Source organism: Acinetobacter sp. Gutcm_16, assembly GCF_028649355.1.
Lineage (GTDB): Bacteria > Pseudomonadota > Gammaproteobacteria > Pseudomonadales > Moraxellaceae > Acinetobacter > Acinetobacter johnsonii.
Map to the genome: position 1 here is coordinate 1 of NZ_JAQSUV010000014.1, position 114,517 is coordinate 114,517.

The window sequence follows — 114,517 nt, forward strand, 5'->3', positions numbered from 1 at the left end:
ATCGCAGGTGGCGTCGAAAGTATGTCTCGTGCACCTTTTGTCATGGGTAAATCAGAAACAGCTTATGGCCGTAGCCAGAAGATTGAAGACACCACCATGGGCTGGCGTTTTATCAATCCGAAGTTGAAAGCCATGTATGGTGTCGAAACCATGCCACAGACTGCAGAGAACGTGGCGCAACAATTTAATATTGATCGCGCAGATCAAGACCAGTTTGCCTTGGCGAGTCAACAGCGCACCGCAACCGCGCAAGCTCAAGGCTTTTTTACACATGAGATCATCCCAGTGAGCATTCCTCAGCGTAAGGGTGATCCAATTGTGGTGGACACGGATGAACATCCGCGTGCATCGACCACATTAGCAGGTTTGGCGAAACTGAAGCCAGTCGTCACAGCAGAAGGCACCGTCACAGCGGGAAACGCGTCAGGCATCAATGACGGTGCGGCTGCTGTACTGATCGCTTCAGAAGCAGCGATTGAACAATACCAGCTTAAACCACGTGCCAAGATCATTGCATCTACGGCAGTGGGTGTAGAACCGCGCATCATGGGCTTTGCACCAGCACCTGCCATCAAAAAGTTACTCAAACAAGCCAATCTCAGCATCGAGCAGATGGATGTGATTGAGTTGAATGAAGCTTTTGCTGCACAGGCTCTTGCCGTAACACGTGACCTTGGTCTGGCAGATGACACGACTCAAGTGAATCCAAATGGTGGTGCGATTGCGATTGGTCATCCACTGGGTGCATCGGGCGCACGTTTGGTGACAACAGCTTTAAACCAACTCGAACAAAGCGGTGGAACCTATGCGCTATGTTCAATGTGTATTGGGGTCGGTCAAGGTATTGCAATGATTATTCAGCGCATTTAACCCTTCTTCTAATCTGACGTGGTGTTTTTGCTCATAACGCTTTTTGCTGAGAATAACAGTGGAAACATTCAAAATTTTTAATGAATTAAGGAAAAGCATATGCCAAGTTTTACTTCAAATAATGCCGAAATTCACTATCAGACCTTTGGTGACTCAAAAAATCCCGCGATCGTTTTTTCAAACTCGCTAGGCACAAACTTCAACATGTGGAAACCACAAATTACTTTTTTCCAGAAAAATTATTTTGTGATTTGCTATGACACTCGCGGGCATGGCCAGTCTTCCGCACCTCAAGGGCCATATGATATTGAACAACTTGGTCTAGACCTGATACATTTATTGGACCATTTAAACATTGAGAAAGCCATTTTTTGCGGTATCTCAATGGGCGGACTTACAGGTCAGTGGTTAGTCATTCATAAACCTGAACGTTTTCACCGTGCCATTGTATGTAATACCTCAGCCAAAATTGGCAATGAACAAGCATGGAATGATCGCGCGTCGTTAGTACGTACCCAAGGTCTAGAACCCATTGCATCGACGGCTGCGAGCCGTTGGTTTACCGAACCCTTTATCCAAAGCAACGCAGCAACTGTAGCAGCGCTTTCAAACGACTTAGGTGCTGGCAGCCCAGAAGGTTATGCGAGTTGCTGTGAAGCTTTGGCTAAAGCGGATTTACGTGAAAAACTCGAAAGCATTCACGTACCTTTACTTGTGATTGCTGGGCGTAAAGACCCCGTAACAACAGTCTCAGATGCACAGTACATGGTGAATCACATCCGAAGTAGTGCCCTATTTGAAATCGATGCCTCTCATATTTCAAATATCGAACAGCCCAAAGCCTTCAATCAGGCCATCTTAGACTTTATTGCTTAATGCTCTAGATCTGATCCAATAACAGCCCAACATGGGCTGTTTTTTTCGTACCTATTTAAAGAAAGAGATAGGAATGCGTAAAACTCAGCATTAGAAATATGTTGGCTTTGGCTCATTCTATTGTTCATATTAAAATCATCAAAACTCAAAAATTGTATATAAAACAAACTGAAATTATTATGATTTCAAAATCATATCTTCGAAATTTCACTTATTGCCAATCCTAAACTCACTAGATTCCATCATGTAAAGCCAAATCTACCCAGTTAAGTGAGCAAAATAGCCAATCGTTTTCTTTTATAAATTTTCTCGCACAGTAAAATTCCATACGCAATAGGAGGATATTTTTTCAATACATTCTGCTACTCAGCAATTTTTCTACAGTCTTTTGCTTATTTAACGGTAAAATCTCTCAACCAAGAGGATGCTGAAAAGCACCGTTAAAAACCTGAATTTTTCTCTTACTGTTTCAAGTTTTTCAGTTTCTTCTAAAAGATCATGGCATCAGCTAGATAGACGTTAATAACAGACAAAAACGTCCACATACATTTCAACGTAACAAGTTGATGTTTTAATTGATGAAAGTGATATTTTCCAGTTCAATGTTGATCCAATAAAGCTTAGAAGCTGAATTGATCATGGTCGCCAAGCCAGCCAAAATAGCTAGAATAAATTTATCAGATCATGCATAGATACAAACCATATCAGACTTTAGTTTTATTTTGATATACAGTTTAGCCATATAAGAATTGATCTAGATTTGATGTAGCGTGAGCTACCGACTAAGAAGTCTGAGTTGCCCTCTTTTCAAGACTTGAGTTGTACCTCTGGCATAAAACGAAAACAAATCTGCTGCTTTTGGTCAATTTGGCTTACAATGTAAAAAAGAGTAATAATCCGAAAATTTGTAATCTTTTAACATTGTCAATTCCTTGCAAAATTTACATTATATTGCCGAAGTTTGGCACTAAGCATCTACGTCAATTCAAACAAACTATAAAAAAAATGTAGAACTTTATGCCATAATACGCAAACTTTGCAGCCATCTTGCAAAGATTTATTGCAATTTATAAATGGAGCAAGCTAAATGAGTTCGACCATTTTGGTTATTCATGGACCGAATCTAAATTTGCTAGGAATGCGCGAACCAGAAGTATATGGTTCTCTAACGCTGAACGACATCAATCAGCAACTCATTGCACAAGCTGAAAATGCTTCAATTTCTCTCGACACTTTCCAAAGTAATTGGGAAGGTGCCATTGTTGACCGTATTCATCAAGCCCAAGCGGATGGCGTCCAATTTATTATTATTAACCCTGCTGCACTCACGCATACCTCTGTTGCTCTACGTGATGCCCTGCTTGGTGTAACCATCCCATTTATTGAAGTTCATTTATCGAATGTTCATGCGCGCGAAGCGTTTAGACATCATTCATATTTATCAGATAAAGCCGTTGGCGTTATTTGTGGCTTAGGTGCTCAAGGTTATAGCGCTGCGCTCAATTACGCTCTCACTAAAATTCAACCCTCTACGCAATCATAATTAGGAATACTGTCACATGGATATTCGTAAAATCAAGAAACTCATCGACCTGATGATTGAATCTGACTTACAAGCGATTGAAGTTAAAGAAGGCGATCAATCGATTGCACTGACTCGTCGTAGTCCAGTTGTTGCAGCTGGTGCTCCTGTTGCTATGGCAGCTCCTGTTGCTCAAGCTCCAGCGGCTAAAGCACCACGTGGTGCTGTAGAAACTTCTCCAATGGTTGGTGTGTTCTACGCGGCTCCAAGCCCAGGTGAAGCGCCATTTGTTAAAGTCGGTCAAACCATCACTGCTGGTGAAACACTTGGTATTATCGAAGCAATGAAAATCATGAACCCGATTGAAGCAACGCAAAGCGGCGTGGTTGAAGAAATTTTAGTGAAAAACGGCGAAGTGATCCAATTCGGTCAACCATTATTCCGCTACCGCGCGTAATAGACGGGGACTTATAATGTTGCAAAAAGTTTTAATTGCAAACCGTGGTGAAATTGCCCTGCGCATCACCCGTGCCTGCAAAACTTTAGGGATTAAGACTGTAGGGATCTATTCAGATGCCGACAAAGACTTAATGCACCTACGTTTTGTAGACGAAGCAGTATGTATTGGACCGGGTGCGAGCAGCGAAAGCTACTTGAACATTCCTGCCATTATTACAGCAGCTGAAATTTCAGGTGCAGATGCCATTCACCCAGGTTATGGCTTCTTATCAGAAAATGCTGAATTTGCTGAAATTGTAGAAAACTCAGGTTTCATTTTTATTGGACCACGCCCTGAACATATTCGTTTGATGGGGAATAAAGTTTCTGCAATTACAGCAATGCGTAAAGCAGGTGTTCCAACTGTACCGGGTTCTGCAAATGCAGTTACACCGCAAAATGCGCTGGCTGAAGCTAAAGAAATTGGTTTCCCATTGATTGTGAAAGCTGCTTCTGGTGGTGGTGGTCGCGGTATGCGTATTGTAGAACGCGTCGATACCCTGCTTGAATCCGTTCAAGCCGCACAGCGTGATGCTGAAATGTGGTTTGGCGATGACACGGTGTATATGGAACGTTTCCTACAAACACCTCGTCACGTTGAAGTCCAAGTTCTTGCCGACGGTAATGGCCACGCGATTCACCTCTATGACCGCGACTGCTCTTTACAGCGTCGCCATCAGAAAGTGTTAGAAGAAGCGCCAGCGCCAAATTTACCTGAACAAGCACGTGCTGACATTTTAGAAGCTTGCGTGAATGCTTGTAAATTAATGCAGTACCGCGGTGCAGGTACATTCGAGTTCTTGTTTGAAGATGGTGAATTCTTCTTTATTGAGATGAATACACGTGTTCAAGTTGAACACCCTGTAACTGAAATGGTGACAGGTATCGACATTATTGAACAACAGCTCCGCATTGCTGGTGGCTTAGGTCTTGAAATTGAACAAGATCAAGTTGAAGTCAAAGGTCATGCGATTGAATGCCGTATCAATGCTGAAGACCCAACGACCTTCTTACCTTCACCGGGTAAAATTGAGAATTTTTATGTGCCAGGTGGTGCAGGTATTCGTCTTGATTCACATATCTATCAAGGCTATAGCATTCCGCCATACTATGACTCGATGATTGCAAAGTTGATTGCACACGGTAAGGATCGTAAAACATCACTTGCTCGCATGCGTCAAGCGCTTGATGAAATGATTTTGACCGGTATTAAAACCAATATTCCATTGCATAAAGATTTGATTCTTCAAGATGAAAAATTCTGTGAACAAGCGATGGATATTCACTACCTTGAAAAGCACTTGTTAAAGCAAATTGAAGGAAATCAAGATAAATAATTGTCTTGATCCTTAAATAAAAAACCGCGATTTATCGCGGTTTTTTATTTATAAAAGAATTAATTAAGGCAATACGCGACGTAGTGTTGCAAAGCATTGCTGTGCTTTATCATTGGCACAAAAATTAATGGTCGATGGACTTTGCCATTTCACAAAATACTGAGACATTTCACCTGTTTGATCTTCTTGAGATCCAGAGCAATCCACTTGGTTATTATCAAATTTGACCTGTAAAATTAAAGCAGGCAGTTGCACATTTTTATCGGTAGATGGCTGGTAATCATAAATTCCCGTAGACCATTCTTCCCCACTTTTAATCACAACATCACTATTACTTTTAAAATTATAGTATTCAACGCATTTACGATTATTTGGAATTTCCATTCCCCATAAGCCCACAATTTCAGGGCGAGTCGTTACACGAATATTATTTTGATTTGATGCTTGAGTATCCTCAGCCTGATTTGGCGTATTTGCCATAAGCACTGATGAAGTTAACATGAAGAACATGCCGAGTAATGTTTTTTTCATACAAGCCATAATGTTTTTAAGCGTCTCACTAAATTAGCATATTTTGATTCAAAACATCATTTTATAACCATTTCATAACAATCTATTTTTTGTTATGGGTTGCAATCTTAATTTAACAAAACGATTTATTGTCAGTACTAGATAAATTCTCCTTTCAGAATCGAAAAAAGACCGCTTAAGCAATCTTTTTTGTATTTCTTGATATTTGAGTTTAGGCTACAGGTGCCAGTGTAAACAGCACCTGACCTGTTTTTACCGTTTGCCCTTTTTCAATGGTAATGGCTTCAACCTTCATCCGCTCAGGGGCAATAATAGGAATTTCAATTTTCATGGCTTCAATCACGGCCAAAGTTGCCCCTTCTTCCACAATGTCTCCAGAGGTACATTCGATTTTCCAAATAGAACCCGGCATGTGCGACTCGACTACACAACCACCTTCAGGAATTTGAATTTCACTGTCGTCTAACACCGCATCTAGACTTTCAGAAACATGTTCAGCCAAACCTGCCTCATGCCAACGATGGCGTTCATATTCAAAGTTCGTTTGCTGTACCGCTTTAAAACTTGAAATGGATGCTGCATTTTCAATGAGGAAGTCATTGTATTCTTTTAGATTTAAAACCCCATCTTCTACACGAAGTTTTAAGCGCCCCGCTTTAAAGTCTTCCCGCATTTGCATCAGTTCTGTTTCAGACACTTCGTAAAATTTAATTTGATCAAAGAAGCGCAGTAGCCATGGCTTATCCTGTTCAAAGTCGGGGTTTTTGCGGTAACGACTCCACATTTGGGTTGTACGTCCTACAAACTGATAACCACCCGGGCCTTCCATGCCATAGACACACATATATGCGCCACCAATACCGACTGCATTTTCAGGCGTCCAAGTGCGTGCAGGATTATATTTGGTAGTTACTAAACGATGACGTGGGTCCAGCGGCGTTGCCACAGGTGCACCCAAGTACACATCTCCCAAACCCATCACCAAATAATTGGTACTATATACGACATCCTTCACTGCTTGCTTCGAGTCTAGACCATTGATACGACGAATAAACTCAACATTGTCAGGACACCACGGCGCATCTGGACGTACTGTTTGCATATAACGTTCAGTCGCCAACTGAGTTTGTGAGTCCTCCCAAGCCAAAGGCAAATAGACTGTGCGCGACGGAACTTCCATTGCAGTCACATCAGGCAATTCACTTTCTGCTTGCTGTAAAAGGCATAATAAATGTTTTTGATCTAGCACTAATGAGTCAAAATGAATTTGCAGCGAACGAATACCTGGTGTTAAGTCTATAATCCCTTCGATACTTTGGTCTTTAACCCATTGCATTAAAGCATGAATACGGAAGCGTAAATTGAGATTTAAAACCAACTCTCCATATTCAACCAACAGATAACTATTACCTGCGGGACGATAGCTTACATCAGGTCTAGCGTTCTCACCTTTTAATGTCGCTAAAACGGCATCTGATAAGGTCTCCATTTCAGCATGAAAGCTTGGAGAAAATTCTACTTTTTCAGTCGTACCCGCTGTTAACGCTGCGCTATATTTTTGATTCAATACTTGCGCTTGATCATAAGAGATTGGAATAAATTTAACTTTATCGCCCGCTTTAAGCTGACCAATTTTCCATAGTTCTGAACTAACCACAACCGCTGGGCAAACGAAACCGCCCAAGCTTGGACCATCGGGTCCTAAAATAATTGGCATATCTCCAGTGAAGTCAATCGCGCCAATGGCATAAGCATTATCATGAATATTCGAAGGGTGCAGCCCTGCTTCACCACCATCGGTACGTGCCCATTCAGGTTTTTCACCGACTAAACGAATGCCTGTACGACTTGAGTTAAAGTGAATTTCAAATTCTTGCTCAAAGAAGCGCTCAATATCGCGTTTGGTGAAAAAGTCGGGCGCTCCATGTGGTCCATACATCACTGCAATGTTCCAAGTATGGCTAAAGCTCGGCACTTGTACTGTACTCAGTGCAACAGTTTCTACCGAGCTATAAGCCGTAATAGGTAACATATCTCCAATGAGTAAATTGCGTCCTGCATGACCACCAAACTGACCTAAAGTAAAAGTCGCTTGCGAGCCTAAGTAGGCAGGTACATTGAATCCGCCTTTAATGCCAATATAACTACGACAACCTGTGGTGATTTTACCTGTTTTAAGAATTTGCCCTTTTTTAACATTAAGGGTCTGCCACATGGCAACGTCGACACCATCCAATGTCGCAAGCATGTCGCCACCCGTAATCACGATTTGGCTGTCACAATGGAATTTTAAAGTTGGGCCTTGTAATGTACATTCGAGCCCTGCGGTATTAAATGGATTTCCCAATAGTTGATTAGCAACATTTAACGATAGTGGATCAATCGCACCTGATGGTGGCACTCCAACATCCCAGTACCCCAAACGACCATTGACGTCTTGTATTGACGTTTGAATACCAGACTGTAATACCTCAACTTTTTGGGTTTTCCACTCAAAAGTATTTAAGAAACGTGTAGTCTGTGTCCCTGCTTTAAACACTTCACAGTCAATAATATTTTGTAAATACTCAAGATTGGTTTCAATTCCTGCCACTGAGGTTTTTGCCAAAGTATCGCTCATGGCTTGAATTGCACTTTCTCGGTTTTCGTGAGTCACAATGATTTTGGCAATCATCGGATCATAAAAGGAAGACACGTTTGAACCTGTTTCTACCCATGTTTCATTACGCGCTTGCTGATCAAACGCGACATAAGTCAATAAGCCAGCACTGGGTTGAAAGTTTTTAATTGGATCTTCAGCATATAAACGAACTTGGATCGAATGGCCTTTAGGTGCAAGTGTATCTGTTGGCGCAGTCCAGTCACCGCTACCTAAAGTAACCATCCATTCCACAAGGTCTACACCAAACACTTGTTCAGTCACGCCATGTTCAACTTGTAGACGTGTATTCACCTCTAAGAAATAGAATTGCTGGGTGTCAGTATCCATCACAAATTCAACCGTACCTGCCGAACGGTAATTCACTGACTGCATCAACTCAACGGCAACAGCTTGAATATAAGCACGTTGTTCATCATTTAAATGTGGTGCAGGAGTTTCCTCGATTACCTTTTGGTTACGGCGCTGTACTGAACAGTCCCGCTCTCCCAAAGCCAGAACCAAACCTTGGCCATCACCAAAAATTTGGACTTCAATATGACGCGCATTTTCCACAAACTTTTCTAAATACAAACCTGCATCTTTAAAGTTCGCTTGTGCCAAATAAGATACCGTTGCATAAGCATCTTTAAGCTCTGCTTCATTCCACACCAAACGCATACCAATACCGCCACCACCTGCGGTACTTTTCAGCATCAAGGGATAACCGATACGATTCGCCTCTACCAGTGCTTCCGCTTCATCTGCTAAAAGTTGGCTCCCCGGTAACAATGGCACGTTCGCCTGAATGGCTAGTTCACGCGCAGTATGCTTTAAGCCAAAACTCCGCATTTGCGCTGAATTCGGCCCTAGAAACACAATGCCTTGTGACTCACACAAATCACAAAACTCCACATTTTCAGACAAGAAACCATAGCCTGGATGAATGGCTTCAGCACCCGTTTCTTTCGCGACCTGTAAAATTTTTTCAATATTTAGATAACTTTGGCTGGCTGGACTATCACCAATAAATACCGCTTCATCGGCTAACGTTACATGTAAGGAATCACGGTCTGCTTCTGAATACACCGCAACAGACTGAATGCCTAAATTCTTTAATGTACGAATTACTCGGCAGGCAATTGCCCCACGGTTGGCGATGAGAACTTTTTTAAACATGCTGCTTACTCCTTGCCTTCACGTACAATCAGTTGAATTTGGGTAGGGTTATAGGCATTACATGGGTTGTTCAGCTGTGGGCAGTTTGAAATCAGCACGATGAGATCCATCTCTGCTTGAATTTCAACATATTTACCCGGCGCCGATATTCCATCGTCAAACTTGAGATGCCCATCACTACTCACGGGTACATTCATAAAGAAGTTAATATTCGGCCCAATATGACGAACATTTAGTCCATACTTTTTTGCGATAGGGTGCAAAGCTAAAGCTGTCATAAAGTTATTACGGCAACTGTGCATCGGAAATGTGTCGTGTGCATAACGTACGGTGTTACTCTCACATGAACAAGCACCGCCTAAGGTGTCATGGCGACCACAGTTATCATCATGGATCGTGGCGATTTTGTTGCCATAGTTGGTATGTAGAGCTGTGCCTTTTTCTAGATAAATCTGCTGATTAATGGCTAGAGTATCGGTTGCGCTGTAACGTTCTTCAGGATTGCTCGCAGAAATCAATAAAGTATCGACTGCTTGGTTGCCTTCGAGGTCAATAATACGGAAATATTGCCCTTTCTGGACTTCACACATCCATGCCTCACCCGCTGGACAGACTTCATTTAAAACGGTTTGATCAAATGCTTGTAAACTGGTCATGCGTATTCTCCTCGGGGTTAAGCAGCATCAAATGCGTAATAACGTGCGTTGTTTTGAAAACCGCGTTGGTTTTGTGGGCATGAATCACGACAGACATCGTGTACTGCTAAAGCGGAGGCTTTGAATAAGCGCATTTGAATATCGGCTGGCTGATACTTTGCTGCTTGACTTAAACCATGTGGCGCGGCAGATAGGAACACCAGACAGTCCATCTCAAAACGCAGTTCAATAGTTTGATGGGTATTGTCAGTATCAACATAAGATAAGTTGCCTGCATCATCAGGGCGAACTTTAGAGAATAGGTTAACCGTAGCTGACAGGTCGGCTTGACCTAATGAGAACTTGGTCATTTCAAGTAACAGGCTGTCGCGTCCACTCCGATACATCTCATTTCGTGCATCTTGAAAGGTTTGAGTGCCAAATTGTTTTTGGATCTGTTCTGTGCGGCTCGGACCACATAAGGCATCATTCCAACCGTGATCATCGTGAACAATTGAGGCCATAACCCGACCTAAGTCTGAATACAACACATGTCCTGTACTTAGAAATGCCGTATGTTGTGCCTTTAAGCTATCTGGCATATTAAAGCGTTCGAGCTTGTCTTCGCTGTTGACACAGAAAAGTGAAACGTTGGCTTGTGCTCCCAATGCTTTGAACTGTAACACTGTGCCGCGTTGAATACGCCCAGACCAGTGATGCCCACCTGGTAAAAGTTCAGTCCATAGTGCGTTATCGTCGTGATAAGTTATTGTGCTCATGCGCTTCTGCCTAAATCGTAACTGTTTACCTCCCGGGCTTTTATCCCTCCGTGTAGTTCTTTCGAACCGTGAACTCTCGGTCACAGACATACATAAAATAGATATGTATCGGAACCCTAGATCACTCTTTCAGATTAGACGATGCAAAGGCTGTGCCAATTTAGTATTACGATTTTTAAACTTCGTAATACTATTTATGAGCAATAAATGGGCACATTAGGTTTCAAGCACGCATATTTTCACTATACGCACTAAAAAGCATCAAATTTTAAGAATTACTTCATTAAAATTTCATGGAACATGTGACGCAGCCACTGATGACTGGTTTTGTGATGACAAGACATATGCCAATACTGCTTCACCCCATAACTTGGGAAGGCAATTGGTGCATTAAAGATTTTTAAATTGCCACGTGAAAGCAGCACTTCACTCAAATAATACGGCACAGTCGCAATCGCATCGGTTTCTTGTACCACCAAGCCTACCCCTAAATAACTCGGTAAACGCATTAAAATGTCACGTTTTAGTTCTAAATTGAGCAGTTCGTTTTCAATATGGTAATGTCCCATACCTGCATCAATATCGATATGTGACTCAGCCAAGTACTGCGCTGTGCTGATAGTATCACCTGTCAAACGCGGATGATCTTTGGCGGCAATCACCACATAATACTGCTCGAATAGTTGCTGTTGATAAAAGCCATTTTCCAGTTGAGGTAAAAAACCCAGCGCCAAATCAATCTCACCATTTGCCATTTGATAACTGGTTTCAGAGGTGATCGGACGGATATTCAAACGAATATGTGGCGCATGTTTCTTTAAGTATTGCGAAATTTTCGGCAACAACACCAAATGCGAAACATCGGTCATGGCCAAACTAAACTGTTGCTGTGAAGTCGCTTGGTCAAAATCAATCGTAAAGTTATTAATGATTTCAACCTTGTTTAAAGCCTCACTGACCAATGGAAATAACTGTTTCGACAGCTCAGTTGGCACCATTTCATTGCCAATCCGTAAAAACAGCGGATCATTATAATGTTGGCGAATTTTATTCAGAATGTTACTCACCGTCGGTTGACTCATTTCTAAATGATCAGCCGCCAGTGACACACTTTTAAACTTATAAACGTAAAAAAAGATACTGAGTAATTTACAGTCCAGTTCAAACACGAAAAAAATGTTCCTTATATGTATGTGATGGTAGACGATCCATCATCTACTCATTATAGCGATGATCCAATGCTCAAAACTTACTTTTACAGGCATCTAGGTCTAATATCAGACATTTCAGCAATAAAAGCACATTAATTATACCTTTAGCTGTACTGGACAATCGATGCTTTCCCTGAAAGATTCTGTCGCATGATCTTGATGTATTTTACATAACAAAAAAGGCCCGAATCAATCGAACCTTTGATGAAATCAACCATGCCGAATTATAGCTATTTAAATCATTTTCTTCACAGGTACAGCTAAGGATATTATAGCTTTAGTCCAGCAGCTCGACGGCAATAGCAGTCGCCTCACCACCACCAATACATAAAGCAGCTACACCCTTTTTCCCACCAGTACGTTTCAAAGCATGCAGTAAAGTCACGATAATACGTGAACCAGACGAACCCAATGGATGACCAAGTGCACAAGCGCCACCATTCACATTGACTTTTGCAGGGTCTAAATGAAAACCATCAATTGCAAGCATTGTAACCATCGCAAATGCTTCATTGACTTCCCACAGATCTACATCACCCGCAGACCAGCCTGCTCTGGCTAAAACTTTTTCAATAGCACCTACAGGGGCAATGGTGAACTCAGATGGATGCTGGGAATTACTTGCATAAGCCACAACTTTTGCCAATGGCTTAAGACCACGTGCGTCAGCAACTTCGGATGAAGTTACAACCAATGCAGAAGCACCATCCGAAATAGAACTCGAATTTGCCGCGGTAATCGTGCCGTCTTTTTTAAATGCCGGACGTAAAGTTGGAATTTTATCCACTTTGGCATTGAGCGGCTGTTCATCTTGATCAACCACAACATCGCCTTTACGGCTACTCACCGTCACAGGCACGATTTCATCTTTAAAGAAACCACCTTGAATCGCAGCAACGGCTTTATTTAAAGAACCAATGGCATACTGATCCTGCTGCTCACGGGTATAGCCTTTTTTATCTGCCATTTCTTGAGCAAGTACACCCATCGACAGACCTGTTTCAGCATCTTCTAAACCTTCTTGGAACATGTGATCGGTGGTTTTACCATGTCCCATACGGTAACCCGCGCGTGCTTTTTCAAGTAAGTACGGCGCATTTGACATTGACTCCATACCACCGGCCACCACAATTTCAGCTGAACCTGCTTTAATCGCATCAGCCGCTTGCATGACGGCTTTCATACCTGAGCCACAAATTTTATTGATGGTTGTTGCACCCGTTGAGTCAGGTAGACCAGCGATACGCATTGCTTGACGTGCAGGGCCTTGTTTTAAACCTGCTGGAAGTACACAACCAAAGATCACTTCATCCACATCGGTCGGCTGTAAGCCAGAACGGTTTAACACTTCTTTAATTGTCACCGCACCAAGTTCAGGTGCGGTACAGCTCGCCAGTGAACCTTGAAAACCACCCATTGCTGTACGTACACCGTCTACAATAACAATCATTTTCTATTTCATCCTTTTTCGCGGTTTATTTGCTTTAAGCCCAATTAAAAGGCTTAAAGACATTCCCTATCTATTTTTTCATATTACAAAGGGGTTAATCGTTTCAGATCTTATTTTAATGCTTTTCATAGTGCTACCGTCTCAAAGCGAGTCATCTATAAAGACATTAAAATAAACACGTGAATAAGACATCTATCCATACGACAGATGATCTATTTATCAACCCACACTGCATTCGAGGCTTGAGCACTAAAGGTTCTCGTCTCTAAGAACACAGTGGCTATACTGACAATAGTGTAAAAATCACGAAAAAGGAATGCAATGGCCCAAATTTGATCTCTAGAGATCAAATTTATTGACAACGAAATGCGAAAATGCACCTGTATTTATTTCTATTGTTGAACAAGTGGATATTTTTAAAACGATTGTAGTAATATCCAAGACCTTAGTTGCATTTTCATTTTCAACCAAGTTCAATAGCCTCTCTATAGTTCTCATGGAATACACTGGAATAAGCCAATGACTTCAGTACGCCAACAAAATTTTCTATTACGCAAAGAGAAAATTTTAGCCATGGCTGAGACTTTATTATTAGACAATAATCAAGACATCACCTTAAGCGAATTAGCAACGGAACTCGATATTGCGAAGGGTACAATCTACAAGCATTTCAAAAGTAAAAATCAACTTTATTTAGAGTTGATTATCTTGAATGAAACTCGCCTGTTAGAAATTTCTCAAAAGCATAACAATGATATTAAAACGTATGTTTCCGAATACATGCTTTATAATATGCTGAACTCGAACCGTACGATTTTACTGCACGTTATTGAAGAACGTTTAACCAATAACGAACGTAAACTCAAAGAACTTTTTGAGAAACTCTATCAAATACGTGAGCAACGTATTATCGAAATTAAAGACATGACTTCTGACTACTTAAAGTCTTTAGACAGCGCAATGTCCATTCGTGATTATTTATCTTATGTATGGACAGTGACCTACGGTGCGTCATTGTTACTCAATTCAACGCATTATCAAAAATCAATCGGTTCTCGTGAGCGTCTGATTAAACTGTATGTCAACCAAGCCCTCATGACACCTGATAAAATTTCACACGCAGCCCTTTAAGTTTCTAAACGGCATAAAAAGCTAAACATTTTATGTTTAGCTTTTTTTCATCCAGAAAATTAGTCTACGGAAATATCTTCAAACAAAACTGAAGATAAATAACGTTCACCACCGTCAGGTAAAATCACTACAATGGTTTTACCTGCATTTTCAGGGCGTGCTGCAAGTTCAGCTGCTGCTGCCATCGCGGCACCACTTGAAATACCCACCAAAATACCCTCTTGGCTTGCTGTTTTACGCGCCCAATCAATTGCTGTTGCAGCATCAATTGGCATCACTTCATCAACCAAGTCGAGGTCTAAGTTTTTAGGAATAAAGTTAGCGCCAATGCCCTGAATCTTATGTGGTCCAGGCGTCAAAGTTTCACCACGTTTGGTTTGACCAATAATCGGCGATTCAGCAGGTTCTACCGCAACTGAGTATAGGGCTTGTTTTTTTACTTTCTCAAAATAACTTGAAATCCCTGAAATCGTACCGCCCGTCCCGACACCTGCAACTAAAATATCAACTTTACCACCTGTTGCTTCCCAAATTTCTGGGCCAGTGGTTGCTTCATGAATAGCTGGGTTTGCTGGGTTTTCAAACTGTTGTGGCAAAAAATAAGTGTCTGGATTTTCATCCAACAAACGCTGTGCTTCTTCTACCGCACCGCGCATCCCTTTTGCAGGATCAGTAAGAACCAAGTTCGCACCCAAAGCTTTCATCACTTTACGACGTTCGATACTCATACTTGATGGCATAGTTAGAGTTAACGCATAACCTTTTGCAGCAGCAACGAATGCCAAAGCAATGCCTGTATTGCCACTGGTTGGTTCGACAATGTGCATTCCCGCTTTCAGCACACCGCGTGCTTCCGCATCCGCAATCAGCGCAGCCCCAATACGACATTTTACTGAAAATGCAGGGTTACGGCTTTCAACTTTGGCTAAAACGGTGGCTGGACTTTGTATAATTCGGTTAATACGAACCAATGGTGTGTTACCAATCGCTTCTGCATTATTACTATAAACCGCTATCCCTAAATTATTAGGCGTTGGAAAAGCTGAGTCAGTACTCATACCAATGTTTCCTATGTTGTTTTTAATGATCCACTCATTATCATACCCTGATTTTTAAATGCAAACTGACATTTGGTCGGGCTTATGTTTTTATTTGATAAATAAATCACTTAAACAGAAAAAGCATGAGTTTTCCCATGCTTTTCTCCCGCGCGACCAGCTTAAACGAGCCTTACACTATTCCACTTTTCTAACTGTGTAACGGCCGCGCTAAAATCTACTTGTGCAGCCTGTTCTCGATCTGTTTTTAAGAACAGTTCTTGTGTCACTTGAAAAACAGGTGTTTTCATCTGTCCTTCTTCGGCCAGATCCATCGCAATACCAATGTCTTTTTGCAACAGGTTTAAAGCAAAGGTTTTTTGAAAAGTTCGGCTCAAAATTTTTTGCGCCATCACTGTTTCAGACATGGTACTTTTACCACTGGAGTGATTAATACAACTCAATGCGCCAGCCAAGTCAACGCCTCGATGCTTCAAAATCGAAAAACCTTCAGACAGTGCCCATAAATGCGTTGCCATAAGCGTATTATTTACCGCTTTGACCGCAAAGCCAGCACCACTTTCCCCGACGTATTCAATCAGCCCTGCAAATGCCTGAATAATAGGCTTTGCCCTTTCAAATCCAGCGATATTACCACCCACCATAACCGTCAAAGTACCGCTTTCAGCACCAATGGTTTGACCCGAAACAGGTGCATCTAAGTAAGTTACTCCACGTGCTGCCAAATCAGTGGAAATTCGCTGCGCAGACTCAGGCACACCACTGGTACAATCCACCCATAAACTTTCAGATTTGGGTGGATGTAACGCAATTAACGCTTCAACATCTGCACTGGTCGGTAAGCATGAAAATATCACATCGGCTTGCATCGCTTGTTGGAGTTCAACCTGCAAAGTACCAAAGGTTTGCGCATGTGAAGACGCTTTTTCCACTGTGCGATTCCACACCCAAACAGGATGACCCAATTTTGGCAAATGGGAGGCCATATGCCAGCCCATTGCCCCAAGTCCTATAAATGCAATATTCAGACTCAAAATGTACTCCTAACTATGTGCAATAGTGCTATTGATTTGATCTTCTGATTTTTCTACGACTTGCTCTTTTTCACTGCCTCGGTTCAAGAAAAGATTAAGCAGAATAGCTGCTAGTGTTGCGGTGCCAATACCACCTAGGTCAAAACTCCCTATTTGTAAGCTGTAATTGCCTGTTCCCATAATCAAACACACGGCCCCAATCATTAAAGTACTGTTCTTGGTGAAATCAATTTTGTTATCGACCCAAATTTTTGCGCCAGCAACGGTAATCAAACCAAAAACCACAATGGATGCACCACCCAAGAGTGCAACGGGAATTGTGCTAATCACTGCGCCAAACTTAGGCGAAAGCCCCATTAAAATCGCAAATACACCTGCAAAAACAAAGATTGTGGTTGAATAAACTTTAGTAACTGCCATCACCCCAATGTTTTCAGCATAGGTGGTCATCCCTGTGCCCCCAACTGAAGCAGACAGTGTGGTACATACCCCATCTGCAAAGAAACCGCGTCCCATATAAGGAGACAAATTTTTCCCCGTCATCGCCGACACAGCTTTGAAATGTCCTAAGTTTTCAGCCACCAAAATAATCGCAACGGGTGCAATCAACATCATGGCGTTTATATCAAAAGTTGGGCTGTGGAAAGTTGGCAAACCAAACCATGCTGCTTGACCGACTTTTGCAAAGTCAATTGCAGTGCCAAAACCCATGACATTGGTGAGTAAGAAGTAAATAAAATAAGATGCAACTAAACCTAAAAGTAGCAGTAAACGGCGCACCATACCTTTGGTAAATACCGCAATGACACTAATACAAATAATCGTGATTAACGCCATCCAAGAGTCAAACTGATTGGCTGACACACTTTTGATCGCAACAGGTGCAAGGTGTAGACCAATAATCATCACGATGGCGCCTGTCACAATAGGTGGCATCAACTTTTCAATCCATGCCGTACCAGTGCGTATCACAATTAAGCCAATTAACGCGTACAACACTCCACACGCAATGGTTCCACCCAGTGCTAAAGAAAGATTTGGGTTTGCTCCAACACCTGTATAACCCGTAACTGCGACCACTGCCCCAATGAAGGCAAAGCTTGACCCCAAATAACTTGGCATACGTCCACCAGTCATGAGGAAGAAGAGTATCGTACCAATGCCTGTAATGAAGATCGTTAGATTCGGATCAAAGCCCATCAGCAATGGGGCAAGTACGGTTGCACCGAACATGGCAAAAGCATGTTGCAACCCTAAAATAATGCTTTTGCCTGCAGGTAAATATTCATCTGTTTGCACAGGCGTTGTATCTAAATCGCCTTGATAAGGCTTAAATTTTGGAAACCACGATTCTTTTGTTTGCATGGGTTTCCCCTCCTTGTAAAAGTAGGATTTTTTGAATTAGCACATTGGTAATGGCTCACAATAACCACGGTTAAAATACATCAGCGCATTTAGTCCATAACTTTGCTTCATGGCTTTGACTTGACAAAACAACACATCGTGACTGCCTACAGACATGGTCTGTACCACTTCACAATCAAAACTCACCAATGCATCCTCCAATACAGGTGCATTGGTCAAAAGTGTGGACCATGTGCCCTGAGCAAAACGTTCAGGCATTGGAGTTTTACCTCCAAACAGATTAGATAAATGTTGTTGCTGACTCGACAACGTGTTTACACATAACACTTGATTGCTTTTAAATGTCTCAAACACAGAGGCTGAACGGTTTAAACACACCAACAACGTTGGCGGTGTATCGGTCACACTGCATACTGCCGATGCAGTAAAGCCTGCCTGACCCGCACCCCCATCTGTTGTAATCACATTGACCGCAGCCCCTAGATTCGCCATACCTTGACGAAATGTGTGTTGGTCCAACATCGCCTCACCCATTGCCTCTGGTGCTTTATGATTCAGCATGGTTTCAACTTGATCTTGATTCATCAGTTTTGCATTCATCGTATTCTCCATGCCCTAAAAAAATCGTGTATCAGGGCATTAAAATTTGATTATTCCACTTAAGCCACATGTGCAACCGAAGCGATTTCAACCAAAGCCTCTGGCTTGACCAGTCCAGTCTGTACGCAATAGCGTGCAGGTTTATCATTTGGAAAATACTCGGCATATACAGCATTAATCGCGCCATAATCGGCCCAATCTTTCACAAAAACATGATTAAAAGTGACGTCATCCATTGTGCCTCCTGCAGTTGCAAGGACTCGTTTAATGGTTTCTAAAATATGTCGAGTCTGTGCTGCTGCATCACCAACGTGAACAACGTTGTTATGTTCATCAAAGGCCAAGGTGCCTGATACATAAACGATATTGTCAGCCTTAGTTGCAGGTACAAATGGTGCAAGTGGTTTCGCTGTGCCTTCAGGCACAATAATTTCTTTAGGCATGAGGTTTCCTCTATCTTTCGTATGTATGACTTATGCTGTTTTTGCCAGTGTTTGACTGCTTGGGGTTTCAAAGGTGTTCACAAAACTTTGTGTATCAGACACCCAACCAAAAAAGGTTTTGATGTTATAGAGACTTGCTTCTTGCGCCTCGATAGGCCCAGCTTGATAGCACGCATCCTTAAGAGCGACCCCAAAATACTCCAAGAAAAAACCATCCCTTAAAGTCGACTCGACACAGACATTGGTCGCAATACCGACAAAAACTAAATTTCGGATTCCTCGCACCCGCAACATACTGTCCAACGCAGTATTAAAGAATCCACTATAGCGAGGCTTTTCTATGACTAAATCTTGTGGTTCAGGCTTGAGTGCATCAATCAACTCAAAATCCCAACCACCTTTTGCCAGTAGTTTTCCCTGCAGCTCTGGATTTTTGCGCATGGTTTTTAAAGCATTCGACTTATGGAAGTTTGGTGAATCACTCCCTCCTGCTTCACGGTACTGGTCATCCCAACCATTTTTAAAGTAAATCACCTGAATGCCAGCTGCATGTGCAGCAGTAATGGTTTTTTGAATGTTTTCAACCACAGGTTTGGTTTTAGATACATCAAACCCAGCCAAGTCCAAATAACCACCTTCTGAGGTATAGGCATTTTGCATATCAATCACAATCAATGCCGTGTGTTCAGGTGCTAAAGCAATATGTTCAGGTTCTGCTTTTAATGTTTTTGCGTGCAGACTTTGTTTTGTAAATTCTGCACAGACTATAGATTCATTCATGCGCTTTTCTCCAAAACAACGCGTGGTGCATCCGCTTCAACCACGATATGTTCACGGCATTTCATCAAAGGTTGTATACGCTGACCAAAGTCTTCGACCCCTTGAACAAAATCATCAAAGGTAAGCAAAATACCTTCAGTCCCCTGAATTTCACCAATTTCATCCAACATGTAAGCAACATGTTCAAACGAACCGACTAACGTTCCCATATTGATATTCACAGGCGAAACCGAGGATGCCATTTGGCGAATATTGGTATCTGTTCCAGATTTGGTATCTTTACCACCTTGGTTCATCAGCCAATTAATCGCCTCCATATCCGCACCAGCATTATATGTTTGCCATTTCGCATGCGCCTCTTCATCAGTTTCTGCAGCAATCACCATAAACAACACATAGGTTTGTACATCACGACCTGTTTTATCGGTTTGCTGTTTTAAACGCTCATTGATTTCAGCATAGGCTGTCGGTGTATTCAGCCCTTTACCGAAAACAAAGTTGTAATCGGCATATTTAGCAGAAAACTCAAGCCCTGTATCAGACTGACCCGCACAAATAATTTTCATGTCTGCTTGCGGACGTGGACTCACACGGCAGTCCTGCATAGTAAAATGCTCACCTTTAAAATCTGAACGACCTGTCGCCCAGAGTTCACGCAAAATTTCTACATATTCAGAAAGATATTCATAGCGCTGTACAAAGTATTCATCTCCTGGCCACATCCCCATTTGCGTATATTCGGGTGCTTGCCAGCCTGTCACGACATTTAAACCAAAACGACCATTTGAAATGGAATCAATGGTTGACGCCATTCGTGCCACAATTGCAGGCGGCATCACCAACGTCGCAGCTGTTGCATAGATTTGGATTTTACTTGTCACCGCAGCGAGCCCAGCCATCAAGGTAAATGTTTCTAGGTTATGATCCCAAAACTCTGTTTTCCCGCCAAAGCCACGCAGTTTGATCATCGACAAAGCAAAGTCAAAACCATAATGCTCAGCACGTTGAACAATTTTTTTATTTAGTTCAAATGAAGGCATGTACTGTGGCGCGGTTTCCGAAAGCAGCCAGCCATTATTTCCAATCGGGCAAAATACACCTATTTTCATCTCGTTTATCCTCTACACTTATTTCATTATTTGCAGAACATCAAAGGCTAAATACAGCAAGACTTTTAACCTTTAGTTTGATAGAAATATATTTGCACAAGCCATGCCAACTATTATTTATTATTATTTTTCAATATATTAAATATTTTTACTTAATCATATTTTTTACCAAAAAGTAAAATTAGTTTTTATTTTATGCACTATCTCTGTGAGGAGTGATCAATGATTGTGCGGTAAATGATCCAAACTAGAATTTTTATATTTTTAGCCCAAATAAAAAAAGTGTATAGATCTCAAAACCTATACACCTTCACTTTATAAAGCCAAATTAAACAATCAATAATCTAAACTAAACTTTCCTGCCCTGTTAAAAAGCCCAACATTTCCTTATTCATCAGTACTGTTTCGGTTACAGTCGCTGCATGAGCGCCCTGCTTTAAAAGAGTCAACTGTGCATGCGGAAACAACTGTTTTAGGTTTTGTGAGCGTTCGTAAGGTACAAGGAAATCATCTTGATTCGCAATCAAATGCATCGGTATATTCTGCAAAGCGGCTCGTATCTCCTCGCTCAGTTCAAAGTCCATTAAAGCACTTAGCCGTCGCAATACATTTTCATGCGGTGGAAAGTTTTGAATTTGAAACTGTTCTTGCTTTTGAATATTTTCTATATTTGCTGAAATCCAAGCTGGCGGATATAAAAACAAGGCCTGTGCTTTGACATAAGCCTCAGTGCCTGCACATGTTAAAAGGTTAATTCGGGTTTCAAAGCATTTATAGGTATGCGCATCTAACGTGTCCCAACCATTTAAAATCGTGATTGATAACATCTGATACTCGATCGATTGGCATAAGGATGCCAACTCCGCACCAATAAAACCACCTAGTGCATGACCGATAAAATGAAAGCGTTGAATATGTTGTTGCTTTAAAATCAGCAAAAGCTGCTGCCCCAAATCGCGTATGCAATAATCTGGTTTTAATAATGTACTGTCGCCATGGCAACCTTCTTGATCGTAAGTTAGGACATGAAATTTGGTTTGTAGGTCTTGAATTTGTGGCTGCCAAAACTGCGCATGTCCACCTAAACCCGACGACAAAACCACATAATCAGCATCTTCTATATGGGATGGAAAAATTTGTACATTCATCTCAAAGTTTACTTTTTGGTCAAAAATATTATCTAGCAATAATTATGCCTTTTAATAAATGTTTGTATTTTTTAAATTTATAATGAATTTTTTAAAAAGCTCTGTAATTATGATTTTAATGCTCTATATGATAAAATATTCAAAGCTTATTATAAATAATCATAAAGAATGAGTTTTTGATTTAAAAAATCAACTTAAATTATATAAATATCGAGAACTTAAGCAACATTTTGAATAACTAATTTTGATGTAAACATTCAGCATATATAACTTTAGCTAATATTTTATTTCACTAAAAGCCATGCATATTGGACTTGAAAAGACAGCATTATGAACGGCTTGGTTTTATACTAAGCGCACAGTTGTTTTGTTTTATGAGTAGGTTTTAAATGAACACAGGACTTGAAATAACGTCTATGCGCGACTCTGCTGAAGTTGTTGTAAGTATTTTAAAATCTCTAGCCAATACTGATCGTTTATTAATTTTGTGTCATTTGTCACAACAAGAACTTAATGTTTCTCAAATTGAAGAAATTACCGACATCAAACAGCCGACTCTTTCTCAACAATTAATGATGTTACGTAAAAGTGATGTGGTAAATACGCGCCGTGATGGTAAGCAAATTTATTACTCCATTAAAGATGAACGCATGATTGAAGTTTTAAATACTTTGTATAGCTTGTACTGCCCAAAACCACGTCTCTAAACCAAATCACTCTATATTTTCTGTGCTATGAAAACGAATGCTAAGACTTCTTAGCATTTTTTATGCATAATATATCTAAATTTGTGATTTAGATTTTTTTATGTCTGATTGGAATCGTCGTCTAAGCCATTATCTACCCGCATGGCAATGGCTTAAGCACTATGACACGCCTACATTTAAGTCAGATTTACTTGCCTCTTTTATCGTCATTGCCATGTTGGTTCCTCAAGGCATGGCCTATGCCATGTTGGCAGGCTTACCGCCAATCACTGGGTTATATGCCAGCATTATCCCAATGATTATTTATGCCATCATTGGTGGCAGTCCCACACTTTCTATTGGTCCTGTTGCCATCATTTCGATGATGACCTTTGCGACTTTGAACTCGATGTTTGAAGTTGGTTCACCAGTTTATATACAAGCGGCATGTTTATTAGCCCTAATGGTCGGTATCATTTCCCTGCTGTTGGGGTTATTTCGCTTTGGTTTCCTCATCCAACTGATTAGCCACCCCGTCATCCAAAGTTTCATTATTGCGTCTGCTTTGCTGATTGCTTTGGGGCAGTTGAAGTTTATTGTCGATCTGCCTTTAAAAGCTAATAACATTCCCGAGTTTGTGGTAAGTGTTTGGCAATACATCAGTTTAACTCACATAGGTACGCTGTTGTTTGGACTGTGTGCAATCGCATTTTTAATTTATGTACCAAAGTTGCTGAATACTAATGCCTTAAAAGGTTGGTTCGGATCGACCGTATTACTTTTGCGTACTATTCCTTTATTTTTAGTGGTTGCCTCGATTGCCTTGGTCTATTTTTTCCAGCTGCAAACGCTTGGAATCAAAACGGTTGGAATCATTCCATCTGGTATGCCTCCACTCGATATGCCGTATTGGAACTGGACTTTAGTTCTGCAACTTTTGCCAGGTGCAACTATGATCGCGATGATCAGTTTTGTAGAGTCACTTTCCATTGCTCAAGCCACTGCTTTACAAAACCGAAGTCAACTTAATAGCAACCAAGAACTTATCGCTTTGGGGTTAGCCAATATCAGTGCAGGTTTCAGTTCGGCCTTTCCTGTAACAGGCAGCCTTTCTCGTACTGTTGTTAATGCAGATGCAGGCGCTCAAACGCCTATGGCTGGTGTGCTCTCTTCGCTGTTGATTATTGTAGTGAGCTTATACTTTACAGATTTCTTTCAGGACCTTCCTTTAGCTATTTTGGCTGCAACGATTATCGTCTCGATATGGAAACTTGTGGACTTTAAACCCTTCATCGAAGCATGGAAGTATTCTAAAGCAGATGGTATCGCGATGTGGATTACCTTTTTTGGTGTTGTCTGTATCGATATTTCAACCGGCCTGATCATTGGCATGGTTTCGACCTTTATTTTGTTGCTTTGGCGGATTAGCCGACCACATATCGCTGTGATTGGCTTGGTCGAGGGGACGCAACATTTTCGCAATGTTGAACGCCATCAAGTTCAAACAACGGCACAAGTATTGTCAATGCGTATAGATGAAAGCCTAACCTTCTTAAATGCCAATATATTGAAAGGCGAGCTGATCAATGCTGTGAGCCAACAACCTGAGTTAGCTCATGTGGTGATTAATTGCTCCAGTGTGAGTAGTATCGACTTGAGTGCTTTAGAAATGCTGGAAGATATTAATCTAGAATTGGCCAAGCAAAACATTCAACTGCATTTGTCCGAAGTTAAAGGCCCTGTGATGGATCGACTGCAAAGCTCAAAACTATTGAAACTTTTGAGTGGGAATGTCTTTTTAACTCACTATCAAGCCATTCAGACCCTTTCACCTCAGCTGCTTAAAACTTCATAAGAGAGCGAATGTCTGCTTGCACTTTTTCTATTTAGTGAGAAATATCAAGCAGGCATTTATGATAAAAATCCGTTAAATATGTCATTTTAATGAATTAAAATGAATAATAAAAACTGGAATTACAATAACTTAATTTTTATATCTAAATATTTTTCAGTCAGTTAGCAAATTAGGTATAAAATGGCGCACTTAAAATCCGTATTTTGTCCTCGTAATTTCAACAAGGCGCCTCTATGTTTTCTGTTTTAGCGCGAATGAGTCTAGTTACTCGAATTATTATTGCCATTATTTTGGGTATTGGTGTAGCCCTTGTTTTCCCAGGCGTTGCACCTTATTTGAGCCTGCTAGGCGACTTATTTATTAAAGCGTTAAAATCTGTCGCGCCTGTACTTGTATTTGTCTTGGTTCTTGCTTCTATTGCAAATTTTAAAGTAGGTCATAGTGCGAATCTACGTCCTATCATCATCATGTATGCCGTGGGTATGTTACTGGCTGCTTTTTCAGCAGTTGCTGTCAGCATCGCTTTCCCAAGTACTTTGTTTTTAAACTTACCTGCAAATACTGACTTACAACCACCAAGCAGCTTGATTGAAATCTTTAAGAACCTACTGCTGAGCTTTATTGCTAACCCTGTAACTGCCATTAGTGAAGCAAACTTCATTGGTATTTTAGCGTGGGCTGTAGCCTTGGGTGCTGCATTCCGTCATGCCAAAGACTCAACCAAAGACTTACTCAATGATACTGCACACGCAGTAAATAGCGTGATTCGTTTGGTGATTAACTTTGCGCCTATCGGTATTTTCGGTCTGGTGGCGGTAACCTTTGCAGAAACAGGTTTAAGTACCTTAGCAAGCTATGCACATTTATTGGCTGTCTTACTCGGCACAATGGCTTTCGTTGCCTTAGTCATCAACCCGCTTATGGTTGCTGTGGTAACACGTAGCAATCCATATCCTTTGGTATTTCAGTGTTTACGTGAAAGTGGTATCACTGCTTTCTTCACGCGTAGTTCTGCTGCGAACATTCCTGTGAACTTAGATCTTGCAAAACGTTTGGGTGTTGCTGAATCTACAGCGAGTGTAGCCATTCCACTCGGTGCGACCATTAACATGGCCGGCGCCTCAGTGACTATTACTGTGCTTACACTGGCAGCAGTCAATACACTAGGTCTTAATGTTGACTTTACCACCATGATGATTTTATCTGTGCTTGCAACAGTTTCAGCTTGTGGTGCTTCTGGTGTCGCAGGTGGTTCTTTGCTGTTGATCCCTGTTGCGTGTGGACTGTTTGGTATTTCATCTGATATTGCAATGCAAGTGGTTGCAATTGGTATGGTGATTAGCGTACTACAAGACTCTACTGAAACCGCATTGAACTCATCAACTGACGTATTATTTACTGCAGCAGTTGACCGCGCTTCAAAATAATATATTGTAGAATCAGTATATTATTTCTTTTTTGAAGTTATGCCATTTCAACACTTACCACTTTGGATTCAACTGGGGGCATTCTTTCTTGCAGTCAATGCAGGAATGATTAATGTCTTAGGACTGGTGACTGTTTTACACCAGTCTGTTTCCCATATGACTGGTAATGTAAGTGTTTTGGCGATGTCGCTTGTACATTGGCAACCCGAAAGCATTTTATATTTGCTATTAGTAACTGTCTGCTATGTCATCGGTTCATTTTATAGCGGTGTAATTCTGGGAAATAGTCACTTTCGATTGGGACGCCGCTATGGCGTACCACTCACGTTAGTGGCTTTTTTTATTTTTCTGTGTTGGTTCTTTCTGCCTTATTTTCCACGCTATGCTTTACTCTGGGCCTGCGTCGCAATGGGTGTGCAAAATGCCATGGTGAGCCATTATAAAGGCACTATCATCCGCACCACACATTTATCGGGTGTTCTTACCGATCTCGGCTTAGCGCTTGGTTATCGTGTGCGCGGACTCTTAGTTGAACGTCGGCGCGTAGTTTTACATCTTTTGATTTTAAGTGGCTTTTTGATCGGCGGTCTCTGTGCAAGTTGGATGTATCCCTATTTAAAACTCAATTCTTTTTTAGTTCCAACAGCATTAAGCTTGATCCTTAGTGTTGTATATTGGATCATTTACTTTCGTTATCGTCGTTTTTAAACGCAGTTGTGGAATTCGCTATGGTAAAAAATGCATTACAGGCTCAGTTACTCAAAGCCGGTTTAGTTGACAACAAAAAGGCCAAAAAACTTTCTAAACAAGCAGTGCATGAGCAAAAAACAGGTCAAAGCAGTGAAGCTGAGATCAAGGCAAAAATTGCACAAGACAAACAGCAAAAACAGGCCAAAGATCAAGCCATTGAACTTGAGAAGAAAGCGATATTGCAAGAAAAAGAGCTCAAAGCGACGATCATTCAAATGATCACGCAGCATAAAATTCGGGATACCGATGGTGACGTGGCCTATCAGTTTATTGACGATGGCAAAATCAAAAAACAATATATCAATCAACAAATTTATAATGCCTTGGTTGCTGGTAGCCTCGTGATTGCACGTGATCATGAAAGTTATGCCATCTTACCTAAAGCTTTAGCTGATCGTATTAATGCCAAACTTGAAGGCTTTATTATCGTAAATACCTCAGAGAAAAATGAAGCAGTCACCGATGAGGAAGATCCATACGCTGCGTACGTGATCCCTGATGATCTCATGTGGTAATTATTGAGCCATCAGAAGCTTCCATATTGGAAGCTTCTTTTTTCCTAGTTCATTATAAAACTAATTTACCATTCCACTAATCTGACATATCCCGACCATCAACGAGCTATACTTCACGACATCCAAATAATGACTTAAAAGCGGAATCTAAGAGAGTAAATAAACAAGTCGTTGAAAACATGTATAAACTTAGTGACACAATTTGCTTAATTCGTATAGCTGATTACACTATTTGCAGTGTTTTAATCAAAAGAAGATCGCATTTTGGATAATTTTCATTTTATACAGAGTTTAAAAGACTGGTCGGATCAGTATCCTTGGATCGAAATGCTGACAGGATTCTGCATACTCATTCTAGTGGCTATACTGGCGTATATTATTGCCAAGCATGTTGTCGTTCGTGGTATTCGGCATCTCATCACTAAGCTAAAATTTGCCAATCACGACATCATGTCGCAGCATAGCGTGATTCGTCGAATTGCGAACATTGTCCCAGCAATCGTCATTATGAATGGTATCGTTACCGTTCCTCACCTGTCTGCGAAAATGGTCAGCTTTGTCCAAATGGCGGCACAGGCCTTTATTTTCTTAACCATTGCGCTCGCGATTGGTGAATTACTGAATATCTTCAATTTGGTTTATCAACGTAATCCAAAGTCTAGAAATAAGCCCATCAAAGGCTATTTACAGCTAATCAAACTGATTATTTTCATCGTTTGTGGCTTGATGATCTTAGGCACCTTCCTGAAAAAAGATGTCTTCACCTTGCTAGCGGGCTTCGGTGCTATGGCAGCAGTGCTGATGTTGGTCTTCCAAAACACCATTTTGTCTTTGGTGGCTTCTGTTCAGATTTCATCCTACGACATGGTTCGCATTGGAGATTGGATTGAAATGCCATCTCTGAATGCAGACGGTGATGTCATTGATATGTCATTACATACCATCACCGTACAAAACTTTGATAAAACCTTTACCACGATTCCAACCAACAAATTGGTCACAGATACTTTTAAAAACTGGCGGGGTATGTCGCAGGCAGGCGTACGTCGTATCAAACGCTCACTTTATATTGACCAAAGTAGCGTTCACTTTATGTCTGAAGCAGAACAAAGCAAACTTAAAGAGTTTTTATTATTAGACCAATATCTAGATCACAAGAGTACAGAGCTGGTTGAGTTTAATCAGAAATTGAGCAATACATCTCCTTGTAATCAGCGACGTTTAACCAATATCGGTACCTTCCGTGCGTATGTTGAGCTGTACCTTAATCAGCATCCGAACATTTCAAAACACCAGTCTTTAATCGTACGTCAGTTACAACCGACTGAAAAAGGCTTGCCACTGGAAATTTATGCTTTTAGCACTCAAATTGCATGGAAAGATTATGAAGCGATTCAGTCGGATATTTTCGATCATTTAATTGCCATTCTTCCCGAATTTGGTCTCAAAATTTACCAAGCACCATCGGGATATGACATGCAAATCGCAATGTCAAACCCGTAATTTTTCACTTTGGTATGCTAAAAACCACTCTAGTTTTAGCATACCAAGGTCTTAAAAACGCAGAATAAGCGTTTCAACATATGTTCTAAATCGCCCACTCTAGAATAAAGATTCTGGAAATACATAACATTATTTTTTCAACAACTGTGTTATTTAAGTTGTGTATTATGTAAATTAATTATGTGATTATTTACATGAAACATACCGCAATATCACAATATCAACCTTTTCTCTTCATTAAATTAGCCACTCCTTTTCACTTTGTAAGACTTTCTAAAATGAATACTTTAAATAAATCTTTATGTGCTGCCCTTTTAGCTGTAGCAGCGACATCTTCTTTTGCAGCAGAAACTCAAGTTGTAGAAACCACTCAAGCTGCTGTTGCAACTGAAAATGCAGCACCTGCTTCAGAAGCTGCTGCATCTGATGCGGTTGCGACATCAGAAGCTCAAGCAAACTAATGCTTTAAGCATCTTGGGGGATTCATTTGGTTGGATTCCCTTTTATCACTCTTCTCTATATCAGACTTTTATATCTATTCATCTACATTTCTTGCTATCAATACTGCTACAACATCGTTTAGTCTCTCGCAATTTACACAGACCACTGAGGTCTTTTCATGCTAAAATTTTCAAACTCTGCTTATTTATAAAACAAGTCATTACCTCATAAATGACTTATTTTTAGAAGGTTTTATTCATGTTCAAATGGTTTGAAAAACGTGTTGATCCCTATCCAGAAGAAGGTTTAAACCAACCTTTACCGACCACGTTCTTTCCGTTTGTATGGCAGGCCGCTAAAGGTGTGCGTGGCTATTTGTTGATTTTGATTTTATTCACGGCTGGGGCTGCTAGCTTTGAAGCTTTGTTCTACGCCAAAATTGGTGACTTAGTGAATTGGCTCAGTAAAAGCCAGCCAGAAACATTTTTAGCGGAACATGGTTCAAACTTAGTCCTTCTATTCTGTATTTTATTGGCCAATATTTTATTTGCCAGTTTACAGTCGATTATTAAACACCAAATATTATTTAGTACTTTTCCCATGCGTCTGCGCTGGCGCTTTCATAATTTACTGTTGAAGCAAAGTCTCGACTTTTTTCATAATGATTTTGCAGGAAGACTCTCCGCAAAAGTCATGCAAACTGCACTGGCAATCCGTGAGTTCTGGGTTATTTTGGGTGACATGTTGGCATATGTGCTCATTTATTTTGTCACGGTCAATCTGGTACTTGCCGCTATCTCCCCGCTCCTAATATTACCTTTACTGGTCTGGTTAGCTTTGTTTATCTGTGCAGCGTATTATTTCATTCCACGTTTGAGCAAAGTTTCAAATGAACAGGCTGATGCCCGAGCTGTGATGACTGGCCGTGTTACCGATGCTTATACCAATATTCAAACAGTGAAACTTTTTGCCCATGCAGGACGTGAAAGTTTATATGCCAAAGCCTCGATGCAAGAGTTCATGGTCACCGTCTATAAACAAATGCGTTTAGGTGCCAAATATGAAATCAGCATCCTGTTTTTAAATATAGTGCTGTACGCAGGTGTATTGGGCACTGCGGTTTGGTTATGGATGAATGGGCGAGTTGAACTTGGAGTTATTGCTGCTGCAACGGCTATGATTTTAAAACTGAGCAGTATTGCTGAATTTATCATGTGGCAAACCTCAGCACTTTTTGAAAGTGTCGGCACCATTCAAGACGGCATGAAAACCCTCGGTCGTTCGATCACGATTCAAGACAAACCTGATGCCAAAGACCTTGAAGTTAAACAAGGCGTGATTGAATTTAAAGACGTCACTTTCGCGTACAACAGTAAAAATGTCATCGACAATTTAAACCTACGCATCCAAGCTGGTGAAAAAATTGGGATCGTAGGTCGCTCTGGTGCAGGAAAATCGACACTGATTCAATTATTGCTGCATTTTTATCAATTGAAACAGGGTGAAATTTTAATTGATGGACAGAATATCGAAGATGTCACCCAAGACAGCTTACGTCGTAATATTGCCTTAGTGACTCAAGATACCTCCCTGCTACACCGTAGTGTCGCAGAAAATATCAAATATGGCCGTCCCAATGCCAGTGATGAAGAAATGTATGCTGCTGTACGTAAAGCCAAAGCCGAAGAGTTTATTCCTCAGCTGACTGACTTACGTGGTAAATCAGGTTATGAAGCCTATGTTGGTGAGCGTGGAGTGAAACTTTCAGGTGGCCAACGCCAGCGTATCGCCATTGCTCGTGTGTTCTTAAAAGATGCGCCGATTCTAATTTTAGATGAAGCCACCAGTGCCCTAGACTCAGAAGTTGAAGCTGCAATTCAATCTAGCCTTGATGACTTAATGCAAGATAAAACAGTGATTGCGATTGCGCACCGTCTTTCAACCATTGCCCAAATGGATCGTTTGATCGTGCTTGATGAAGGTCGTATTGCAGAACAAGGGACACATGAAGAGCTGATTCAAAAAAATGGTATCTATGCGCACCTTTGGCAGCGTCAAACAGGTGGATTTTTAACGGAACAACATCCGATTAAAAAGAAAGAAGCCTAATTTTACTTTCCATTTTCAGCACGCATAGATCATTATCATCAATGATTGTAGTGTGCTGATTTTGAAAAGATTTTACTTAACTTTTAGCATCATTTTCTGAGCCTTTATTTTTATCGAGAGTCTTATATTTTTGCTCAGAAATTTATGATATTTATAATATCGTTCCACTAAATCAGAAATGAAAAGGATACTGAATTGATATAGGCTCGGAACATATTGTCCAACAATATGCTCCATGAATTTGAAATATTCATGCCAATATAACTTCAGTCAGAAAAGAAAGAAAAATGCAATGGATCGCGCATGAAAACAGTTTCACTTCGCCAAGATCAAGGAATTCCTGGTGTTTATGGCTTATTGTTGTTAGATGTTGTGTCTCGTTGGGGCTATAATGCAGAGACGCTATTTTCCCCTTTTCAACTCACGAGCGAACAACTCGCAGAGCCTGACTTTCGCATACCTGTTCATACTGCCAATGAACTTGTGAAGTTGGCCAGCCGTCTCACTGGTGAGCCCACGCTTGGCTACCATCTAGGCACGCAAATGCGTATTTCAATTCATGGCTTCATTGGCTATGCCATTATGACAACTCATGATATTGGCGAAGCATTGGTACTTGCTAATCGTTTTATTCAACTGCGCATGCCTTTTTTGCAGCTTTTCTTTTCCACCTTCGGCGAAAAAGCGACTTTACAATTACGCTGTGATGTCGATATAGAACCGTTGCGTACCGATATTGCGATCAGTATTATTTTTGGTATTGTTTCTATGAGTAAGGCGCTCACTGGCATTGAAAATTTGGCTGGGGAAATTGATTTCGATTTTCCAGAACCTGAAGGCTTTGATCGCTATCGTGCAAAGCTACCTAACCATAGTGTTCGCTTTGATCAACCACATTTACTTTTGAGTTTTGATAAGCATTATCTAGGTTTTAAAATGGTCAATGCTGATCCACTTGCAAGCCAAATAGCCATTAATCAATGTGAAGCTGAACTCTCAGCCATGGGCGAACGCCGAAGATTATCGATGCGTGTTCGTGACATTTTAACGCGCTCAGAACAACACTATTTAAGCATCGAGCATGTGGCTGACCTCTTACACATGTCTGATCGCACACTGAAACGCCAATTGGCTGCTGAAAGCACGTCCTTTTCAACCATTGTGGATGAAGTGCGTTACCGTCATGCCACGTCACTTTTATCACGTACAGACTATAGCTTAGAGCAAATTGCGGATGAACTCGGATATAGTGATGTGGCAAATTTCAGCCGAGCCTTTAAGCGTTGGAGTGGACGCAGCCCGAGTAATTGGCGTAAAGATCCGTATTTATAGATCTTTTGTTTTGATAGAAAAGCATGTATAAATCATGCGAAAAATGATTTTTGTATTTTAAGGAGTTATTCATGAATCATCCTTCAGAATTGAAGTATGCGAGTACACATGAATGGGTGCGTATTGAAGGTGATCTTGTTGTAACTGGTATTTCAGACCATGCACAGGATGCTTTAGGCGATTTAGTCTATGTTGAAACACCAGAAGTTGGTCAACAAATCACTGCAGGCGAACAAGCGGGTGTAGTTGAATCTGTAAAAACAGCTTCTGATATTCATGCACCAGTTTCTGGCACCGTAGTAGAAATCAATGCCAATCTGGAAGATGATCCTGACTTCGTCAATGATGACCCCTATGGCAAAGGTTGGATTTATAAAATCAAACCAGACAATATCGCAGATGTAGAACAACTCCTTTCAAACACAGCCTATGAAGCGGGTCTATAAGCCTAGTATTCATATTTACGATTCAAAAAATCAGTCTGCGGACTGATTTTTTTGCAACTATCCTCTTATTTTGATAAATTAACTCTATATTTATATATTCAACTCGTTTAAATACCAATATTTATCACTATAATTATACTTTTCACGTGTATTATCTTATAATTTGATTGTTCTAGTTTCACAGCCGTGACCTAGCTTCTGCATAAAATAATAACAACAGTTTACGTCCTGTGGCCTCATCTTCGAGCCAAGGGTTCTGCATGTCTGTTCTCAATACATCATCACTATGGAATAAGTCTTTTATTCTGTGCTTAGCGAACAATCTGTTTTTGTTCATCTTTTACTTTGCACAGACCTCAATCCTTCCAATCTATATTTTGAATGATTTGGGTGGTAGCCTTGCACAAGCAGGCTTAGCCATGACTTTGTTCATGGCATCGTCTATCGCAGTTCGCCCTTTTAGCGGACTGATTATTGAAAAATTGGGCAATAAGAAAACGCTTTTTATCGCGGAAGCCCTATTTTGTTTGTTTTCCTTGGCTTATTTGTTTGCTGATAATTTACACCTGTTGTTACTGATTCGTTTTCTACATGGCATTTGGTTCAGCATCGTCACCACAGTTGCCGTACCTATCGTCAATGAGTTTATTCCAGAAAAACGTAAAGGCGAAGGCATGGGCTATTTTGTCATGTCCATTAATCTGGGGATTGTACTTGGGCCATTCCTCGGTTTAACCCTGATCCAGTCCGTATCCTATCCAATGGTCGCAGGAATTTTAGCGTTTAATGTCTGTCTCGGTTTCTTGTTTTGCTTCTTTATCCCAATTCAGCAAACCACTCAAAAATTGAAACCTGCCGTGAAGCGCAAGCTCAGTATCCATGACTTTGTTGAAACCAAAGCCTTGAATATTTCAATTATGGGCATGATCGTTTCTTTTTCCTATGCCAGTATCATGTCCTTCATTTCAACTTATGCAGAGTCTAAACATCTGCTGAACTACGCGAGCTTGTTTTTTATGTCTTTGCAATTTCTATGATGAGTCTACGCCCAATTACAGGCAAAATTTATGACCGTCGCGGAGCGAGCTATGTGATTTACCCAGCGATTATATTATTTAGCTTGGGGCTTATGATTCTCAGTCAGATTCAATCTTTGACGGGTTTATTGGTTGCTGCTGTATGCGTTGGTATGGGCTTTGGTTCTGCACAGCCTTGTCTACAAACTTTAGCTATTCAAGGTGCTGAAAAGCATCGGATTGGCCATGCGACCTCTACATTCTTTACCATGTATGACTTGGGTATTGCACTTGGTTCTATATTGTTGGGCATACTCATTTCTAAGCAAGGTTATAGCTTTACCTATTTATTCTGTGCACTGACAACCGTTTTAAGTTTATTTTTCTATGCCTTTATTACGAATAGAAAGAAAACCGCTTAAAACATCAGTCCGTATGCCCATAGTAATGAACATACGGACTCAAAAATTAAGCGTCGGCCTTCTCTTCTTCAGCGTCTTTGGCTTTTTCAGCAATCGCTTGATCAAAAGACAAAGCACTATTTGAGCTTAACTGCGGGTTGGCACGACTACTCTTTAACTTAATCTGTAGACGTAATTCATTGACCGAGTCTGCATTTCGTAGCGCTTCTTCGTAAGTAATTGCACCTTGATTGTATAAATCAAACAAAGCCTGATCAAAGGTCTGCATACCGAGCTCTCGTGACTTCGACATCACTTCTTTGAGTTCATGGAAATTCCCTTTAAGTATCAAGTCTGACATCAACGGCGTATTGAGCATGATTTCCACTGCTGCTCGGCGACCACGCCCATCTTCAGTTCGTACCAAGCGCTGTGAAATAATCGCCTTCATATTAGAAGATAAGTCCATCAAAAGTTGATTACGACGTTCGTCTGGGAAAAAGTTAATAATACGATCTAAAGCCTGATTTGCATTATTGGCATGCAGTGTCCCCAGGCATAAGTGGCCTGTTTCCGCAAAAGCTATGGCATGTTCCATCGTCTCCGTATCACGAATCTCACCTATTAAAATGACATCGGGCGCTTGGCGCAGAGTATTTTTCAAAGCATTGTGCCAAGAATGACAGTCCACACCCACTTCCCGATGAGTAATCATCGATTTCTTATGCTTGTGAACATATTCCACTGGGTCTTCAACCGTAATAATGTGCCCTGCCGAGTTCTCATTTCGATGATCAATCATCGCTGCCAAAGACGTAGATTTACCCGACCCTGTACCACCGACAACGAGTACTAAACCACGTTTTTCCATAATTACGTCTTTTAAAGACGTTGGAAGTTGTAACTTAGTGAAGTTAGGAATTTCCGCAGTAATCGTACGAATCACCATACCTACATGCAGTTGCTGCTGAAAAACATTTACACGAAAACGTGAAACATTGGGAACGCTAATTGCAAAATTACACTCCAGCTCAGTTTCGAACTCCAATCGTTGCTTTTCGTTCATTAAACTATAAGCAAAGAGTTTGGTCTGATCAGATGGCAAGTTTTGTTGACCCAGTGGCTTCATGAGGCCCTGATGCTTAATACTTGGCGGAAAGTCTGCAGATATAAATAAGTCTGAACCACCATACTCAACCACTTTGCTGAGCATGTGAAACATCATCCGACGGGCTTCTTCTAAAAGTTCTGCAGAATACATAGTGTTCTCTAAAAATTAGTGCAAATAGCTGACTTTAAAAAGCATTTCTTTTATTCAAAATACAATTTTTTATCGTGTTCTTTCAGGCTTCTGATTTTGCATAAGTTTCTGCTCTAGCTCAACCTAATTTATCGTTTGATAAATAACTTTTAGCTTATTTTTCAATTTATTATCTTCATTTATTGAACTACATCACAAAAAAAAGACCTTTCATTGAAAGGTCTTTTTGGTTGCGTTGATTAAGCACTACGTTGAACAGCGTGGCTGCGTAATGTGTCGGCAACCTCTAAGAGTACTTGCTCAGTTTTTTCCCAGCCTAAACAGCCATCGGTAACAGACTGACCATAGACCATGTCATCTGAAATTTTCTGGTTACCATCAACCAAGTGACTCTCAAGCATGACACCACACACATTGCTTTGCGTGCGTTCCGCAACAATGCTACGTAATACATCAGGTTGATTGAGTGGATTTTTACTACTGTTCCCATGACTACAGTCAATCACCAACGCGGGTAATTCACCTTTGACTTTATCTTGCATATGACGAATATCTGCTAAAGCATAGTTAGGCCCTGAGTTTGCACCACGTAAAATCAAGTGCGGCTTCGGATTTCCTTGGGACTGAAGCATACATGCCATGCCTTGCTGCCCAATTCCCATGAACTGGTGAGAGTTTAATGCAGACTGAATCGCATCCAGAGCAATTTGAATTGAACCATCTGTGCCATTTTTGAAACCAATGCTGAATGGCATATGACTCGAAATTTCACGATGAATCTGCGACTCGCTGGTACGCGCACCAATAGCTCCCCATGCCAACAGATCGTCGAAATAAGCAGTCGCCATCGGGCTTAAAATTTCTGTAGCAATCGGCAAACCCATTTCAATAATCGCTAAATACAATGCTCGAGACTGCTCTAATCCCAACTGCATATTGGAAGATCCATCAAGTAAAGGATCGTATAAAAAACCTTTCCAACCCACTGTTGTCCGTGGTTTTTCAATATAAGCACGCATTACGAAGAAAATCTGATCTGAAACTTTGGTTTGTAATTGTTTTAACTTTTCAGCGTATTCTAAAACCGCAATAGGGTCGTGAATGGAACATGGGCCAGTAATGACCATTAAACGATGGTCTTTGCCTTCTAATATATTTCGAATGGTTTGACGCTGTTCAGCAATTTGTAGTTTTAATGGCGCTGAAAGTGGCAACTGCGCTTTGAGTTGCTGCGGCAAACTTAAAAGTGTTTCTTGAACTGTCGTTTGAGTACTTTGTAGTGCAGTATTTAGAGCATTCATTGGTTTGTATCCTTTGGACTGTGGTCTTCAGTCCGATCTTTTATTTGAGCGTTATGGGTCTAATGGATTGCTGGGCTAAAGTCATAAATTGACTAAAGTAAAACCAATAAAAGTTGCTAAAGTATGAATAGTTAGTTGTTTTCATGAAGTACTCCAAAAATTATTAAAACAGCAGATATAAAAAAACCTGACCAGGGTTGCCGATCAGGTATTAACTAGGTGGGCAACCTTTTGATGCCCGAACGCGTTCAGGCAATTATCTAAATTGCCAAAAGTAATAATTTGCGTTAGAGGTTACAGGTTGCTTTAACATTTTTATATCTTCAAAAATATGTTATCTGAAATTTAAAATACGCTGATTTTTTTGCTTTTACAACACTTTTTTATACAAAAAATTCTGTTCTATTCCGTTTAAGCCTTTGCCTTTAACTTAATGGCCTATCATGTTTGAGTTCATGAGAACAGTCGCTATGAAGCCTAGTGTAGTTTTAGCAACTGCATTTCTGCCTGCTGAGCACAAACAGGTGGACTAAACAGATAACCTTGCCCAATATGACAGCCCATATCTCTTAACAGCTGCAATTGTGTTTCGGTTTCAATGCCTTCGGCAACGATATCCATTGATAAAATCGGGCCGAGTTTGGCTAACCCTTCGACAATGGCATAAATCGATTTATCATCACTTAAGCGTTGTACAAAAGAGCAGTCAACTTTAATAATATCAACAGGATAGTCGCGCAAATGAGTAAGAGAAGAATGCCCCGTACCAAAATCATCCAGCGCTATTCGGACACCATTTGCTTTAAGTTTTTTAAGGGCGCGAACCACATATTCATAGCCGCGTTCAGCCAAATGATATTCAGTAACCTCAATTTCAACAAATTTCGAGGGTATACGGTAGGCTTTGAGACGTTTTAAAAAGATCTCAGCAAAATTATCACGCATAAATTCAACAGGTGCTGCATTTATCGAAATAGGTACAATCTGTAAGCCTTTTGCGCGCCATTCAGTAATCTGCTTGAAAACCTGATGCTGCATAATCTCACCAATACGGCTGGATAACTCATAATCATTAAAAGCTGCTGCAATTCGTGCAGGGCTTTGAATGTTATTTTGATCATCACGCCAGCGTAATAGCGCTTCATAACCAATAATTCGTTCTGAATCTAAACACACTTTCGGTTGGAAGAACGCCTCTATTGCAACATTACGAATAATTTGGTGCGCACAATTCAGTTGTTCTGATTGTTCCCGTACTGCATTAAACATATCCTGATCAAACATGCGCATACCGCCACGGCCTTGTGCTTTAACATCATTAAGTGCTGTGTCGGCACATTTGAGTAACTCACTGAGGTCATTCGCATCATCTGGATATAGACCACATCCAATGCTCATGCCACCATTGATGTAATTACCCGAAAAAGTAATGGGAAACTCAAGTTGTTGCAAAATCTGCTGGGCAATCTGATTGAGTTCGCCTATATCCTGCACATGTGGAATAATCACCCCAAATTCATCCCCACCAAGGCGTGCCAAGAAAGCTCGCCCTTCTAGAATTTGTTTTAAACGTTTCGATAAAATCCTTAACAAGTGATCGCCTGCGGCATAACCCAGTGTGTCATTGATGGTTTTAAAGTGATCTAAGTCCATCAGCATGACGGCTAACTTCTGCTTTTTGTCACGTGCATTGTTATACAGTTTTCTGATTTTTTCTTTAAACGCACGTCGGTTATTTAAACCCGTTAACTCATCACGTTCACTGCCTTGTTTTAATTTTTGTTCGGCCAAATATTGCAATGTGATATCACGTGATACACATAAAATGCTCTGGGTCTTTCCATTAATATCAAGTACAGGGGTTAGAACATTATCCCAATAATAAACTTTTCCGTCTGATAAACTCATGCCATTAAAATGAGAAATTTGGCCTTGGCTTGCACTATGCAATGCTTTTTTGGCTTTTTTACGCACCGCAAGAGGCAAAAGTTCGACCCAAGACATACCAAAGTCTTTAACATCCTCACTTCCCAACAACATGACACATGCCGACTTATTCATATGGGTGACCGTACTATCTGGTTCAACTACAATAATGCAGTCTACACTGGCATTTAACATATCCGAATGAGCACGTAATAGCGCTAAAGACTCGATATAAATTTTCATGCCCTGATGAATATCAGTGCAACTCAGTTGAAATCCAGCGGTAGAGCGATCCATTTCACCTTGGACTAAGAACCAATGATACTGGCCCTGATGATTACGAATCCGGCAGGTTTTTTCAAATGTAAGCTCAACAATTATCGGTTGATGCAAAAATTCATCTAATGCTGGCACATCTTCAGGATGAATATATTCAACTAAATTGAAGCTATCTGCGGATAAATCCATCCCCCCCACATACTGGCGTAAGGGTAAATTTAAATATTTGCAGACATCATTATGTATCCAAAAAAGCTGAGGAATAATATCAATCAGATGGTGGTCTTTTTTTAAAGTAGAACGCTTTCCTGCCTGTTGATCATAGGCAATATTTTTAGATTTAATTTTAGGCTGTGAATGGGTTCGAGACATAATAATTATCTGCAACTTAAACTCGCTGGTTTAGTCCATAACCAGACATATTGTTTAAAAAAGAAATCAAGCAAAGTCATGAAAAAACAGTGAAAACAAAAAAATAAATATAAATATAACGACAGTGCGTGATTACCATCACAATATGCATCATATACAACTTATATAAGCGTATACCAATGAAAATTTGCAACTATTACACAATTCAGACAAATAACTGAGCGCGGCTTTCAATAGCACATGAGCATGCATTTTAGCAACATAACTAAGCCAAACAAATTTCAGTGAAAAACTAATAATAACAATACATTATTTTAAGTAAAGACCGATAATTCACATAATGATTAAGTTTATTCTATTTACATAAAGACGTTATTCATAGGAGCTTTACGCCCTACTTTTGTGCAAAAAAATCAGAAGCCTGATTGGTAAATATTATCCAATCAGGCTTCTGATTTAGTAGATAGTTGCAAGCTATGATTTAACGATTTTTTTCTTCAATAAACTCAAATTGTGTTTCAGAAAAGACTGTGTAGGGTCACTTTTTTCATAACATTCATTTGGCAGCGAGTATTTAGCCAACTTCACCCAAACAGATGAAAACTGTTTGATAAAGCTCGCTTCATTGTAATGAATTCCATACCCTGCACACAGTGCTTTAATTTTGGGTGCGACTTGTGCGTAGCGATTGGCTGGCATGTCCGGGAAAAGATGATGTTCGATTTGATGACTCAAGTTCCCGCTTAAGATATGCAAGGCCTGTGTCCCACTAAAATTACTTGAGCCTCGAATTTGGCGCAGATACCACTCGGCCCGTGTTTCATTGTCAATATTGTCCATTTCAAAGTTTTCAGCATCTTCAGTAAAGTGACCATTAAAAATCACCGCGGATGCCCATAAACTACGAATAACATTGGCTACTGCATTTCCTGCAAAAACTGGCAGTGCATTTGGCCCAGCAATCATGGGGAAAAAGACATAGTCCTTAATCACTTGGCGTTTCATTTTCTGCCTAAAATCATATGACTCTACCCAAACTTCACGCCAAGTTTTTGTTTTATAGGCCACCACATCTTCTATATGCAGATTTTGTATACCAACATACCACTCAAAAAACACCATCAACTGTGCAGCTAAAGGCAGATTCAGCAAAAAACGAGGTTCCCAGACCTGTGCATCGCTCACACGGACTAAGCCATAGCCGACATCATGATCCATACCAACAATATTGGTGTAGGTATGGTGGATATAATTATGCGTATGTTTCCAGTCGGGGCCTGTGGCCATAGTATCCCAATCATAATTTGCCCCATTGAGACTCGGATCATTTAACCAGTCAAACTGACCATGCATGACATTATGCCCAAGCTCCATATTTTCTACGATTTTAGATACCCCTAATAAACCTGTGCCCAAAAGCCATACTGGAGGCAGCCATCCTGCAAACATCAGCATTGCACGTGCGCTTATTTCGCTATAACGCACAAAATTTCGGATTTTGTAAATATACTCAGCATCTTTTTCATTGAGATTTTCCATCACTTCACGACGGATCGCTTCAACTTTCGCACCAAACTCTTCGACTTGTGCAGGACTTAAATATTTGGATTTACTGCTTTCACTAAAATAAACGGGAAGATTCATATCTATACCTTCTTAAAGGTTGATTACAACAGGACTAACCGCCTGTGAAATGCATAATTTAATTTGTGTGTTATTGTTTTGATCAAGCTCGCCTGTGAGCAGATTCCGCACCACACCCTTAACTTTAGTACATGAACAAGTATTACAAATGCCCATACGGCAGCCATGCGCGGGACGTAAACCCGCCTGTTCTGCACTGTCTAATAAATTGCTTTGAGCTTGAAACTGTTGCTGCGAACGTTGAAACCTGACCACTTGAGCGCTCTGAGTATGATCGACAACAATTTGAAAGTATTCGGTATGCAGATGGTCAACTAAGTCTAAAGCCTGATAAATTTCTGTCAGGCTTTGCATCATATTGGCAGCACCACAGGCATAGCATTCACGTTGTTCAAAACCTTCCACCTTTTGGCTAAGCAAGTCTAGGCTCAGATGTTGTTTATCCAGCAAGGTATTTACATGATGGTATTTAAACTGCGGATAATGTTCAGTAAGTTGTTGCAGTTCTGTATGAAAGGCATCATCCCGCGTAAAGTAAATGAGATCGAAATTGGAAACTGTTTGTGGGCGTTTCAATGCTGCTTTAATCAATGCATAAATTGCGGTAATACCACTTCCCGAGGCAATCATCAGTGCAGAGTGAGGCTGACTTTTTAAAACAAATTCGCCCTGCGTTTGGGAAATTTCAACTACACTTTTTACAGGCTGTTGAGTGAGTGCATTTGAAACTTTGCCCTGTTGCTTGACAGCAATCACAAGATTGCCATTTTCTATAATCTCGACAATCGAATAGCTGCGCTGCCAACGTACACCAGCAATGAGTACTGTCACTAAGATACTTTGCCCAGCTTGATAGTCGGTTGCTTTAAAATGATGATTTGGCTGTAACTGCATGTACACGAAGTCATCTGATAAGTGATGCTTTGCAACAATCCGCGCTTTGGCTTTTTTCCATGCCCATAGCGGATTTACTTTTTCAGCCAGAAAATCGATGAAATCTTCACGTACCCATTCAGGACGGTATTCAACATGCTTTCCCATAGTCACCCTCTACTTTAGTTTGTTTTTATACAAGTGTGCATTATTGAGACATCAAGATAAGGTGAGAACCTATTTTCGACTATGTCATAAAAGGACAAAATCTAATGAATTGACATTTTTTATCATTTTTGTCTAACAACATGAACAGTTTTGCCAATTCACTTTTCTTCAAGCAAAAAAAACCAAGCCGCAGCTTGGTTTTTAAACACATTACAGTGAATTAGTCTTCAAAATGAATCACCGTACGGATTGATTTTCCATCATGCATTAAGTCAAAGGCTTCATTGATTTTGTCGAGACCCATAGTATGCGTAACAAATGGCTCTAAACGAATGTCACCAGTCATGGCTTCTTCAACCATACCTGGCAGTTGTGAACGACCTTTTACACCACCAAAAGCCGTCCCTTTCCAGGTACGGCCAGTGACCAGTTGGAATGGACGTGTTGAAATCTCTTGGCCTGCACCTGCCACACCAATAATCACCGACTGACCCCAACCACGGTGTGCACATTCAAGTGCTGAACGCATAACATTAGTGTTACCAATACATTCAAATGAGTGATCAACCCCCCAACCCGTCATTTCAACAATGACTTCCTGTACAGGACGCTCATGATCTTTTGGGTTTACAAAATCAGTTGCTCCGAATTCTGCTGCTAATTTATATTTATCAGGGTTCGTATCAACCGCAATAATACGGCTGGCTTTGGCTTTTTTTGCACCTTGTACAACTGCTAGACCAATACCACCTAAACCAAAGACTGCAACGGTATCACCCTCTTGTACTTTAGCTGTATTTTTGACTGCACCTAAACCAGTGGTCACGCCGCAACCCAATAGACAGACGTGTTCAGGATTAGCATCTGGATTGATTTTAGCCAAAGACACTTCTGCGACAACGGTATATTCAGAAAATGTTGAACAGCCCATGTAGTGATAAATCGGTTGTCCATTATAAGAAAAACGCGTTGTACCATCGGGCATCAGACCTTTGCCCTGCGTAGCTCGAACTGCAACACATAGATTGGTCTTGCCTGACTGACAGAATAAACACTCGCCACACTCAGCTGTATACAGTGGAATAACATGATCACCCGGCTGAACGCTGGTTACACCTTCACCGACCTGAACTACGATACCCGCACCTTCATGGCCTAAAACTGCTGGAAAAACACCTTCAGGATCATCACCAGATAAAGTAAATGCGTCGGTATGGCATACACCTGTATGAGTAATCTTGACTAAAACTTCACCTTTTTGTGGTGGAGCAACGTCAATTTCTACAATTTCCAGAGGTTGTCCAGGTCCAAAGGCAACAGCTGCACGTGATTTCATTTTCGCTATCCTTAACAGGTCTTTAACAGATGCGCTACAGTAACCGCTTTTTATTCTCTGTTTCAACCTATAACATGTGAAATGTATAACGTATAAAAATTAGGTCTTTAAAATAAATATGCCGATACCAACTCATTGTCGACCGCTGATTTTGCTGAGCACCGTTTTAACATTGGCGGGATGTCAACTCGCCCCCAATCAAGCTAAGCCTTCAGACCCTGTAGAGATATATGCACAGCATTGGCTTAATGGTCAAGATGCATCTGTACAGCAAAAACAGGGACTTACGGCCTATTTAGCTCTAGACGAAGCATTTATGAGTATTGCCTCACGCTTACATTTGATACGAGAGGCGAAGCACAGTCTAGATGTCCAATACTATATTTGGGGAGATGACTTTATAGGCCATATGATGTTGCATGAACTGTTAAATGCTGCAGATCGTGGTGTGAAAGTACGCTTATTGATTGATGACCAAAATGGCACTGCACTTGATGAAACTCTCAAAAAACTGAGCGCTCACCCCAATTTTGAAATCAAGTTATTCAATCCTTACAAATACCGTCATTTACGTGTGATTGATTATGCTTTCCGCTTCAATCACATTAACCATCGTATGCATAACAAACTGATTATTGCTGATGGCGCAATAGCAGTAACTGGCGGTCGTAACATCAGCAGTGAATATTTTGACGCCAGTGAAAAATTCCAATTTACCGATTTGGACATTTTGTTTTATGGGCAAGCTGTAGAACATGCCAATAATGTATTTCTAAGTTTCTGGAATGATGATCTCAGTTATGCAATTCCTCAATTAGTGGGCCGTGGAACAAAAGAAGAACTGGCTCAATTAAAACAGCACTATGAGGCAGATGCCTTAGATAAAAATGTGATTGAACAGAAAATTGATTTGGCTCGTATACAAGTCGATTCAGAGCTAACCAAACATCCTGTTAACTGGGCAAAGGCTCATTTCATTGCCGATTCTCCCAATAAAATTCGTGGTGAAGCAAAGCCTGATGAAATCATTGTCAAACAAATGTTCGATTTGATGGGCAAGCCTGAAAAGCATATGGAGTTGGTCTCCGCATATTTTGTTCCAACTACAGCAGGTGCCGACTATCTCTCCAATTTGGCAAAAAATGGAACTCGAGTTCGGGTCTTAACCAATTCGTTATTGGCTAATGATGTTGCCATTGTGCATGCATTTTATAAAAAATATCGCCGTGGCTTGCTCGAAAATGGTGTCAAACTGTATGAGTTTAAACCTTATATCGAACGAGAGAAATACACATGGTATGAAGTGGTAACTGGCCATGTGATTCCAGCTAAAGGTCGAAGTTCCTCACGGCTCCATGCCAAATTTTTTGATATAGATGGAAAAGTCTTTGTCGGTTCGTTTAACTTTGACCCGCGCTCAGCCCATTTAAATACAGAAGTGGGCTTAGTGGTGGAGTCAGATCAATTGCAAAATGCAATCTCACACAAGTTAGATGAATTTCTCCCGCATATTGCATATGAGTTAAAGCTTAATCCTCAAGGCGATATCATTTGGCTTGAACATCAAAAAGATGGAACTGTGATTGAACATCAAAAAGAACCCGAAACTACAAAATTTCAGCGTTTTATGATGAAAGCCGTGTCATACCTACCCATTGAATGGATGATGTAATTACAGGTGAATGACGCTATCCATGTTCTCTAATGTAAGATAGCTTTCTGTTTAGGCTGAGTTGCTTTGTTTTTAGGCTCAGCTTAAAAATGCTTTAGCTATTACTACTCTTAATAAACGCCATTGAATATAAGACTCGAACAGAATAATTGGATTTCATATCTAAATTCATTCAAGGACTTGAAAGGTTTTACTCAGTACACACTTTGATTTAACATGCAGCCCTTCTTTTTTATCTCTCCTTTATAAAGTTTAGTAATGCAATTTTTTGATTTAAGTCGTCAGTTTAATCTCAGCAATATTTTAACCCCATACAAAACACTAGAAGATCTTGCTCGACAAGAATGGTTTCTAAGTAAAGTGCGTGTAGAACATGACTGCTTGAGTGACAATGACATGGTTGAAGGACAAGTTGTTTTAAAATCCAATCAAAATGTCCAAATTGAACTGGAGTGGCAAATCCAAGATACAGGCCATGAACTTTTGGTTCAGTTTAAAGGGATCGAAACAGCTGCAAGTGAAGAGACTTTTGTTTTGGTGAAAGGTGCTCAATTGATCGATGAATCGCAACAACCACTTTCGGCAGGTGCACTCAGCCTTTGGATTGATGGAACCTTATTTCCTATGCTGCCGCAACTACGTAAACAGATTAAAGCGCGGCTTAATCTCTGGGACTATGTTGAATACGAAGACTAAAGCAGACCACTATCTACGAATGGTTGGAAGATTCAGTCATGTGGATAATCCCAAAAGTTACCTAAAGTAAGCCTATTTCAGAAAATAAGTTTTGATAAGCCTCAGCTTTTTTCTCTAAAGCCAAAGGATAGGCACGAGAAGAAGATGGCATCCGATAAAGCCTCAGGTCTCGTCCTGCAAAATGTGTCTCGGACTTCATGCCAATTTGTGGTTTTAACGTACCTGTAGGCATAGACAGCATGAGCGTATCAGTAGCTTTATCGCCAGTGGTCATCACACTATGACAATCGGGTATTTGTTCAAGTAAATGTTGTATATTGGTTGGGGTAATAATGTGCAAAAACTTATCTGAAGCATTGCCTTTTTGGCGAATCACTTCATAGGCCGTATCAAAAATCGCAATGCCCCGTTCATTTAAAAATGTACGGATCTGTTGTTCTTTAAATGTCTTCTGCTCGATATTGAGAAAATAATTTTTATCTTGGAAAAAACACAGACCAAATATTTTCCACATATCATTTTGAAAGTTTGGATAGTAAAAGTCCATTTTCCAACGGGCCTTAGGCGGTGGAAAGCTGCCCAGCATCAATAATTTGGCATTAGCTGGCAGGAAAGGTTTAAGTGGATGTTTTTCAATTTCAACTGAATGTGTCATAAGCTATAGAAAATTTGTCTTTATTCAATTTTAAAAAGATTGGCGTATTTTTTTAGCCACTTGTTTACCCCAAAATTGATAAATTTCTTTGCTAGGGTGGAAACCGTCTTCGGCCATAACTAAGTTTAAAGCCAAAAACTTCTTTAGATCGTACTCTACCCACTCCATCTGATTTTGCTGTGCGACAAATTGGCCTAATTCTAAGTTCATCGCTTTGGCATATTGACCGAACAACCATGCAAGTGGGTTTGGAAGTGCAGGAAACTGATCCATCGGTGGTACACCTGATGCAATTGTTAGTTGTGGACTAAACTTATGTTTGAGTATGTCATAAAGCTGCTTCTGTTTTGCGATCCAAGCCTGCGGCGAAATGAATTTTGTAATGTCATTTACGCCTACAGAAGTAATAATGACATCAAAATGCTGTGTCTCAAGCGTTTGGATGGACTGAATGACCTGATCTGTGGTGAATCCCGTCATTGCGTGTAAATAAAATTGAATACTAAATTCAGATGACAGTTCTTTTAAAATTGAACCCAATAAAGCATCATCTTGAATATTTACACCAACACCAGCCGCCGCTGAATCCCCCAAAATGAGCAAGGAAAGCGACTTACCCACGCCTTTTTGTCCAATGCGCTCTCCTTCGGGTTCAGCCAATCTTGGTGTATTTTTTTTGACGGCATAGCCCTGAAAAAGAATGACTGGAATCAAAGCCAGCGTATAAATTTTTAATCGCATATTCAGTGACTGAGTCTAAGCTAACTGAGAGATGAAAATAGTATACTTTGAATTGCGTCTATACACTGACTTAAATAGTCTTTAGAAATATTGCTTTAAAGTTAATGATAAAAAATACAATCATAAAGTTATAAGACTTAATATTATTCTAACAATTTTAGTCTTTGTCTTCGGCTATTTTTCTAAGTGACAAATATAATCTACGACTTCACTTGCCATCATACTAAAGCGACTGTTGGCAGGAACATCAAAACTTTCACCTGCATAATACAGCCTCATTTCAGTCTGTAGCCCAATTTTAACTTGGCATTGACCTGAAACAATTTCAATATGCTCCGCAACATGCGTTTCAAACGTCAGCGGTTGATCTGTAGGCAAAATAACCCCAAGGGTCTTTTGTGAACCATCTTCACATTGAATGACATGACTGATTGCGCGCCCACCAAAATGGACATTGGGCTTTTTTCTAACTGAAACAAAGTCGAATTGTGTGGACATCTTGATCACCTTTTTTCTTCAATGCTACCTCGAGTTTATGACCAACTCATGAATGCACTCAAATGATCATCTGGAAATAGCAACGTGTGTTTAGAAGGCAGTGGCATAGTTAAAAATAAAAAGGCTGATTTACAGCCTTTTTATTTCAATCATTAACCCAGTTTATTGACCAATTTCAGCGGTAAAATTTTCATTGCTAAACCAAGTGGTAACCACGGCCATTTAGGAACATAGGCTTTTACAGGGGCTTTTTCAATTTCTGCGGCCAACAGTCGTGAACCTGTTTTTTCATCCACTTCAAAAGGTAGTGGTTTTGCACCCTCATTGATTTCTGTACGAATATAGCCAGGGAAAATCGTGGTGACTTTGATTGGGGTATTGAGCAGTTCTGCACGAATGCCTTCAGCCAAATGTGCAACGCCGGCTTTACTAGCACCGTACGCGGTCAAATGTTTTGGCATACCGCGGACTGCACTCATAGAAGAGATAACAACCAAATGTCCTGCATTTTGCTCACGGAAAATTTCAACTGCAGCTTCACACTGCGCTAGAGCTGAAATAAAGTTGGTTTCAACCGTGGCTTTATTAATCGCAAAACTGCCTTTGCCAATTCGACGCCCATCTCCAATTCCAGCATTTACAATCACACGGTCTAAATGGCCAAATTCTTGTTTAAATGCACGAAAAACTTCAAACACTTGATCGTAATTGGTCACATCTAAAACTTTAGGGATGACTTTTATTCCGTACTTGCTCTCAAGTTCCTCTTTTAGGCTTTCAAGGCGATCTAAGCGTCGTGCACAAATTGCCAAGTTATAGCCTTTTTGTGCAAATTCGCGTGCCATACCTGCACCAATGCCAGAACTTGCCCCTGTAATTAAAATTGTTTTAGCCATGTCTTAATCCTGTCCCTAGATCCATGTCAGTAAGTTTGAGTTTTCGGCTTTAATAAAATGATGTTCATTCAGACTTAAAAGCTGCGGTTCATTGCCCACCAGTCGTAATGTGGTCATGCTGCTGTTGGCAATAGCCCAATTAAGCGCAAAGGTTTTATTTGGACTTAAACCCAACAGCTTACCTGCAACCACTGAAATTACACCGCCTGAAGTAAACACCACAGCATAGCGCGGTTTGCTTTGAGCCAGTTCATCACACAAATCTTGTAAAGCGACTTCAATTCGACTTTTAAACTCAGGCCATGATTCATCGTACTCATGGTGATAGTCGCCACCTGTCCATCGTTCAATTGCCCCTTCAAATATCTTGGCCAAATATGCACGTGGGTTCGACTCTTTAGCCACATCGGCTTTTAGTAAATGTGGCTCGTTAAAACGCGGTTCGTAATGAGCAAAGACTTGCTGATGATTGAACTCATTCCATGCAGAATCTGTTAAGACATCTACTTCAGGAAAGCATTCAGCCAAAGAAATACATGCCGTTTGCTGATGTCGCTGCATGGAGCCTGACACCACCACAGGCGCTTCTTTTAAGATCTGATCAAAATATTGACCCAAAATTTTGGCTTGGAGTTCACCATTGGGAGAAAGTTGATCATAACTTTCTGCACCAAAAGATGCTTGCCCGTGGCGAATGAAATAAATAGTGGTCATTTGCCTAATATTTCCTTCATTTTAACAATGTATTTTTGAGCAACTTCATTGGCTTCAATTTTCTGTAAACCAATCAATTTAAGTGCGCGAATATGGAGAGCGTGAATTAAAATCCAAAAATCTTTGAAAGCTGGGTTATTGGTCTGTTTATGGTGATAGCGATAATAAATTTGTTGGGCAATCACGGCTAAACGGAAAATGCCAAAGACTTCATAAAAGGTCCAATTCTCGACTTCTAAACCCATTTGTTCTAAATAATAATCGACCACTTCTTTACGTGTGAACATGCCTTTAAGATTTGTCGGTTGACGACGTGTGGCTTTAAAAAGTGCACTATCCGACTCTTCAACCCAATATGCCAAAGCCGAACCTAAGTCCATGAGTGGATCGCCAAGCGTTGCCATTTCCCAGTCCAAGACCCCAATGATTTGTGTCGGATGATTCGGATCTAAAATAACATTATCAAAACGCCAATCGTTATGAATCACACAAGTTTTTGAGTCTGCTGGAATATTATCCTTCAGCCACTTTCGCACATATTTAAATGAAGGGACGTTAATGGTTTTGGCTTTTTCAAAACGAGCGTCCCAACCTTCCACTTGACGACGGCAGTAACCATCACCTTTACCAAGGTTCTCAAGTTCTGTGCCTTGGTATGGCACTTGATGAAGTTCGATCAGTTTATCAATCACATTGATACACAACTCACGAACTTGGGCTTCTTTAAAATCTAGCTCTCTCGGTAAATTGGCACGTGGAATAATGCCTTCTACACGTTTCATCACGTAGAAGTCACAGCCAAGAACAGATTCGTCCTGACACAATGCAACCATTTCGGGAAGTACAGGATAAAAAGGGGTTAAATTCTTTTGCACATGATATTCACGTGCCATGTCATGTGCAGATTTAGCTTTGGTACCTTTGGGTGGGCGGCGTAGAATTAGATCGACATTGTCGTATTTCAATCTATACGTCCAGTTAGATGCACCGCCTGAGTATTGCGTGACTTCAACCTGCCCTTGTAGATCGACACCTTGTGCTTTGAGCCAGTTTTCTACGGCTACAGCATCCAGTTCTTCACCCGCCCGAACTGTTCCACCTACATCAATCGCTGACATTCTTTTTTCCCAAACTATCAATCTTTTCTTTATAACTTAGAAGATCATCTATTCTTATTTCAACACGATGAATTAAAGAGATGATCTTCTCCTCTATTATTTTTTACGACGCGTACTATAGCCGCGTTTTGCCAGTTCTAATTTTGCAATCATACCTTTATGCACTTCATCCGGCCCATCGGCCAAACGCAGTGAACGTGCTTGAGCGAAGAAACCTGTCAAAGGCGTATCACGCGAAACACCTGCTCCGCCGTGAATTTGAATCGCCATATCGACCACTTTTTCAAGCACACTTGGCGCAACTACTTTAATGGCAGAAATCTCAGTTAACGCTGCCATATTCCCTAAAGTATCCATTTTATACGCAGCATACAAGGTTAATAAACGTGCTTGATCAATTGCAACACGTGCATCAGCCACGCGCTCTAGGTTTCCACCTAATTTTAAAATTTCTTTGCCAAATGCAGTACGACTCATACCACGATCGATCATCAATTCTAAAGACTTTTCCGCAGCACCAATACAGCGCATACAGTGATGAATACGACCCGGCCCTAAACGACCTTGGGCAATTTCAAAACCTTGACCTGCGCCACCAATAAAGTTAGAAATAGGTACACGAACATTACTAAAGCTAATTTCGCCGTGACCATGTGGAGCATCGTAGTCACCAAAGACTGGTAACATTCGTTCTATTTTGACACCAGCCGTTTCAACAGGCACTAAAACCATCGAGTGTTGATGGTGGCGATCTTTCGTTTCATCTGGTGTATGTGCCATAAAAATAATAATTTTGGCATTGGGGTCGCCTAAGCCTGAAGACCACCATTTACGGCCATTTAGCACAATTTCATCACCTTCGATTACGGCTGTTGCTTGCATATTGGTCGCATCAGATGAAGCAACAGCCGGTTCTGTCATGCAGAAAACAGAGCGAATTTTTCCATCTAAAAGCTGCGTAAGCCACTCTTGCCTTTGAGCTTCAGAGCCATAACGCCACAATACCTCCATGTTGCCACTGTCAGGCGCATTACAGTTAAATACGGTCGGCGCAAGAAGACTCCGACCTGTAAGTTCTGCAATATGAGCGTACTCTTGAACCGATAGACCTTGACCCAATTCAGGACATGGCAAAAACATATTCCATAAGCCCGCAGCTTTTGCTTTGGCTTTGAGCGTTTCAAGTTGTGCAGGCCACTGCCATTTGGTCCAGTCGCCACCTTGGTTCAGTTCATGTACCTCATGCCAAAAATCGGTTTCGATCGGCTCAATTTCGTTTTGAATAAATTGTTTGGTACGTTCTACATAATCTTGAGCACGTGCTGAAAGTTCAAACATGGCTGCTTCCTTCGATCTATTTTGATATTTTCGCTTTACATCAACATAACCTGAAAACTAATATGAACAAAATGATTTTATTTTATAGATCAGCATGAACAGTATTCATAGTAAGTCACCCATTGATATGGGGCTTTTTCATCGCATCGATATCAATTTATACCCGCTTTTTATTGCAATTTATGAGCAAAAAAGTATTTCTAAAGCAGCTCAAATCTTGTCGATTACGCAGTCTGCTGCCAGTCATGCCCTGCAGCGTCTACGTAGCCATTTAAAGGATGATTTATTTGTTCGCTCTGGCAGCCAAATGCTTCCAACACCTTTTGCAGAACAAAATTACCTAATTATTAAAAATGCTTTAATTGCAATTCAAAGTATTTCCATGCAGCAGCAAAGCTTCGACCCGAACATGGTTCAAAGCCTAAAAATTGCGATTCATGATGAAATCGAACCAATTGTTTTCCCAAAGTTAGTTGCTCACTTTCAGAAACTTGGACTAAGTATTCAGTTCATGAGTAGTAAGCTGGATCGTAAAACAGTAGATGCTGATTTAGTTTCTCAACAAATTGATTTTGTGATTGATTTGGAACAAAACTTTGGCGATAAAATTCAATTTGAGAGCTTGGTCAAAGACCAGTTTGTGGCTTGTACTCAGCTCCAGCAAATCAATGCTGAATTGTATTTGGCTGCACCGCATATTGGTGTATCTTCGCGGCGTACTGGTGTTTTGGTTGAAGATGTTCATTTAAATCGTAAGCAACTGTCTAGGCAGGTTTTTTTGCGTTGTCAGCACTATTCCACTGCACTACAAATTTTAGAGCAATATCCAAATGCAATTTTAACGATTCCTCAAAATATTTTGAGCCATTTGCATGTTTCCCCTCTACTCAATATTTTTGATGTTCCTGTAAAACTGCCGCAAATGAATATTGGAATTTTTTGGCATAAAAATTTAATGGAGAATAAAAGGCATCATTTTTTAAGAAGCGAAATTTATAAAATTTTTGCTTAGGCTATTTCTAAATAAACTAGCTATTTGCTTTTTTATTTCGCTAGAACTTTGTTCCTGTTTACTTGTTTAATTAAACATCTACTTTCTTATGAAAAATAAACACTTGTGATCACTTAAAACATTTTAAATAGTGTATCTACCATACAATGTCTTTTTGATATTTTTATTTTCCATTGCTCTCCTCTATGTTTGATCACCTGTCCAATAGCTGGCTCATCGGTATTGGCTTCGCCCTTTGCCTGATACTGGTATTTATTTTTTATAAAATACAAAATGCTCTCAGCCAATTTCTCCATCCTTTTAAAAAAGGTAAAACCTATTGGTGTCGAATTACGGCTATAAGTGATGGTGATACACTGACATGTTATCGCTTTAACTTTCGACGCTCTGAAACCAAATTACGCTTTGCCTATATTGATGCGCCTGAGTCGACTCAAAGCTATGGGCCTGAATCCAAACGCTTAATCAAAAAAATGGTTTATCGGAAAGTGGTTCGTGTTCGCATTACAGACATTGATCGTTACGGTCGTTGTGTAGGTGAAATCTACCGTTTTCGGAGAAGTATGAATGAGGAGATGGTTAAACGTGGTGCAGCATGGGTCTATGAGGACTATATTAAGGATAAAAAGCATTTGAAACATATGAATGCTTTACAAAGTCATGCGAAAAAGCACAAGAAAGGTTTATGGCGCGGCACCCGCCCTATTCGCCCGAGTGACTACCGGAAAATGAAGAAGTAGTCGATCTGTAAAGACTAAGTCTAAAAAGCCGCTCCATATGAAGCGGCTTTTTAATTGATTATTTGAAGACTTTAAAGCGTACAGCATCATCCACAAAGCCTTTTTCTTTGGCTTCGCCCTCAACCGAACCAAAGACCAGTTGTGCACGCAGTTTCCAACTTGCAGGCACATCCCACTCAGCATGCACTTCTTCATCTACAATTGGATTGTAATGCTGTAAAGATGCACCTAAACCTAAGGTATGTAATGCAGTCCAAGTTGCAAACTGCGCTATTGCAGTTGAATGCTCTGCCCATACTGGGAAATTTTCAGCATAAGATGGAAATTGCTCTTGTAGCCCCTGAATTACATCTAAATCTTCAAAAAATAAAACAGTTCCCACACCTGCTGCAAAACTGGTCATTTTTGCCGTTGTTTTAGCCGCACTTTCTTCATCTTTAGCATAAGACTTCAGTTTTTCAGCCACAAAAGTCCAAAACTTTTCATGTTCCGTATTAAATAAAATTACCGCCCGAGATGACTGTGAATTGAACGATGATGGGCTTTGTTTAATGGCTGTTTGAATCAAATCAGTTAAAAATTCAGGGCTGTGCTCGACCTTTTTACCAATGGTATAAATGGTACGACGCTTTGTAATTAAGTCGATGAACTGATTTGACATATTATAAAATCCTTACGGCTATAGTGTGAATGATGACGCAATGTATCAAGCAATATTAATTCCAATCTTTGACTAAATAATAAAATTTAGTGCTTTAGATGCAGTTTAAATACTTTCTTGTGCTCGCAAATACATAGTTTTGCTATCGATATAAAAAATCCTCCATTTGGAGGATTTTTAAATGACTTAAAATTTGGCTTCTAAGACTTGAGTGGAAATTTTATTTTTCCATAATTCACGAAGAATAGGTAAATAGAACTTTTCACCTAGTTCAACCAATTCTGCATCGATCAATGCATGAATCTCATGCATAAATAAATAATCAAGTTCAACTGTTTTCAACTGTTGCTGTGCTTTTGCAAAATCTTTGCGCTTTTGTTGTGCACGTTTCACTAGAGCATCTGCAAAATCTTTATCTTTAAACTGTTTGATCGCGTTTAAGCGTAATTCAATCACGCCCCAACCACTCAACAACAGTTTGAAAAGTTCAAAGTCAGCCGTAGTTGATTCCCATGTCATTTCTTCAAGATTTTCATTTTCAGGTAGTACAGGAAGTAATAACTCCATAACACTTGGGAAAATCTTTTTGAAATTTAAAACAAATTTAACAGGATGTTCACCCGGATAATCGTTAAATTGCACGTTTTTCTGAACATCTGTCAAATAAATATCAAGCATGGTAACTCATCAGCAGTTTATCTTTAGTCGACCATTGTACCGACTTCGCCCAAAGATAAAAACCGCTGATGTTCATTTGCTCTTTAGTTGAGCATCTGGACCAAGGGCTATTTTACATTTGGGGAAATCATTTGCTCTGGACGTACCACTTCATCAAACTGCTCAGCCGTAACTAAGTTCAACTCTACAGCCACCTGTTTTAACGTTTTCCCTTCTTTATAAGCTGTTTTGGCAACTTTCGCTGCATTTTCATAGCCAATCACTGGGTTTAAAGCCGTAACTAACATCAATGAGTCATGTAAGAAGTGGTCAATTTTTTCACGGTTTGGTTCAATACCTACTGCACAGTGATCATTAAAACTATTACATGCGTCACCCAAAAGCTGAATCGACTGCAACAAATTAAACGCAATCACTGGCATGAATACATTCAGTTCAAAGTTACCCGATGCACCCGCAACATTAATCGTGGTGTCATTGCCTAATACTTGCGCCACCACCATGGTCATCGCTTCACTTTGAGTCGGATTCACTTTCCCCGGCATAATACTTGAGCCTGGTTCATTTTCAGGAATACGTAACTCGCCAAAACCACATCGTGGGCCACTTGCCAACCAGCGAATGTCATTGGCAATTTTGTTCAAGCTTACCGCAAGCGTTTTTAATGCACCTGAGGCAAACACTGCTGCATCGCGCCCAGCCAATGCTTCAAATTTATTTGGTGCAGTCACAAAAGGCAGCCCTGTCAACTCTGCCAGTTGCTCCGCTGATTTTTCTGCATAATCAGGATGAGCATTCAGCCCTGTACCTACAGCTGTTCCACCTAAAGGCAGCTCATACAAGCCTGAAAGTGCTTGTTGTAAACGCTTTAAACCATGATCGAGCTGGGAAACATAACCGCTAAATTCTTGACCTAAGGTTAAGGGTGTCGCATCTTGTAAATGAGTTCGGCCAATTTTGACGATGTCTGAAAATGCTTGAGACTTTGCCTCTAAAGTATCTCGAAGCTGGGTAACCGCAGGAATCAGTAATTCATTGATCTGAATGCTTGCTGCGACATGAATCGCCGTTGGGAACGAGTCGTTGGTCGACTGAGCACGGTTCACGTGATCATTCGGGTGTACAGGTTTTTGGGCGCCTAAAGGATTGCCGAGTTTCTGATTGGCGATATTGGCAATCACTTCATTACAGTTCATGTTGCTTTGTGTGCCTGAACCAGTTTGCCATACCACCAAAGGAAACTGACTATCCCACTGCCCTGCAATCACTTCATCCACAGCACCCACGATGTATTGCGCCAATTCTTGTGGAATTTGGTTGAGCTCAGCATTGGTCAATGCTGCTGCTTTTTTCACTAAGCCCATGGCACGAATCATTGGACGTGGTAGACGTTCACTACCAATTTTAAAGTTTTGTAAACTACGCTGAGTTTGAGCACCCCAAAGTGCTTCACTCGGTACTTCAACTTCGCCCATCGTGTCATGTTCAATACGTGTTTGCATTTTAACCTCTTCCTTTTTAAGTGAATTGCAAAATGATTATTTTGCGCTTGTTTTCCTTATCTTAATGATTAAGTAAAAATATGTAAATGATAATTATTATCAGTAAATTAATTAACGGCCATCTAAACTTTGTCGGTAGAAACGCCATCCATCTTCAAGAGTCTGTTCTAAGCCACGCTTCGCTTGCCAGTGTAAAACGTTTTTCGCTTTACTACACTCTGCTGCGACCTGATCTAATTCCACAATGTTCGAATCAACTACATCGACTGTAGCAATGTCACTTTGCGTCACGCTTTCAACTTTTTCAACCAACTGCTGTATCGACACACTTTGACCTGCGATATTAAAAGCTTCACAAGCAAACTGTTGAGTGCTTAACCATTGTAACGAAGCGGCAATCGCATCACAGGCATCGAGGATATGTAAAAAACTACGCTCTACGGTATGGTCTGTGGTTTGTGCACTTTTTCTAAGTTCAATATGATCACGCTGTTTTGCAGCAACTTGCATCAACAGTGGAATAATATTTTTCGGTAAAGGCGGGAACAGTTCTCCGAGCATCGCATTTTCAAATGCACCAGCAACATTGCCCATTCTTAAAATTGCAATTTTCCATTCATTATCCGTTTTTGCTGTATCTCGAATAATTTCTTCGACCATTTGCTGCGACTTGATATACGGGTTTGGATAACCGTAATTCAGCTCTAAATCTTCTTCTAGCTGTAGGCTCGATTCACCATAGACCGCAAGACTGGAAAGATGAACCAAAGTTCGGACACCTGTGCGCTGCATGGCACGCAGTAAACTCATGATACAACTGACATTATCGTTATAGTACTCCAAAGGCTTCAATACAGATTCTTCAAGCGATTTAAAACTTGCTGCATGCACCACTGCATCGATGGAATACTGCTCAAAAACTTTATTTAAAGCAGGCGTATTTCGTATATCAATTTTGACAAAAGGCACATACATGCCACTAATAAATTCTAATCGTTCAAGAGTTTGTAAGTTCGCATTGGATAAATTGTCTACAATAATGACCTCTTGCCCGTGCGCCATAAAGCTCAAAGCAATATGAGAGCCTATAAAGCCTAAACCACCAGTCACTAAAATCATTGTATACATACTCCTTATAATAATCAGCAAGTTGCGTTTTATTGGTGTATTTATGGTGTTTCAAATGACTTATCCACAGATATTAAACGCAAAAAACCGACTCAAAATTCTCTTGAGTCGGCCAATCTGCAAGAGCACTATATCACCATTTTAAAGGTTCGGAATATCGCATGTGTTACAGTTATAGCTATGTACTGTATATCGTTTATGAAAAGGAAAATACTTATTGAAGGAATTGTGTAGCCCGAAATCTTGCTACGTGATTTTGTTCAAAGAGTCTGCAATTGATTTGACAATATTTTTCTCTTTTTATATAGTTAGGCGACTCACTATATTGCAACTAATTAAATGAAACTTGATCAAAAATACAAAGCTCTTTTAGGCGAAGCACGAAAAAGAAACTTGCCTGATATCGAAGGAATACAACTTTGTTTTATGACGCTTTCACTTGCATCCAGCATAGATCGTGATTGTGCAAATCAGCTCTCTTTTCATGGTCTATCTGAAGGGCGATTCATTCTTTTATTTTTACTTGAAGCAGCTGGTGAAGGAATTGCCCCTAAAACTCTTGCAGAACAAGCTGGAATTACCCGCGCAACAGTAACTGGTTTGCTTGATGGCCTAGAACGTGAAGGATTAATAGAACGACAAGCAGACACAGAGGATCGTCGTGCTTTAAAAATACAACTCACTTCAAAAGGAAAGTTAATAGCTAAAGAAGTTTTTGACCAACATAGCCGCTGGATTTCAGGCTTATTTGGCAATCTTTCTTTTGAAGAGCGTGATCAATTGACCCAATTATTAGAAAAAGTCTCAAACAACCTCACCAATAAGGAATGAATATGAACCACTATCTTGTCGAGCTTTATACTCCAAATTCTGCTTGGAAAGCCTTATCATTCGATGAGCGCAAAAATTATTTAAATAATGTTGGAGCTGCAATGGCGGGACTGTCTGATGCTGGAGTTCAAGCGCTAACACTAACTCAAATCGACTCTAAAATTGATCAAAGTAGTGAACATCAATTCTTAGCCGTTTGGCACTTCCCAAATCAAGAAGTTTGCAATGCTCTACTTGCAGGTATCAAAGCAAGCGGTTGGTATAACTACTTCGACCATGTAAATGCTGTTGGAGTTGAATGCGATTTCAATGAGCACCTAAATGCGCTCTCTAATATTTGAATTTACAAAATTAATTAAATATCAAAGTCATCCTTTACATAAAACTAGGATGACTTTGATTGATCACTTAGTTCTTATTGGTGGTTTAATTAGATCCCCTCATATGGTCCAACATTTGAAAGCACTTTACTTGCAGTAGTAAATGTTCAATTAATATACATGAAGGTAATGTATTTTTTATTAGTCCATTTTTAATACATATTTTTAAAATATATTACATTTAGTCTTTAGATAAATTTGAAAATCAAATGCTTAAACCTATAATTTTAATTAGTTCATGCGCTTTTTTTACAGCATGTATTGTTGTTGAATATCCTGTACCAGTAATTGTAAATAAAGAAGTAACCACCACTGTAGATTATCCAATTAAACCACCTCTTGAACGCTTTAAAGAGGTTCAAATTCGCACCTATGATAATCGCTGTTTAGAGCTCAGTCCTTTTAATCAAAGAGAGCTTTTAGCTTCACGTTGCCAAAACACGTCTAATCAGAAGCTTGTTTATCATCAAGATAAAAGCATAACAGTACAAGGAAAATGCTTAGACGTATCTGGCGCAAATAAAAATGATGGTGCTCAAGTTATTGCATATCAATGTAATAACCAACCCAATCAAAAATGGTTTTTTGATGGTTACCGTATTCGTAGTCAAGATAGCGGAAAGTGCCTAGATATCTATGATGGCAAAATGAAGATGTATACCTGCAATAATAATCGCGGCCAGAAGTTCACAATTCTTCCCTTAATATAAGGGAGTTTACCTACAAAAAAAGCCCTCAGTAATAGGGCTTTTTTTGTTTGTCGATAAGACTATTAAAACTAAATTAGCTTAGAAGCGGTAACCAACACCGATGTTAAAGCCATTTAATTTAGCACTCTCGCCTTCAAATTTAACTTTAGTGCCTTCATAACCTACATGTACAGATACATTTTGTACTGGATTAACAGCTACACCCACGCCATATGCAAATTCTGTTTTAGTAAGGCTACTTGAATAGCTGTAACTTCCATCAAATTCATGATCACTATAATCGCTCTTAACATTAGCAAAACCAGCTAAGGCATATGCACTTACATACTCGTTAAAGCGGTATGCTGGACCAGCTAAAAGTGAAAATGATTTAACTTCAGCTTCTTCTACACCATAACCATAATTAGATTTGTCATCACCAGATACATATGATGCAGAAACCACTACACCTACTGGAGATTCATTTTCAAAGCGGTATTGTGCATTCACGCCTTTTAAATCTTTAAAGTCTTCTGCTTTTGTTTGTGCATAGCCAACAGAAACTGTGTGTTGAGCCGCAACAGCATTGATAGAAACACCCAGTGCGCAAGTAATAATAGCGCCACGAATAATATTTTGAATCATCTTATACCCTTTATATTGATTATTAGTCATTTTCTAATTAGTAATGACTATTAAGTGAATAAATTCACCACCAATATTATTTCATTATCAATACAAAAAAGGTATTGCAAAATTACACAAATATTTACCATTCGGTATATTTATTAACCATTTATACAATTTTATTAGTTTGATTCTTTTAATTTTAAAATTTAATAAAGATTAGTTTCTCAAATTATTTACCAAAATACTTCCTGCAACCTTTCAAGAATTTTTCATTAATATTCATTTCTGGATCATCCTTTTCATCATCACATTGATCTGCATTTTTTAAGTTGTTATCACGTGCGTATTGATAGCCATAATACTCTTCTGTGCCTTCCTTGAAGCCACCTAGCTTGTCAGGTCTCATTTGGTATTGGAAAAAGATGAAGGCAGCGATACCAATAACTGCAAGTATCCCATTGATGATCCTAAATTGTTTTGAAATCATTTTTATTCTTTATTGGGTTATTATTTGAGCGATGATCATAAAGAATAAAAAGGGATAAGTCTATGTGCGCAAACTTCGAAGCGATCAGAAAGAATCGTGCATTTCTGTTAGATCTCCCTGAGCCTGATCAGTTGGAGTTTCCTGAAGATATATTCCCGAACTTTCCATCACCTTTGATCTTTTCCAATGTCGGCAAGATCGAATGGAGATCGGTTAATTTTGGGATGATTCCTAAGTGGGCCAAGGAAAAGAGTTTCGGCAAATACACATACAATGCCCGGACTGAAACGGTCGCTGAAAAACCCAGTTTTAGGGAGTCTTGGCATAAGTCTCAATTTGGTTTAATCCCTGTCGAAACCATCTTTGAGCCTAAATACATAGATGGGAAATCGCACTGGTATGGCATTGCCCGTAAAGATGGCATGCCCTTTACCGTAGCGGCTATATATGAGAATGCCGTAATTGCTGGAGAGCAAATCCGATCGATGAGTATGCTCACCATCAATGCAGACCATCATCCCTTCATGAAGCAATTCCATAAGCCTAAAGATGAGAAGCGCTCTATCATCGTTATACCTGATGAATACCGCGAAGAATGGCTGAATTGCAGCTTTAAAGATGCTCATGAGTTCTTCCTTGAAATGCAGGATGAGTACATTACCTTCCCTAAATCCCGCTTATCTGAAAATGGTGCTCAACCTAATTTAATTTGAAGGGCCGTTGATTATCCACAGCTTTTAAATTTGAATTTATTTTGACCGAAATCTACAATCTTGAAATCTGTTACAGAAATCAAGTTTGGCTATGAATGATCTAAAAATGCACGGTGGCACAAGACCGGGTGCAGGGCGAAAGCGCTCAGAACTGACCACGCTTATCCGTGTACCAAACTCGTCTGTTTTAGAAATTAAAGCCTTTTTAAAGAAAGCTAAAGCCAATCCTGAAATCGATAACATTCGCCAAGTTGATCCAGTCACACATATGGCTATTCCATTGGCCACTGAGCGCGTTCAAGCCGGTTTCCCTTCCCCAGCCCAAGATCATGTTGATAAGACCTTAGACCTAAATGAGCACCTGATAAAGAATCCAGCTGCTACGTTCATCGTACGTGTTAATTCACTTTCTCTCATCAATATTGGTATCGATATTGGGGATGAGTTAATTGTCGATCGTAGTCTTGAGGCAAAGCATTGGGACATCGTGATTGCACTGGTCGACAATGAGTTCACCGTAAAGCGTCTCATGTGTGAAGATGCTGGGGTATGTTGGCTAAAAGCTGAAAACCCTGATTATGACGACATTCATTTCAGTGAAGGACAAGAGTTCATTATTTGGGGTGTTGTCACCCGCGTTCTAAAGAGCTTCAGATGAGAAGCGAAAGTAAGATCTATGCCTTAATAGACGTAAACAATTGCTACGTCAGTTGTGAGCGTGTGTTCAATCCAAAGTTGAATAATAGACCGGTCATTGTGCTTTCTAACAATGACGGCTGTGCAGTTGCACGTTCGCAGGAAGCCAAAGATCTTGGGATTAAAATGGGTGTTCCCCTATTCCAAATCAAAGACATTGTTGAAAAGCATAATGTAGAAGTGCTTTCGAGCAACTATAAAGTCTATGCAGAAATGTCTAAACGCTTTCACAGTATCCTTGCCGAATATGTTGCACCAGGAGAGCATGAGATCTACTCGATCGATGAATGCTTTCTAGATCTCACCGCATATGAGCATAAATTCGATTTAACTGAATACGCACAAGACATGCGTGAGCGTATCGCTAAGTGGATCGGCTTGCCTGTATCGGTTGGAATTGGTCGAAGTAAGACTGAAGCCAAGATTGCCAATCATATGGCCAAGAAAGCCAAACGCTTTTCGGGTGTCTGTAATTTGGTATCCATGGACCCAAAACATAAGGATTACTTTTTTAGTTTGATCGATGTATCTGAGGTTTGGGGAGTCGGTCGACAGTACAGTAAGAAACTGCACGCCATGGGTGTTCACACCGTTCAGGATCTCACCCGAACTGAGCCGCGCAATATGAAAAGACTCTTTTCCATTGTTATGGCCAAGACGGTTGCCGAGTTGCAAGGTATTTCATGCATTGAGATTGAACATGCCCCACCCGCTAAAAAACAAATCATCTCATCGAGGTCGTTTGGCCAACGTGTAACGGATAAAGAATCTTTGTCTGAGGCAATGAGTGATTACCTGCAATCAGCTTTTAAACGTCTACGTGAAGACAAAAGCTTATGTGGCTGTGTGATTGCTTTTGCTGAGTCCAATCCATTTGATAAGAATAAACCGTTTTATAAGAAATCAATCAGTGTTGGTTTTGCTGAGCCTACCGACTCTGCTGCAGTCATGAATAAAGCTGTGATGAAGCAAATGGATGAACTGTTTCAAGAAGGTATCGAATTTAAAAAGTGCGGTGTGATTTTAACTTGTATTGAAAGTAAGGCAGCCTATATTCCTGACCTGCTCACTGATGTTGAATCGATAGAGCGAAATGAGAAACTACAGCTCGCAATGGAAGGTGTTAAGGAAAGGTTTGGGGATAAGAAGCTTGCGATCGGACCATGTAAATTGCCGAATCGTGGCTGGTCGATGAGTCGAGGGAGTTTGACGAGGGATTATTTTAGCTGGGAAGGTATGTTGACTATTAATAATTAATAGTAAGCTATTATTATCTGCAATATTACGTTTATAAGTTTAAAAAAAGCATTACAACTCAAAGAATTAATAGCATATAATAAATATACACTTTTTTGTTTCAATAATTTATTTTGTGAAAACTTCTACTTGGTTCTTTACTACATATATGCTTAGCTTTACCCCTTACTTGCTACAAATGGGGATGAGTATTACAGATAAGAAAATCATTTTTTTAACTCACATTGACGTAGTTGCCATGTTGTTCACCATATTAATAAGTTGCTACTTGGAGATTTGGGATAAGATTCAAGATGAATCTTGGAAATCTAAAGCAGTAACATATTACTTGTATGTTTGTGGACTAATGATCAGCGTTTACTTCTTTCAATTTAAGACCAAAGGTCTTTCTTTAGACAACTCACATACAAGCATATTCTTACGAGACTATTACGATCCACAATTGCTTAAATCGTTTTGGATATATACATTTATAGTTGTAAGCTCCACACTATTAATTATTGTAGTGAAAAATTTTCATGCGGGAGGTAAGCAATGAATTTCATTGATAAATTATCATTGTATATGCCGTACTTATTAGGTGGGTTTCTCCCTCTTGTGATTTATGCTGCATATCAAGCCTTCAAACCAAAGAATGCTGAATTGAAAAACAAAGTATCTAACGTGGTAGCACATGTGGATGAAGAAATATCAACAGCTGAAATTATTTCTCAAACTGTAAAAATTTATGAACCAAATCAACCCGTTTTCACAGAGACTTTGAATAGTTACAAAGCTAATGCTTTAGTTGTATTATCAAAAACATACGACTTTCTGAATTATGAAAAATTTACCCAATTCGCAAATCAAAATAATAAAATTTCTGTAGAAAATTGCATAGACCTAAGACCAATGTTGAAGAACAAATCCTATACGACTACTAGTGTTAATAATCGACCATCAATACAAACTATGCGTGCTTTTCAAGCACACAACAAAGTAAGAAAGCATGGTGAATTCGTCATAACAGATGAATACGCATTCTTAGCTGGAAAATTACATAGTATGAAGATGTATAAAGGAAAATATGCTTTAAGAAAAAATTCTTTGCCTAAGTTCAGCATTACTCAAACAGAGCTTCTTTCAAATTCTATTAAAGACTCCAATTTAGCTGTACTAGCACTTTCAAAAGAATCGCACTTGAAACATGATTCAACAGCTTACAATCTTGCAAGGAAAAGAATTAAGTACAACTCAAATACACATAAATTTAGTGTAAGTACGAAATTCCGAAAATTTGAAGAATTAAAGGATGATTCGAAGCCAAATAGACTTTTATTATCCGCCAATCAAAGAGTTTCATAAAGCCACAGAGCCCTCACTTAGAGGGCTTTTTTTCAACCATAGAAATCACCGCAGCATGCGTTGCTATTGGTTAATGCATCATGAAAGTTTGACGAGGGATTATTTTAGTTGGGAAGGTATGTTGACTATTGATAGTTAGGCCAATAGATTATGAAATTTGCAATCGTCAAAAGAAATAAATAAATGGATAAACAAAAAATTATAGATATCGCTCTTTGGGCCATAGTTGCTTATGCTGTTACTTTACTAATTTATTGGACTTTAAAAATATTCAATCAAAATGCTGAGAACATCTCCGCACTAGGATCGTTGTTGTCCGCAAGTGCGACTTTTTTTGCGGCCTATGTAGCAGTAAAATTGTTTAATGACTGGAGAGATCCTGCAAATTATGCAACTACTAAAGAACAAGTTTTAGAAGCTCTAGGGGTTTTATCTCAAGTTCGATATCAGTTAAGTTTTATGTTGGATAATCTTTACACGTTAAAAAAGACGAATGAGTTTCTTGTTTTGAATGAGGAAATACTTAATTATAGTAAAAATGATATAGACCAAAAATTTTTTGAAATTGTAAAAAATATAAAATTTTTAGAAGACAAGCCGCTTTTTGAAAAATTTGGTAAAATTAACCATCATTTCATGCACTCTGAAAACTTTTACATTAGTTGTATTAAAGAATACAAAAATTATTATGATTACCTTGCTGAGTTGGAAATATTGAAAGGTAAGGAAATTTCTGTTGCACCATATAGAGCATATAGATTTTATGGTTTGGAAATTAATGATATCCCCCCTTTATATTCATTAACGAATACACTTAAGTATCAAGTTGGGTATAGCTATAACGACGTAAGTCTACAACAAGAAATAAAGTTTAACTATGACAATACAATTGTAATGTTAGGGACCACAATTGCACTAATTGATTCGTTCGAGTTGAAGTTATTGGACAAAATTCGAGTATAAATTCATTAGCCATTTAGCCCTTAATTATTGAGTTTTTTAACTATTGAAATCACCATCGCATGCCATTTTGGGCAACCCACATACTTTCGCTGATTATCAATAGGTTGAATAAATTGTATGCATGGAACATGAATAATCACAAAAAATATGTTCTAGCCTACTAAGCACTAGAACGTATGAGACTAAAACCATGATCCTTATATGAAAGTTGCAAGTTTCGAGTGGGGTATTATGTTAATTTTAGGAAAATTAAAAAGTATTTTGATAGTTCTTTAATTATTTAATTCTTCTTTAATATTTTTATCAAAACCTATAATTTAGATAGTGGATTTTTATGTGTTATTGAATGAATATATGTTTTATCTCTTTCCTGTAGTAATACTTCCTTCAAAAAATTTAACTTAAGCGTAGAAAATAAACATGACTTATGGATATCGAATAAACTTAGAGCAAATTTTACTAAAAAGAGCTGATGAAGCATGGTCATCAATCAAAAATGATTTTAAGATGGTACCAGATTCTGATCCAATCACAGGACAATCTAAAAATTTTTTGGGTCCTGAATTTGAAAATGAAGTAGTTATATTGACTTGTGTAGATTGTGTTTTAGGTTGGGCTATTACACTAGAATCAGTAGTAAATTTAGTTTGGATAACGAATGAAAAGACTCAAAAAATTGATGAAAGAAGTATAAGAGGAGGTACTATTGAGAAGTTTAAAGAGTTATGTAGACTAAACCAGATAAAAACGGATAATATTAATTTCATAAAAAATCTAAAAACCCTCATTAATGTTAGAAATGGTTTAGTTCATTATAAAAAACCAATTACATATGTAGGATTCTCTTTTGCACCGCAATATCAACATGAGTTTTCTTTTAAAAATATGAACGCTTATCAAACAAGTGTTCACTCATTAATTAAATTTCTAGATCAACACTTTGGTATGGATAGTTCTTATATAAATGGTGAATACAAATTCTTCTATATGACTGAATGACTGAACAAACTTCTACATTTTATAATGATTGATTGTAAATCATTTGTGCTAAGGCAAAGTGATCATACTTCACAGAAGTCTATTTAATATAAAATTTCCTATACAAATGCCCTCACTTGAGGGCTTTCTTAACTCACACACTGCACACAGACGGTGACATGCACCTTTGTCGAAATCGAATGCGCTGTGCAGCCTGAAAGCAGGATGCACAGCATTAGGGCTTTGATCATGATAGAAACAAAGCCTTTTCTTTAGCCCGTCGATTCACAAGCCCTTGCATACGTTTACCGCCTGCATTCACCCATACATCAAACTGATCCGCAGCACCATGAATATCATTGGCATTCAGCTTTTTCACTAAAGTTGATTCTCTAAATGCATTAGTCCCGATGTTGTAGGCAAGTGAAACTAAGGCATCGAACTGATTTTGATTAAGTTGCACTGTGACTGCCTTATTTACAGTAGCTTCAAATTTCTTTAAATCATGCGCCATGTATGCCTTCGCCTGTGCTTCAGTGCATGTATCACCTTTCTTGACTTTAATGCCGTTCGGATAAACCGTGGTACCGAAACCAATCGTCCACACTCCCACACCATCGTCATAGGCAGTAAGTCGCTTACCCTCTAAACTACAGATGAGATCCACACCAAAAAGACTGACCACCATCTGGTCGATTGCAAGTCCCAACATATCGGCCACTAGTGAATCTTTAGCTGTTGCAATCAGTTCGTTAGTGGCATCAACTTGTTTTTGAGTAAGTGTTCCACCGCTGATCTTTCTTAAAAAATCAAATATCTGTTTCATTTTTCACTTACTCACTTAAACATTGCTTTAAAAGCTGATCGAATTTCAAAGATTAATTCACCAATGGTTTTACCACGCAACAGCTGAATCGCTTGATACCAGATGCCAATTAACAACATTCCGAAGATTGCAAAGATCAACATCACAAAGCCTTGCGTCATATGTGAATAAACATGCCAACCATAATATTCAATGAATGCTGAACCACCATACAAACTAATTGCTACGCTAAAGGTGAATTTCATAATCACACCCATGGTGATTTTAATGCGTCCTTCAGTGTCGATATCCCCTGATAATGTCAGGGCAAAGATTGCCCCAACCACTGCAGCGATAATTTTAAAAAGCCATGGTAGGCCTTTGATGCTTAACGGGTCATTCATAGACCACTCCTAATTTTTGGCAATAAAAAAGCGCTCTAATGAGCGCCACACACTTTTTAAAAACTTAAACTTCGATTTGAATCACTTCACCTAATGGCGCGAGTCGTTTGATCTCACCATCAGATACAAATACAGATGCTCCAAGGTTGTAACGGGTTGAACTGGTGACTAAATTCAGGCCAGATCCACCCACCACCAACACTTTGTAATTGGGATGGTCCACACTAGTAATGGTTCCTACAAACTCTGCAGCTGTAGGCAGTAAATCAATTAAACGCTGTAATGCATTACTCACGATTGACACGCTCCACTTTAATGGTTTGATTGACCACTGCATGACTGAACGAGACGCTGACACTATCTACAATGCCCCACCATTCCGCATTAAAAGCCAGTACTTCTCCTGGTACACATTCACCCACTTCAGGCGAAATCGGCATGCTGTAGGTGTGTGTTTCGACCATTCCTGCTTTGGCAAGCTTAGCTTTACCATAGGCCCCCATGCTGACATGGTTGAACAATGGATTGTTTTCAGGTTGAAGTAAGGTATGGGCACTGGTTTCTGTACGTTTCACTTGAGCCACCAACGCTTTACGATCATTGGTCAGCGTAATGCCGTTGTAATCAGGATAGATCTGATAATCCGTGGACTGACTCACCACTGCAGACTCAGGCAATAAGCGATCATATTCGGCGATCGACAGCACATCCCAAAAGGTCTTTTTATAAAGCGGTTTAATCGTCAGTATATTGCTGCCCTTTTCGCTATAGATAAAGCCACCGCCACTTTCAACCACCATCTTGATAGCATCTATTGGCGCTAAATTGGAATAACTTAAGCATTCACGCTCAACGATCCAGCCCAGCGCATCAATCAACTGCCAATTGAGCACCGTATCGCTAAACACACGATCAAGCTCTGCTTGGCATAACTGGACTGAGGTTCGATCATTCTCTTGTAAGAATGAGCGTAAAGGTGCTGTCGGTGCTGCCAGTAATGCCGTTTGACTGCGCCCAATCAAGGTATAAGTGTCTTGGGCAAACTTACGAGAACGTCGGCGGTTCTCAAGCAACATTTGATGTTCTGTACCATTCACGATAATTTTTAAAATCACAGGTTGGCCATTGATCGGTTCAAGTTTGCCAATCTGGGATGCTGGTATGGTCAAACTATAGGACCAGCACCAGCAGCTGCGATCGGTACTATAATTCCCATCATAAACCTGAATCTCTACACCATTATCTAGGCGTGTCACAGATAAACTATTCAATATGTACCACCAATTACGATTTGGTATGCCAGGGATGCAATCATCTGCACCGAAGTTGAGTTCAACATTGTGTGCATCCAGCTCATCACACAGACATACAAACTCAAGTTCCCCCGTACCTTCATACTGAGGGATTTCAGGCTCTGGCCATGGTTGAACGGGATGCTTGCGATAATGAATGGATTTGGCTTTATCCCAAGGGATCTCATCTTGTGTGACCAGCTCCAGCCCTTTGTCCCAATCAAAGCTAAAGCGCTTTTCAAAGACATGCGCGACTTCATGTGAAAACGAGATATTGCGCCGCTTTCGGATCATCTCCTGATGAGTCAATTCACGATTCAATCGAAGCTTGATCGGCTCATCAAAATACAAATCACGTGCAATACGAATCTTTAGGTTTTCTTGCCAACGCACGCCTTGGTTGCGACTGAGCTTCGCGCCCTGATCAAATGCAGCATGGATGGATTCAGATAAAGTCCTTCCACGCTGAAAGCCAATATCATTACCATGGTTGAGCACCAATCCACGGTCATAAAAAAAGGTTTCATTTGACACTCTGAGTACTGGTTTCGCCCAGGATATTTCTGTTGAACCAAGCTGGGTGATTGCACGCTCAAAGACAGCACTAAATCTCAGTTCAACACCCAATTGATGATTGATATCAAATAAGGCATCAAACACCGGATCGAATGATGTATTGATCACTGCATCAAGGGAGCAATATGCATTAATCCCCACCACGTGTAGCTCAGGGATAAAACCTGTATGGATCGTGGCTTCAAGCTGCGCAGTTTGCCCTGATACAGCATGAAACACGGCTTGAAATGAAACAGTGATCTCAGCTTCAAGTGCATTGAAATCTAAACGCTGTGCCTGAAACAAAGCCAAAAAGGAAGTATCAATCGTGGCTTCAAGTGATGCAAGGTTTTGTTCATCCGCACCAAAGTTAAGATCGGCAGAGCCCGTTACAATGTCTTTAAAATTGAGATTTACATGATGTGCATCAGGTGGAATATAGTTCGCCACATGTCCACCTCTTTTATGTAGATGGTTTGAGGATCAATGAGTTCATCATCAAGGTGCTACCTAAAACCAATTCAGGATTGGCCAGCTCTATATCCGTACCCACGGTGAAGTCTGCAACGGCTTCACCTGCACCATTCAGCAATCGTGCCCAAGTTGCTATACCCGCTTTCGTCACCGTTGCTGCATCAGTTTGATTGAGCTCAATGCGGTCAGCATGCATCATCTTTAAACACGGTTTAGGCAAAGTTAGGATCACCAGTTTTGCTGCGCTATTGGCAGCCACTGAGACCGAAGCAGGTTTCGTATCATCATAAAAAATAAAGGAAGCATTTGCGCTTCCTTGATCGAGGTATGTGGCCAGTGCTTGGAGTTGTACAAGACTGGCTTTTAAGGAGGGTTGAATCATTTGGCCACCAGTTTGTCTGAGATGACTGCGTTATATTGTCCATTGGGATCAAAGGCCACCACAAAGCATTCAAGCCCTACTGCAATATTTCTAAAAAAGTAGGTGCCATCAGGCTTTGATAGCGTTTCCCAGAGTAACTCACGTGTACTGCGCTTAAAACAACACACAGGGACAGGTGAATAATTCTGACCTAGTTTCTTGGTAGTTCCTTTAATCTGTCCAAAGCCTTGATCAGGTGTTGAAACTGTAATTACAGGCTTTTGCTCTTTTATGACTGCATAACCATAATCCTTAAGCTTTTCAAAGTTAGGTTTGTAGCCGCCAAAAAAGACTCTTAAAATTCTAATATTAGACAATTTTAATTTCCTCAATTGGGCTTGCTAAAAATATAGCGCTTGTACTACTGTTTGCCGTTATACAGTGCAATAATAAATTCTTATTTTGCTCAATATCGCTCGCTAACACTGGTAAGTTTTCTTTTGTAATAGCAGGTTTAGAAGATAATGTTGCCTCGTATCCACACACATAAAGCCCAATTGCATGCCCCAAGAATTGAGATGTTTCTTTCTCAAAAATCGTAAGAGGTCTTGCAGTTGTAGTATTAAAAGCTTCAACTGAATTACTTAAATAAGATCTTAAGGCTTGAGGGTTTGAATAAAATAAATACTTGGTCGTAACAGGAGCATTGCTCGCATCAAATGATACTGGGATTTTGCCAATGTAAGCTTGAGATGAGTTGGCTCCTGCAGCATATCCATCCTGCCCTCCGTTATAACCAGTGTTATTGATATTTGTTGGTGGTACATCACCCAGAAGCAATGGGCGCTTTAGTGGCTCTAAATCAAAACAAGCAACTGGCTGCAACGCATAAAAACGAGAAAGATAGTCACCATTACCGCAAAAAAACATTAAGTTAATGTGATAAATACTACCAACAACCTTTGAGTTTCCATATGTGCTGTAGCCCTGTGCATATGTCCAATCATTGTGAATATTGTTTGCTGATTGTGAAAAATTCCACAACAACCCTCGTGCAGGCGTTAATAATGAAGCATTAGCAACCACCGACTCAGAATCCGTAATTGTGCCCGTAACCAAGTCAACAGTTTTACCTACACATGGTGATATAGCATTTCTATAACTCGTATTGTTTTGATAACACAAGCGTAAAAATAAGTCGGTTTCGTCAAGGTTTTTAAGCTTGAAAATATGAACATTCGCAACGTCATAGACTAATTGCCAACCAAGCGGTGCAATCTTGGTGACAAAACCACCTGCAATCAAAATTGGCGCAGCATCAATGGTCATGGTGACTGAAGTCGCTGTCACTGCATCAATCCAAAATTCTCCGCCATTGATTGCCACCAACGGCCCTGAATTAATCTTTAGCACCCGGTCTGCAGCATAACCATGTGCTACACCGTAGTTTAGTGTTACTTGATTCCCAGTCACCGAAACACTGGCCACAGTCTGCTCGTTATAGCCTTGTGACAGCATTTTCTTAAAACGATCAGGAAACAGATTTTTAGAACCCGAACAAAAGTCCAAGCCCACATCTGCAAAATCAAACATCTTGGTCTGTGTTTGCTTCATTGCCATTATGTTTTACCCATAAAAAAGACCGCCGAAGCGGTCATATTTGAATTAAAAGTTAAGCCACCCGGTCAATGTCACCGCGCAGCATGATTTGGAATGAGTCAGACAACACCGTAGGTTCAGACTGCTTCACGGTACGAATCACCCAAATCGGATGATTGGCTGCGATGGTATTAAAACGCAGCACGTTGCCACTTGCCCAACCATTGCCCCAACCTTCCTTTTTGATGGTGAAATAAGGTGCATTGGTGACTGGATTAATTGGAGCACAATCTTCCGTCCGCACACCTGTTCCGATCTGGCCAGAGCTTTCACCAATGATTCGGAAAGCATCATTCGAGGTAAAGACAATCGCCCAACGTTCCTGAATATTGCCTTTATTGGTGACAGCAATCGGATACAGTGTGTCGTTGTAATTCGCTGAGATGGCTGCACCAACCGCCTCATCTTTCCAGAGGCTGTCCCAAGTCGCCTGTACAAACTTTCGGGTATAACGCGCTTGCATGTCACCAATTACCAGTGCAGAACCGACGATGGTATGCGCTGGATCATAGTTGTGCGTCAGCGGCTTGGTGAAAGTCACTTGGCCATTGATTTTGACATCACGAACTAAACCCATATCTTGGTAGCGATACTTCGCTGTAAGTGGTCCAGTGAGATTACCCAAGGCAAAATCACCGTTTAAAGTCACCTTGCCGTAGTCATAGTCCACTGTGTACAAATCAAATGGAATTTTAATACCATCAGCATCTTCAAGTTCACACCAGGAGATCCGTGCATCATTCAATGGGTAGGTTTGGCCAGCAATATAATCAGGTAATTCCTGCGACTTACTTGCACTCACAATCCCAATCTCACCCGATCGGAAAATCGGTACCCGACCATCAATCGGTAAACGTACTGCAGACAAGCCCAACAACTCAGCATCAATCGGGATATAGCTATAACCGACTGCACTGTATTTGACGGTTTCAGGCAGGACCATAATCGGCTTGTGAATCCACTGCTTGCCATCTTTGGTGTATTCCAGCTCAGCTACATACCAATCCTGCGCCATAATTTCAGCACGGTTAGCAGAAGTCACTTCAATCTTTTGACGAAAAACAAACTGACCATAGCCTTGGTCAAAGTTAAAGAAGCAATCGCACTCTGCGGTATCAATGGTACCTGAGCCATCAGGGGTGATATTCAATACACCGCCTTCCACCTTGGTGGCAGACAAAGTTAAAGACTGCGCCCGGATCGGGATCATCGGTGCACGGAATGACACTTGGTTGGTTTGAACGCTTTCAAGTTGAGTCACCAAAGTCTCTAAAGTCGGATTATTCGCCCCACCTACATCCCAAGCGGATAACTCTATAACTCCATTTCCATAATGGATCTGACCTGCTACCGTTCCCGCACCCGTGGTCACCGATGGATTACGGTAAAGCGATCCGAGTTTATCGACATAGGTTGAGCTGGCTAAGGTAAAGCGAACCGAACCTGCAAGAATCTGCTCAGCAAAGCCTTCGGTTAAATCCGTTTTTAACACAGAACCAATCACTGTATCCGACCAGGATTGAGCCGCAGAACTATCTCGATACGAGACACTCACCGTCACCGCAGTTGCTACTTCATTCAGGCTTAGAGTATGGGTCTCACTGGTATTTTCATACTTAATGGTCATCCCCAGCAAACCAGCAGCAATCGCCTCTTGATCGGTATTATATTTGCCATAAAACGGCTGCATAATCTTCTCGCGTTCGATCGCTTCAAGTGTGGTGCTTGGGGTGATACTCATGGTACGAGACGCATAGTTGATCGTGCCTTGTTGCTGACCTGCACCATTGATTAACCGCCCTGTGGTGGCATCAATCGGCATATCACGCAGCTCAACTTCACCTGAATAATTCATATACTTGACAGGTACACGCACTTTCACCGACTTCGGAATCAAGGCAGCAGATCCATTATCCAATTCAATTGAGATGCTGCCACTGGTCGGTACCGCAGTCACTTGAATTGAAGACTTGGTTCCTTTTTGCCCTGATACATTAAACGTGGTACCACCATTGGGTAATAGGGTCGGCATCAGCTTGGCCACACCATCCGCATAATCAATGGTGCCTGTGGCATCACCTGTAAATTGCCCTTGGCCATTATCGCTTGCAGTCTTGGTGACGCCATTCAATAACCAGTCAACGATTAAGGTCCCAGCCACAATCGAGTCGTTTACAGGGATCTCGATATAGGCATTGTTGATGGTTAATCCTGAGCGCTCCTGAGCCGTGATCATATTGTTCCAAGTCATCAGAATTGCACTGCCGACATCAGCGAGCTCACCTGTGGTGAGTGCCATGGTACCCGTATCGTAATCAATACTGCCTGAACCAAAGGAGGAATCAGCACCACGTAATTGGCCTGCACCATTGTCTCGAAGCGTGTAGACCTGATTCTGCACCAGGTACGACACTTGCAAACTACCCGGTGATGGCAACGGGACCAAATTTTTTACCCAGTTAAAACCGATGTTCTCCTGATTCACATAGATCAGCTCGGATTCAACTGGTGCTGTTACGGCTGCTGCAGGCATAAAGTTAATCGTTAAATTTGTTGTACCTGTCCCCGCGCTTGCATTCCACGCAATCGAACCGTTTTGATAGTTGATTGTGCCGATAGAAGTACCTGCAGCATTCTTAAGTTCACCGCCGACGTCGCTAATCGCTGAGCCAAATAAAGTAAACTCTACTGACTTCGGCATGACTGATGAGCCGAGATATAAGCTCGACACAGTATTGATCGTGACATTGTTAAAAGTCTTGCTTAGCACACCATTCTTGGCTTTCACCAAGGCCACAGAATCACCTGCAGCATTGATATTCACCATGGGGGTTTCTGTCTGCGCTGAGGGCACCAACTGCGTATAAACATCCTCTGCAACCACCGAATAGTCACCGACTTGTGCTGTCTCTTTGAGATTCGCACTGGAGTAATACTTCCCTGTATCCGCCACAATGGTGTCACGGATGATGGTGGTACTCTTTTCACCGCTATACCACTGCTTCGCAGACAGCCCCACAAAATCAGCTTTTAATGCATCACTCAGGCCATAGGTCGCAATCTTATATTCCACCTGTTTTTGATCAACAACCATAAATGCTGTACGTGTAGAAACCTCAGTGATCCGCAGGAATTGCTCAATTTCTAAGTCTTTGCCTTCATTTGAGATCAAGACAATTGACTTACCGATCGATGTTTCAGACTCTTGGGGAAACATCGCCACTTGTAGAGACTTCATGCCTTTCCAATGCGTGTCCAACGGTGTACCAGCAATCTGTGCACCTTTGGCATTATAGTTTTCAATACGGTTCTGCGCTTCTTTACGCTCATCTGTCCAACTGTCAGTACTGAATAACACGGCGGAGACACTTGGATCTTGCGCATTTTGGGAGATAAATACCGTCGCACCCATTAAGGCATCGGTATCGGCTGTATCGACTGCAGCATAGATCTTTTGGATAGATGTACGGCCCGTGGTTCGATCCATCTCAGAAATATCATTGAATAGGTTATTACTTTGCCCGTCGACAATTTCACGGCCTGAGTATTTACCCCCGCCATCATCAGCATCTGTACGAATGCGTTCTGACTCAAGGAGCTTTAAATTATGGGTTTCAATTGGCATCGCTTACCTCAATGAATCGCATGGTGACGTTAAAATAAGTATCAAGTGATGTTGCTGGAGTGCCTTTAACTGTAGAGCTTTCCAGCGCACCGTCTTTATGATTCCAAATCACATTGAACTTGCGTTGGTCGTGTGGCCATTCAAACCGAAGCGTGAATTGCTCCTGCAGGTTCTGCCACAAGCGAAGCGTGTTCAGATCGCTCAACTTGATCCAGCCTTTCGACTTATTAGCAGGCTGTAAAGTGATTGGTCGACCTGCTTGCTTACGTCCTTCTTGAATAATCAAAGCACCACTAATGGCATATTCCTGGTTCTGCTCGATCTCAGACCAGTTTTCATCAGACCAAAAAAAACCATCCTCAATTTGGATGGTTTCTCCTGCGGTTTTACGAATTAACTTCATTACATACTCCGTTTAAGCATTTCAAATTCACGAAGCATCTCTTCAACACTATCTACTGCTTCAGGCGTACCTTGTAGCTCTGCCGCTTTACCACCAGATTGCAATTCAAGCACTTTCTTCTCAGTCGGTTGCATGTTTTCAATTCCTTGTATATCGAATGAAGTCGCAATAAGTGGGGCATCAGGCATTGATGGAATTTGCTGAGCTGAATCGCTGTTATTTGACAAGAATGATCCAACACCACCACCTGAGCCGCGTGATTGTGACTTTGCATTCAGCTCATCAGTACGCGCTTTCATTTTGGCCTTGAAATCATCCCAATGGTCATTGGTAGCCTGCTGCTCAGCACTAATCTCAGGTTGCTCCCGAGAAGTCGCTTGGCTCACTTGACTCACAGTGCGCTGAGTCTCGATTGCTGCTTGCTGGATCTCACCCAGTTTAGTAACCGTGGTTTTGCCTGTGGCGTCTAGTTGAACCTCAAGCCCTAAATAAGCAGCCTTGGCATTCGCAGCAGCCATGACTTGGGCATCGCCCGAGGCGTAAGCTAAACGAATGGTTTCCTCATATGCCTGTTGCAAACCATCTTGAGTGGCCTCACCACTTTTTAAAATCGTATTGAAATCATTCAAGGCGAGATCTGCTGCAAGTTTAAGTTGCTCTTTGGTTTTAATCCCTAACCGCTCAAAAGCTGCTTCGACTGGTGATAGGCTATCGGGAATTTCTTGCACGGCGCGTTTTACAGCCTGCATTCCCATCTCAACTTGTGCAGTTGATAATTTCCCTTGTTCACCAAACAATTGAAGCTTGGCTTTTGCTGCCTCTATCTCAACTTCAGACTTTGCTGATGCTAACCATTTCTCCCACCCCATATACAATGCATTAGTAGCTTGCTCTCCCTTTAAGCCCAGCTCATCAAGGCCATTAGCGTAATTGGTCAAGTGATTTTGGTTAGCGGCAAATTTTTCAGAAACACGGTTGAGGGCAATATCAAGATCAACTCCCAAAGCCTCAGCACCTTTACGTGCTTGTACGAGTGCTTTACCAGTGTTATTTGCACCATCCGTGGCTTGATTAAACGCTTGTACTGAAACTTTCCCAGCTTGATCCATTGTGACTATATAGCCTTTCGCTATTAGATCAGCCTGCATCACGCCATCCATGACACCTTTATTTGCAGCAATAGCAGCTTCAGCATAAGCCGTAACAACCTTTAACTTTTCATCCTCGGTGACTTTCTTGCCATTCAACTCGGACTGCTGGTTAGCAAGCATTTGGTCCAAGGTTGCTTTAGATTTAGCCAGACTTTCTGCATTTTTCTGATCTTGGGTTTTACCGATCTCTTCAAGAGCTTGCACACCTTTGGATTTAAACTCTAAAGCACCATCTGAAGCTTTCTTGTAATACTCCTGAGCTTTTGTTGCCATTGCATCCATATCAGCAATAGCTTGCTGCTTAATATCACCCCATGTGAACTTTGAAACTAGCTGCACCCAAGCAGCTGCTAAATCATAAATAATTCCAACGAATAGATTTGCAGCAATTTGAATGCCTTTAAACCCATCACTAACAAAACCAATGGCAACATTGAAAGTTTGTAGAACCTTGGTGAAGCCATTCGTTTTAGAATTTGCCGCATCAATTCCGTTATTGAAATCATATAAGCCACTTAGTACATCATTCAAGACATCAAGAGTGATAACAAAAGCTTCTCCCACGGTTTCACCAAGTGTTTTAATTGCATCATAAATACTGGTTAGGGCAGTTTTTAAGGCAATAATCGTTGTTGTATCAATTCTCTTAAATTGGTCACCAACCCAAATAAAGCCTTCACCAATATCATTTAATAAGGTTTCTACAACATCCATGTTGGATGCAATCGTAACCAGCCAATCAGCAACTGTTGCACTCGCGCCATTAGACTGATCCATCTTACCAATCAGGATCTCCCAGCTAGTGGAGATACGCTGTAACGCATTGCCAATAGTTGTTGGGAACTGGTCAAAGGTTTGTTGAACTGCATCCTTCTGACTGAGGAGAGCTTTATAGACACGTTCTGCACCAAGCTCTCCATTGTCAGCCATATTCTTAAGTTCACCTGTGGTGACACCCAAACCCTTGGCTAACGCTTCTGCAACCCCAAAACCATTCTCCATCATGGAGTTGTATTCTTCACCACGAAGCGTACCTTGCTGCATACTCTGGATGAATTGCTGTGTAAATGCTTCGCTTGCTTGTGCAGATACTCCACTAATTTGAATTGCTTGATTGATGGTCTTGGTTAAATCAAGGGAACTCTGCTGAGTCATCCCTAAGTCTTTGCCAACAGCGTTCAATCTCGTGAATAAATCACCTGTTGCACTCAAGCTTGAGTTTGTCATCAAAGCAACTTGGTGCACGCCAGCCATTGCAGATCTAAAGTCACCACCATTCTTAGTCGCAATATTGATTCTTGCAGAAAGATTGGTGTAGGAGTCTGATACTTGGCTTAATTCACGTATTCCAACCCCAACACCTAGCGTAGCCATAGCTCCAGCAAGAGCATTTACAGCAAACTTTGCAACATTCAATCCCTTCTGTGCGGTTTGCCCTGCTGTATCCGTATGCTTTAAAGAATTATTTGCCTTACCTACTTCTGTGTGAAAATCAATAAATGCACTTTCAGCTTGTTGAACCTCTCTCTCAAGTTGATCTACTTCTTTTTGAGCAATCTCAATATCTGCAGGAGTAGCTTTTGTTTTTGAAAAGGCCTCAAGTCTAATCTTTGCCTTTTCTAAATCTGATTTTAAGAATGCCAAAGCTTTTACAGACTTATTACCAAAATCAGTAAAGTTAGTTGCAGCACTTTTGGCGTTGTCTCCTGCATCACGAATGATCTGAGTTGCACCGCTTAAAGACTTGGTAAGGCCTTCTGCCAATTCTTTGCTTTTCTCTGGGACAATACTCCCAAGAGCAATAGCAGTAGCAGCACTTGTTTGCTTCAGTTGATCCGCTTCAGTCTTAATCGTTTCAAAAACCTTTTTAGTAACGCTTTCAGACTGCTTGGCAGCAGCAATAAGCCCCCTGCTATCACCATCCATGATGAGTTTAAAAGTTAGATTTTTTGACATAGAGACCTCAAAATTTGGGCATTAAAAAACCGCCCTAAGGCGGTGCGAATAAATGATCAAATACTATTTGAGAGCTAAAATAATTGTCGTAATAATAAAACCCACTGCTAAGACTAGGCTCGTAATTGCTTGTAACAAACCAGCACGATCTGCACCTTTTTCGCTCATTTTTCCATCTCCCTTTAATTCAGATTTTGGTGTATGATTTTGCATATAGATATTTCTCCTTAACTTGTCGGTTGAGTTGATCTAAAAAGCTCGTGATTGCAGTCACGGGCTTTTTGCTTTTTAGATTCTAAAAATCCGTGCTTGAACATATGTGCAAGTATGGGCCTTTAAAATCACGGCTTTGGTGGAAATTCCTAGCTGCTAAAAACACTAATATTTGATAGATAAGTAGATTTGGAATTTCCATTTTCGCGTGTCTATGGTTGTGTTAGGCCTTAAAAAAGCCGACTTGTTAGATCGGCTTCGCTTGGTTAAATCTTAATACTTGTCAATAGGGTTTAAAACCCAATAAGGTCACGAGGTGTCAACAGGTGATTCTTTTCTTATAAGTGTAACTCTATTAAATAAGCCACTGCGAACGACGGTAATGAGCCTCTCTCTTATACGTCTGACTTCTAATTAAAAGAACCACCCGAAGGTGGCTCTTGTTTATTAAATGAATTATTAAAAAAGCACCCTGAGGTGCCTTGATTACTTACCGCATTGAGAACAAACCCAACGATTTGCTACGGCTGAAGCTGGTTTGGCAATCATATGCCATAGAAGTATGAATACCCAGATAATTAACCAAATCCCTCCGGTAAATATTGTTAAGACTAGATGCATCAACCAACTCATTTCTTTGATGTTCTTTTGATGAAGGGTTTGCTTACCGCATGACTTACAAAACATCATTTGTTGGGCTACTTTAGTTGCCATTTCAGTATTCCCCTTAACGCCCACTACGAATAGTAGTAACTTTGCCATCTTCAATTACAACAGTGAAAGTTTTACTACCATCGACATAGCTTAATTCACGCACTGAAACGTCTTTACCACCCACGTTTTTAACATAATCAAAATGTGATACTGGCTGGCCTGCGGCTGCAACGACTTCACCATAACTTTGACCTTTGCGGACTTGCTTACCGTTAATGCTAGCCCCTGCCAAATTTGCATTTGCTAATGTAAAAACAGACATCAAAGCAGCTGTAATTAATAATTTTTTCATGAATTTACCCGATTATTTATATTTAACGGCTAAATCATAACGTGCTCAATTTCACATCACAATGTGAAAATTACTGTTCTTTCTCAAGACTCTTAATGAAATCATTGAACTTTTTATTAATGGCATTCTGCGCCCTAGTCGCGATCGCTAGGTTACGCATTTTAATGCGCTCGGCTTTTTGAGCTGCTTTAAGATAGTGTCGGAATGATCCGTAGCTCATTTGCATGATGCTTTCATGTGAGTGGCCATTGGATACAAGAAGCTGAAATACATCAAACCAACTACTCTTTTTACGTGGATCTACATCGTCCCGATGTTTAGGTTTCGGCTCGGTAAAGAATGCGTCATTCACTTTCATCGCAGCATCCAATAACAAGGTATTGAGTAAGTCCTCGTTCTTGAATAGATCAATGACTTGTTCGAGACTGTATTTCAAACAATGGGTAATCAATTGCGTCGATTCAAATGGATGAGTATTAAAGATCATTTGTGCGGTTTCATCTGGATGATTATTCAAAAAGTCTTTGATGACCTGCGCTGCACCCGACCACTCATCAAAGTTATGCATCTGCAGCTGGTGCACCGATAGCTCACCAACGCTGACAGATCGATTTGAAGCCATAAAAAAATCATTCATGATGAAATCTCAAAAAGTACAGGCACAAAAAAAGATGCCTATTGCATCCTGTTTAAGTGCCTGTATGTGTTTATGCAGCTTTAGGGATTTGGGTGTAATAGCCGTATAAGCCAAGCATACCATCTTTGTCTTTGGTCAGATCACCCAAGGCATCACCGCTGATTTCGTAAGAACCAAATTCTTCATGAATTAGGCCAAAGCTTGAATCAGGTGTTTTCACTGTACGGTGCAGAGCTAAGAACACTTTGTCTTTGCTGATCTTATCAATGCCTTCAAAGAACAATGCATATTCTTTGCCAAAGTCAGATGCGATCGTAGTGTGTGTTACAGCGCCAGTGGTATAGCCAATCACAACTTTTGGCAAATCATCAAGAAACTCGATAGTTCCATAAATCGCATCTAGCTTATATTTCGTTGATTCAATAGGAACTGGTGTTGATGCTCCATCAGTCACTGTTGGTAGAGTCAAATTAAACCCATCTAGTTTGATCTTCTGACCTTTCGTGACTGCACCTAAATCACGGTCAGTTACAGCTTTAGTCGCAACTTCGACATTTTTACCCGAAAGGATATATGCCAGATTATCAGCATCAACCTGCTCAAGTGTGCCACTGAACGAAACTGCAGTGGTGTTGTATAGCACCAAATCGGTCGTATCATCACCTGACATGGACTCGGTATGCTCAATCTTGTTAGCCGTGATTTCTAGCGTAAAGTCTGGGATGTTGCCAAGCTCACGCATAGCACCTACAACACCTTCAACAATTGGGGCAAGTGAGAACTTACCACGCAATGAAATGTACTTCTTAGCCATTCGCCGGCACCTCTTTAGTTTTTAGTTTAGCTTCTGCTTTCAACTCAGGCTTGATTGCTTCAATCACGCCATCCTCTAAAAGCTGTTTAATTTTTTCTTGTGGTAGATCACCCACAATTTGACCATTCACCCATGGACCAATTGGCTTTAGGGCTTTGTATTGCGTTTTCATAAGGTTCCTAAATGAATTTTTCAGATTCAAAGATGATCGTCACATAGGCGAATGCTGCACTATACCCATCGCTAATCGAGACAAATCTTAATTCGCTAGTTGATGAGTCAGGCTCCCATCCTGATAAAAGCTGGATCACTTTTTCAGTCAACAATCCGACTTCATCACTTACAGCACGTCCATCGTTAAGTTGCGACTTTGCATTACGACACGCCACAGTCACAGCCCATTGCTGACCTAGTTTATTTAATGCCCCTCTTCCCACTTCAGCTTGCTTAACAACACGTGCAAAGTTGACATGTACGGATGGCACCACCTGTGACATTTCTGAGATTTGTACTGAATTTAAAGGGGTGTAGATCTTAAGAAAATCAGGAATTTCCTTTAATTTCTCGACTATCTCGTCACGTACTGCGAAGAATGTGCTCATCAATAAAAGCTCCTATAATGTTTAGTATTGATTGCTCATCCTCTGTGTTAATACCTAGAAAAGTTCTTGAGGGGATGTTTACCTCTTTCACCTTCCGATATTGACCACCAACAGCAAAGGTAATGTACTGGCCATTTTTAGGAGTGATATGCGCTCCAAAGTGAAAGACATGGGCATACGTTTTGTTTGATCCCCACTCAATACCGTTTGGACGCAAGTTAAAATGCAGCTCATTCATTAAATCGCCATTATTACGACCAGTCTGACCATTCTGTAGTTTTGCTCTCCATGATTGCTTCCATGGATTGCCATCTACATTGTGTTGGTTAAAAAAACGCTCTTGAGTTGAAGAAACACCATACCCACCAATTTCCACATATAAATCATCTTTATAAGTATCAAAATCACCAAGCTTCTTAAGAATCGCTTCTATTGGTGAGCTATCTGTTTGAATTGAAATAGCAAAGGCCATAATCACCTCACTTAATGCTAGGCATCTTTCCAAGGACATCATCACCAAAGACACCACCTGTATAAGTCGTGCCTATTGGTGCTGTAGATGGTTTATTTTTGGGTTGGTCATCCACGATTTGGCTAGTTTCCACATTCTGAATTTGCAAATGTGCTTTATTAGTTGCAACCAGCTTTAAAAAGCTGACTGCATCCTCATAACGCTTACGCACTTCTTCAGTGGGTTGCTGGAAATAAAGCCGATAACGTGCAATATCACACGCCATTCGCTCTAAATTACTGGGCACATTTGGCAGAGGTAAAGGATAGCGACCACCGATGTACCCATTAATTTCTTCTGATGCGTCTTGTAAGGCATCCTGAACAGCAGTTGATGCACTTGCATGCATCAACTTCAATTCATCAATCTCACCACCAAACCGCGCAACTAGATTTGCTTCAGTCGCGTACATGGGTCACCTTACTTATCGGTAGTAGCTTTCTTGGCTTCGGCGGTGGCTTTCTTTAAAGCAGCTTCAGTTGTGGCTAGTGATTTTTCCAAGCCTTCAACTTTCTTTTGAAGCTCTGCCACTTCTGCATCAGCTTTATTCTTACCCTCAATAAGGATTGCCTCATTTGCTTTCAGCTCTGCAACTTCTGAAGTAAGGCTTGCAAGCTGGGCGGCAGTGCCATCAGCCTTAGGTTGTTCTGGTGCTTTTTCTTCTTCAATAGCTCCAGATGCTAAAAGGGCCTGAAGATGTTTTTCTTCAAGCCCTTTAACTTCTTGCCCTGGTCGGTAGTGGCCGAGGGACTGTTTTGCGATGTACTTTGGCATGTGGTTTTCCTTATACAAACCCGCGACCACCAACAAGACCGTTCTTGTTGTTAGGGATTGCGAGTGGTGATGATTCAGCTAACAGCTCAATGCTAGACGGGTTCTTTTTCTGGTCTTGGGTTAAGAAGAATTCCAAGGCTTGCCCAAATGCCTCTAGGTTTTGAATAGCACAGTGCGCGATCCAACCATTAGCATCATTAATCAAGCCAAAGAAGTCTTCTGGAATAAAGCGACCTGCTGCACCATCCATGTTGTGCTTTACGTCATATGTCCAGATTTCAATATTGTCCACCACACCACGGAACTGAGGTTTATCTTTATGATCAAAAGTCGGTGTTAATGGCACGCTAATACCTGCATAAGGGGCAACAAATTTAGCCACAAACGCTGCATCTTGTTTCATTGCGTTGAAGACTTTTGAACTTGTTAAGATCATATTTGGCGATGAACCGCCATGTTCAATAGATAGATCAATCATCGCCTGCATATCATCTAGCACTTTTGCACCCGATTGCCCCCATTTGATTAATGGAGAGAAATTACAAGCAGAGTTACGACGGTAGTCCACTTCATATTTCGGAAAATCAGCCGAAGCAAATGTGGTCTTGCCATATAACAAGACATCACGTGCGATTAGAAGTTTTCGGTTATCAATAGACTGACGCAGATATAGAGCCTTTTGCGCTTGGTCAATCAAAAGAAGATCAGCATCGCTTAGACGGTTTGAACCAGTTGCAATAACACCATGTTTACGCAATTGAGTAACTAATGCTGCATTTTGAACATCTGCAGGTGTTACTGTCATCATTGGCTTTAAATACGCTGGCTTAACGAATTGTACGTGACCAGACTCTTCAACTTTAATTGGTCGAGCACCAGCATTCGGGGTTACAAATGGAGCAAGCGGAGTGGCTGTATTCAATTCTCCAACTGGCACCACATTTTTGTTATATGACACACGTTGCGGAAAAAAGCGATCGATTAACCAGGTATCTACCTTCTGTGTGGTATCTGTTAGTAACACCAACTGTGGTACATCTAGGAGCTCTACAGGTGCTTCCTGAAAAGTAAAAATTTGACCCATGTCTTAATTCCCCACTACTTTACGTAGTTCAATTTTGTTGTTTAAACCTTGTGCACGAACAGCATCCATCTGACCTGCTGTTAGCTTCACGCCATTGACAGTAACCACAGCCACATCAAAAGGACCTTGTACATAGATCGGCATTTCTAGGTCATTCGCTGCATGGTAGGTTGCTTGCTCCGCTGTGAAATCAGCGACAGCGATAGCATTCCAATCACCAATTACGCCACCCGCCACTTCTGGATGACCAGCCACGTTAGCTGCGTCGATGTTAAGCAAATCTCCTCGCTTATAAGCTGTATTGGTGGTGACCTTTGCATTTTCAGTGCGTACACCATTTCCAACGACCAATTGTTCTGATGTGATCGTTTGAGTAATTGTTCCCATTATTTTTGCTCCTGAGAGGCTGCGAATTTACTGAAAGCCTGATCTAGTGCTGAACCTTGATTACCGCCTTGCCCTTGCCCACCCTGACCACCTGTAGCTTGGTGAGTAAACAAATGCTGAAAGTGTGATGGAATTTGTTGCTGCTGTTGTTGATCTGCTGGTGGCTGAGTACCTGCAGAGAATTGACGAAGTTGTTTAGCTGAAAATGCAAATGCAGAATCATCTAGTGCTTTCATTTCGGTAATATCTTCAGCACTAAATTCTTTGCCCAGATCTTTACCTAAAGCAGTAATTTCTGCTTCACGCTTTGCTGCAGCAAACTGCTTGTTTTGGGTTTCAAGCTCAGAGTTTTTAGTCTCAAGCTCTTGAATACGGGCTTGCGCCTTTTCTAATTCGGTCACGTCTGTGTCCTCTGGTTGGGTTTGTGGTTTACCTGAGAAGGCTTCGATAGTGGTTTGAGTATCCGCACCCACCCCACAAATAGTGATTTCATGCACCCTGACATTTCGAAAAATGTGCACTGGTCCTGTAAATGTCTGACCATTTACTTCAATAGTTTTCCCTGGTCCAATTTCTTCAATGCTTTCAGGATCAGCCCACCATGACATTTGAAATGGGTACTCTTCATCAATGTCTTGAACAATCTCTTTAGCTTTGGGATTACTTAGAAAGTGGCCTTTAGCTCGAAATTTGGTGCTAACATCATAGGAGGTTGCTACACCTACCCGTTTCCCACCAAAATGCTCTTCAACTAAGCCAATCTTTGACTTTAACTGCAGCCCTTGAAGATCAATTACTACACCTGAACGCCCCCAGTAGTAATGGTTGTCAATGCGACCACCGCTATACACCTCAGCATCAAATGTACGGCGCTTCTTTTCCCCATCATCATTGACACTAATGGGTACATTTACAGCCGTAAATTGATGCATGAGATGATTTTTAACTTCATCTGGCATTTTTCATGCTCCATAAAAAAACCGCCCTTTAGACGGCTTCAGTTAATTTTTAATCATGGTTTCTTAGGTGGTCGCGATAGGATGCAACACATAGCACGAACAAGATTATTCACTCTTGATGGGCTACCAATCACAACCACTCTTTTCCCGCAGCCGCATGGCGAATAACCATTTCCATTTCGACCATTTAAACCACGTCGACACGATTCACATTTTTCTGACATTAATTCACCAATGCTTTAAGTGTGTAAATCATCTTGCCATTCAGCGTCTCAATCGAAACCACTTCAAATGACAAACCCATTGGCATTAATATGCCATGACCGGCATTCAACTCGTTTAGATCAATGCCTAGCCCTTTAGCATTCTCAATTTGCAACACCACATCGGAAGCATTCTCCGCTAACAGCAACGGCGAATTAAATTGAATCGTTTGCCCAACTTCATAAGCGACTACATGCTGCAAGGTCACGCCACCTGTCACGATTGCAGCTGAATTACTCGCCACGGCGTTTAAGGCTTGCATGTCCTGTCTGAGCCACTGTTTTAAAACATCGTCCGCTTTCGAGCTCACAGACGCATTTAGGTAGTTCGTGATTGCAGCATCATTGCCCTGCACATAGTCCAAGAAAGTCTTAATCGCACTGGGCCTAATGGATGGATCTAAAGGAATAACTGTATTGGCCACCGTGTTGAATAGATCTCTCGATTTTTCATCCATTGGAGCTAAAAGACTGGTGAGCTTTCTAGATGCAGTCCATTCAGCCTTAATTTCCTCTTTCTGCTCCAGTAGATACTCCTTATCAAGTAATGACTTGGAAATCTTCTGATCCACCAATGCCTCAAACTCTCCAAATTGCAAAGGATGTGAACTCCAATCCAAAGCCTCGGCAACCTCAGGCAACTTATCATCAGGTGTGATGCCGTATTTAAGCGCCTGTTTCTCTTTAAGGGCGATAACAGTACAACGACAGCGGAAACCCAATGGAGGGTAATGCGTTAGCCAAAACGGATGATCAATCGGTAATACAATTCGATTCAATGCTAAATGTGCAGGACGCACACGTGAGTCATTGATAGCCGAATACATTAGATACTGACGTTTGTCTTTATTCCGTTGCTGTTGCTGCCAACGTCCATGACCATAGGCACTTTGGATATTGGTGCGAAATACATTGTCCAGGTAATGCTTAGGTAAAACAATTTCCGATTCAGCTATAAGCTTCTGAAAATCGTTAAAGGTGCCACCTGATGCTAAGGTTTTGTTGAGTGACTTAATCACCGACTCAGCTTGCTCAAGACTAGATAAGAAGCTAACCGTGGTCGCCATCTGCCGTGTCTTAAGATCCATTGAGTAGAACTCATCAGGCAGCACCACTTTCTTACTATGCGCATACTGCAGCGCTTCAAGAAACGTGACTGGTTGCATAAGTTACTTTCCGCCCTGTGCTGTCACATACCCCAAAACATCCCCGGCATACAAAGCCTGATCTAAATTAGCTTTGAATTGAGCCTTGGATGCCATGGGGATGAGTTGCATTAAGTTGCTTGCTAGGTCTTGAGGATCTGTCGATTCAGCCACCAGTTGCTTAATTTGATCCTGATTCAATAGCTCAAAATCATCCTGACCATCAGTCAGCTCATCCACCTCTTGCTGTTCAGGTGACTGCTTTTGTACAGATGCCTTAAAGCTGAATGCTTGATGAGGTAGTGCATTAAATTGAGTGTTAGGGACGGCAGCGCTAGTACTCATCTTAAAGTGTTCAGCCTTAAGACCATACGTCTCAATTACATACTGATCATTAAACTCAACACCTAATGTTTTAAGCTTAATATCACGGTCAACAACTGCGACTTTGAGATCCTGCTCACCGCCTAAAACAATCGTGTGCTTTTCAAAGTTATTAAGCAGACAATCGCATCTATGAGTTCTTGAATCGTAGGTGTGATCATGCGTAGGTCTGAATTACGCTTATCTAAGCGAACATCGTTATGCACTTCACCCAAAGCTCGACTTCCAACACCATCAGTCCCACTTGTGAGCGTTTGGCCTAAGACCACCTTTTGAATACGGCGAGTTAAAACATTATCAAAGGCTTCAAATGCTGTACTGCCACCATTGGAAGAACTTCCACCAATAGTTTCTACAGAATCCTCTGCGCCAATAGACATAACAGATTGTGCATGAGCATTCAGTAGGGCCGCGGTCATCGCATCAATATCATCCTGTTTACGATCCTTACCCCCAACTTTCCCTAATAAAATTGGTGTACCAAAACGTTCTAAGAACTTGACCCAGAACTTTGTTGTATTGGTACGGAAGAACCATAGCCAATAAAGCTTTGACAATAATGGATCACCATAAGGCTGCTTGAATGTAGGTTTACGGCGTGTCAAAAAGAACTTAAGTGGATATTTAGTATTTACATCAACTTCTGTAGCATTTTGTCGGTAAATTAAGCGTCCATCATTCTTAGGCTCAAACCACTCTAGAGGTTTAACTACAATCTCATTTAAGGTGAATTTACTATCACTGGTAAGTTCGTAGTTAGCCTCCATAACCGAATAACCGTATGGGCAAGCTTCCCATGCACCTGAGACGATCTCTGCATGCCAGCGAGAGAATAAATCCTTTAGGAAGACCGTTTGCTCACCATGATCTTCAACAAATCGCCACGGCGCATTGAGAACTGCATCAAGACGTGTCTCCATGGCCTGTGCAATTTCATCATCCACCATAAGGACTGATAATCGTTGTCGGGTTAGCCCAGCCTGACGAAGTACTTCGTCAATATCGGCTTTACGCCCCAAAGTGAATGCAAGGTTCTCAACTGCAACCTCTGTCATCAAGCCGGCTGATTTAGGCTTTGTTTTCTTACTTTCTGACTTCTTTGCCATCTTAAAAACCTTTTAGAAACTTCGTGAACCTCCCCCTCCTGGTCTTAATCGTGCAGGTGGTTTGATGTCACTAAAACAGATCATGACGCTATCAGCCCGGTTAGGTGATAAGGCACCATCAGGTTGCTTATTTACGAGGATTTTGCCAGCACCGTTTTTACTGTAGGTCGGCTGTGATAACTCACGCTTAAGTTGCTCTAGTTCGCGCTTATCCAAATCTTCAGTCGATAGTGAGATAAGTGCGTCAGGATCGTATTGCATGCCTTGTAGTGCCCTGTAAGTGTTCTGGAAGCGCATGCGCAAACTCCACCACATTTGAGCCTTTAGATTTGCGAAGAAATCGATATTCTTCCGAGCCTCTACCATCTCAAGCTCTGGGTTATGAACTGCGCCCGAGCCCCTGAATGGATCTGCTTGGATCTCATCAATTCCATTTTCGCTGTTCTGCTCATTAATGACTCGAGCATCACCACGAACACCAGCTCCCAAGCCATCTGCATCGTAAAAGAACAAATTCAGTTTTTGCTCTAAGCAAATATCGATCGCTTTCTGGGTTGTTCCAAAGATGTCATCGCCAATGCCTGACCATGTATCCAAATACTGCAGAACAATGCCGTGACGCGAGGCAAAGGAGTTCTTATCCTTACCCTCATCCGCCACATCAAGTGCACCATTACGCTCACCTGATGGCTGAATCTCGAGTTTTATATGCGAATCTATAGCAGCCTCAACCCATGCTGATGGAATCAATACACCTTCAACTGAAGCGGCGTAATCAATATCAACCTCTTGGGCTAATACAATGTCGTCAAGCGTCGCAACTTGCTTTTCATACCACGGATGAATCAACTTCCCATGGAGTGAGACAGTCCAGTTTTTATCTGGGTTGTCCCGCCACGCCATCGTAAACACAGCGTAACGTCCACTGAAGCGATCTTGGTGAAACTTGTCACCAATACCGTTTGGCGTTGATCCCTTGATATGAACGTTTGTGTTCTGCGATATAGCTGCATCTACAGCTTCTTGACGCTCTACGAATGCCCATTCATCAAGAAAGTACATAGTGGTACGTCCACCACGGCCAATGTTGTCTCCAGCCTCGCCCGTAACGGTCGCACCATTATCAGGATTGATAATACGCATGTAGTTGTCGTGGACCTTTTCGACAAAACTTTTCGGCTTCATCCAATCAGGAAGTTTTGAGAACATATCTCGGAACTTATGCAGCAGCGTTTTAGGATCACCCTTCTTATCAACGAGATCCTCTTTACGACTACCCACACCACCAGCAAAGCCCTCGACAAATAGCCATCTATGTAAGTAGAAGCCCAGCACAACATAACTCATCCCCTCGTCACGACTCTTTTCAATCAAGCCATGAGTTTGAGTGCTTTCACGCTCAAGTAACCAGTCGACTAATTCAACTTGACCAGGGCGCAGTACAAACGGAATATTTGCCGGTAATCCAAAAGGCATCCCCCTTGGATCGTAGGTCCACACCCAATGGTTGAACCAATGTGCTGGATCATTCTTACACTTGTAGATCTCAGCCTGAATGCTGAGTTCGCTTTGCTCAATTACTGCTCGGTAATAGTAACGTCTGGTCATCTCAGCAATGACTTCAGGCAAACGTGTGTTAATCGTCCACTCTTTAATGAGGGGCGCTATTTCTTCAATTGCGTAACTCATAATTTGCCATTAATTGCTAAGCGAGATAGCTCTTGCGCGGACATCTCAGCAAGCTGCTCAGGGGTATACATAGCGGGGCGCTGGCTGTGCTCTGTTTCAGTTTTAATCGCCCCACCATCTTTGCCAGTAATTTCTAACTTACGCTCGTAGTGGCCTTTCACGATCTTCTGAATCTGATCAATCAACTTAATCGACATCACTACATTGCCTTTCTTAGAAACCAAGAGGTCACTCAAGATTTGCAATTGAATAATGTCGTTTGCACCTATGATGTTGTAGATCGGCTGATCAATATATTTCTTCCGTGCTTCATGGAATAAATCCACTAACTCTTGAGATAGATCCGCACCTGCAGTCTTTGTTGGGTCATATGATTCCACCTGTTGCGGGGAAACATCTATCTTGAAGTTTTCCTTGATGGCCACTACCACCTCAGTAGGTGTCATAAACTGTGCAAGTGACCGAACAATAAAGACTTTTTCTGCTTTTTTAAGCCTTGCCATAACTCACCATCCATCAAGGTACATCAAGGAAAGTGGGCAAAAAAATTTTGAAACTAACCTATTACACAGTTCCCACAACACGCAGACACATTAAAATCAGATACAAACGGCGCATTCTTTGTGATTTCGACTAAGCGTTTAACACTGTCGCTTGCACCCCAACGTTTGACCACACCGTAGAACTCTTCGACGTCATGGCCAGCTAAGTAATGCTTTGGTAAGCCAGTATTGTCGCTATAGATAATCTCATCATCTTGATCACGTTCTACGCCAATGTGATAAAGCTCATGCTCGATCAGAGCACAGAAGTCATGATCTGAAGCTTGTTCACAGAATGAAGCGTCTATGGTGATGAGATAGACAGGTACACAACCAAACCAGTCTCGCATCTGCTGTTCTTGGCGGGCTTTCTTCCACCCACCTTGATTGAACATCACTTTTTCACATTGGCCTAATACCATGCGCTTTTTTGACTGGCATGCAGATGATGCCCAAGCAAATTCTATAAAGGTTTCATCGTCGTGTAGTAGCTCGGCAATATGGTCATGATCTGGATTGTGGAGCTGGCCACCAATGGTTAGAAAGTTTTTAATCACCCAATCCTTCAAATCCACGGCGGGCGCAAGGCGAATTGCTTCTTCTTCCTCAGCCTGATCAATGAGATCCGTCGGTGGGAATGGTCTGATCCGTTCCATTGAATATCTGTCTCTTTAAGTTTTTCAGCCATTGTGATGCGAAATTGGATTCAATCTGTAATGGTCCAACCTCATCAATCTTGTATCGATTGGCTGACTCAATACGAACAACGGTATATCCCATCTCGGCAGCGACATCGTATCGGTCTAGGCTCCAAGCCTTATTTGCCAGTTTCCCACCACGACCACCAGACCAAGGACCGCCTGAAATCTCAACTAAGATTCGATGTTCAATTAAATGGAAATCAAAACGCCAGTGCTTGGTAGATTTAAATTGGAATTTCTTTTCATATTTGATGCCTAGCACACCTAAAGCATGTTCAAATTTTTCTTCTGCTTCTAAGTATGCTTCTTTGGCTTTTGGCAAAGGTTTAGAGCGTGGTTTGGTTTTAGGTGGGCGCTTTTTGGTTTTCCAGAAGTAGTCATCTGCGTTCATATACGGCACCCATTAAAAAAACCACCCGGAGGTGGCTTTTTATTTATTTTGACTTTTTCTTAAATTTTGCTTTTCCATTTTTTAAATCATACTCAATCTCTTCATAATCTTTTGATAATGCGTACATTATTGGTATTAACATTAAAATCACAGGTGTTATTACCATTAAGGCATCAATAATTAATTTTGGATCAATCTTATCACCTTGATCTGCCGCATTTCTCAGAAAAATATCTGGATTAATACCTTTACCTGATTTAAGTAGAAAAAGTGATATAGCTCCAATGCTTGCTGTTGGTAAGCCATACTTCTTCAATAACTTAAATGCTTTATATTGCTTAAGGATCTTGCCTTGCAGATCAATTTCCTCAGCAGAATTTTTTATAGCAACTTTGAGTTCTTTTTTTGTGTTTACAACAACTGCATTCAATTTTGATCTCGTTGATAAGTAAAAGATTTACAGATTATACCACCACATCATTCGCTCAATATACTTCTGAAAAAACTTTAGTTAACCAATATTTTAGCCATCGCCAACAGCTCATCACGAGTCAAACCAGAACGACTTAAGTTTTGGTACTTAGACAGCTCAGCACCGCAAAATTCTAATCCTTATTATTCTCACTCTATATCACATTGCTACCAATTGCTTAGCTACTTGATTTTTTTGATAAATCAATGTAACTCATAAATAATACAAAGGAAAAAATAAACTACTTATGAAACACTATCAAGATTCAGAAACAGGTCAAATTTATGCATTTGAAGATGACTACGACCCTCTAACAGCAGATAATAGAAATATACCAAAAACACTTACAACAACCGTTAAAGAAAAGCCATCAGATTCATCAGTTTGGTATCAAGGTGATTGGATTGAACAAGCTGAAGCTCCACCAGACTATGTTGTACCTATCTCTAGTATACCTTCATATAACCATGCATGGATGGCGCACTTAACACCTTACTTAATAATAGATATTGATACCGGGAATCCAGTAAATTTTTCTTTAGATGAAATTAATAATAATTCATATGACGGTAGTCAATTAGCAAAAGTTGTCGGATTACTTCCCTTGGGGGGTGACATAAAAATGAATGCACTAATAAGTTGTGATGGAACTATTGCTATTCCAGCCTATAAAGATCTGACTTCAAGGTATCAGGGAATTGCAAAGCTGAATGAAATCCTATGTAGTCTATTATTGGGAGGAATTCATACGGAAGCGCTTCGCCTAAATGATCTTACTGTTGGTTGTTTGCATGAAAAATCACAACTTTTCTCTTATATTCCTAACCTTCACTCTTCTCTAAGATTGAACTGGGCCTCTTTGTCAGACCGCTCTGTATTAATACATCCAAGGAGAATTAATCTACAATTTTTACAAGATGCGTTTTCTGAGGGCAATGAAGTAATCAAAAAAATACCCGAATTTTCCTCATTATTATTTTTAAATGGCTATACATCATTATTTCATCATAAAAATTTTGATGCTCTTACTTATCTATGGATAGTTGTAGAACAGCTCACAGTTTATTTATGGGAGAATATTTATCTTAATAATATAAATAGCTATTCGCGCTGGGTAAGAAAGTATCAAAGTTTTCCTAAAATTAAAAGTTGTATTGAAAAGGATCAAATTTTTGCTAAGCATAACCTTTTAAGATTGGCTAGAATTATTACAAAGAAATGCCATGGCGAACTTAGTCACATTCGAATTGCTCGTAATAATCTAATTCATAGAGGGATACTGCCAAATCGAAAAGTCGTGATCAATTTATGGTCAGTGTTATTGGAGCTTATTGAAATTGCGTCAAGAAAAGAAAGATTGTGGGCTCGTAATTTAACAATACAAAATATTGAGGATGAACCAGTACAACTCGCAAACAAGGACTTTAGCGATTGGACAGAGCTATCCAATTTCTTGGAAAAGTAAGGCAAAATTTAAAAACAAAAAAAGCCCATCAAATGATGAGCTTTTTACGGTAATTAAGTGAATTTCTATAACTTCGTCCACTCTAGCAGAAATATGCCATATACCTTGATCAAGGTCAAGTTAGCATATTCTCAATTTGCACTTCTAACTTTGCTTTAATACTATTCATCTAAGCACTTAAAATAATTGACCTAATGTCTGAACCTCAGTTTTCCCTTAGTGATTATCTATCCACAGTAAAGGAAGTAATTCAAATTACTTTCAATGAACCTGTATGGGTTAAAGCTGAGATCCGCAATCTTAGTATTAAGGGTGGGCATTACTATCTTGAGTTAGCTGAAAAGGATGAAAGTACCGACAAAGTTATAGCAAGTTGCAAAGGGACCATCTGGAAATTTACAGCTCAGAAAATGGTGCTTAAGTTTGAAAGGGAAAGCGGTGTAGAGCTTTCAAAAGATTTAAATGTCCTGGTAAAAGTCAGAGCCAAGTTTGATCCACAGTATGGCTTTTCAGTGAATGTTGAAGATATTGATTCAAGCTATACGCTTGGAGACATTGCACGGCGATATCAACAAATTTTAGAAAGACTAACCACTGAAGGTCTGTTAAATAAAAATAAGCTCATCCCTATTCCTTTTGATATTCAGAATGTCCTGGTAATTGCTCCTGAAAATGCTGCAGGTCTAGGTGACTTCAAAAAAGATGCTGATGCTTTGGAAAAAGCTGGCGTATGTCATTTCAAATACTATTCAGCCACATTCCAAGGGAACACAGCAGCACAGAGTATCATCACCTCTTTAAGTAATGGTCTGAGACAATGGGCTACTAATTTCAATACCCCGCCTGATCTCATCGTGATTATCCGTGGTGGTGGTGCCGTGAACGACCTTGCCTATTTAAATGATTATGAACTGGCAGCATTGTTGGCCAAACGAACTGTGCCAATTTGGGTTGGCATTGGTCACGAGAAAGACCGTACTATATTGGATGAAGTTGCAAACCGTTCATTTGATACTCCAAGTAAGGTAATTGGTGGAATTCGTAATCTAATTGCTGAACGGACTCAGGACGTCTTAGATGCATTTCAGACCATCAAGCTCTTATCTCAACATCAAATCACGGCGTACCAAAGCCAAAATGATCAATACATGAGAGTGATTAAGACGCTTGCGCATGGTCAGATCAATGAAGCAAATAAGAGCGTAGATTTGATGCGAAGCACCCTACATTACTTAGCCCAGCAACAGATCAAACTGGCAACGAATCAAGTCGAATCATTGCTGCGTGAAACCTTAATTCAGAATCCAAGAAACGTGATGGCTAAAGGCTACGGAATTGTTCGTAGTGAAGGAAAAGCAATTCGCTCTATTCAACAGATTTCAGGTAATAGCATCCAGGTCGAATTACAGGATGGCACCATTCAAGCAAATGTAACGAAGGTAATTGGTAATGAGTAAAAAAGAGCTCTCTTTCAAGGAAGGATATGAAGTCCTTAAGAATAATGCTGAACTATTGGAATCACAGGAAGATCCAGACATCGACAATTTAATGAAAATCGTTGAAGAGTCTATGGTTGCATACAAAGCCTGTAAAACACGTGTAGATGCCGTTCAACAGGCTTTGAATGAGACTTTTAAAGAATAAAAATACAATCCAAGAAACAAACATATGAAATTTAACTTCAGCTTTGATATAGCCGTTTTTACAACAATATTTACTATTTACTTATTTGTCTGCGGATTCTTTTACTATGATGGTTTGATTAGCTACTACGGATTCAACCATGTTTCACTGGGGATATCTATACAAGACTATCTAATGTATGGATGGGTAAGTGGTATGTCTGGACTAGTGGTGGGCTTTCTTATTCTTTTGATTGCTACTTTGGTACATACTGTCTACCAAAATAATTTATATGAAGTGATGGTCAAATTCATATTTGTTTTTTTCACTTTCATCTTTCTCTTTGTTTTCAACTTATTCTTCAAAAAGTTTTTAATGAAATTTTGGCAATTATTGCTATCTATCTTCAATACTATCGTTAATAGCAGAATGCAAAAACCTTTATCTGTTTTAGGTCATTTCTGGATTAGTATTGGTCGCAATATACTTACTTTCATAAAACCTGCTGTTAAAGATGCTATTGATACTTCAGAAAAAATACACAATTTTGATGTCCTTGAGAACAGTGAAAAAATTGATAAGGTTGTACAAAGTGGTGGCATCTACTACGCCTACTTAGTTGGCTTTTATTTATTGTTTTTCACATTTACATTTTACGTCATTAGCATAGGAAAAGATGCTCAAAAAGAAGCTGAAAAAATGTTTAACAGCACTGGATATAGTCAACTTATTATCAATGATGATCTCATTTCTAATTGGATTAAAGATAAAAAGCTGACTATTTCTTATCCAGCAAAAGCTAAGATTATCCTTTGTGGTACCCAAAAATGTCTAATTGCCATTCACACATCAAATTTAAAATATGAAAGTGGCCTCAGTTTAAATACTAAACAAAACTACATAATGAAGTTAGTGAACCCTGATAGCTATGTGAGCTTCAAATAAGAAACTAGCCCTGTAAATTTCACCTAGTGCACATAATTTATAAACCCATACCGAACATGCAAAGCAGCCAATCCACACTTAACATCAAATTTGGCATCCATTTCGGTACGGGTTGAGTTTTTCATTTCAGCCCATGAATTATTATAAAAATAACGGCAGATGATGGCATCTAACCAATCATCTAAGACTTCTGATTGTCCCTGCATATCTAAAACCAAACGTTGCACGGCGCGGGCTTCATTATCATCAATCTGACAGACCAACTTACTACGTCTAGCTTTTGGTGGTTCAAAGTCACCTATTAAGTAATCCACAATAATTTGCTGTTGTTGCTCTTTAGTCAGCTTCTTATATTTTTGAGCTTTCACAGCACTATCCATAGCCACAGCGATTGGATTGATACTTTTCCCGCATGTACCAGATACGGTATTCATCCAAGCACCAAATTGATATAACCACCCCTCTAAATCAAAACGTGTCCAATCTACTACTTGCATAATCGTTACTGCTGCCGTCATCCCAAATCCCCTACCATCTTCTCTATTTGCTCAATCGCTTTGCCGCTTTTCACTTGCTCGGTGCTAAACCGTATTACCTGATAACCCATCATTGTTGCTTCGTTGTATTTCTCTAAGTCTCCTAAGTACCCCTTGGCTCTTGTGTGTCTACCATTACTCCAGATCCCACCTTCCACTTCGACCAATATCTTTTTGCCCTTCAAATGAAAATCTGCTCTCCATTTACGTGTAGGGAGAAACTTAAACTCCTGCTCAAAATCAATCTTTAAAGCTCTCAGTGCAGTGGCCAATATCACCTCACCCTCACTCTGTACCTTTTCACCTTTAACCTTTGGGCGCTTCGATCCTCTTTTGGGCTTATTCGCTCCGAGCATCTTTTTGTATTCAGCAATGGAGTATGTTGTCATCGCTCACCCAAACTAGGCACTCTAGTCGCTTTGACCAGTACACATTCACACCATGCCGCTTACGTAGCTTTCGTGCTCGTTTACTTGAGATCCGACGTTCAGCTGCAGTGATCATGCTGTAGCCCCCATAAGCGTGCCTGTAAACCCAACTTGCTTGAGGTATGGTTCCCATTTCTTCGCTTGTGCTGGGTTCATCAGTTTGATTTTGATTCGTGATGCCAGTTGTTCGTATGAGTCACCCGGTGCGCTATGCTTGCTGGCAAACTCAGGTAGGTGTGCAAGTTTCTGGGCGAACGCTGAGATTTGTTTTTCAGTGAGCTGCTTCGGTTCACGTTTGATATTCGTAGAACCATTCGCTGTAGATCCATCCACCATGGTTTTTGCAGCAGCTTGTTTTTCGTATTTGAAATATGCACGGATTAGCCAATCAGCAAACAGGTAGGTCAAGAATTGCGGATTGTGATCTTTACCTTCGTTGAAATTTTCGAATGCTGAAAGCTCTCGAGTGAACCAAGTCGCCTCTGTGATTTTCTCAACAGGAATTGAATCATTTGCCAAAGCAATTTCATCTTTCAAAGTTTTTAAAACAAACCAGCTCTCTTTTTTATTTTGAGAGTGTTTTTTGATAGTGTTAGTTTGTGGGTTAAAATTCTTTACCACTTGCGGTAAAAATTCTTTACCACCTGTGGTTAAAATATTTGACCACTTGGTGTTTAAGGTGGTTAAAAATATTGACCACATTAGAAATTTATCCACAGTAGTAAGGTGGTAAAAATTTTTAACCAGTACAGATTTCTGATTACCAAGATTTAAGTAAAATTCGACTGCATTTTGAGCGGTATTTTCTCCATATCCGAAGTGGTAAAAATTTTTAACCACCTCTTTTTTAAACAAAATGAAAGTCTTCACTAGCACTTTTTTAGCTGGAAATTTAATGATATTGCCGATGTCGTAGTTATCTACTGGCGAAAATACATTTCCATATTTAGATTGATGGTGCTTCTTGATCAGCCCAACTTCTTCAAGCTCAGTTAAGCACTTAATGACTGTAGGGCGACTTTTCCTAGATAGGCTTTCTAGCTGGCGTAAAGAAAGCGCGTCGCTCTCCTTAGTCCAACCACGTGTTTTACGAATGATCAGGAGATAGATCTTCACAGATGCATCGCTGATCTTATTCATTGCTTCATCCACAAACGCATTAGCGACCATGAATGAGTTTGGTATAAATTTATTACTCACTCTTCACCCGCCTCTTCAATGGATTTAATGAATCGCCCAAACATAAAAATCTGACCTGCTCGATGCAGGCTTGAAATGATTTCACCTGCATACCAAACAGAAACACGATGTTCATTGATCAGCATTTCCATAAACTCGTCTCGCGTGACAGCAGCATTCTTTTCATCGCCATTGACCTTGCGTAGATTTGCTCTACGGATCTCCAGCAATCCTTCTAATGTGCGGAGTGCTGGCTCGTACCATGATTGAAGCTGCATCATCTGCTTATGCTCAGGCTTCTTTTGAATAGCCTTGTTGGTAATCATGGAACCTCCGCTAAGGCTTGTTCGGCATCTGTTAAACGGCGCTTGGCTTGAAGTTCTGCTGTAGTGGCAGTACGGATTACTTTTTCTGAGACACGGCCTATAGAGTGATCCGTAGTCCAAAACTCCCCATCAAAGTCTTGGAGCGTCAGAAGTTCAGTTACAGACAAGAGATTTAGGTCACTTAAAACAACAACGTCACCTTTGATGAAATCTGTATTCACATTGTTTTCAATAGCTTGTTGTGATAAAGTTGGATTATTCATTAAGATGTACCCTCTGAATTGAATACTAAAGCCCGATCTCAACTCTCGGGTTTTTTTTTGCCTGTTTGGTGTGTTAGATTCAGACCTATGTTCAATTCCACTAGAATGTTTTTGAACTAGAGAGTCTGAGAGTCGAGCCTCAGGCTTTTTTTTAGTTAAATCTTGTGCTAAATTTTGATTGTTCATTTATTCCATCCTAGAGTAATGAATGCTGAAAAAGCCTGATCCCCAAGATCAGGCTTTTTTTTGCCCAATTTATGTGCTAGATTCAAATACATATCTGACTCCGCATGGTTGGATATCTTTAAAAGCCTGACGTCAAACTCAGGCTTTTTTTTGATTAAAAATTGTGCTAAGTTTGAACTATTCATTTAACACCTCTAAAGTTGATGAATATGAAAAGCCTGGTCCCCAAGATCAGGCTTTTTCTTTTTGAGCATTTGCCGTGTACTTCTGCATTTGTTTAAGTGCTGCCTGATCCACGGCGGTAATCAACTCGATCAAGCCCTGGGTAATCTGGTGGATCTCTTCATATTCCGCTGGTGTAATCACCCCATCCTCGTAAGCCTCATACACAACTCGGTTTGCCTTTCCGCTCTTAATGTTGTGTTGCATCATTGCTTCAAAGATTGAAAGCTCATGATGTTTGCTGGCATCACAATCCACTGGCACAAGTGCATAACCCATCTGATGCGCCCACACCTTTAAAATTTCAGGGTTCTGCGTGTACGTCATGATGGTTTCAAGCTTCTTCAAACTCGGTAAATGGTTCGGCATCCCTACGTTGCCGTAGTTGCAAATGGTGTTATGTGAATCACCAGTGACCTGAGCAATTTCCTTTGGTGAAATTCCCTTTGTCTGGTTAATCATTTTAAAAATTGCCGTTTGAGCTTCACGGCTTAGTGTTATTTCTTGCATTTGTGAAATCCTTGATTTGTTTCACGTTTCTATAAAGCTTCGACTAAGTAATAATTGGTTATGCGACTGAGGGATTCTTCTTTAAGAAAAATTCAAATAATTTCTTGTGTGAAAGCTTATTGTTGCTCGCATCCACTATTGCCTGAATGGTTTCCATACGAGGCTTTTTGCGCCCATGGATTAGATGTGACTCCATATATCCATAAGACACTCCGACGCGCAGGCAAAATTGATTTTTTTCCGTTTCGCTTAAAGCTTTCCAGAATTCATATAGGTTGGGCATTTAAATACACCTAACAGGTAAATTACATATAAATATACCTGCAAGGTAAATTTAATTCAACCTACCAGGGTATTTATTTTTTCTACCCATCAGGTAAATTTAACAAGTAATTTTAAATGCGGGGTTCGTATGACAGACTTGATGCAAATTCATGAAATTCGTTTAATGAATGCTAGAAATCTATTAAAGAATTCTGGATTGAGTCGTGCGGATTTTGCTGAAAAGACCGGTATTTCCTATAACTTAATCAGTCAATATATTGGTAAAAATCCTACAAAGAATATTGGTGATGAAACAGCAGTAAAGATTGAGGATGCTTTTGGAAAACCAAAGGGGTATCTAGATCAGGCAAATGCTTTTTCGCTTGAATCTAATGAAATGGAATTAAATCAAACTCAATCGAGCGGCATTAAAATTGCCCCAATTGAATTTAGAAGTGGAGACACAAAATCCACCAATGTGAGAATTCCTATCTATAAAGATATCAAGGCATCTTGTGGTGCGGGTATTGAGAACTTTTTAGAAGATGTAAGTGAGTATCTTGATATAGATCCCTACATTTTAAAAATCATGGGTATTCAAACTAAACCTGAAAACTTAAGAATTATTTACTCTTCTGAGTACAGCATGTGGCCAACAGTCGCTCCAGATAGCCCACTCTTTGTAGATATATCCGATAAAGATCCGGATATGCTTAAGAATGGAAATGTATATGTTTTTACACATAGTAATGAATTAAGAATGAAACGTATTTTTGTTAGTTATGCAGGCAGCAAAACTGTAAGGCTTGCAAGTGATAATCCAGATAAAGTTCGCTACCCAGATGAATTTATTACCAACGAGCAATTAAATGAAATTAATTTTGTTGGTCGTTTGGAATTAGCACTCGTAAAACCATAAAAACAAACTCCAGCACATCCAGGCTTGGGTTTAAAATTACTTGGAAAATATAAATAAAAGGAATCAAAATACTAAACATGCAAAGAATTGAAGTAAATTCTCGCAATATCAGCTATGTGCTTTATCAGCACTTCTTGTTGACCGTGGTTCTTAGGACTGGTGAGAGGTTTATTTATAGACTTCTTGAAGCTAGTACCTTTAACAATTTTATTGAAGCAATTGATAAAGATAAATTCTTTAAAAGCCAAATTGAGATGAATAAAAAATTTAAACGAATTCAACTTTTTGTGTAATAAAAGCCTTTGAAGAAGGAAAGCATAATGATCGCAACAATTAATAAATCCAAAACTGCGCTAACAATTAATCGTCAAGAATTTAAACTGGCATTAGAAAAAATTGGTGCAGGAATTGATAAACAAATAGCAGCACTCAAAAAAGCCAAACAAAGCTATGATCCTGCTGAAATAGCACGCGAGTTCATTGGTGAAGTAAACATCTTTGAAGCGATTATTGAGGGATTTAACGAAGAGGAAGGCATTAATCTAAAGATAACCGACCTAACTAATATTGAAACTGCACAAGGTTGGATAGATGACTTTTTAGGAAAATATTCTGATAAATAAACCCTAAGCATGGCTTGAGGTTGATAAGAAGAATCTAAGATGAATAAGTTTGACTATATAAAATTGGGGCTACTCTTTGTAGTCGTAACCCTTTGTTGGGTTTCAATGATTTTTTAAACTGCGAACTCAGCGCAGTCATTTGAGTGAAGATTTAAGAATTCGAGACCATCAATCTCGAATTGCGGACTGATACTCCGCTAAAGGTGAGAGTGAGAGTAACGCATGTTTAGCGTATTGGGTGGATGCCTAGCGATTAAACAGGTGCGAGATGCACTAGTAAATCATTCGAGCTGAAACGCCCCTACGGTGTGGCCACACTTTCAGGGCAAGCGCCCGGCATGGCGCTATACAAATACACACACCAATATAAATATTGGTGGGCGCCCGCCAGTGAATTACAAGGTAAATGCCATGTTTTCTCTGACGTTGCAGACTAAAAAGGGTTTGAAGTTACAGATAAAGATTAATCTTTATACGCTAACTCCAATCTTACTTTGGTTTGCATAAACCCGAGGGGGTGTTTACGCACCCCCTCACCCATCCAACCCACCCCAGCAGTGGGTTTTCTTTTGTCTATTAAAACTTAATTTACCAATATAGTAAAAATATTTCTACTTATTTTACCTATCAGGTATTTACTTTATTTTACCCCGCAGGTATATTTTATCTCACAAACATTAAAAAAGCACACCGACCGTCAAATCATGTGTGCTTTTGCAAACTTGCGAGATCAATTATGAACAAAACCTCATCCCCTTTCAATAGCATCAAGATAACTCTTGTTGTAGCTACTGTAACAATGGGCGTGCTTAGCTGTGGGTTTAAAACTGCACCTCAAGCAGCTCAACCTGTAGTTGCCAACGTTGCCCCATCCGAATATCAACTCCTTGCATTGCAAATGACTGGTGAAAACCACGGCGAAGCTGTTATTCGCTTAGATGGTTTCCGTGTTACTGCACGTTTTGAAGTTGAAGCATTTGAAGACAGCTACGGCGTACCGGGTAGCGAATTTACCGCAGTTGACGTAACCAACCTAGACGAAGTAACCGTTTCAGATGCCTTAGGCAATCCATACAACGACTTCACAAACCACATCGACCATCAGAACTTCAATGCCCTCATCAAAGGCTATATCGAAAAACATCGTTTAGTGGAGGCAGGCTAATGAATACTTCTACTAATTCACAGGAAGTTATTAACTTCGGTAAGCATAAAGGTACTGCCCTTATTGATTTAGACCAATCATACGTGCGCTGGTTGCTTAAACAGGAAAACCTGATTAGTGATTTACGCAAAAGCCTAGAGAGCCTGCCTTGGGTTAAAGATGCTCAGCGACGCAAGAAACTAGCTCAAGACCTACAACGCACACACATTCCTCTCAGCGAACGCAGGGCTTTTAAGCGTCGTATGGGTTGGGTTGGTTCGAGATAAGGGGAAATACTCATGGGAGTTCACATATTCACACCCGAAAACACCCTGATCGTTGAAAGCATTAAATGTTATCTCTATACAGATCCGGGTATGGGTAAAAGTACCATTGCTCATACAGCTGACAAGCCCGTTATCTTCGACTTTGATAAGGGTCAACACCGTGTATCCGCTGAACTTCGTCGCGGTACCATTGTGCGTATTGATAGTTGGCTTGATCTTGAAAACTTAAAAGACGATTTCTATAGCAGCTTTAAGACGATTGTTGCTGATACTGTTGGCGCAATGCTGGATGCGATTAAAGACCACCTCGCTAAAAACACAGACAACCTACAACGTGATAAATCCCTCACGCTAAAGGCTCAAGGTTTAGCTGGAAACCTGTTCTTGAAGATGGTTCGCAAATGGGAAAATCTTGGTAAAGATATCGTCTTCATTGCCCATGCGGTTGAGCAAGAATCGGGTAAGGATAAAACTAAGATTGTGCGTCCTGATTTAGCTGGTAAGAACAGCAGCATGCTCTATCGCATGTCAGACATTATGGGTTACTTGCATGCTTCAACTGATGAAAATGGAGATGATCTACGTACGATCTATTTCAACCCCTCTAATTCACATCATGGAAAGAACTCAGGTCGTTTAGGTCGAATTCATAAGAATGAAGATGGCGCAGAAATCTGTACTGGTCAAGTGAATGTGCCTGAGCTATCAGCCTCTCCTACATTCTTGGCTGACTTATTGAAACAAGCCAAAGATCACATCAACACGTTGACACCGTTACAAGTTGAAGAGCTGAAGAACATTGCTGATTTTAACCACTGTAAACAGGTTTGTACTGAAGCTAATCATGCAGGTGACTTGAACCAATTAACTGAGTCATTGGTACCAGAACATAAATACGTAAATGAAATGTGGCGTGCAATTAAAGCTCGTGGCAAGGAAATGAATTGCCAGTTCAATACCGAGACCAAGCGCTGGTACAACCCTCCTGCTTTTAAAGGCATTACTGAAGCTCAACGTGATGAACTTCAAGAGCTGCTAAATGAGGTTGAAATGGATGTTGCTGTCTTCTGTGAGGATCAAGGAATCGATAGCTTATTAGGCATTGAAGCCCAGCATTTTGAAAATGTAAAAGCTCACATCATCAATACCACCCAAGGACAAGGGAGAGCTATTGCATGAGCTACACCTACTCTTCTATTACCCGTGTGCTGTTAATTCAGCACAACGGGCGGGTAAGGACTTACAGAGACATCAACCTATTTGGGATTGAGGACTGTATTCAAAACTTTGTAAATACGTGGGGGTATCGATGATCTTTAGAATTAAAAACAAACATGCCCTTGCTTTCATGATTTGGCTTGAATTATTGGGCTATGTAAAGAAAGTGCTGGCTGACGGTAGCTGTACGTTCTCAGGCAAAGGTACAAAGAAATCGCTGAGCTATGTGTTTGTAAAGAATGATTTAACAGGTAATGCAGCTTGCCAGTCACTGTATGAAGAATACGTGAATTACCAAGAGTCTAATTATATCGAAATGAAAGTGGCGGGATGAACAATACACCAATGGATCTGAATGCTGTTCTATTTGCTCAGCTCGATCGCCTAAGTAATCCGAATTTAAAAGGTGGGGAGCTAGAAGCTGAAATTCAAAAGGCAGAAGCCATTGAGAAAATCAGTGAGCAGGTCATCAAGAACAACAATATGCGTTTAAACGCTGCAAAATTGGTTGCTGAATATCGTGGGCTTAAAAACGCCGATTCAGTTGAAATTCCACAGAACCTAATTGGGTGATTTATGGCTAAAGGTAGCGCTATTCATTACAGCCAGGAGCAACTGGACTTTATTAAAGCCAACTGTACATTAAGCCGCAAGGATCTCACTGAAAAGGTTAATGGCGTATTTGGAAGTGAATTTTCTGTTGATCAGATTAAATCCCTGTGCACCAGGAACAAATGGAAATCTGGACGAACGGGTTGTTTTGAAAAAGGCTCAAAACCATGGAATACAGGCACCAAAGGTGTCTGCAAACCAAACTCAGGAAACTTTAAAAAGGGCCAAATATCCTGGAATAAAAAACCTGTTGGTTACGAGCGTATCTGCTCTAAAGATGGCTATGTACTTATCAAAACTGCTGAGCCGAATGTCTTTGAGCTAAAACACCGGGTAATTTGGGAAAAAGAAAATGGTCCCGTTCCCATGAACCAAGTATTGGCATTTAAAAATCAGGATAAAACAGATTGCCGGTTAGATAACTTAATTCTTATGAGTAGAACCGACATGGTTCGATACAACCAGAGTTATCAAAAATTGGCTAATCCTGAAAATAATGAGTCTTGTTTGTTGATGGCCAAAGTCAAAAACATGAAGCATCAGCTTCTCAAGGAGGTGTCTTAATGGGGGCATTAAAGTACATCATTACAGTTGAGTCAGACACACCCCCACAAGTCATGCTTGGGCAGAATATCGGTGGTGGTATTGTCAAAGAACTGAAAGAAGTTGAGATGGAATTAGTATCTGCTGCAAAATTAGCGGAAAAATACAATCTATCAACGACAACTATCCGTGAGCGCCTTGCATCTATTAATCAAGGCACACAAGGCAAATGCTTGTATAACCCTCGCCTGGCGCATGGAATACTCACTACAAAAAATAAAAGAGGCAGACCGAGAGCTAATTAGCTCTCACTGTCATTAAACATTTCAACTAGGTCCTGAGCGTCTGGATTGTAGTAAGTGTTAATTAATATCCCAATTGTCTTATGCCCGGTGATCTTTGCTAAAACCTCAACTGGTAATTTCCGTACCTTAACCATTCTTGTGATTGCTTCATGTCGTGAATCATGGAAATTGATGTGAGGTAGATTTGCCCTTTTTTTAGCTCTCACCCACGTTGCACAACATATATCCTTGTCGATCGGCACCAGAACGTCGCTATCCAAAGGTAACAATGAAAGCAGACGCTTTGCTTCTTTCGATAATGGTACGTTTCGAGATTCACCATTCTTTGTTATTGGCAGATGTACAAAACCATCTCTCAGGTCAGACCTACGCATTGCCAGTATTTCACCTTGTCGCATTGCTGTTTCAAGGGCAAATAGAAATGCCCATGCCACATAGTGCTTTGACTTCTCAGGTGTAGATACACCATCCCAATCCAACGCTTTAAGCAACACTTCTTGCTGTTCAGGCATGATCCGCTGATTTCGTGATTTTTCCTTACTTGGCATTGGTACAGTTTGCCAAACATTCGATTCAATTAAAAAAAGCTCTTTCAAGGCATAAGTGAAAACAGCAGAATAAATAGCGTGCTCATTTCTTAAGGTTGATACTTTGACTTCTTTTTTACGTTTATTTCGCCATTCAACAATGTCGCTGGGTTTAAAATCATAGATAGACTTATCGGCAACATTGGGTGCAATGCGATCGAGGTTTTTAATCTTGAGCATGATTGTTCTAGCAGAGCGCATATGTCTGCCGTGTTCTTGATAGTACTTATCGCATAATTGGCGAAATGGGTATGCTGGCTTTATTCCTTGTTCTAAATCAGCCTTACCTGTTTTAAGCTCCAGCAGTTTGATTGATGCCCAGTGCTCGCACTCTTTTGCAGTATCTCTGGTCACTGAGTATCGCTGCTTGTCAAAAGTAACAGTGATACGCCAAGTTGACCCACGTTGTATTGGTTTCGGAAGCTTCATTTTTCTTGGTGCAGATTTGGTGCAGATTGCCTTTTATTCTATCGAGAATGTAGTAAAAGGAAAGAAAATACAGGGAATTTCGTGTAGATGAAAAATGGATTTTTGTTCTTTGATATTCCAATTAAGTTAATAACCTATTGTTTTTAAATATTTATTTTTAAAATAATTTTTATATTTGGTGTGAAATTTTATAGATACCACCTAAAATCATTGTATACTACCTTTTTATTATGAAGTCCGAATGTACCAAGCAAGCTTTGGACATTCCTCTAGTGAAGTTTGATGAGTACTTTATTACTAATTACCTCCGCACCGAGTTCAATTCATGCATGGCATGCTCTAGGTTTAGCACAAGCACTGCATGCGAAAAATGAACCCTTTCGAGTGTTTTTCTACCAAGATGCTGTTCAAGTTGCCAATGCCCTGCAATGGGTACCTGACGACCAACGGAATCTATGTTCTGAGTGGCAAAAACTCTCCATTCGCCTACCCGTTTGTGTAAGTGCAGCTTTGGCCCGAGGAATTACCGATGCCGAAAATGCACAGCGTCATCAGTTAGCACAGCATAATCTTGCTACAGGTTTTGACTTGGTAGGCCTAGGGGAACTGGCCGATGCCGTTCAGTCTGCAGAGCGCTTAATTCAATTCTAAGTGCTAAGTTTTCAAGAATTTGTTGCTTTTAAAAGGTATATTGTGTGAAATCTGTACTGGTTATTTTAACCCAAGCCAATTTGAACTCTTTGCAGGTGCATGAAAGCCTCTCTGCAACGATGGTTCTTGCAACTTTTGGCTGTGAAGTCAAAGTCTTATTACAAGATGCTGCACTCAGCTTATTAAACAATGCTCAATCATTTGAACCCTTAAAACATGCGTTTAAACTGGCTTCAAACATGGTGGATAGCTTTGAGTTTTATGACTTAAGCCCGATTTGGATTGAAACTAAGAATCAAGCTTCTGCTTTTGTTCAACAAACCGAGCAAGAACTTGAGTGTGTTGAACTCAATGCCAATTTAATACAGCAGTTTGACCATGTATTGTATTGGTAAGGAAACAATTATGAGCAAAACACTTTATCTCGTACAGTCTCCATTTTCCGCGACGGAACAAGCGCTGAGTAAATTACAAAACCTCTATCAATCAGGGGATGATGTGGTTTTAATGGGTGATGCAGCCCTGTATATACAGCATACTTGTATTCAGCAGCTAGCTTGTGTATTTGTGCTTGAACAGGATGCTGAAAATATTGCTGCTATCCATTCGAGTAACCTAGAAACCATCAGCTATGCTAGGTTTGCTGAGCTATGCTTAAACCATAGTCGTTGTATCAGTTTGAAATAGTTTTGAGTGTTTAGATGAATTTAGAATTAGACCAAGATGGTCATTTGGTTGATTACACCATTTGGAATCAAGAGGTTGCAAAAGAGCTAGCAAAATCGTTAGAGCTTGAATTGACTGATTGGCACTTTGAAATCCTCATTGCAGTACGTCAGTTTTACCAACAGTTTGGACACTCACCTGCAACACGTCCGCTGATTAAGTTTTTAATGAAAACAGTCAGTGCAGACATCAATAATGCCATACTGCAAGAAAAGTTTAATACTGGGCTTGTAGCGCGCCATCTGAGTCGTTTGGCAGGCGTGCCAAAACCTGCAAACTGTTTATAAACTTAAGCTTGTTTAACGTCTGATTGAACAGCTAAAGCATCGACATAAACCTGTGTCGGTATTGCTTTGATGTCTTTGGCATGTATGGCATCACCACATTCGTTACAAACCAAATGTGGCTGAATGCTATGCCCGCAGGTTTTATGAATAAATTGCACGGGACGACCTAAGCCCTCGTCCATCCATTGATCGGCCCATGTTGCCATGGACATCAGCACTGGGTATAAAGCCAAACCTTTTTCAGTCAAACAATATTCAAAGCGCTCTTGACGATCTGTATAGGGTCTTTTCTCCAAAATATCATGTTCAACCAAACGCTTTAAACGCTCAGAAAGCACATGACGAGTGACACCTAAGTTTTGTTGAAAACTTTCAAAACGGCGTGCACCCAAGAATGCATTTCGTAAAATCAACATCGTCCACCGATCGCCAATCACCGACAGCGTTCGTGCAATTGAACACGGTTGTTCCCCGATCTCATCCCATTTCATTGTAAAAAAAACCAAGTCTCTCTTAGGTCTAACGTTAAAAGATTTAAGACCATAAGAAAAGCTCTTTTTACCTAGCTTTTCTTATGTTGTTTTCACATTTTAGTCGGCTCAAAGATATCTGAACTTCATGAAGACCTAAGCACAGCTCATTTCAATATTTTGAGGTTGGTCAGGGATCATAAAATCTTCCATTCCCAGCTCACCTTTTTGATATTCATTGAGACGTTTTTGAATGACATAATACAGCGCTTTTTTGTGCGCTTTTGACAGGTTCATCTGTTGAAGTTGTTGCTTCAAATGCTCTAACAACAGATCTATGGGCTGTTCCTCTTCTTCCATCAAATACAAATAGCCAAAGATCGCACCACTTAATAGCGCTTCAAAAGAAAATCCATGCGAGACATTATACGCTACCGATGAAAATACACGTTCAAATGCACTCAACTTACGCAGTGGATCACGCCCAACCCGACTACATGGGTCTTTATAGGCATACTGGCAAGATTGATCAAAACTTCGGGCTAAACGCGTTAAATCATTTTTGCGTTTTGGCAGATAATGCGCCAGACCTTGCGTCACTTCTGCAAGCAGTTTTTCAACATAATACTGCACTCGCGGATCGCCCATCGCTACACCAATGGTCTGATGCCCGAGTAGGCTGGCATACCACGCAGTCATGGCATGTACGCCATTCCATAAGCGGTTTTTAATGAGCTGAATATCTGAAATTTGATCGACCAAGATCATTTGACGCATTTTACTGAGTAAAGGACTTTTGTTTTCCACGTAGATCGGCATATCCATTTCAGCATTGAAAAGGATTAAATCCATATGCTGTAAAATATGACTCGGTTGGAAATTTTGTCTTAAATCTTCTACATATTCACTGGCACGGCGCTCTTGTTCTGCACTGAGTTTACTGACATCTTCAACCTCAATTTGATTACTCTCATCATCAAGTTGATATTGCTTAAAAATATTGTATTTAATGCACAATTGACGATATAGATTTTTATCGCTCAGCTTAGACACCATACGGTTGACTACCGTATCGCAGAAATAGTGCTGCTCTAAAATAAAGTCAGCAACAGCATGGTCTGTTAACTCTACCAATGCTTTACGTACCTGCTCTAGAACCAACTGCTTGGCACCAATTTTATTTAAGATAATTAACAGCGTCAGTGGAGTTTGAACTTGCTCATCTTGCGCCAGATAGCGTGCATAGAGGCCCTGTGCAATGGTTGCAGCTTCACTGGCTAATGCATTTTCAGCTAAACAAATCGCAATTAAACTCGACTCGACGTACATGGCATGCATCTGCTGTAAGTCTTCAGCATCAATAATATGCATATTTTCAATACGCTCATCATAAGACACTTGCCCATAGCGAATACAATACGCACCAAAAGCATTTACGGCTGAACGGTATAAACTGTTACGTGTAGACGCATAGATCTTTTTAGGACGCGTATAGCCATCCCAATGCGACAGGATTTGTGCGATATACCCCCCGCCAATGGCACCAAATCCATGAATCCCCACAATTAGTTGATTTAAAGTTTGTGGAAAGCTTTCTTGTAAATTGGGCATTTCCAGATGCGAGCTATAGATATCTAATTCTGTTAGATAGTCATACATATTTTCAAAATAATAATTGGCATGTGCCAACATGCTTGCATTGGGTTCTTTAATATCTTTAAACAGTACACAGATGCCCCCAGCATCATGTGCCGAGCGGATACCATTTTCAGAGTCTTCAAACATGAAACACTGCGCAGGTTCGAGGTTCAGTTTTTGCGCTGCACTTAAAAAAATTTCAGGATGTGGTTTCCCCTTTTCAACCTCATCACCACAGACCAAAACATCAAAAAACTTATAAACATTGGCATTGATTAAATACTCTTCAGCAATCGCTCTTCGGCTAGAAGTCGCCACGGCCATACGTAATCCTGCTTTACGTAAGCGTTCTAGAACTTGTACCAAACCTTTTTTAATCGGCACACCATATTGGCGCACTGTTTCTAATTCTAATTCATCTGCTCGCTTACGAATCTCTGCATAGGGAACTTCCTGTCCATATTGCTTTTGCGCCAAGGCTTCCGCACTTCGAGCGCTTAAGCCTAAACATGCCATAAGGTAGGCATCTGAAAACTCGACCCCAATTAGCTCTTTGGATGCCTGTTTCAAGGTTTGAAACCGTAAACGCTCGGTATCAAACATTGTTCCATCCATGTCAAAAAGCGCACCGTGCACAATATCATTCTTAAATTTAAACATTTGGCCTCCGTTTTTATGTTTGCACTTAGACTATACAAAAATCGGGCACAGAGACTTTGATCTGATTTTATGAAACATTTTTGTTTAATTATTAATCAATAAATTGGCATTTAGGCGTTTTTTTGTAACCACTAGGTAATATTAAGTAATCAAAGCGTAACCATGGAGCTCTTTTTTTAATAAAGCGTGTCTGAAGATGAAACTTCTAAAAATGAATTTGATCTTTATATTCATCAATGATCGATAACCATGCACGAGTTGCAGGATTCATCACTACGGTGGAATTCCATGCCATATTTAAGTTCCAACGCAAGCTGGGTTGTTCCACTAGACTGACGCTGAATTTTGCGCGATCTAACTGTTCACAATAAATTTGCGGCAATAAAGCAATACCGACACCTGACTCGACCATTTTGGCAATAAAGTCCCACTGACTACTTTTGCATAACACTTTGGGTTCAAAACCAGCCACCATCGCCGCATCTAGAATCACATGATTTAAAGTAAAGGTGTCTGCATATAGTAGAAAGGATTCTTCTTGAAGTTCAGCAAACTGCACCACATCGCGCTTTCTCCACTGTGAATCGTAGTTGGAAAGCAAACACAACGGTGAATCGATAATTTGAATGCCTTGAATGCTGGGTTTTAACTCGCCCAATAAAATCCCAACGTCAATTTTTTTGGCCAAAATGGCTTCTTCAATGCCTGTTGCACCGACTTCTAAAAAGTTCAATTCAATGTTGGGATACAATTTGTGAAATTTAACGATTAAGGAACTCAGCAGTACTGAACCTAAAGGTGGTAAACCCAATCTCAGCACACCTTGTTTCAGTCCACGAATTTGATCTGCTGCTTCAAAGATCTGTTGCTCCTGCTGCAAAATCTGCACGGCATGTAGATAAACTTGTTCTCCCATATAGGTCAGTTTGACTTCTCGCTTGCGCCCTGCTTCACCTTTATGAAATAGAGGCAGTCCTATCTCGTCTTCTAATTGTTTTAAAGATTTACTAATAGTGGGTTGAGTCACCGATAGTTCCTCCGCAGCAAGACTAAAACTGTGACTTTTCACCAGCTGCACAAATATTTTTAGCGCTTTAAAATCCAAAATTATTCCAATTAAGCATAATTATTATTTTATTATTCATAATTACAAGATCGGGTCAAACTTAAAATAACACCAACAACTTATACCCTGTGGTCTTCCAATGCGTTCGTTCAAATTGCCTTATCGTTCTACTCTTCAAGTAGGTTTGCTGATTGGGATTTGGTATATCGGAACGCTGATACAAGTCGCCCTGTCTTTACCGATATCAGGTGGGGTCGTGGGTCTAACGCTTTTACTTATTTCTCTGTTAGCGGGTCTATTTAAGCTGGACTGGATTAAGTCGGGTTCGGATTTACTTTTAGCTGAACTGTTGTTGTTTTTTATTCCTTGTATTATTGGCTTAATCAAATATAAACATCTTTTTCTTACCCAAGGTTGGCAACTCGTTTTATCTATTGTCCTTGGGACCATTTGCGTGATGACCTGCACTGCATACTGTGTTTTCTTGGGCTTTAAGCTTGAAGCCAAGTTTCAAAAAAAGCCCAAGCAGTCACAGCAGTTGAAAAGTCAAATTTAAGGACCGATCATGCATATTCATTTCGTTGCCTTGATCTGTTTTATCGGAACGGTACTGGCCTATCTTTGGGGTAAAAAGTTTTATCAGAAACACCCGTATGTATTGCTCTCACCAGCGGTTTTTATTCCCTGTCTGATTATTTTATGTCTGGTGTTTTTCAACATTCAGTATGACAACTATATGTACTACAGCAAATGGTTAGTCTGGATGTTAGGTCCTGCAACGGTCGCATTTGCCATCCCGATCTATGAATATCGCAAAGTCATTCAGCAGCATGCTTTTTCGATTGCTTTGGGCATTATCGTAGGTATGTTGGTTGGCGTCGTCAGCTCTTTTTACTTGGCACGTTTATTCCATTTCGATGCTGCAACCAGTTACAGTCTGATGAGCCGCTCTATCTCTACCCCTTTTGCCATGGAAGTCACGCAAGCCGTCGGAGGCTCAGTCGAGCTGGTGATTTTATTCACTGTGATTACGGGGATCGTTGGTGGACTCTTGGCTAACACAGTATTGCTTGTTCTAAAATTGGATTCTAAATTTGCTCAAGGTGCGTCATTGGGTAGTGCCGCACATGGTTTTGGGACCAGTACTGCTTTCAGACGTCATAAAGAAGAAGGTGTCGCTGCCTGCCT

The 114,517-nt window shown here is 40.4% G+C and carries 124 protein-coding genes, 2 pseudogenes and 1 riboswitch (1 of these 127 cut by a window edge); of the genes and pseudogenes, 51 read left to right on the top strand and 75 right to left on the bottom strand.

Going from position 1 to position 114,517, the window contains the following annotated elements:
- The 5 genes from PTT44_RS01165 to accC all read left to right on the top strand — a co-directional run.
- The coding region (locus PTT44_RS01165; protein WP_273795518.1) for an acetyl-CoA C-acyltransferase at positions 1-870 on the top strand (870 nt) is incomplete at its 5' end.
- Positions 871-969: 99 nt separating this feature from the next.
- A complete protein-coding gene (pcaD, locus tag PTT44_RS01170) occupies positions 970-1,746 on the top strand; it encodes a 3-oxoadipate enol-lactonase (protein ID WP_168159591.1) in 777 nt (258 codons plus the stop codon).
- A gap of 1,087 nt (positions 1,747-2,833) precedes the next feature.
- Positions 2,834-3,289, top strand: a complete 456-nt coding sequence (gene aroQ, locus PTT44_RS01175; RefSeq protein WP_168159592.1) for a type II 3-dehydroquinate dehydratase — start codon at positions 2,834-2,836, stop codon at positions 3,287-3,289.
- A 16-nt stretch (positions 3,290-3,305) separates the two neighbouring features.
- Positions 3,306-3,725 carry an acetyl-CoA carboxylase biotin carboxyl carrier protein gene (gene accB / locus PTT44_RS01180; RefSeq protein WP_010326668.1) on the top strand — a complete coding sequence of 140 codons (420 nt, stop codon included), beginning with the start codon at positions 3,306-3,308 and terminating at the stop codon, positions 3,723-3,725.
- 16 nt (positions 3,726-3,741) lie between these two features.
- The gene (gene accC, locus PTT44_RS01185) at positions 3,742-5,103 is read left to right on the top strand and encodes an acetyl-CoA carboxylase biotin carboxylase subunit (protein WP_005399493.1); all 1,362 of its coding nucleotides are present in this window, start codon (positions 3,742-3,744) and stop codon (positions 5,101-5,103) included.
- Positions 5,104-5,166: 63 nt separating this feature from the next.
- On the opposite strand, the gene PTT44_RS01190 is transcribed toward accC, so the two are convergent.
- The 6 genes from PTT44_RS01190 to PTT44_RS01215 all read right to left on the bottom strand — a co-directional run bounded on the left by PTT44_RS01190 (position 5,167) and on the right by PTT44_RS01215 (position 13,526).
- Positions 5,167-5,604, bottom strand: a complete 438-nt coding sequence (locus tag PTT44_RS01190) for a hypothetical protein (RefSeq protein ID WP_435781940.1) — start codon at positions 5,602-5,604, stop codon at positions 5,167-5,169.
- A 241-nt stretch (positions 5,605-5,845) separates the two neighbouring features.
- Entirely contained in the window at positions 5,846-9,451 is a 3,606-nt protein-coding gene (gene uca / locus PTT44_RS01195; RefSeq protein WP_273795519.1) for an urea carboxylase, read from the bottom strand.
- A gap of 5 nt (positions 9,452-9,456) precedes the next feature.
- Entirely contained in the window at positions 9,457-10,107 is a 651-nt protein-coding gene (locus tag PTT44_RS01200) for an urea amidolyase associated protein UAAP2 (RefSeq protein WP_168159595.1), read from the bottom strand.
- Between the two features lie 17 nt (positions 10,108-10,124).
- Positions 10,125-10,865: an urea amidolyase associated protein UAAP1 gene (locus PTT44_RS01205; protein ID WP_168159596.1), complete on the bottom strand. Its 741-nt coding sequence runs from the start codon at positions 10,863-10,865 to the stop codon at positions 10,125-10,127.
- 27 nt (positions 10,866-10,892) lie between these two features.
- Positions 10,893-10,996: riboswitch (guanidine-I (ykkC/yxkD leader) on the bottom strand.
- Between the two features lie 144 nt (positions 10,997-11,140).
- Entirely contained in the window at positions 11,141-12,034 is an 894-nt protein-coding gene (locus PTT44_RS01210) for a LysR substrate-binding domain-containing protein (protein ID WP_168159597.1), read from the bottom strand.
- 319 nt (positions 12,035-12,353) lie between these two features.
- On the bottom strand, positions 12,354-13,526 hold the full coding sequence (locus PTT44_RS01215) for a thiolase family protein (protein WP_168159598.1): 1,173 nt from the start codon (positions 13,524-13,526) through the stop codon (positions 12,354-12,356).
- 519 nt (positions 13,527-14,045) lie between these two features.
- On the opposite strand from PTT44_RS01215, the gene PTT44_RS01220 reads away from it, so the two are divergent.
- Entirely contained in the window at positions 14,046-14,657 is a 612-nt protein-coding gene (locus PTT44_RS01220; RefSeq protein ID WP_004693224.1) for a TetR/AcrR family transcriptional regulator, read from the top strand.
- 59 nt (positions 14,658-14,716) lie between these two features.
- Here PTT44_RS01220 and cysK read toward each other — a convergent pair whose 3' ends face one another.
- From cysK to rutD, 8 genes are all read right to left on the bottom strand, one after another.
- Positions 14,717-15,715 (bottom strand): cysteine synthase A, encoded by a 999-nt coding sequence (gene cysK, locus PTT44_RS01225; protein WP_168159599.1) that lies wholly within the window; start codon positions 15,713-15,715, stop codon positions 14,717-14,719.
- Between the two features lie 161 nt (positions 15,716-15,876).
- Complete coding sequence (locus tag PTT44_RS01230; protein ID WP_252726154.1) at positions 15,877-16,713, bottom strand: NAD(P)-dependent oxidoreductase; 837 nt, start codon at positions 16,711-16,713, stop codon at positions 15,877-15,879.
- A 45-nt stretch (positions 16,714-16,758) separates the two neighbouring features.
- Positions 16,759-18,114, bottom strand: coding sequence for a pyrimidine utilization transport protein G (rutG, locus tag PTT44_RS01235; RefSeq protein ID WP_168159600.1), 1,356 nt, complete (start codon positions 18,112-18,114; stop codon positions 16,759-16,761).
- A gap of 36 nt (positions 18,115-18,150) precedes the next feature.
- Positions 18,151-18,675, bottom strand: a complete 525-nt coding sequence (rutF, locus tag PTT44_RS01240; protein WP_252726155.1) for an NADH-dependent FMN reductase RutF — start codon at positions 18,673-18,675, stop codon at positions 18,151-18,153.
- A 98-nt stretch (positions 18,676-18,773) separates the two neighbouring features.
- Positions 18,774-19,157: a pyrimidine utilization protein C gene (gene rutC, locus PTT44_RS01245; RefSeq protein WP_004979782.1), complete on the bottom strand. Its 384-nt coding sequence runs from the start codon at positions 19,155-19,157 to the stop codon at positions 18,774-18,776.
- 30 nt (positions 19,158-19,187) lie between these two features.
- A complete protein-coding gene (rutB, locus tag PTT44_RS01250) occupies positions 19,188-19,937 on the bottom strand; it encodes a pyrimidine utilization protein B (protein WP_168159602.1) in 750 nt (249 codons plus the stop codon).
- The gene (gene rutA, locus PTT44_RS01255) at positions 19,934-21,046 is read right to left on the bottom strand and encodes a pyrimidine utilization protein A (protein ID WP_168159603.1); all 1,113 of its coding nucleotides are present in this window, start codon (positions 21,044-21,046) and stop codon (positions 19,934-19,936) included. Before rutA ends, rutB begins: the two co-directional genes overlap by 4 nt.
- Before the next feature lie 344 nt (positions 21,047-21,390).
- On the bottom strand, positions 21,391-22,194 hold the full coding sequence (rutD, locus tag PTT44_RS01260) for a pyrimidine utilization protein D (RefSeq protein ID WP_168159604.1): 804 nt from the start codon (positions 22,192-22,194) through the stop codon (positions 21,391-21,393).
- 389 nt (positions 22,195-22,583) lie between these two features.
- Between rutD and PTT44_RS01265 the strand changes: the two genes are divergently transcribed.
- From PTT44_RS01265 to PTT44_RS01315, 11 genes and pseudogenes are all read left to right on the top strand, one after another.
- Entirely contained in the window at positions 22,584-22,901 is a 318-nt protein-coding gene (locus PTT44_RS01265; protein WP_004693230.1) for an ArsR/SmtB family transcription factor, read from the top strand.
- Positions 22,902-23,001: 100 nt separating this feature from the next.
- Positions 23,002-24,735 carry a SulP family inorganic anion transporter gene (locus tag PTT44_RS01270; protein ID WP_168159605.1) on the top strand — a complete coding sequence of 578 codons (1,734 nt, stop codon included), beginning with the start codon at positions 23,002-23,004 and terminating at the stop codon, positions 24,733-24,735.
- A 233-nt stretch (positions 24,736-24,968) separates the two neighbouring features.
- Entirely contained in the window at positions 24,969-26,162 is a 1,194-nt protein-coding gene (sstT, locus tag PTT44_RS01275) for a serine/threonine transporter SstT (RefSeq protein ID WP_062034822.1), read from the top strand.
- Positions 26,163-26,201: 39 nt separating this feature from the next.
- A complete protein-coding gene (locus PTT44_RS01280) occupies positions 26,202-26,870 on the top strand; it encodes a YoaK family protein (RefSeq protein WP_168159606.1) in 669 nt (222 codons plus the stop codon).
- A gap of 20 nt (positions 26,871-26,890) precedes the next feature.
- Positions 26,891-27,427, top strand: coding sequence for a DUF2058 domain-containing protein (locus PTT44_RS01285; RefSeq protein WP_168159607.1), 537 nt, complete (start codon positions 26,891-26,893; stop codon positions 27,425-27,427).
- Between the two features lie 264 nt (positions 27,428-27,691).
- Positions 27,692-28,930: a mechanosensitive ion channel family protein gene (locus tag PTT44_RS01290; RefSeq protein WP_168159608.1), complete on the top strand. Its 1,239-nt coding sequence runs from the start codon at positions 27,692-27,694 to the stop codon at positions 28,928-28,930.
- Between the two features lie 278 nt (positions 28,931-29,208).
- Positions 29,209-29,391 carry a hypothetical protein gene (locus PTT44_RS01295; RefSeq protein WP_010326649.1) on the top strand — a complete coding sequence of 61 codons (183 nt, stop codon included), beginning with the start codon at positions 29,209-29,211 and terminating at the stop codon, positions 29,389-29,391.
- A 238-nt stretch (positions 29,392-29,629) separates the two neighbouring features.
- A complete protein-coding gene (locus PTT44_RS01300) occupies positions 29,630-31,480 on the top strand; it encodes an ABC transporter ATP-binding protein (protein ID WP_168159609.1) in 1,851 nt (616 codons plus the stop codon).
- A 303-nt stretch (positions 31,481-31,783) separates the two neighbouring features.
- Entirely contained in the window at positions 31,784-32,812 is a 1,029-nt protein-coding gene (locus tag PTT44_RS01305) for an AraC family transcriptional regulator (protein WP_004979806.1), read from the top strand.
- A 71-nt stretch (positions 32,813-32,883) separates the two neighbouring features.
- The gene (gene gcvH / locus PTT44_RS01310; protein WP_168159610.1) at positions 32,884-33,258 is read left to right on the top strand and encodes a glycine cleavage system protein GcvH; all 375 of its coding nucleotides are present in this window, start codon (positions 32,884-32,886) and stop codon (positions 33,256-33,258) included.
- Positions 33,259-33,518: 260 nt separating this feature from the next.
- Positions 33,519-34,696, top strand: a pseudogene (locus PTT44_RS01315) (MFS transporter).
- 46 nt (positions 34,697-34,742) lie between these two features.
- Here PTT44_RS01315 and PTT44_RS01320 read toward each other — a convergent pair.
- A complete protein-coding gene (locus PTT44_RS01320) occupies positions 34,743-35,936 on the bottom strand; it encodes a PilT/PilU family type 4a pilus ATPase (protein ID WP_168159611.1) in 1,194 nt (397 codons plus the stop codon).
- 239 nt (positions 35,937-36,175) lie between these two features.
- Entirely contained in the window at positions 36,176-37,237 is a 1,062-nt protein-coding gene (locus PTT44_RS01325) for a 3-deoxy-7-phosphoheptulonate synthase (protein WP_168159612.1), read from the bottom strand.
- On the opposite strand from PTT44_RS01325, the gene PTT44_RS16575 reads away from it, so the two are divergent.
- Complete coding sequence (locus PTT44_RS16575) at positions 37,216-37,329, top strand: hypothetical protein (RefSeq protein WP_157843581.1); 114 nt, start codon at positions 37,216-37,218, stop codon at positions 37,327-37,329. The genes PTT44_RS01325 and PTT44_RS16575 overlap by 22 nt on opposite strands.
- 385 nt (positions 37,330-37,714) lie before the next feature.
- Here PTT44_RS16575 and PTT44_RS01330 read toward each other — a convergent pair whose 3' ends face one another.
- From PTT44_RS01330 to PTT44_RS01345, 4 genes are all read right to left on the bottom strand, one after another.
- Positions 37,715-39,814, bottom strand: coding sequence for an EAL domain-containing protein (locus PTT44_RS01330; RefSeq protein WP_168159613.1), 2,100 nt, complete (start codon positions 39,812-39,814; stop codon positions 37,715-37,717).
- Between the two features lie 474 nt (positions 39,815-40,288).
- Positions 40,289-41,458 carry a fatty acid desaturase family protein gene (locus PTT44_RS01335; protein ID WP_168159614.1) on the bottom strand — a complete coding sequence of 390 codons (1,170 nt, stop codon included), beginning with the start codon at positions 41,456-41,458 and terminating at the stop codon, positions 40,289-40,291.
- A 12-nt stretch (positions 41,459-41,470) separates the two neighbouring features.
- Positions 41,471-42,499 (bottom strand): flavin reductase family protein, encoded by a 1,029-nt coding sequence (locus tag PTT44_RS01340; RefSeq protein ID WP_168159615.1) that lies wholly within the window; start codon positions 42,497-42,499, stop codon positions 41,471-41,473.
- Between the two features lie 220 nt (positions 42,500-42,719).
- Positions 42,720-43,835: an S-(hydroxymethyl)glutathione dehydrogenase/class III alcohol dehydrogenase gene (locus PTT44_RS01345; RefSeq protein ID WP_168159616.1), complete on the bottom strand. Its 1,116-nt coding sequence runs from the start codon at positions 43,833-43,835 to the stop codon at positions 42,720-42,722.
- 118 nt (positions 43,836-43,953) lie between these two features.
- On the opposite strand from PTT44_RS01345, the gene PTT44_RS01350 reads away from it, so the two are divergent.
- Complete coding sequence (locus PTT44_RS01350; RefSeq protein WP_168159617.1) at positions 43,954-45,507, top strand: phospholipase D family protein; 1,554 nt, start codon at positions 43,954-43,956, stop codon at positions 45,505-45,507.
- A gap of 258 nt (positions 45,508-45,765) precedes the next feature.
- On the top strand, positions 45,766-46,203 hold the full coding sequence (locus PTT44_RS01355; RefSeq protein WP_168159618.1) for a hypothetical protein: 438 nt from the start codon (positions 45,766-45,768) through the stop codon (positions 46,201-46,203).
- A 61-nt stretch (positions 46,204-46,264) separates the two neighbouring features.
- On the opposite strand, the gene PTT44_RS01360 is transcribed toward PTT44_RS01355, so the two are convergent.
- From PTT44_RS01360 to PTT44_RS01390, 7 genes are all read right to left on the bottom strand, one after another.
- Positions 46,265-46,858, bottom strand: a complete 594-nt coding sequence (locus PTT44_RS01360; RefSeq protein ID WP_168159619.1) for a uracil-DNA glycosylase family protein — start codon at positions 46,856-46,858, stop codon at positions 46,265-46,267.
- Between the two features lie 30 nt (positions 46,859-46,888).
- Complete coding sequence (locus tag PTT44_RS01365) at positions 46,889-47,599, bottom strand: SGNH/GDSL hydrolase family protein (RefSeq protein WP_168159620.1); 711 nt, start codon at positions 47,597-47,599, stop codon at positions 46,889-46,891.
- Positions 47,600-47,773: 174 nt separating this feature from the next.
- Positions 47,774-48,097, bottom strand: a complete 324-nt coding sequence (locus tag PTT44_RS01370) for a pyrimidine/purine nucleoside phosphorylase (RefSeq protein WP_168159621.1) — start codon at positions 48,095-48,097, stop codon at positions 47,774-47,776.
- Positions 48,098-48,249: 152 nt separating this feature from the next.
- Positions 48,250-48,993: an SDR family oxidoreductase gene (locus PTT44_RS01375; RefSeq protein ID WP_087013063.1), complete on the bottom strand. Its 744-nt coding sequence runs from the start codon at positions 48,991-48,993 to the stop codon at positions 48,250-48,252.
- 15 nt (positions 48,994-49,008) lie between these two features.
- Positions 49,009-49,707, bottom strand: a complete 699-nt coding sequence (locus tag PTT44_RS01380; protein WP_010326632.1) for a histidine phosphatase family protein — start codon at positions 49,705-49,707, stop codon at positions 49,009-49,011.
- Positions 49,704-50,825, bottom strand: coding sequence for a phosphotransferase family protein (locus PTT44_RS01385; RefSeq protein ID WP_168159622.1), 1,122 nt, complete (start codon positions 50,823-50,825; stop codon positions 49,704-49,706). Before PTT44_RS01385 ends, PTT44_RS01380 begins: the two co-directional genes overlap by 4 nt.
- Before the next feature lie 96 nt (positions 50,826-50,921).
- On the bottom strand, positions 50,922-52,163 hold the full coding sequence (locus PTT44_RS01390) for an acyl-CoA dehydrogenase family protein (protein ID WP_168159623.1): 1,242 nt from the start codon (positions 52,161-52,163) through the stop codon (positions 50,922-50,924).
- A gap of 94 nt (positions 52,164-52,257) precedes the next feature.
- Between PTT44_RS01390 and PTT44_RS01395 the strand changes: the two genes are divergently transcribed.
- A complete protein-coding gene (locus tag PTT44_RS01395; RefSeq protein WP_168159624.1) occupies positions 52,258-53,175 on the top strand; it encodes a LysR family transcriptional regulator in 918 nt (305 codons plus the stop codon).
- Between the two features lie 185 nt (positions 53,176-53,360).
- A complete protein-coding gene (locus tag PTT44_RS01400) occupies positions 53,361-53,915 on the top strand; it encodes a thermonuclease family protein (protein WP_168159625.1) in 555 nt (184 codons plus the stop codon).
- Positions 53,916-53,973: 58 nt separating this feature from the next.
- On the opposite strand, the gene PTT44_RS01405 is transcribed toward PTT44_RS01400, so the two are convergent.
- The 4 genes from PTT44_RS01405 to PTT44_RS01420 form a co-directional block, all read right to left on the bottom strand.
- The gene (locus PTT44_RS01405) at positions 53,974-54,576 is read right to left on the bottom strand and encodes a nitroreductase family protein (protein ID WP_168159626.1); all 603 of its coding nucleotides are present in this window, start codon (positions 54,574-54,576) and stop codon (positions 53,974-53,976) included.
- A 186-nt stretch (positions 54,577-54,762) separates the two neighbouring features.
- Positions 54,763-55,254 carry a hypothetical protein gene (locus PTT44_RS01410; RefSeq protein WP_168159627.1) on the bottom strand — a complete coding sequence of 164 codons (492 nt, stop codon included), beginning with the start codon at positions 55,252-55,254 and terminating at the stop codon, positions 54,763-54,765.
- Positions 55,255-55,361: 107 nt separating this feature from the next.
- A complete protein-coding gene (gene fumC, locus PTT44_RS01415) occupies positions 55,362-56,756 on the bottom strand; it encodes a class II fumarate hydratase (RefSeq protein WP_168159628.1) in 1,395 nt (464 codons plus the stop codon).
- 111 nt (positions 56,757-56,867) lie between these two features.
- Positions 56,868-57,875 (bottom strand): NAD-dependent epimerase/dehydratase family protein, encoded by a 1,008-nt coding sequence (locus PTT44_RS01420; RefSeq protein ID WP_168159629.1) that lies wholly within the window; start codon positions 57,873-57,875, stop codon positions 56,868-56,870.
- A 348-nt stretch (positions 57,876-58,223) separates the two neighbouring features.
- Between PTT44_RS01420 and PTT44_RS01425 the strand changes: the two genes are divergently transcribed.
- The 3 genes from PTT44_RS01425 (at position 58,224) to PTT44_RS01435 (ending at position 59,805) form a co-directional block, all read left to right on the top strand.
- Complete coding sequence (locus PTT44_RS01425) at positions 58,224-58,715, top strand: MarR family winged helix-turn-helix transcriptional regulator (RefSeq protein ID WP_168159630.1); 492 nt, start codon at positions 58,224-58,226, stop codon at positions 58,713-58,715.
- A gap of 2 nt (positions 58,716-58,717) precedes the next feature.
- Positions 58,718-59,056: a DUF6616 family protein gene (locus PTT44_RS01430; RefSeq protein WP_168159631.1), complete on the top strand. Its 339-nt coding sequence runs from the start codon at positions 58,718-58,720 to the stop codon at positions 59,054-59,056.
- Between the two features lie 248 nt (positions 59,057-59,304).
- Complete coding sequence (locus PTT44_RS01435; RefSeq protein WP_168159632.1) at positions 59,305-59,805, top strand: ricin-type beta-trefoil lectin domain protein; 501 nt, start codon at positions 59,305-59,307, stop codon at positions 59,803-59,805.
- A 78-nt stretch (positions 59,806-59,883) separates the two neighbouring features.
- Here PTT44_RS01435 and PTT44_RS01440 read toward each other — a convergent pair whose 3' ends face one another.
- The gene (locus tag PTT44_RS01440; protein WP_168159633.1) at positions 59,884-60,429 is read right to left on the bottom strand and encodes an Ail/Lom family outer membrane beta-barrel protein; all 546 of its coding nucleotides are present in this window, start codon (positions 60,427-60,429) and stop codon (positions 59,884-59,886) included.
- 214 nt (positions 60,430-60,643) lie between these two features.
- Complete coding sequence (locus tag PTT44_RS01445) at positions 60,644-60,901, bottom strand: hypothetical protein (RefSeq protein ID WP_168159634.1); 258 nt, start codon at positions 60,899-60,901, stop codon at positions 60,644-60,646.
- A gap of 62 nt (positions 60,902-60,963) precedes the next feature.
- On the opposite strand from PTT44_RS01445, the gene PTT44_RS01450 reads away from it, so the two are divergent.
- The 6 genes from PTT44_RS01450 to PTT44_RS01475 all read left to right on the top strand — a co-directional run bounded on the left by PTT44_RS01450 (position 60,964) and on the right by PTT44_RS01475 (position 66,873).
- Entirely contained in the window at positions 60,964-61,614 is a 651-nt protein-coding gene (locus tag PTT44_RS01450) for an SOS response-associated peptidase family protein (protein ID WP_168159635.1), read from the top strand.
- Positions 61,615-61,705: 91 nt separating this feature from the next.
- Positions 61,706-62,272, top strand: a complete 567-nt coding sequence (locus PTT44_RS01455; RefSeq protein WP_168159636.1) for a LexA family protein — start codon at positions 61,706-61,708, stop codon at positions 62,270-62,272.
- Positions 62,269-63,567, top strand: a complete 1,299-nt coding sequence (locus tag PTT44_RS01460; protein ID WP_168159637.1) for a Y-family DNA polymerase — start codon at positions 62,269-62,271, stop codon at positions 63,565-63,567. The genes PTT44_RS01455 and PTT44_RS01460 overlap by 4 nt, the downstream gene beginning before the upstream one ends.
- A gap of 534 nt (positions 63,568-64,101) precedes the next feature.
- Positions 64,102-64,911: a hypothetical protein gene (locus PTT44_RS01465; protein ID WP_168159638.1), complete on the top strand. Its 810-nt coding sequence runs from the start codon at positions 64,102-64,104 to the stop codon at positions 64,909-64,911.
- Between the two features lie 183 nt (positions 64,912-65,094).
- Positions 65,095-65,874: a hypothetical protein gene (locus PTT44_RS01470; protein WP_168159639.1), complete on the top strand. Its 780-nt coding sequence runs from the start codon at positions 65,095-65,097 to the stop codon at positions 65,872-65,874.
- A gap of 420 nt (positions 65,875-66,294) precedes the next feature.
- Positions 66,295-66,873, top strand: a complete 579-nt coding sequence (locus PTT44_RS01475; protein ID WP_168159640.1) for a hypothetical protein — start codon at positions 66,295-66,297, stop codon at positions 66,871-66,873.
- A 226-nt stretch (positions 66,874-67,099) separates the two neighbouring features.
- On the opposite strand, the gene PTT44_RS01480 is transcribed toward PTT44_RS01475, so the two are convergent.
- The 30 genes and pseudogenes from PTT44_RS01480 to PTT44_RS01625 form a co-directional block, all read right to left on the bottom strand.
- A complete protein-coding gene (locus PTT44_RS01480; RefSeq protein WP_168159641.1) occupies positions 67,100-67,678 on the bottom strand; it encodes a lysozyme in 579 nt (192 codons plus the stop codon).
- Between the two features lie 11 nt (positions 67,679-67,689).
- Entirely contained in the window at positions 67,690-68,061 is a 372-nt protein-coding gene (locus PTT44_RS01485; RefSeq protein ID WP_087010935.1) for a hypothetical protein, read from the bottom strand.
- A 64-nt stretch (positions 68,062-68,125) separates the two neighbouring features.
- A complete protein-coding gene (locus PTT44_RS01490) occupies positions 68,126-68,356 on the bottom strand; it encodes a hypothetical protein (protein WP_058869408.1) in 231 nt (76 codons plus the stop codon).
- Entirely contained in the window at positions 68,349-70,358 is a 2,010-nt protein-coding gene (locus PTT44_RS01495) for a hypothetical protein (protein ID WP_168159642.1), read from the bottom strand. Before PTT44_RS01495 ends, PTT44_RS01490 begins: the two co-directional genes overlap by 8 nt.
- A 13-nt stretch (positions 70,359-70,371) precedes the next feature.
- Positions 70,372-70,764 (bottom strand): hypothetical protein, encoded by a 393-nt coding sequence (locus PTT44_RS01500; protein WP_168159643.1) that lies wholly within the window; start codon positions 70,762-70,764, stop codon positions 70,372-70,374.
- Positions 70,761-71,120 (bottom strand): carboxypeptidase regulatory-like domain-containing protein, encoded by a 360-nt coding sequence (locus PTT44_RS01505; protein WP_168159644.1) that lies wholly within the window; start codon positions 71,118-71,120, stop codon positions 70,761-70,763. The genes PTT44_RS01500 and PTT44_RS01505 overlap by 4 nt, the downstream gene beginning before the upstream one ends.
- Positions 71,113-72,363, bottom strand: coding sequence for a hypothetical protein (locus PTT44_RS01510; protein ID WP_168159645.1), 1,251 nt, complete (start codon positions 72,361-72,363; stop codon positions 71,113-71,115). Before PTT44_RS01510 ends, PTT44_RS01505 begins: the two co-directional genes overlap by 8 nt.
- Positions 72,364-72,415: 52 nt before the next feature.
- The gene (locus tag PTT44_RS01515; protein WP_168159646.1) at positions 72,416-76,027 is read right to left on the bottom strand and encodes a hypothetical protein; all 3,612 of its coding nucleotides are present in this window, start codon (positions 76,025-76,027) and stop codon (positions 72,416-72,418) included.
- Entirely contained in the window at positions 76,017-76,430 is a 414-nt protein-coding gene (locus PTT44_RS01520; protein ID WP_168159647.1) for a hypothetical protein, read from the bottom strand. The genes PTT44_RS01515 and PTT44_RS01520 overlap by 11 nt, the downstream gene beginning before the upstream one ends.
- Positions 76,430-79,537 (bottom strand): tape measure protein, encoded by a 3,108-nt coding sequence (locus tag PTT44_RS01525; protein ID WP_168159648.1) that lies wholly within the window; start codon positions 79,535-79,537, stop codon positions 76,430-76,432. Before PTT44_RS01525 ends, PTT44_RS01520 begins: the two co-directional genes overlap by 1 nt.
- 63 nt (positions 79,538-79,600) lie before the next feature.
- Positions 79,601-79,750: a hypothetical protein gene (locus PTT44_RS01530; protein WP_168159649.1), complete on the bottom strand. Its 150-nt coding sequence runs from the start codon at positions 79,748-79,750 to the stop codon at positions 79,601-79,603.
- 486 nt (positions 79,751-80,236) lie between these two features.
- Positions 80,237-80,464 carry a hypothetical protein gene (locus PTT44_RS01535; RefSeq protein WP_168159650.1) on the bottom strand — a complete coding sequence of 76 codons (228 nt, stop codon included), beginning with the start codon at positions 80,462-80,464 and terminating at the stop codon, positions 80,237-80,239.
- A 13-nt stretch (positions 80,465-80,477) separates the two neighbouring features.
- Entirely contained in the window at positions 80,478-80,756 is a 279-nt protein-coding gene (locus PTT44_RS01540; protein WP_168159651.1) for a DUF2845 domain-containing protein, read from the bottom strand.
- A gap of 70 nt (positions 80,757-80,826) precedes the next feature.
- The gene (locus PTT44_RS01545; RefSeq protein ID WP_168159652.1) at positions 80,827-81,393 is read right to left on the bottom strand and encodes a hypothetical protein; all 567 of its coding nucleotides are present in this window, start codon (positions 81,391-81,393) and stop codon (positions 80,827-80,829) included.
- A 70-nt stretch (positions 81,394-81,463) separates the two neighbouring features.
- Positions 81,464-82,207, bottom strand: a complete 744-nt coding sequence (locus PTT44_RS01550; RefSeq protein WP_168159653.1) for a hypothetical protein — start codon at positions 82,205-82,207, stop codon at positions 81,464-81,466.
- On the bottom strand, positions 82,200-82,379 hold the full coding sequence (locus tag PTT44_RS01555; RefSeq protein ID WP_168159654.1) for a hypothetical protein: 180 nt from the start codon (positions 82,377-82,379) through the stop codon (positions 82,200-82,202). The genes PTT44_RS01550 and PTT44_RS01555 overlap by 8 nt, the downstream gene beginning before the upstream one ends.
- 7 nt (positions 82,380-82,386) lie before the next feature.
- Positions 82,387-82,809, bottom strand: coding sequence for a phage tail terminator protein (locus PTT44_RS01560; protein ID WP_120401647.1), 423 nt, complete (start codon positions 82,807-82,809; stop codon positions 82,387-82,389).
- Positions 82,784-83,281: a phage virion morphogenesis protein gene (locus PTT44_RS01565; protein ID WP_168159655.1), complete on the bottom strand. Its 498-nt coding sequence runs from the start codon at positions 83,279-83,281 to the stop codon at positions 82,784-82,786. The genes PTT44_RS01560 and PTT44_RS01565 overlap by 26 nt, the downstream gene beginning before the upstream one ends.
- Before the next feature lie 7 nt (positions 83,282-83,288).
- The gene (locus tag PTT44_RS01570) at positions 83,289-83,732 is read right to left on the bottom strand and encodes a gp436 family protein (RefSeq protein WP_058869392.1); all 444 of its coding nucleotides are present in this window, start codon (positions 83,730-83,732) and stop codon (positions 83,289-83,291) included.
- A gap of 8 nt (positions 83,733-83,740) precedes the next feature.
- Positions 83,741-84,094 (bottom strand): hypothetical protein, encoded by a 354-nt coding sequence (locus PTT44_RS01575; protein ID WP_168159656.1) that lies wholly within the window; start codon positions 84,092-84,094, stop codon positions 83,741-83,743.
- Positions 84,095-84,104: 10 nt separating this feature from the next.
- Entirely contained in the window at positions 84,105-85,178 is a 1,074-nt protein-coding gene (locus PTT44_RS01580; RefSeq protein WP_273795520.1) for a major capsid protein, read from the bottom strand.
- A gap of 3 nt (positions 85,179-85,181) precedes the next feature.
- Positions 85,182-85,565, bottom strand: coding sequence for a hypothetical protein (locus PTT44_RS01585; RefSeq protein ID WP_216076770.1), 384 nt, complete (start codon positions 85,563-85,565; stop codon positions 85,182-85,184).
- On the bottom strand, positions 85,565-86,524 hold the full coding sequence (locus tag PTT44_RS01590; RefSeq protein WP_168159658.1) for a hypothetical protein: 960 nt from the start codon (positions 86,522-86,524) through the stop codon (positions 85,565-85,567). Before PTT44_RS01590 ends, PTT44_RS01585 begins: the two co-directional genes overlap by 1 nt.
- A 223-nt stretch (positions 86,525-86,747) precedes the next feature.
- Entirely contained in the window at positions 86,748-87,953 is a 1,206-nt protein-coding gene (locus tag PTT44_RS01595) for a phage head morphogenesis protein (protein WP_168159659.1), read from the bottom strand.
- Between the two features lie 3 nt (positions 87,954-87,956).
- Positions 87,957-89,422 (bottom strand): annotated as a pseudogene (locus PTT44_RS01600) (phage portal protein family protein).
- 12 nt (positions 89,423-89,434) lie between these two features.
- Positions 89,435-91,111, bottom strand: a complete 1,677-nt coding sequence (locus PTT44_RS01605) for a terminase (RefSeq protein ID WP_168159661.1) — start codon at positions 91,109-91,111, stop codon at positions 89,435-89,437.
- The gene (locus tag PTT44_RS01610) at positions 91,108-91,614 is read right to left on the bottom strand and encodes a DUF2280 domain-containing protein (RefSeq protein ID WP_168159662.1); all 507 of its coding nucleotides are present in this window, start codon (positions 91,612-91,614) and stop codon (positions 91,108-91,110) included. The genes PTT44_RS01605 and PTT44_RS01610 overlap by 4 nt, the downstream gene beginning before the upstream one ends.
- A gap of 53 nt (positions 91,615-91,667) precedes the next feature.
- Positions 91,668-92,309 (bottom strand): putative metallopeptidase, encoded by a 642-nt coding sequence (locus PTT44_RS01615; RefSeq protein WP_168159663.1) that lies wholly within the window; start codon positions 92,307-92,309, stop codon positions 91,668-91,670.
- Complete coding sequence (locus PTT44_RS01620; protein WP_168159664.1) at positions 92,269-92,745, bottom strand: hypothetical protein; 477 nt, start codon at positions 92,743-92,745, stop codon at positions 92,269-92,271. Before PTT44_RS01620 ends, PTT44_RS01615 begins: the two co-directional genes overlap by 41 nt.
- 43 nt (positions 92,746-92,788) lie before the next feature.
- Positions 92,789-93,175, bottom strand: coding sequence for a hypothetical protein (locus PTT44_RS01625; RefSeq protein WP_168159665.1), 387 nt, complete (start codon positions 93,173-93,175; stop codon positions 92,789-92,791).
- Positions 93,176-93,464: 289 nt separating this feature from the next.
- Here PTT44_RS01625 and PTT44_RS01630 point away from each other — a divergent pair, with 289 nt between their 5' ends.
- The 4 genes from PTT44_RS01630 (at position 93,465) to PTT44_RS01645 (ending at position 97,250) form a co-directional block, all read left to right on the top strand.
- Entirely contained in the window at positions 93,465-94,682 is a 1,218-nt protein-coding gene (locus tag PTT44_RS01630) for a hypothetical protein (RefSeq protein ID WP_168159666.1), read from the top strand.
- 194 nt (positions 94,683-94,876) lie between these two features.
- Positions 94,877-96,139 (top strand): exodeoxyribonuclease VII large subunit, encoded by a 1,263-nt coding sequence (gene xseA, locus PTT44_RS01635; protein ID WP_273795521.1) that lies wholly within the window; start codon positions 94,877-94,879, stop codon positions 96,137-96,139.
- The gene (gene xseB / locus PTT44_RS01640) at positions 96,132-96,326 is read left to right on the top strand and encodes an exodeoxyribonuclease VII small subunit (RefSeq protein ID WP_168159668.1); all 195 of its coding nucleotides are present in this window, start codon (positions 96,132-96,134) and stop codon (positions 96,324-96,326) included. Before xseA ends, xseB begins: the two co-directional genes overlap by 8 nt.
- A 24-nt stretch (positions 96,327-96,350) precedes the next feature.
- Positions 96,351-97,250 carry a hypothetical protein gene (locus PTT44_RS01645; protein ID WP_168159669.1) on the top strand — a complete coding sequence of 300 codons (900 nt, stop codon included), beginning with the start codon at positions 96,351-96,353 and terminating at the stop codon, positions 97,248-97,250.
- A gap of 23 nt (positions 97,251-97,273) precedes the next feature.
- Here PTT44_RS01645 and PTT44_RS01650 read toward each other — a convergent pair whose 3' ends face one another.
- From PTT44_RS01650 to PTT44_RS01685, 8 genes are all read right to left on the bottom strand, one after another.
- A complete protein-coding gene (locus tag PTT44_RS01650; protein ID WP_168159670.1) occupies positions 97,274-97,768 on the bottom strand; it encodes a hypothetical protein in 495 nt (164 codons plus the stop codon).
- A complete protein-coding gene (locus PTT44_RS01655; protein ID WP_168159671.1) occupies positions 97,765-98,175 on the bottom strand; it encodes a DUF559 domain-containing protein in 411 nt (136 codons plus the stop codon). The genes PTT44_RS01650 and PTT44_RS01655 overlap by 4 nt, the downstream gene beginning before the upstream one ends.
- Positions 98,176-98,286: 111 nt before the next feature.
- Positions 98,287-99,384 (bottom strand): replication protein, encoded by a 1,098-nt coding sequence (locus PTT44_RS01660; RefSeq protein WP_168159712.1) that lies wholly within the window; start codon positions 99,382-99,384, stop codon positions 98,287-98,289.
- Between the two features lie 26 nt (positions 99,385-99,410).
- Entirely contained in the window at positions 99,411-99,719 is a 309-nt protein-coding gene (locus tag PTT44_RS01665) for a hypothetical protein (protein ID WP_168159672.1), read from the bottom strand.
- The gene (locus PTT44_RS01670; protein WP_168159673.1) at positions 99,716-99,982 is read right to left on the bottom strand and encodes a hypothetical protein; all 267 of its coding nucleotides are present in this window, start codon (positions 99,980-99,982) and stop codon (positions 99,716-99,718) included. The genes PTT44_RS01665 and PTT44_RS01670 overlap by 4 nt, the downstream gene beginning before the upstream one ends.
- Positions 99,983-100,164: 182 nt before the next feature.
- A complete protein-coding gene (locus tag PTT44_RS01675) occupies positions 100,165-100,353 on the bottom strand; it encodes a hypothetical protein (RefSeq protein WP_168159674.1) in 189 nt (62 codons plus the stop codon).
- Positions 100,354-100,399: 46 nt separating this feature from the next.
- On the bottom strand, positions 100,400-100,900 hold the full coding sequence (locus tag PTT44_RS01680; RefSeq protein ID WP_168159675.1) for a phage regulatory CII family protein: 501 nt from the start codon (positions 100,898-100,900) through the stop codon (positions 100,400-100,402).
- 58 nt (positions 100,901-100,958) lie between these two features.
- A complete protein-coding gene (locus PTT44_RS01685) occupies positions 100,959-101,183 on the bottom strand; it encodes an XRE family transcriptional regulator (protein WP_151769306.1) in 225 nt (74 codons plus the stop codon).
- A gap of 129 nt (positions 101,184-101,312) precedes the next feature.
- Here PTT44_RS01685 and PTT44_RS01690 point away from each other — a divergent pair, with 129 nt between their 5' ends.
- From PTT44_RS01690 to PTT44_RS01735, 10 genes are all read left to right on the top strand, one after another.
- Complete coding sequence (locus PTT44_RS01690; protein WP_168159676.1) at positions 101,313-102,083, top strand: LexA family transcriptional regulator; 771 nt, start codon at positions 101,313-101,315, stop codon at positions 102,081-102,083.
- Between the two features lie 77 nt (positions 102,084-102,160).
- The gene (locus PTT44_RS01695) at positions 102,161-102,376 is read left to right on the top strand and encodes a KTSC domain-containing protein (RefSeq protein ID WP_168159677.1); all 216 of its coding nucleotides are present in this window, start codon (positions 102,161-102,163) and stop codon (positions 102,374-102,376) included.
- 27 nt (positions 102,377-102,403) lie between these two features.
- Complete coding sequence (locus PTT44_RS01700; protein ID WP_168159678.1) at positions 102,404-102,706, top strand: hypothetical protein; 303 nt, start codon at positions 102,404-102,406, stop codon at positions 102,704-102,706.
- Between the two features lie 799 nt (positions 102,707-103,505).
- The gene (locus PTT44_RS01705) at positions 103,506-103,871 is read left to right on the top strand and encodes a hypothetical protein (protein WP_252726150.1); all 366 of its coding nucleotides are present in this window, start codon (positions 103,506-103,508) and stop codon (positions 103,869-103,871) included.
- Positions 103,871-104,137 (top strand): putative quorum-sensing-regulated virulence factor, encoded by a 267-nt coding sequence (locus PTT44_RS01710; protein ID WP_168159680.1) that lies wholly within the window; start codon positions 103,871-103,873, stop codon positions 104,135-104,137. Before PTT44_RS01705 ends, PTT44_RS01710 begins: the two co-directional genes overlap by 1 nt.
- A gap of 12 nt (positions 104,138-104,149) precedes the next feature.
- Entirely contained in the window at positions 104,150-105,316 is a 1,167-nt protein-coding gene (locus PTT44_RS01715) for an ATP-binding protein (protein ID WP_168159681.1), read from the top strand.
- A 130-nt stretch (positions 105,317-105,446) separates the two neighbouring features.
- Positions 105,447-105,689 carry a hypothetical protein gene (locus PTT44_RS01720; protein WP_168159682.1) on the top strand — a complete coding sequence of 81 codons (243 nt, stop codon included), beginning with the start codon at positions 105,447-105,449 and terminating at the stop codon, positions 105,687-105,689.
- A complete protein-coding gene (locus tag PTT44_RS01725) occupies positions 105,686-105,928 on the top strand; it encodes a hypothetical protein (RefSeq protein ID WP_148826331.1) in 243 nt (80 codons plus the stop codon). Before PTT44_RS01720 ends, PTT44_RS01725 begins: the two co-directional genes overlap by 4 nt.
- A gap of 3 nt (positions 105,929-105,931) precedes the next feature.
- Positions 105,932-106,531 carry an HNH endonuclease signature motif containing protein gene (locus PTT44_RS01730; protein ID WP_168159683.1) on the top strand — a complete coding sequence of 200 codons (600 nt, stop codon included), beginning with the start codon at positions 105,932-105,934 and terminating at the stop codon, positions 106,529-106,531.
- The gene (locus tag PTT44_RS01735; protein ID WP_168159684.1) at positions 106,531-106,815 is read left to right on the top strand and encodes an HTH domain-containing protein; all 285 of its coding nucleotides are present in this window, start codon (positions 106,531-106,533) and stop codon (positions 106,813-106,815) included. Before PTT44_RS01730 ends, PTT44_RS01735 begins: the two co-directional genes overlap by 1 nt.
- On the opposite strand, the gene PTT44_RS01740 is transcribed toward PTT44_RS01735, so the two are convergent.
- Entirely contained in the window at positions 106,812-107,831 is a 1,020-nt protein-coding gene (locus tag PTT44_RS01740) for a tyrosine-type recombinase/integrase (protein WP_168159685.1), read from the bottom strand. The genes PTT44_RS01735 and PTT44_RS01740 overlap by 4 nt on opposite strands.
- Before the next feature lie 282 nt (positions 107,832-108,113).
- On the opposite strand from PTT44_RS01740, the gene tusD reads away from it, so the two are divergent.
- Genes tusD through PTT44_RS01760 form a run of 4 tightly spaced genes read left to right on the top strand, consistent with a single transcriptional unit; the run spans position 108,114 to position 109,495 of the window.
- Positions 108,114-108,482 carry a sulfurtransferase complex subunit TusD gene (gene tusD / locus PTT44_RS01745; protein ID WP_168159686.1) on the top strand — a complete coding sequence of 123 codons (369 nt, stop codon included), beginning with the start codon at positions 108,114-108,116 and terminating at the stop codon, positions 108,480-108,482.
- Between the two features lie 44 nt (positions 108,483-108,526).
- Positions 108,527-108,877, top strand: coding sequence for a hypothetical protein (locus PTT44_RS01750; RefSeq protein ID WP_148826149.1), 351 nt, complete (start codon positions 108,527-108,529; stop codon positions 108,875-108,877).
- 10 nt (positions 108,878-108,887) lie between these two features.
- Positions 108,888-109,169, top strand: coding sequence for a DsrH/TusB family sulfur metabolism protein (locus PTT44_RS01755; RefSeq protein WP_114837033.1), 282 nt, complete (start codon positions 108,888-108,890; stop codon positions 109,167-109,169).
- Positions 109,170-109,183: 14 nt separating this feature from the next.
- Positions 109,184-109,495 (top strand): TusE/DsrC/DsvC family sulfur relay protein, encoded by a 312-nt coding sequence (locus PTT44_RS01760; protein WP_159127582.1) that lies wholly within the window; start codon positions 109,184-109,186, stop codon positions 109,493-109,495.
- 2 nt (positions 109,496-109,497) lie between these two features.
- Here the strand turns inward: PTT44_RS01760 and PTT44_RS01765 are convergent, their stop codons facing one another.
- The 3 genes from PTT44_RS01765 to PTT44_RS01775 form a co-directional block, all read right to left on the bottom strand.
- Positions 109,498-109,986, bottom strand: coding sequence for a winged helix-turn-helix transcriptional regulator (locus PTT44_RS01765; protein ID WP_168159687.1), 489 nt, complete (start codon positions 109,984-109,986; stop codon positions 109,498-109,500).
- Between the two features lie 135 nt (positions 109,987-110,121).
- Entirely contained in the window at positions 110,122-112,263 is a 2,142-nt protein-coding gene (gene mtlD, locus PTT44_RS01770; RefSeq protein WP_168159688.1) for a bifunctional mannitol-1-phosphate dehydrogenase/phosphatase, read from the bottom strand.
- Between the two features lie 205 nt (positions 112,264-112,468).
- Positions 112,469-113,368 carry a LysR substrate-binding domain-containing protein gene (locus PTT44_RS01775; protein ID WP_148826153.1) on the bottom strand — a complete coding sequence of 300 codons (900 nt, stop codon included), beginning with the start codon at positions 113,366-113,368 and terminating at the stop codon, positions 112,469-112,471.
- A 100-nt stretch (positions 113,369-113,468) separates the two neighbouring features.
- Between PTT44_RS01775 and PTT44_RS01780 the strand changes: the two genes are divergently transcribed.
- Positions 113,469-113,885, top strand: coding sequence for a CidA/LrgA family protein (locus tag PTT44_RS01780; protein ID WP_168159689.1), 417 nt, complete (start codon positions 113,469-113,471; stop codon positions 113,883-113,885).
- Between the two features lie 9 nt (positions 113,886-113,894).
- Positions 113,895-114,517: the 5' portion of an LrgB family protein gene (locus PTT44_RS01785; protein ID WP_168159690.1), read on the top strand. It continues 79 nt past the right edge of the window; the window shows 623 of its 702 coding nt (coding positions 1-623); it begins with the start codon at positions 113,895-113,897; the stop codon falls past the right edge of the window.

What these genes read in the sequence shown, in the direction of transcription:
- rutB (WP_168159602.1), bottom strand. Translation starts at nt 19,937, where the DNA reads ATGAATGAATCTATAGTCTGTGCAGAATTTACAAAACAAAGTCTGCAC.
- cysK (WP_168159599.1), bottom strand. Translation starts at nt 15,715, where the DNA reads ATGAGTACTGACTCAGCTTTTCCAACGCCTAATAATTTAGGGATAGCG.
- PTT44_RS01685 (WP_151769306.1), bottom strand. Translation starts at nt 101,183, where the DNA reads ATGCCCAACCTATATGAATTCTGGAAAGCTTTAAGCGAAACGGAAAAA.
- PTT44_RS01510 (WP_168159645.1), bottom strand. Translation starts at nt 72,363, where the DNA reads ATGGCAATGAAGCAAACACAGACCAAGATGTTTGATTTTGCAGATGTG.
- PTT44_RS01735 (WP_168159684.1), top strand. Translation starts at nt 106,531, where the DNA reads ATGGGGGCATTAAAGTACATCATTACAGTTGAGTCAGACACACCCCCA.
- PTT44_RS01480 (WP_168159641.1), bottom strand. Translation starts at nt 67,678, where the DNA reads ATGAAACAGATATTTGATTTTTTAAGAAAGATCAGCGGTGGAACACTT.
- PTT44_RS01400 (WP_168159625.1), top strand. Translation starts at nt 53,361, where the DNA reads ATGTTTGATCACCTGTCCAATAGCTGGCTCATCGGTATTGGCTTCGCC.
- PTT44_RS01715 (WP_168159681.1), top strand. Translation starts at nt 104,150, where the DNA reads ATGGGAGTTCACATATTCACACCCGAAAACACCCTGATCGTTGAAAGC.
- PTT44_RS01470 (WP_168159639.1), top strand. Translation starts at nt 65,095, where the DNA reads ATGGATAAACAAAAAATTATAGATATCGCTCTTTGGGCCATAGTTGCT.
- rutC (WP_004979782.1), bottom strand. Translation starts at nt 19,157, where the DNA reads ATGCCTAAAGAAATTATTGTGCCTGAAGGCACAGCGAAACCACTTGCA.
- PTT44_RS01460 (WP_168159637.1), top strand. Translation starts at nt 62,269, where the DNA reads ATGAGAAGCGAAAGTAAGATCTATGCCTTAATAGACGTAAACAATTGC.
- PTT44_RS01520 (WP_168159647.1), bottom strand. Translation starts at nt 76,430, where the DNA reads ATGAAGTTAATTCGTAAAACCGCAGGAGAAACCATCCAAATTGAGGAT.
- fumC (WP_168159628.1), bottom strand. Translation starts at nt 56,756, where the DNA reads ATGCAAACACGTATTGAACATGACACGATGGGCGAAGTTGAAGTACCG.
- PTT44_RS01450 (WP_168159635.1), top strand. Translation starts at nt 60,964, where the DNA reads ATGTGCGCAAACTTCGAAGCGATCAGAAAGAATCGTGCATTTCTGTTA.
- PTT44_RS01585 (WP_216076770.1), bottom strand. Translation starts at nt 85,565, where the DNA reads ATGGGAACAATTACTCAAACGATCACATCAGAACAATTGGTCGTTGGA.
- PTT44_RS01615 (WP_168159663.1), bottom strand. Translation starts at nt 92,309, where the DNA reads ATGGAACGGATCAGACCATTCCCACCGACGGATCTCATTGATCAGGCT.
- PTT44_RS01590 (WP_168159658.1), bottom strand. Translation starts at nt 86,524, where the DNA reads ATGCCAGATGAAGTTAAAAATCATCTCATGCATCAATTTACGGCTGTA.
- PTT44_RS01710 (WP_168159680.1), top strand. Translation starts at nt 103,871, where the DNA reads ATGAATACTTCTACTAATTCACAGGAAGTTATTAACTTCGGTAAGCAT.
- rutG (WP_168159600.1), bottom strand. Translation starts at nt 18,114, where the DNA reads ATGCAAACAAAAGAATCGTGGTTTCCAAAATTTAAGCCTTATCAAGGC.
- PTT44_RS01280 (WP_168159606.1), top strand. Translation starts at nt 26,202, where the DNA reads ATGCCATTTCAACACTTACCACTTTGGATTCAACTGGGGGCATTCTTT.
- PTT44_RS01425 (WP_168159630.1), top strand. Translation starts at nt 58,224, where the DNA reads ATGAAACTTGATCAAAAATACAAAGCTCTTTTAGGCGAAGCACGAAAA.
- PTT44_RS01325 (WP_168159612.1), bottom strand. Translation starts at nt 37,237, where the DNA reads ATGAATGCTCTAAATACTGCACTACAAAGTACTCAAACGACAGTTCAA.
- PTT44_RS01385 (WP_168159622.1), bottom strand. Translation starts at nt 50,825, where the DNA reads ATGTCAGCGATTGATGTAGGTGGAACAGTTCGGGCGGGTGAAGAACTG.
- PTT44_RS01200 (WP_168159595.1), bottom strand. Translation starts at nt 10,107, where the DNA reads ATGACCAGTTTACAAGCATTTGATCAAACCGTTTTAAATGAAGTCTGT.
- PTT44_RS01580 (WP_273795520.1), bottom strand. Translation starts at nt 85,178, where the DNA reads ATGGGTCAAATTTTTACTTTTCAGGAAGCACCTGTAGAGCTCCTAGAT.
- PTT44_RS01295 (WP_010326649.1), top strand. Translation starts at nt 29,209, where the DNA reads ATGAATACTTTAAATAAATCTTTATGTGCTGCCCTTTTAGCTGTAGCA.
- rutD (WP_168159604.1), bottom strand. Translation starts at nt 22,194, where the DNA reads ATGAATGTACAAATTTTTCCATCCCATATAGAAGATGCTGATTATGTG.
- PTT44_RS01515 (WP_168159646.1), bottom strand. Translation starts at nt 76,027, where the DNA reads ATGCCAATTGAAACCCATAATTTAAAGCTCCTTGAGTCAGAACGCATT.
- mtlD (WP_168159688.1), bottom strand. Translation starts at nt 112,263, where the DNA reads ATGTTTAAATTTAAGAATGATATTGTGCACGGTGCGCTTTTTGACATG.
- PTT44_RS01455 (WP_168159636.1), top strand. Translation starts at nt 61,706, where the DNA reads ATGAATGATCTAAAAATGCACGGTGGCACAAGACCGGGTGCAGGGCGA.
- gcvH (WP_168159610.1), top strand. Translation starts at nt 32,884, where the DNA reads ATGAATCATCCTTCAGAATTGAAGTATGCGAGTACACATGAATGGGTG.
- PTT44_RS01345 (WP_168159616.1), bottom strand. Translation starts at nt 43,835, where the DNA reads ATGAAATCACGTGCAGCTGTTGCCTTTGGACCTGGACAACCTCTGGAA.
- PTT44_RS01410 (WP_168159627.1), bottom strand. Translation starts at nt 55,254, where the DNA reads ATGCTTGATATTTATTTGACAGATGTTCAGAAAAACGTGCAATTTAAC.
- PTT44_RS01465 (WP_168159638.1), top strand. Translation starts at nt 64,102, where the DNA reads ATGAATTTCATTGATAAATTATCATTGTATATGCCGTACTTATTAGGT.
- PTT44_RS01595 (WP_168159659.1), bottom strand. Translation starts at nt 87,953, where the DNA reads ATGCAACCAGTCACGTTTCTTGAAGCGCTGCAGTATGCGCATAGTAAG.
- PTT44_RS01545 (WP_168159652.1), bottom strand. Translation starts at nt 81,393, where the DNA reads ATGAATGATTTTTTTATGGCTTCAAATCGATCTGTCAGCGTTGGTGAG.
- PTT44_RS01555 (WP_168159654.1), bottom strand. Translation starts at nt 82,379, where the DNA reads ATGAAAACGCAATACAAAGCCCTAAAGCCAATTGGTCCATGGGTGAAT.
- PTT44_RS01370 (WP_168159621.1), bottom strand. Translation starts at nt 48,097, where the DNA reads ATGTCCACACAATTCGACTTTGTTTCAGTTAGAAAAAAGCCCAATGTC.
- xseB (WP_168159668.1), top strand. Translation starts at nt 96,132, where the DNA reads ATGAGTAAAAAAGAGCTCTCTTTCAAGGAAGGATATGAAGTCCTTAAG.
- PTT44_RS01705 (WP_252726150.1), top strand. Translation starts at nt 103,506, where the DNA reads ATGGGCGTGCTTAGCTGTGGGTTTAAAACTGCACCTCAAGCAGCTCAA.
- PTT44_RS01605 (WP_168159661.1), bottom strand. Translation starts at nt 91,111, where the DNA reads ATGAGTTACGCAATTGAAGAAATAGCGCCCCTCATTAAAGAGTGGACG.
- PTT44_RS01760 (WP_159127582.1), top strand. Translation starts at nt 109,184, where the DNA reads ATGAATTTAGAATTAGACCAAGATGGTCATTTGGTTGATTACACCATT.
- sstT (WP_062034822.1), top strand. Translation starts at nt 24,969, where the DNA reads ATGTTTTCTGTTTTAGCGCGAATGAGTCTAGTTACTCGAATTATTATT.
- PTT44_RS01765 (WP_168159687.1), bottom strand. Translation starts at nt 109,986, where the DNA reads ATGAAATGGGATGAGATCGGGGAACAACCGTGTTCAATTGCACGAACG.
- PTT44_RS01540 (WP_168159651.1), bottom strand. Translation starts at nt 80,756, where the DNA reads ATGAAAAAATTATTAATTACAGCTGCTTTGATGTCTGTTTTTACATTA.
- PTT44_RS01320 (WP_168159611.1), bottom strand. Translation starts at nt 35,936, where the DNA reads ATGTATTCTGCAGAACTTTTAGAAGAAGCCCGTCGGATGATGTTTCAC.
- PTT44_RS01405 (WP_168159626.1), bottom strand. Translation starts at nt 54,576, where the DNA reads ATGTCAAATCAGTTCATCGACTTAATTACAAAGCGTCGTACCATTTAT.
- PTT44_RS01570 (WP_058869392.1), bottom strand. Translation starts at nt 83,732, where the DNA reads ATGTACGCGACTGAAGCAAATCTAGTTGCGCGGTTTGGTGGTGAGATT.
- rutF (WP_252726155.1), bottom strand. Translation starts at nt 18,675, where the DNA reads ATGCTGAATCATAAAGCACCAGAGGCAATGGGTGAGGCGATGTTGGAC.
- PTT44_RS01380 (WP_010326632.1), bottom strand. Translation starts at nt 49,707, where the DNA reads ATGACCACTATTTATTTCATTCGCCACGGGCAAGCATCTTTTGGTGCA.
- PTT44_RS01190 (WP_435781940.1), bottom strand. Translation starts at nt 5,604, where the DNA reads ATGTTAACTTCATCAGTGCTTATGGCAAATACGCCAAATCAGGCTGAG.
- PTT44_RS01335 (WP_168159614.1), bottom strand. Translation starts at nt 41,458, where the DNA reads ATGAATCTTCCCGTTTATTTTAGTGAAAGCAGTAAATCCAAATATTTA.
- rutA (WP_168159603.1), bottom strand. Translation starts at nt 21,046, where the DNA reads ATGAAAATAGGTGTATTTTGCCCGATTGGAAATAATGGCTGGCTGCTT.
- PTT44_RS01645 (WP_168159669.1), top strand. Translation starts at nt 96,351, where the DNA reads ATGAAATTTAACTTCAGCTTTGATATAGCCGTTTTTACAACAATATTT.
- PTT44_RS01680 (WP_168159675.1), bottom strand. Translation starts at nt 100,900, where the DNA reads ATGCAAGAAATAACACTAAGCCGTGAAGCTCAAACGGCAATTTTTAAA.
- PTT44_RS01690 (WP_168159676.1), top strand. Translation starts at nt 101,313, where the DNA reads ATGACAGACTTGATGCAAATTCATGAAATTCGTTTAATGAATGCTAGA.
- PTT44_RS01665 (WP_168159672.1), bottom strand. Translation starts at nt 99,719, where the DNA reads ATGATTACCAACAAGGCTATTCAAAAGAAGCCTGAGCATAAGCAGATG.
- PTT44_RS01675 (WP_168159674.1), bottom strand. Translation starts at nt 100,353, where the DNA reads ATGAATAGTTCAAACTTAGCACAATTTTTAATCAAAAAAAAGCCTGAG.
- PTT44_RS01620 (WP_168159664.1), bottom strand. Translation starts at nt 92,745, where the DNA reads ATGAACGCAGATGACTACTTCTGGAAAACCAAAAAGCGCCCACCTAAA.
- pcaD (WP_168159591.1), top strand. Translation starts at nt 970, where the DNA reads ATGCCAAGTTTTACTTCAAATAATGCCGAAATTCACTATCAGACCTTT.
- PTT44_RS01230 (WP_252726154.1), bottom strand. Translation starts at nt 16,713, where the DNA reads ATGGGCTGGCATATGGCCTCCCATTTGCCAAAATTGGGTCATCCTGTT.
- accC (WP_005399493.1), top strand. Translation starts at nt 3,742, where the DNA reads ATGTTGCAAAAAGTTTTAATTGCAAACCGTGGTGAAATTGCCCTGCGC.
- PTT44_RS01365 (WP_168159620.1), bottom strand. Translation starts at nt 47,599, where the DNA reads ATGCGATTAAAAATTTATACGCTGGCTTTGATTCCAGTCATTCTTTTT.
- PTT44_RS01435 (WP_168159632.1), top strand. Translation starts at nt 59,305, where the DNA reads ATGCTTAAACCTATAATTTTAATTAGTTCATGCGCTTTTTTTACAGCA.
- aroQ (WP_168159592.1), top strand. Translation starts at nt 2,834, where the DNA reads ATGAGTTCGACCATTTTGGTTATTCATGGACCGAATCTAAATTTGCTA.
- PTT44_RS01420 (WP_168159629.1), bottom strand. Translation starts at nt 57,875, where the DNA reads ATGATTTTAGTGACTGGTGGTTTAGGCTTTATAGGCTCTCATATTGCT.
- PTT44_RS01670 (WP_168159673.1), bottom strand. Translation starts at nt 99,982, where the DNA reads ATGAATAATCCAACTTTATCACAACAAGCTATTGAAAACAATGTGAAT.
- PTT44_RS01700 (WP_168159678.1), top strand. Translation starts at nt 102,404, where the DNA reads ATGATCGCAACAATTAATAAATCCAAAACTGCGCTAACAATTAATCGT.
- PTT44_RS01655 (WP_168159671.1), bottom strand. Translation starts at nt 98,175, where the DNA reads ATGACAACATACTCCATTGCTGAATACAAAAAGATGCTCGGAGCGAAT.
- PTT44_RS01390 (WP_168159623.1), bottom strand. Translation starts at nt 52,163, where the DNA reads ATGTTTGAACTTTCAGCACGTGCTCAAGATTATGTAGAACGTACCAAA.
- PTT44_RS01725 (WP_148826331.1), top strand. Translation starts at nt 105,686, where the DNA reads ATGAACAATACACCAATGGATCTGAATGCTGTTCTATTTGCTCAGCTC.
- PTT44_RS01530 (WP_168159649.1), bottom strand. Translation starts at nt 79,750, where the DNA reads ATGCAAAATCATACACCAAAATCTGAATTAAAGGGAGATGGAAAAATG.
- PTT44_RS01305 (WP_004979806.1), top strand. Translation starts at nt 31,784, where the DNA reads ATGAAAACAGTTTCACTTCGCCAAGATCAAGGAATTCCTGGTGTTTAT.
- PTT44_RS01740 (WP_168159685.1), bottom strand. Translation starts at nt 107,831, where the DNA reads ATGAAGCTTCCGAAACCAATACAACGTGGGTCAACTTGGCGTATCACT.
- PTT44_RS01340 (WP_168159615.1), bottom strand. Translation starts at nt 42,499, where the DNA reads ATGGGAAAGCATGTTGAATACCGTCCTGAATGGGTACGTGAAGATTTC.
- PTT44_RS01330 (WP_168159613.1), bottom strand. Translation starts at nt 39,814, where the DNA reads ATGTCTCGAACCCATTCACAGCCTAAAATTAAATCTAAAAATATTGCC.
- PTT44_RS01360 (WP_168159619.1), bottom strand. Translation starts at nt 46,858, where the DNA reads ATGACACATTCAGTTGAAATTGAAAAACATCCACTTAAACCTTTCCTG.
- PTT44_RS01525 (WP_168159648.1), bottom strand. Translation starts at nt 79,537, where the DNA reads ATGTCAAAAAATCTAACTTTTAAACTCATCATGGATGGTGATAGCAGG.
- PTT44_RS01610 (WP_168159662.1), bottom strand. Translation starts at nt 91,614, where the DNA reads ATGGCAAGGCTTAAAAAAGCAGAAAAAGTCTTTATTGTTCGGTCACTT.
- PTT44_RS01395 (WP_168159624.1), top strand. Translation starts at nt 52,258, where the DNA reads ATGAACAGTATTCATAGTAAGTCACCCATTGATATGGGGCTTTTTCAT.
- PTT44_RS01220 (WP_004693224.1), top strand. Translation starts at nt 14,046, where the DNA reads ATGACTTCAGTACGCCAACAAAATTTTCTATTACGCAAAGAGAAAATT.
- PTT44_RS01430 (WP_168159631.1), top strand. Translation starts at nt 58,718, where the DNA reads ATGAACCACTATCTTGTCGAGCTTTATACTCCAAATTCTGCTTGGAAA.
- PTT44_RS01285 (WP_168159607.1), top strand. Translation starts at nt 26,891, where the DNA reads ATGGTAAAAAATGCATTACAGGCTCAGTTACTCAAAGCCGGTTTAGTT.
- tusD (WP_168159686.1), top strand. Translation starts at nt 108,114, where the DNA reads ATGAGTACTTTATTACTAATTACCTCCGCACCGAGTTCAATTCATGCA.
- PTT44_RS01475 (WP_168159640.1), top strand. Translation starts at nt 66,295, where the DNA reads ATGACTTATGGATATCGAATAAACTTAGAGCAAATTTTACTAAAAAGA.
- uca (WP_273795519.1), bottom strand. Translation starts at nt 9,451, where the DNA reads ATGTTTAAAAAAGTTCTCATCGCCAACCGTGGGGCAATTGCCTGCCGA.
- PTT44_RS01755 (WP_114837033.1), top strand. Translation starts at nt 108,888, where the DNA reads ATGAGCAAAACACTTTATCTCGTACAGTCTCCATTTTCCGCGACGGAA.
- PTT44_RS01780 (WP_168159689.1), top strand. Translation starts at nt 113,469, where the DNA reads ATGCGTTCGTTCAAATTGCCTTATCGTTCTACTCTTCAAGTAGGTTTG.
- PTT44_RS01695 (WP_168159677.1), top strand. Translation starts at nt 102,161, where the DNA reads ATGCAAAGAATTGAAGTAAATTCTCGCAATATCAGCTATGTGCTTTAT.
- PTT44_RS01535 (WP_168159650.1), bottom strand. Translation starts at nt 80,464, where the DNA reads ATGGCAACTAAAGTAGCCCAACAAATGATGTTTTGTAAGTCATGCGGT.
- PTT44_RS01445 (WP_168159634.1), bottom strand. Translation starts at nt 60,901, where the DNA reads ATGATTTCAAAACAATTTAGGATCATCAATGGGATACTTGCAGTTATT.
- PTT44_RS01660 (WP_168159712.1), bottom strand. Translation starts at nt 99,384, where the DNA reads ATGGTCGCTAATGCGTTTGTGGATGAAGCAATGAATAAGATCAGCGAT.
- PTT44_RS01720 (WP_168159682.1), top strand. Translation starts at nt 105,447, where the DNA reads ATGATCTTTAGAATTAAAAACAAACATGCCCTTGCTTTCATGATTTGG.
- PTT44_RS01205 (WP_168159596.1), bottom strand. Translation starts at nt 10,865, where the DNA reads ATGAGCACAATAACTTATCACGACGATAACGCACTATGGACTGAACTT.
- PTT44_RS01485 (WP_087010935.1), bottom strand. Translation starts at nt 68,061, where the DNA reads ATGAATGACCCGTTAAGCATCAAAGGCCTACCATGGCTTTTTAAAATT.
- PTT44_RS01630 (WP_168159666.1), top strand. Translation starts at nt 93,465, where the DNA reads ATGAAACACTATCAAGATTCAGAAACAGGTCAAATTTATGCATTTGAA.
- PTT44_RS01565 (WP_168159655.1), bottom strand. Translation starts at nt 83,281, where the DNA reads ATGGCCTTTGCTATTTCAATTCAAACAGATAGCTCACCAATAGAAGCG.
- PTT44_RS01270 (WP_168159605.1), top strand. Translation starts at nt 23,002, where the DNA reads ATGTCTGATTGGAATCGTCGTCTAAGCCATTATCTACCCGCATGGCAA.
- PTT44_RS01215 (WP_168159598.1), bottom strand. Translation starts at nt 13,526, where the DNA reads ATGATTGTTATTGTAGACGGTGTACGTACAGCAATGGGTGGTTTTCAA.
- xseA (WP_273795521.1), top strand. Translation starts at nt 94,877, where the DNA reads ATGTCTGAACCTCAGTTTTCCCTTAGTGATTATCTATCCACAGTAAAG.
- PTT44_RS01440 (WP_168159633.1), bottom strand. Translation starts at nt 60,429, where the DNA reads ATGATTCAAAATATTATTCGTGGCGCTATTATTACTTGCGCACTGGGT.
- PTT44_RS01500 (WP_168159643.1), bottom strand. Translation starts at nt 70,764, where the DNA reads ATGATTCAACCCTCCTTAAAAGCCAGTCTTGTACAACTCCAAGCACTG.
- PTT44_RS01265 (WP_004693230.1), top strand. Translation starts at nt 22,584, where the DNA reads ATGAACACAGGACTTGAAATAACGTCTATGCGCGACTCTGCTGAAGTT.
- PTT44_RS01355 (WP_168159618.1), top strand. Translation starts at nt 45,766, where the DNA reads ATGCAATTTTTTGATTTAAGTCGTCAGTTTAATCTCAGCAATATTTTA.
- PTT44_RS01300 (WP_168159609.1), top strand. Translation starts at nt 29,630, where the DNA reads ATGTTCAAATGGTTTGAAAAACGTGTTGATCCCTATCCAGAAGAAGGT.
- PTT44_RS01375 (WP_087013063.1), bottom strand. Translation starts at nt 48,993, where the DNA reads ATGGCTAAAACAATTTTAATTACAGGGGCAAGTTCTGGCATTGGTGCA.
- PTT44_RS01350 (WP_168159617.1), top strand. Translation starts at nt 43,954, where the DNA reads ATGCCGATACCAACTCATTGTCGACCGCTGATTTTGCTGAGCACCGTT.
- PTT44_RS01560 (WP_120401647.1), bottom strand. Translation starts at nt 82,809, where the DNA reads ATGAGCACATTCTTCGCAGTACGTGACGAGATAGTCGAGAAATTAAAG.
- PTT44_RS01575 (WP_168159656.1), bottom strand. Translation starts at nt 84,094, where the DNA reads ATGCCAAAGTACATCGCAAAACAGTCCCTCGGCCACTACCGACCAGGG.
- PTT44_RS01550 (WP_168159653.1), bottom strand. Translation starts at nt 82,207, where the DNA reads ATGGCTAAGAAGTACATTTCATTGCGTGGTAAGTTCTCACTTGCCCCA.
- accB (WP_010326668.1), top strand. Translation starts at nt 3,306, where the DNA reads ATGGATATTCGTAAAATCAAGAAACTCATCGACCTGATGATTGAATCT.
- PTT44_RS01730 (WP_168159683.1), top strand. Translation starts at nt 105,932, where the DNA reads ATGGCTAAAGGTAGCGCTATTCATTACAGCCAGGAGCAACTGGACTTT.
- PTT44_RS01650 (WP_168159670.1), bottom strand. Translation starts at nt 97,768, where the DNA reads ATGACGGCAGCAGTAACGATTATGCAAGTAGTAGATTGGACACGTTTT.